The sequence below is a fragment of the Providencia sp. PROV252 genome (assembly GCF_033676005.1).
In the GTDB taxonomy this organism is placed as follows: domain Bacteria; phylum Pseudomonadota; class Gammaproteobacteria; order Enterobacterales; family Enterobacteriaceae; genus Providencia; species Providencia vermicola.
On the sequence record NZ_CP096294.1, the window covers coordinates 3452481 to 3567823 of the forward strand.

Here is a 115343-nt window from a genome sequence, read left to right on the forward strand (position 1 = left end):
CGCTTGAACGAGAACAACAAATACAACCGTTACTCAAGGTAGTGATTTGTGTGGCTCTGTCACCAATAATGGCATTATCAATAGGGACTTCACCAAATTCATTTTCAATGACTGCAATTTTATGCCCATGTTCTGCATGAAGAATATGGCTAAGGAGCGTGGTTTTACCCGCACCGAGAAAACCGGTTAGGATTGTGACATTAATTGGTTTCATTATTATCCTCTTTGCATCATTGTTTCACTGTGAGCATCAACAGCAGCGGAATCCGCCTTTACCACTTCCACCATACCGCGCATCTTGTCTTTCACGAAAAAATTCTTTGTAAGTCATGACAGGCTTATCAGGGTGATTGTCACTCATATGTTGAACATAAGTATCATAATCAGGAATACCAATCAGCATACGAGCTGCCTGCCCTAAATATTTGCCTGTTTTACCAAGGTTTCCAAACATCAGCCTCTCCAAATACAAATGCCCTACATCATGAACACACAATGTAGGGCTACCGTTCAGTTATCGAGCCACATTAGCCGCTCGATGGTGTCGAATGGTCACTAGTGTGTAGATGAAACTTTCACGCCCTCTTTCGGTACAGGGACATATGGTGTTTCTTTGTCTGTACGCTCTGGGTTTTTGTGTGCTTTCATTCCCACGCGGATACCATAGAAAATGATACCGTAAACAACCACTAAGAATAGGATACTCAGGCCAGCATTGGTGTAGTTATTAATAATAATGTGATTCATATTAGTAATTTCTTGTGCTGTCAGCTCTGCACCACCTGCGGCAATCTTATCTTTATAAGATTTCGCTAAGTACAGGAAGCCTTCAAGCTGCGGGTTATCACTGAATAATTTCAGTCCTAACGCCCAAGTGGTACAAATCAATAACCATACCGCAGGTAATACTGTCACCATGATGTATTTACTGCGTTTCATCTTAATCAGGACAACCGTACTTAAGACTAACGCAACTGCGGCTAACATTTGGTTCGAGATACCGAACAGTGGCCACAGGCTCTTAACGCCGCCCAGTGGGTCAACAACGCCTTGATACAGTAAGTAACCCCATAAGCCAACACAACCTGCCGTACCAATGATACCTGCAACCAGTGAGTCAGTTTTCTTCAAGAATGGAACGAAGTTACCCAATAAGTCTTGCAGCATAAAGCGGCCAGAACGGGTTCCTGCATCCAATGCAGTTAAAATAAACAGCGCTTCAAACAGAATACCAAAGTGATACCAGAAGCCCATATTTGCCGCAGGCATGATTTCGTGGAATACGAATGCAATACCAACAGCTAATGTTGGGGCACCACCTGCACGGTTCAGAACAGACGGTTCACCGATATCTTTCGCCGTTTGCATGATTTGCTCAGGTGAAATCACAAAGCCCCATGAACTGACCGTTGCCGCTGCGTGAACAGAAACATCTTTCAGTTGAGCCATAATAGCCGCACCATCTGGGCCACCCAATTCATGCAGGTTAGGCATTGTAATGCCTAATGCTGCTGGTGGGGTGTTCATCGCAAAGTATAAACCTGGTTCGATAATCGATGCAGCAACCAATGCCATAATCGCAACGAAAGATTCCATTAACATTGCACCGTAACCGATGTAACGTGCATCTTTTTCGTTTGCTAACAGTTTCGGTGTTGTACCGGAAGAAATTAAGGCGTGGAAACCAGATACCGCACCACAGGCAATGGTAATGAACAGGAATGGGAACAGCGTACCTTTCCAAACTGGACCTGAACCATCAACAAATTGCGTCACAGCTGGCATTTTTAACTCAGGGTTTAGAATAACGATACCAATCGCTAATCCAACAATAACCCCTATTTTCAAGAAAGTCGCCAGATAGTCACGAGGTGCTAAAATTAGCCATACAGGTAATAGTGCAGAAACAAATGCATAACCAACCAGCGCATAAGTGATCGTAGTGTCTTTAAATGTCAGTGCAGGCCCCCAGTATGGGTCGTGAGCAATAACGCCACCGAACCAAATGGATGCCACCAGCAACACGATACCGATGACGGAAACCTCACCAACACGCCCTGGTCGGAGATATCGCATGTATATCCCCATAAACAAAGCAATTGGTACCGTCGACACCACGGTGAATACACCCCATGGACTTTCTGCCAAGGCTTTTACGACGATCAACGCCAATACGGCAAGGATAATGATCATAATGAGGAAACAGCCAAAGAGTGCTAGCGTTCCTGGAATTGGACCTAACTCTTCTTTAACGATTTCCCCGAGTGAAGCACCATTACGGCGAGACGAAATAAACAACACCATAAAGTCTTGTACCGCACCCGCTAATACAACCCCTGCCAGTAACCATAGCGTACCTGGTAAATACCCTACTTGCGCTGCCAGTACAGGTCCAACTAATGGCCCTGCCCCTGCGATTGCTGCAAAGTGGTGACCGAATAGGACATTTTTATTAGTTGGAACATAGTTTAAACCGTCATTATTAATGACCGCTGGAGTCGCACGGGTTTCATCCAGCTTCATCACTTTTTTCGCGATATACAAGCTGTAATAGCGATAAGCAATAAGGTAAACCGCCACCGATGCGACGACTATCCATAGCGCACTAATGTGCTCGCCGCGCCTTAGCGCAACAACCCCTAAACAAATTGCACCGATGATCCCAAGGATCATCCACGGAACGTGCTTTAAAATACCATTTTTGTTCATAGAACACCCTTCTGAGGTAAAACGAACATGCCTTTGATTTTGTATTTACCATCACGTTAACAACATCATAGTGCTGCTTGTCATTGATGGTTTTTTAATTGGCAGTGGTTGAACTGTATTAAATCGAAAATTTTGAGCTCTGCCATGGTGTCTATGGTAAGAAATTACACTCTGCAAATGACTAAAGTTACACTAAGCGGTGCCATACAGAATTAAGCGGTTTGAATTTTGCCGTGAATGGTTTTAAGGAAGGTTTAACAGGATGAAAACTGTGATCCACATAACAATAACAACTGTTTTTCAATAAGTTAAGTAATATAAATAATATGGTTAAAATCGAATTAATTGTAAATAAACATCATGAAAATCGTAAAAAACGTCTTAGATACCCGGAAAAAGCGTATCTAAGTACTTAGTCCCCTTAGGGTAGTGTGATTGTTGTCCAATCCCCGCCAACCCACCAGCTGTGTTCACCATCTGTTTGCGTTTTACACCCTACCCCAACTTTAGCTTTGCCGTCTTCAAAGGGATAGGCGCAATCATATGTTGCCTCAATAACCACCTTCCCTGTTACGGCATCTGCAAAACCAATTTTATTTCCCTTTCGAATTCGATAAACCCCCTCTTGGGCTTCGTCAGGCCAATTATCAAAATAGTAAATTTGATAAACTTCTTGATTATGTTTATCCGCAACAATTAACTTGCCATCTTCTGATTGTTGTAAACAATATTGAAAAGGCGATTTGGCTTCAAAGCAATGAATTTGGCTTTTTTGGTCATCCACCCATAGGCTGTACTGTTGATCCAGATTTTGTGCAAACAAAGGTGCAGAGCCAAATAAGGCAAGTAACACAGCAATTTTAGATCGGTTCATCCTATTCCTTATTCCTTTATGGCTTATAATTTAGCGAAGCATCGCTGGATTGGTTAAAAGTCACTGGAATTAATAACACTTTATTTTGAGACGCTGAATTAAACCGCCACTGATAGGCAACTGAAATTAAGTCATCATCAAAATAATCCACACCACTACTCTGCTGTAACATGATAGAGCTTGGCACGCCCCCTTTTGGTACATCAATTTTCAAAATTGCTTCACCTTGCTTATTCCCCACAAATTCAGTTGAGATAATAGGAAGTTTCAATGTTTTTTCTTGAATACCAAAAGCCGAAGCATCTACATTTACTATCACTCTGTCAGTCAGGTTTTCATTTCTCGTAGGCGAAATGCGGGGGGATGAAACAAAAGGTACTGCCGCAGGCATCACTTGTTGAGCCAACGCCTTTTGTTCTTCAAGCTCTTGACGTTCCTGCTCTGTAGCTGATGCAGGCAATTCACTTTTACTATACAGCAGTGCCATACGCGCATTAATAATATTCACCCGCGCTTTGGTTTCATCAGGCAAACCAAATAAAAAGAAACGAGATTGCGCCACCATCAAACGCTGATCTAGGCTATTACCCGCATTATAATGCATTAATGCAAATGCACCTGCCGCCAACTCAGGGTCTTCATCTATCATCGTCACCCCCCAAGCAAACCAGGCGTCAATGCGGTTTGGGTTAATGGTGATAATTTGTAGGTAGTGTGCCCGTGCACTCAACAGTAAATTACGCCAATGTTGCTCATCATCAACAAAGCCATCTTTTATGGCAGATGCTTTATTTTCGGTTAATAACGTGCGCGCCGCATTGAAATGCATTAATTCCATTCTTGCCGTTGTACTCAGCACTTCAATGTTATTTGGGTACTTTAGTAATAATGAACGAACTCTTTGCGTGTTACTTTCCCACGCTTCACCGTTGGATTTAGAACGGCTATCCGCTTGTCGCAATGTTGCGCGTATCTCTTTTGAGATCTCCTGCTGCTGCTGGTAATATTCATAAGATGAACCAGCGCTGCGTGTATATTTAGCGGGGACTGTATTATTCACATAACTCACGAGTCTTTTGATCACATATCCGAACGATTTTTCATTATGCCTTGCTAAAGCCTTACTGGCGCTCTCCACTAAAAGCCCAACTTCTTGCGCATAATCATCCAGGCTTTTCACCGTACTTTTAAAGCTAACAGTGACTAGGTGGCGAGCTGGCTGCTTTGTCGGCTCAAATCGTAATTGACTCACTGCATATTCTGCTGCGATATCATAATTTTTTACACCACTGGTGGTATCGATTAACGTGAATGCAGGAACACCTTCTTCATTCACATCTACCGCAACAGTTGCGGTAACATTATCGATGTCATATTTAATCGAAAGGTAACGAACGTCATTAATAGAGCTAGGCACAATCGTAGTTCCCTCTGTATTAATCGTCATTTTCCCAGGGTAACGAGGGTCACTTCGATCATAGTACGTCGCAAGCTCTACAACCCCATATATTCCTTTAATTGATAATGGTTGTTTTGCCAATACTTGTGTTTGTTCATCCACGGTTTCTCTGAACCAATCTAATACCTGTATATTGCTCCTTGCCTGCAAGATAAAAAAGTTTTGGCGTTCCACTGTAGAAAGATGTTGAATTTCTTTTGCAAATATTGCGGCGCTTTGCGTATCAAATAATTCAGAGGGGGATTCTGACCATTTATCACTGAGACTCAGATATTGTGCAAAAATAAGTGCAGCATACGCATTCTTTAAATTCGCATCGCTATTATCGACTTGGCTTTTTATCAAGCTATATGCAAGCCCCAAACCTTTCCAATAAGTGGCGTTATTCGGCTGCGCAGCAATAGCACGAATAAAGAAAATAAGGCTATCTTCTGAGGTCTCAGTTTTGCGTAATGTAAGCAAACCAACGGCGAAAGCAAGCGCCCCATCTTGCGGCAAATATTGGCTCGCATTTTGTAATTGAAAAATTTCGTCGTTTGAAACTGGCGCATTTGTTTGCAATAAGGGTTGCCATATTGCACGCATTGCTGCGCTTTGTGGCTCTAATTCTGCAAGCTTATCCATCTTATCAATACGCGCTTGCAATTCATGGTATCGCGCTTCAACTTCAGTGTTAGCTTCATGGTTATAAATAATTCCTGATAACACACCACTCACAGCCGTGTTTTGTTCATTCTGGAATAATTGCCAATCACGCTGTTCAATGAGTGTTTGTGCCCGCCAACGTTGGTTTGATTCCGAACTTAACGGAATATTTAAAAGTGTAATGACGCTAAATACTGCCAATGTAATAATAGCTGCCCGCCAATATTGCCTCGCTTGAAAGCGAACAGCACCTATCGACAATGCAATAATAAACGTCAATCCAAATAACCACATCACTGTCAGGAATAAGTTATCACTGACATTCAAAGCACTCGGCCAAATTAATTCACCGAGTTCAAATAACGCAATAAACACACCATAGCTAAAGAAAAAAGGCAATGCAGGCACAGCAAACAACAAGACCAAAGGTAATAAAAGAAGTGGGCTCAGTTTTATTTTCAACGTCATCCTTCCTTATGGCTTTTTGGTCAAAATCGATTTGATGGGTAAAAAGAGCCCCAACCAGAAAAATAAGCCCAGTCCCAATATGCTGACTAAAGTAATAAGACTCAGAGCCATATCAGCCCCTAAATTTTCCTGCGCCCAATGTTGATAAAAAGTCGCAGGTGATAATGTTTCGGGTTTCATGTTTTGAGTAATGCGACTAATAATAAACGCCATCAATAAGGGAACAGCGATAGCAAAAAATGTGTAAATATGTACCTTTTTAATCGCCGTAAACCACGCTGGTGGTGTAAAGGTAATTGGCGGTGCAGGTTGAGGACGAACAACTCGACGAGTTTGCGTTTGCCCCCTAACTTGTGTTTTATACACATTTTTTTGCTGCCGTGTTTTTTGTAATGCTTCACTGGCAACTTTTAATTGCTTAACCCGTTCACAGGCAGCACATTTCAATCCAACAAAATATTGATGTTCTTTATTTTTGCTACATACCACCATCTTCTTCTGGCTACGCAGTGCATAAGTGCGTAAACACTGTCCCCACTCGGCTGCACTTGGCCTTTGCGCTGGAGAGCCACTAAACGCTTTATCAAATAATTGGCGAATATCATTAGGTAAGAAAGTATGTCCACTGGTTGGCACAGGGCTTATCCCTTGATGCGCCTTTACCCCATAGGCATAATATTTTCCTGCAATTCGGCTGGATAAATCATTTGGCACTTGATTATGCAAAGGTCGACCAGAAAATGGATGAATGCCAAAATTCAATAATTGAAATAAAATCACGGCCAATGAAAATCGGTCTTGCTGGGATTCTTGAGATTGAGGAACACTTTTGGCGTGTTGAAATTCAGGGGCAAGGTAATCGACCGTAAATTGACCTGCGGCAAAACGTTCTTTTTCCCCTTGAATACTAAAGCCATCACAATCTAACATTGATACATATAAGCTTTCCCGATAAAAACGCAAATTCACGGGTTTCATGTCAATGATAAAGTGGTTTTGTTGATGAATCGCCTCAACCAATATTGCCAAATTGGTTGCGAGTTGAATTTTAGCCCCCAATCCAACGGGTAAATTATTTTCCCTCGCCTGCCTTTCTTGCAAAATATATTCAAGCTCAATGGATGCTCTCACATCCAGCTCAGGCATAACGAAACCAACAAACTGTTTTTTCTGGTTAAATAACTGGCTGATTGGCCATGCCAACTGAACGACGGGAATTGCAGTATCAGTAATCGGCGGTAAACTCGGCTTTAATGCTAACATTGCTGATGTCTTTCGACGATATAACGCTTTATCAATTTTATCGTGGTAAAGCTTAGCGACTTGCCCCTTCGCTGATGCAATATGATAAACACTGCCCGCCCCACCGCTTTTAATTAATTTACCCAGCTGGATAACTTGCCCTTGCCCATCGACAAGTTTTATCTTATTAACCACCGCCATTACATTTCCCTAAATGCTACAAATAATGTTTTATCATCCCCAGTGATTGAATAAGTGCGAGGGTCATCAAGCGTCCCTTTTAGTGCTTCACTTCCCGTTTGCTCATCATTTTGCTGTAAAAAACGAGTGACAGGTTCAATAAAAGGGAGATAAAGCGCGTCACATTGTTTATTCATAGCAAAGGGTTGTACGCCATCAGACATTAAAATGATCCGCTCTATTTTTGTAACGATAGGCGTAATACGTAAGTGTTCCTGCCAATCACTTGAGGTTAAAAACCACGTTTGATTGGCATACTCCCCATTTTCTGGCACGGAAACCTTATCAATAAGACGCCCATTTTGTTGGTAAGAAGCGATGGCTACCCCATCGCCTAAATGAAAAAGAAAGCCTTGGCGTTTGCCAACCCATGCAGCGACAAGCGTGCAAGCAAAATCCTTTAACTCACCCTGCTTATCATTTGCAAGGGAAACCAATTGTTCACGAATAGCACTCAGTGTACGAAGAATAACAGGTTGTATTTCTTCAACACTTAAATAGTCAACATGACCAAATTCAGAAATTCGCTGAACAAATAACCTTGAAACATAACGTGAACCAATCTCACTATAACGAGCAGACCCTGCACCATCACATACACAAGCCGCTAAGCCATTTGTGGTATGCTCCACAGACCATGCATCTTGACAAGGCTGGTTATTTTCCCGATGAGAGTGCCCTTGAACTGATGCGCAATAAATTGACCAACTCATACGTTATACCGACACTGTAGACCAGCTATCCGTTGAAGGGAGTTGAGCTTGCCCACCTGGTGTCGATTGGGAAACCACCTGCATACTCGCACTCAACCACAAAAAGAGTTCTTTAAATTGCAATCCTTTTAGCTTTTTCACGCCATTCAAGCCTGCAATACTGAACTCCCCCATAACTTGCGCACTTGCCCCATCAACCATAATAGGGAACATCGCCACTTTTTGATCTTTTTGCGCTTGGCGACAAACTTGTGCCGATTCTTCCCATAAATCTGTAGGAGCACCATCTGACATTAAAAATAACCAAGGACGGGTATAAGCGACGCCCGCTTGGCGAAAACGTTGTTTTTCAGCTTCTATTTCATCTAACGCCACCATAACAGCTTGCCCTGTTGGTGTTGTCCCATTCGCTTCTAATATAGGTGCAGTAAAATCCATGGCATCACACCAATCACCAATAATCGAACATTGGTCGTTTCCACCATATTGAATAACAAGGATCCTAACCCGCTTTGCCGCAATAACATCATCCTTCAATTCTTTTTCGAGTATCTGTAAACCTGCATTTAATTCATTTATCGGCTCGCCGTACATACTGCCAGAACAATCTAATACTAAAACCAATGGTGTTCGTTGCTCACTGTTATCAACTAGAGCAACATCAGGAATGATAAGTTGACTCATGCACTTTCCTTATTTTATTGGGACGAAAATACCAATATACAGAATCACACCACGAATGAAACTAAGAAAAAAAGAGGAATAGATAAATATAATAAGAATAATCTCAAGAATATGATAACTTTTATCTCTTATATATTTTATCTTAAATGAGAATTATCCTAAGTATTTAAACCTAAAAAATTAACCAATATAATTAAAAAAAAGAAAAACAATGAATATTTATAAAAATACCAGCTTAAAACTAAATGTTTCTAACATCCATTATTCATTAGTAACATCCCTTACCTATACGCACGATAAGCGTAAAAAAGAGAGACAAATTATGAATAATTATTAATATAAGATTTATAGCCTTTATTTACAACCAAAATGGACAATTTCAGAATAAAAACCCAATAAAGACAATGAAATTTAACTTAAGAAAATGAATAAAATTACAATACATTGAAATAAAACAAAAATAACATTTAGAAAACTATTAAAAAGCACTATAAAATTATTTTCACCTAGTTTGACAACAATAATGAGTACAACTAATATTAACCCCGTAGTCAGCGAGCAAGAGTTCGCAAATACTCAGAAAAAAACAAACTTTAAATTAAGCCGAAATAAATACTGTCTATTTAAATGAGATGGAAAATAAATTTAAATATTTATAATTTTCAAATCAAAAAAAATAGCAAGATTTAATGCTATTAAAGCAAATAAAAGCTTAATTGATATCTCTAAAAATTAGATACAAGAAACTTTAAATTTTTAAATTATCTATCTCACATACTTAGGAATGATTATTATGAAATTAAATAAACTTGCTTTCATCGGTGCTTTAACCGTTGCAACTCTTTCTTCACAAGCTTTTGCTGCACAAGATGCAACAGTAAACTTCAATGCTCGTTTAGTTGCTGCAACATGTGATATCAGCGCATCTAAATCTTTAGTTAATTTAGGTACACACTCAATTGAAAAAATTACTGATATCAACAAAGCATTAGCAGAATCAAACTTCAACTTAGTATTAAACAAATGTACTAAAACTTATTCTGATGACACTACTGCAACAGAAGTTTCAATTCTAGCAACAGGTGAAGCTTTAACAGGTCACTCTGATATGTTTGCAGATGCTCAAGCATCACAAGTTGGTGTTAAATTAAAAGCAGGTACAACTGAGTTAACACCTAATGTAGAAACTACTATCAATAACCTGAAAATTTTAGGTGAGAACGACTATATCGTTGAAGTAACTGCTGGTTTATATGCAACAACTAAAGATGCAGTCGCTCAAACGTTAAATGTTCCAGTAACTTTCAGCGTTGCATACGACTAATAACTACTTTTGTTAATTAGCTAGTTGAGCAGGCAGTATTTATTTACTGCCTGCAATAAAGGAAATAAAAATGACAAAATTAAAATCCTTATTTTTTATCTTATTAACTTTTTCATTTGCAACCCAAGCGGGTGTTGGCTTAAGCCAAACACGTATCGTTATTGAGGAAGCAACGAATTCAGCCTCTATTTCAGCACGAAATGAAGATGACAAGTCTTATTTAGTCGCTAATTTTATTACACAACAATTAGATAGCAAAACAGCTACTGAAGGTTTATTTGTTATTACGCCTTCAATTTTCAAATTAACGCCGAAACAACGCAATATCATTAAAATTAAGGCTATTACAAGTAAGTTTCCAAAAGATAGAGAGTCAATGTACTACTTTCACTCTCGTAATGTACCCGAATTAAACGAAAATGATGGTGTGAAAGTCGGCTTAGAAAATGTCATTAAGGTTTTCTATCGCCCAACAAATTTATCGATGCCACAAGAAACAGCTTTTAAAAATATAAAAACAAAAAGTACTGCAAACGGTATTAAGTTAATTAATGATTCACCTTACTACGTCAATTTAGCTGGATTATTTGTTAACAATAAAAGCATCAAACTCAATAAACAAAATAATGTGTTGGCCCCATTCTCTGAAATAAGCTATCCAAGCCAAATAAAGAATGGAGCAGTGAAATGGGCTGTTATCAATGATCTTGGAGGATATAATGAATACCATGGGACGGTTCAGTAAAATAGTACTCGCTCTATGTGTTATCCTATTTTCAAGTCAACTTGTTGCCCAAAACGGACAAATACAGTTCAAAACCCGGATTACAAAAGGAACTTGCGAATTCGACGATAACAGTGATTTAAATAAAACTATCGACTTTAATAAAATTGGAGTCCTTATTGCATCAGAGGTTGATGGGCAACCAATTAAAAAACCGATTTTAACTGAAAATTTCTCTTACACCATTATTTGTAAAAACTTCCCTGCTAATACTGAGAAGAATATAAAAGTAAAATCAAAATCAGCTGCTTCAACACTATTTAGCAATGGAATGTTTTACGGATCAAATGATACAACTAAAACGGGTTTTTTACTTGAATCATGTAACAAAAGCAACCAAACTTGTAAGGAAGTGAATGAAGAAGGTGTTGCTACTTTTCCATCCACAACCAGTGACTCAGTTGAAGTTAATTACCGAGTAAGTCTAGTAAAACGCGAAAATGGTGTAAAACCAGGTGATTCTAACGCTGCCGTGACTTTTGAATTTTATCAGGATTAGGTGTCATGAAAAAAATAGAACAAGTATTAATCACTTTTTTAATATTTTTCATGTATTTCCCTGCAATAGCGGCTGATGATTACATGGTTAGATATGAATTCTCTGTTTTATTTTTAGCTAAAACTTGTGATATTGATGTTCCTTCTGAAATATTACTGGGTAATCAAGCAGGTATCACCACCGTAACAGAAATTAAAAATGATAGCGTAACCAAAAGCTTTACCATTGGTTTGAAAAACTGTAACAACCAATCGCAAAGTACGGCACTGGTTTATCTGTCATCAGGTAATACATTGAACGGAAGTAATAATTTTTTCAATGATGATCCAAACGGTGTTATTGGGGTTCAATTATTAGATGGAAATCGTGTTATCAATATTAACGGAAACCCTTTGGGTAAACCCAGTCCAGCATCAGTTATCTGGGAGAATATTGAAAGCACCAGCGCAACGAAAAACATCAATGCTAAGTTACGTTGTGTAGTAGATAATTGTGAACCTAATGAAGGTGATTTCTCTGCAACATTAACTATTGGTTATTACGCCGATTAATAATAAAGCGGAAATTTACATGAAGAAGATGGTAAAAGCTTTTCTGGGAATTTTTTTTATTACCCAAAGTTCTGTTGCTGCTGTTTCACTAGATCACTCAAGAGTTATATTTACTCAAGATGATAAAAGTCAAAGTGTAAGCGCTTATAACACAGCAAATAAAAAATACCTGATTCAAAGCTTAGTTTTTTCTGACTTAAGTTCAGAAAACGAACCAAGCCATAATTTCACGGTAATACCACCAATCGTAACATTAAATGAAAACTCTAATAATGCATTAAAAATCCTGCCAAAGGGATTGAATGAACTACCACAAGATAGAGAGTCGTTATTTTATTTGATGGTTAATTTTATACCTGAGACAACAAAAAAAAATAATGATCAAAATAATCAAATAAATACAAAATTTAATTTATCTACAAAGATAGTCATAAAAATGTTTTACCGTCCAACTGGCATTAAAGGTAATGTAAAAAACTATATTAATGAACTAACAGCTAAGCAGTCTGGGAATAAAATTATTATCAACAACCCATCTCCTTATCATTTTACGTTAGTTAATATCAAAATGGACAATGAGTCATATAACAGTGATAGAGCACCTATGGTCGCCCCTTTTTCTACAATTGAGATACCAGCAAATAAAAAAGTATCGAAATTAGAATGGGACATGATTAATGACTACGGAGGGGAAACCCCACTACAGCCAGTAATATTAGGTGGAACTAAATAATGATAAAAAACAAATTATTAATATTTTTTCTTTTGTCTGTTTGCTTGCCAGTAGCCGTATTAGCAAAATCGCCTACAGGCTTTGATTTTCTGCTTAAAAGATACGTCTATAACGAAAGTAATAAAAGTGGTATCAGTATCGAGATACTGAATGGAAACGACAAAAGTTATTTAATGGAAGCCTGGATAGCAAACGTTGATAAAGAAACGTTACTACCAAAAGAAAAAAAAGAGACTGAAATAGTTCCTTTTATTATCTTACCACCATTAAAAAATATGGGACCAGGATCCCAAACTTCATGGAATATAAGGCGTACAGGTATTGATATTAATGGCGTTAATATGCCAAAAGATAGAGAAAGTCTCTTTTGGATTGGAATCAGGGGCATTCCTAGTGAAGAAAAATCAAAAGAAGAAAATAGTATTCAGTTAAATGTTATCCCTAATTTCTACTTTAAACTACTGTACCGTCCAAAAGAAATTCAAAATTTAAAAACGAGTGACTTAGCTAAAAAAGTTAAACTAACTCAAAATAGCAGTGTATTAACAATAGAAAACCCAACACCTTTTTATTTAACATTTGATTATTTAAAAGTTGCAGGGCATGAAATTAAAAATGGCGAAAGAGAAATAACATTGACACCTTTTTCAACAAAGGAAGTCACGCTACCAAACAATAAAGTTGGAAGGATCGAGTGGCGATTCACGGATGAATATTTGATGGAATTAGATAAAGAGTCCTTAAATTAAATTTCAGTTGAAATATTATTAACTATAACGATTGACGATGAATGGTGATGCTGTGAAAGGGATGAAATTTAAAATAATAGCATTAGAAGTTTTTGCATGTTGTTATGCAATGACTCCTGCTTTTGCACACGCCGAATCTTATTTCGATCCCGGCCTGTTAATGCATGGTAGTGGTATTGATATCAATCAAATCAATTTAAACGATTTCGTACAAAACAACACCCTAACACCTGGTACTTATGACGTCACCATCAACGTTAATATGATCCCTTCAGGGGAGTTGAGTATCCCATTTACTAAAGCTGATGGTGATAAAGTTTCTCCCGTTTTTACTATTGAGCAATTGCAAAAACTCGGTATTAATACCTCTGCAGTGCCAAGTTTAAGGGGCTTAGCTGAAACCACCGAGATTGCTAACTTATCTGACTATATTACTGATGCTTCGGTCACTTTTGATGTGCAAACCTTGACTGTCAATTTGTCTATCCCACAAATTGCGATGGTACCTAATTTTACAGGTTATGTTCCGCCAGATGCTCGCGATGATGGTGTAACAGCGTTAATTATGAATTATGTACTTAACTACAGTAATAACCGTCAGCTTTCCAAATACCACCAAAAAGCAAGCACCTCAGATTCAATATTTACGAATATTAACGTGGGGATTAACTTTGGTGCATGGCGCTTAAGAACGAGTTATTTGTACAACTACAGTAAAAATAGCGGGGCCTCAAGTTACAGTGATTCTGATTTCTCAAATACTTATGTATACAGAACCATTAATGCGATTAAATCAACCTTAAGAGCCGGTGAAATTTCATCTGGTGGTACAATTTTTGATTCAATCCCAATGAAAGGGGCGAGTTTAAAGTCAAACCCAAACCTTAATCCGAATAGCATGCAAGGGTATGCCCCTGTTGTTGAGGGTTTTGCCAACTCAAATGCGACAGTGACTGTACGTCAAAATGGTAGTGTTGTTTACCAAACGTTCGTTGCACCAGGTAGATTTGTGATCCGAGATATTCCTGCCAGTGGTTTAGCTGGGGATATGGAGGTCACCATTGAAGAAGAAAATGGTAAGCAAACGGTTTATACACAAGCTTATTCATCATTACCAATGATGGAAAGACAGGGTATGTACAACTATGAAATTGTTGCAGGCCGCTATAACGGAGGTATCGCTACGGACTCCAAAAGAAAAACATTTACCTTAGGTACGTTCAGTGTTGGTTTACCATACAACATAACGAGTTACGGTGGTTTATTGGTCTCCAATGGTTATAACTCTATCGTGGGGGGGCTTGGCTTTTCTTTAGGTGTACTCGGCGCTTTATCTACGGACGTGACTCATTCTGATGCGAAATTTTCTAATCAGCGCTTAAAAGGGCAATCTTACCGTATTCGTTATTCGAAAAGTTTACTCTCAACAGGAACATCGTTTGACTTAACAGCATTACGTTATACCACAGAAAATTTTTATTCATTCTCTGACTATAACAATACGGGTTACGATATTAAAGAGGGGTTAGCGCCGTGGACAGGCTCAAGGCAGCGTTATAGTTTCCAAACATCAATTAGCCAGTCCTTTGATTCTTATGGTTCTTTATCATTAAGAGCAGCGAAAAATACCTATTGGGGTGGGCAAAGCTCAAACACCTCTGTTGGTATGTCATACAATAATAACTACAAGGGTGTATCTTACAGCTTAAGTTATATGGTTGACCGCGTGAAAAGCTACAATAACTCATGGCCAGAAAACCGTGTTGTTTCTTTAGATATTTCAGTACCTTTAAGCTTACTGACGAATAGCGAGATGGCTCAAACCATGAGTGCTCGCTATGGTATCAGCGTTGATAACCATGGTGAAACACGAAACCAAGCAGGTTTGACGGGAAGTGCGCTGGAAAATAAATTCAGCTACGGTTTATACCAAAACTATAACAGCCAAGGCAGTAACTACGGCGGTAGCGTAAATGGCACATACTCAGCAGATAACTCCACATTATCAGCAGGTTATAGTTATTCTGACTCGAACCGTACAATGAATGCAAGTATGAGCGGCGGAATGATCGCCCATTCAGATGGTATCTCACTATCCCCAAGTGTGGGTGATACTCTCGCTATCATCACTGCGGATGGTGCTAGAGGTGCAGAACTCACCATGGGTGCCAAGTTTGACCGTTTTGGGAACGCGATTATTCCACAGTTAGCAAGCAACGCGGCGAACCAGATTTCAGTCAACGTTAATACGTTGCCAGATGATACTACCTTTAAAGATACCTCAATGATGGTGTACCCAACGGAAGGGGCAATCATCAAACGTAACTTTAAAACGAAAATTGGTTACCAAGCCATGATTAATATTAACACAACGGGAAAAATGCCACCATTTGGGGCGATTGCAACACTCGTCTCTACTGATAAAAATAATGATATTAATACAGGTATTGTTGGCTCTAATCATCAGCTGTACATGAGCGGTTTACCTGATTCAGGAAAACTGAATATCAAGTGGGGTAATCAAGGTGATCAATGTTCAATCAGCTATGCTTCATTGGAAAGTATTGCTGTCACCGCTGACTCACCAGTTAGAACAATAACAGCTGAGTGTAAATAATAAATATTCACTGTCAAATTGACGAGCAAAAGAATAACTATGAAAAAAATGACATCCTATTTCTCATTTTCACACAAAGTGGCATCCGGCTTTCTACTAGCGCTTTTATTTGGAGCACGCACTTCTGGTATTCGCAGCAGATAAGCTAACCGTTCGTGCGGGGCAGATAGGTTATTTAGTACCCAATTGGCGGGTAATAGAACCAACCAGTTGCTAGAAACGCGTCCTGCGTCAATGTCAATAGACTGTGTTACCACGGGTAAATTGCTGATGGTGTTATCCGCTAACCAACAACTGCATGGACAAAGCAATGCAGGAACTGGATCAAGTACTAACCTTGCAGGTATGGCATTAGACTCGGTGACAGGTAACTCATCTAACTCGACTGAACGCCCTTATATCGTGACGTCGAAAGTTCCACCGTCTTCAGATATCTGTAGAAGAGGAAACTCAGATGCTTTAGTGTATTATGACCGTAAAAAGCTAGGGGATATTGCCACGACCAATTTACGCCAAAACCTATACTTTAACCTTTGCCAAAATGGGAACGTACAAGCGGGTGGCTATAGAGGTAGCATCGACGTCTCTTTCTACCTTGAATAATCGCTTGTTATTATTTTCATTTTTTGGCCCATTAATTTTTATATTAAAGGGCCATTTTTCATATCATATCTAACCTGACACATTTACTGCACTTGCCGCTTTTTTTGCCCTTTCGAGTGCTTTTTCGATTGAATCTGCAATGGCTAACGCAACACCCAACCTGCGAGTTCCTGCAATTTCAGGCTTCCCAAATAAACGTAGTTGGATATCAGAATCGAATGCATTCTTAATATTAGAGAACACCACATTTTGGCTATGAAGTTCAGGTAAAATAACCGCAGAAGCACTTGGGCCATATTGGCGAACGTTACCAATAGGGAAACCTAGAAATGCACGTACATGTAAGGCAAATTCAGAAAGATTTTGCGAAATCAGCGTCACCATTCCAGTATCATGAGGGCGTGGGGATACTTCATTAAAAATGATGTCATCACCACACACAAATAACTCAACGCCAAACAAGCCGTAACCACCTAACGCAGAAACGATTTTTGCAGCAACATCTTGAGCCTTTTTCAGCGCTTTCTCGCTCATCACTTGCGGCTGCCAAGATTCGCGATAGTCACCTTTTTCTTGACGATGTCCTACAGGAGCACAAAAATGGATCCCATCTACAGCGCTAACCGTTAACAGGGTAATTTCAAAATCAAAATTGACCATTTTCTCAACAATGACTCGACCTTGCCCTGCGCGCCCCCCCTCTTGAGAATAATGCCACGCCTTTTCTAAGTCCGCATTTGAACGAATGACACTTTGCCCTTTTCCTGATGAACTCATGACGGGCTTTACAATACATGGGAAACCCATTTTTTCAGCGGCTTCAATAAAATCTGATTTATTTTCTACGAAATAATATTCCGATGTAGGTAAACCTAATGTTTCAGCAGCAAGACGACGGATACCTTCTCTATCCATTGTTAAAAAAACGGCTTTTGCAGAAGGGACGATTTTTTGCCCTTGCTCTTCGAGTTCAACTAACGTTTGGGTCGCAATTGCTTCAATTTCAGGCACAATAAAATCAGGCTTTTCTGCGATCACTAACTGTTTTAGTGCCTCACCATCCAGCATATTGATGACGTGGCTACGGTGAGCAATGTGCATAGCGGGTGCATTTTTATAGCGGTCTACTGCAATCACTTCGATACCTAAGCGTTGGCATTCAATGGCAACTTCCTTACCTAACTCCCCTGCGCCCAGTAACATAACTTTTGTTGCAGATGCACAAAGTGCCGTACCTAACTGTTCCATGATTGATGACCTTATATGCGAAAATAATACCGATGATTATATACGCAAACGTTTGCTTTTGCTATCCACGTAATAAAAAGGCCATGATAAAACATATTCGTGTCTTGAAATTAAATGAAATATTGTCTAATTCTGCGGGGTTTCATCTCGCCCGGTAATAAAAGGTTCTTTTTGGGAAAATTTGGCATAATGCTTATGCAATAAAGCCAAAATACAAAATAGTAAACCAATCCAGATTAATGCAAAGCTAATCCCTTTAACCCAATCAAACAGTTCATTAAACAAGAACACAGCGAGTAAAAATTGGATAGTTGGCTCTATATATTGGGCCAAACCAATAACAGTGAGTGATGTGCGTTTGATAGCCGCAGTAAAAAACAGCAAGGGAATAATCGTCACAGGTGCCGCTAACATATACAAAATACGAAGCTGCCAATCTCCCGCCTCCACTGCGCTTAACCCTTTTGACGATAACCACCAAGTAATACCCATTGCAATAGGCAACAACCATAATGCTTCTAAAAACAATGAAGTAATAACATCAAACCGAATAAATTTACGGATCAATCCATATACCGCAAACGCACTCCCCATCACGAGTGCTAAAATAGGCAATTCACCATATTGCCAGATTTGATAACCAACCCCAGACAAAATAAACGTAACGGCCATTTTTTCCGCAAAAACTAACCTTTCACGTAAAAAAACAACACCGAGCAAAATAGAGAATAATGGATTGATAAAATAGCCCAAACTTGCGGCTAACACTTGCCCATGAGTGAGTGCATAAGTGAATGTGGTCCAAGAGATAGCCATAATGGACGAACTAAAAAGGCAAAGGATAATGGACTTTTTATCAACCCATACTTGTTTCCATATTGTTTTATTTTTAATGACTAAACGGATTAAAAATAGCAATGGAATTGACCAAATAAGACGTTGGGCAAGGAGTTCTAGCGGTTCAGCTTCAGGAAGCAGCCGATAAAATAAGGGCGTTATTCCCCATAAAATATAGGAAAAAATAGCTAGAGCCACACCTGAACGCAGCAACATAATATAGCCTACAATAAAGTCAAATAAGGTAAAATTTGCTCCACATCATACGCCAATATAAAGAAAATAAAATGTTACTAACGCTCATTCTAAAGCTATCTATTTAAGATTATATGCAAATAAAAAATAGCATATAAAGCCAAATTTTATTTGCACGTTAACTCTTCACATTAAAAAATCTGTTTTTGGTGCAATGGCGGCTGCTGCTGCATAAATTCAACAAGCTCTTGAGACGTTGGCGCTGCGGAAATTGCCCCTTTTTTAGTTGTGGCTAAAGCCCCACAAGCTGTTGCCTGAGAAATAATCTTCATCAAATTATCTTTTGTATTAGCCATGCCATATTGATTAATTGCCGCTAACAATCCAGCCATAAAAGCATCTCCAGCGCCCGTGGTATCAATACTATCGACTAAATAAGCACTTACTGAAAAATAATACTCTGTCGTAAATACCCTGCACCCTTGCGAACCTTGCGTCACGACCTTAAGCTCCGCAGGATAATCACGCAATTTTTCAACCGCCTTATCAAATAGGCTCTCACCCGTTAACCAAAGTAATTCATCATCAGAAAGTTTTAAAATGTCAGCCTGTTTTGCAAAGGTGTCCACAACTTGATGCATTTCTTCGTGATCTTCCCACATTTGTGGACGAATATTTACATCAAAACTTAATCGGCCCCCAGCTTGCTTAATTTGAATTAACCCTTCCGTTAATGATGTACGGCATATTGGGTGAACAAGCGCGAGTGAGCAAAAATGCAATATATCCTGACCAAACTGAGGTAAGTTTTTTGAACTTAAAAATTGATCTGCTGAAGGCGAAACTAAAAAAGTAAACTCACGTTCGCCATTTTCATGTAATGAAACTAATACTGTACTTGTTCGATATTCTTCATCAAATTCCATGGCCTGTGTATCAACACCTAGGTCAAATAAGGTTTTTTGCATAAAATGACCAAATGTATCTTCTCCGACTCTACCAATAAATCCGCTTGGATGGCCAAGCTTAGCAACGCCAGCCGCAACATTGACAGGGGCCCCCCCTGCACAAGCTTGATACCGCATATTTTCTAATGGAATTAAATCAATAACAGCATCGCCCAATGACCATATTTTCATATTTTCACCTTTTTAGTTTCCGACCAGGAAAATTTAAGCTAGTAAATCTAAGTTGTTAACGTTAACATAAAGTATAAAGTGATCGATTAGAAAACACACGTATTATCTCACCCCATTTTATCCATTTCAGATTTGTTATAGCAAAAAAGGTTAGGGATCCATTATGGAAAAACAGATTGAACGAGCAAATCAAGCCATTAAAAAAAATGCAAAACAGCTAAATACCCTGTTTTATCCGCACTATCATTTAGCACCACAATCAGGTTGGATGAATGACCCTAATGGATTAATTTATCATCAAAACCTATACCATGCTTTTTACCAACATCATCCCTACAGTTCCGTGTGGGGGCCAATGCACTGGGGTCATGCAACAAGCACTGATATGGTACATTGGCAACACCAACCGATAGCGCTTGCTCCGAGTGAGGACTATGACCGTGATGGCTGTTTTTCTGGCTCAGCCGTCAGTCACGAAGGTAAACTGTATTTATTTTACACGGGCCATATTTGGTTAGCTGAAGAAGGCGATGACAGCCAAATTCAGCAATCTCAATGCTTAGCAGTAAGTAATGATGGCATTCATTTTGTGAAAAAAGGTATTGTTCTTCCCGCCCCAGAGGGATACATGCACTTTCGCGATCCAAAAGTGTGGCAACAAGAGGGCAAATGGTGGATGGTTGTTGGTGCAAGGGATACATTTGACCAAGGGAAAATTCTGTTATTTAGCTCAATGGATTTACTTCACTGGGATCCTAATTTTCAGATACTCGCTAAAACAGATGACAAAAATGTCTACATGTGGGAATGCCCTGACTTCTTTCCACTCGATGACCAATTTATTGCTTTATTTTCTCCTCAAGGAAAAAAAGCAATAAATTTCCAATACAGAAACCTCTATCAAAATGGTTACCTTATTGGGCGTTGGTCTCCCAATTCACCTTATAAGATTACCCAACCCTTTACTGAATTAGATTTTGGACAAGATTTTTATGCACCTCAAACTTTTTTAGCAAAAGATGGGCGCCGTATTGCGATAGCATGGATGGATATGTGGGAAAGTCATATGCCTTCAAATAAACATGGATGGTCAGGTTGTTTCACATTACCAAGGGAGCTTACCTTATCAAAACAAGGTAAAATTATCGCAAAGCCCATTCGTGAATTAAAAAAATTGCGGCGGTCAGCGGTCCATTTTCCAGAAATGTGCTTGCAAAAAAACACCACACTTTTGCTAAGTGAAGATGCGAGTAGCTGTGAAATTGAATTAATTTGGGACTTAACACAAAGTGCTTCAGCAGAAAAATTTGGTTTCTGGATTGGAAATGGGCTGCAATTTTATGTTGATAACCAAAGCCAGCAGTTAACATTAATGCGACACTATCCTGAATATATTATCAGTGATAGTCGTTGCGCACCTTTACCACAAGTCAAACAACTCAAAATTCATGCCTTCGTTGACCAATCTTGCCTCGAGATTTTCATCAATGAGGGTGCAATAAATTTTAGTTGCCGCATCTATCCAGAGCTACAGCAGAGAAAACTACAACTATTTACGATAAACCAGTCAGCGCACTTGAAAGAAGCTACTTATTGGCCGATAAACAACGCGATTGAATAAGTCGTTATGTTCGTTGGAATAGTTTGAATGCCGTTAAAATGAGCTGCGCTCAAGAAGGTCACATGCCACATATTGAATATCTTGTTGCTGACGCCCTTCTATTATGTGAAGCGCAGCTTGTTGCCCCAACTGATAGTGCGGCAATACAACTGTGCTCAATGGGGGATAAAATAAATGCCCCACCCCAATCATGTTATCGTAACCAAGAATGGCAATATCATTTGGGATATGTAAACCCCGACTTAATAAAATTTGATATGCTAAAAAAGCAACACGGTCATTTCCACAAATAATAACATCAAAATCAGGCTTATTATTTTGAAAATGAGAATCAATTAGAGAAATAATATCAATATAATGCTCATCGCCAAGCTCAAGATGATATTGCATCAAGTCTTCGTGCGGTAAATTAGCATTTCCCCATGCTGTTTCCACTGCTTCACGGCGTATTTTCCCTGCTAACGTCTCATATGGAATATATAAACATAATGGCTTTCGGTAACCTTTCTCTATTAATCGCTCCACCGCTCTGTATTGACCATTAAAGTCATCAGGAATATAAGCAGGGAACAATTTATTTTTATCAACGCAGTTCGCTAAAACCAACGGGCTTTGATGCAAAGCTTCAGGAATTGTGACTTCCCTTAACCCCATTGTCGTAAAAATAATACCATCAGGACGTTGAGACAATAGCTGTCGAACCGCCCTGTCGTTATCTTCCTTTGATGTAATATTCACAACAAAACTGTTCCAACCATATTGCCTAGCTGTTTGCTCTATTGACAAAATAATTTCAACAGAAAAAGGCGTCGTTGCTGTATCTAAAGCTAGTACCCCTACCGTTGAAACCTTAGAACTTTTTCCTCTAATTTTTCGCGCTGAAAAATCAGGAATGTAGTTGAGTGCATTAATTGCTAGCTGAACTTGTTTTAATGTATCTGGTTTTAACAATTCAGGGCTATTAATTGCCCTAGAAACTGTCATTAAAGATACATTTGCAAGTCGAGCAACATCTTTTAAAGAAGCCATTAAGTATATTCACTCAGTTAAAAAGGTTTGTAATAAATTCTACCATGTCAGAAGCAAAAAGCACCTTAACTTCCAAAACTACATATCGCCCCCCTTACTTAATAAAATCGCATAAAATATACTCCTTAGGCTTTTTATGACTTACTATTTAAGATATTATTGAGCCAGTCATAAAAATTTCAATCTGATTTTTGAGCCTAAAAAACTCGCCAAACAAGTAAAAGCACCTAAAATGTTACATAAGATTAATCGATTCTTACGCATTGACACAAAATTTAACCATTGTTTCTATTTTATATTAAATTTAACTAGATGATAATTTTAATATAAATTAAGGTCAGTAATACATTAATAAAAAAAACAACGTTCTGTAGAAAACATTATCGCTAAATTTATTTTTAACGATATTTATCTACTTATTTTATCAAATTAATATGAATATCAAATCAGTTCAACAGGAGTATGGTGATGAATAACACCATTCACGTAATCATAGATAGTGATAATGTCTTTAAGAATAAACTGAAATTAATGATGGAATCATTTGGTTTTGTCTTTAATTTTTATAATAACGAAGACACATTTATTAGTAATTATACTTACCCTTTAGAAAGCAATGTAAAGGAATGTATTTTGTTATTTTTAAAAAATAACGAAAATCGTATTAGCCGATTAACCAATATAAATAACTCTTTTGGTATTGTTCCTTTTATTGTCCTTGCTGAAGAACCTTCGGTTAGCCTCTGTAAAGAAAGCTTTAAGTCTGGCGCTTATGACTTCTTCCCTTTTCCATTCAAAGACATTGAGATTCTCAATGCAATCAATAGTGCCACAGAGCAATTTTTAAGTTCATATGAAAAGCACAAGAAATATACCTATCTATCTGACAAATTTGAGCGTTTATCCGTCAGGGAAAGAGAAATAATGGATATGATCTTAGAAGGTAATACCAGTAAAGAAACTGCTGAAAAACTTTCATTATCTCCGAGAACTGTTGAAGTACATCGTTCGAACATCTATACAAAATTAGGTATAAAATCACTCCCTCAACTTATTCAAGAATACGAATATATTAATACCTATTCAAAATATAGGTAATATATACTATATGCTTTTACAATCTAGTAGTCATTATATCTGATGGTTTTATTTCAAGCCGTCAGATATTATTTCTCACAAAATATTAACACATAAGAATTTTGATAAACATAGATTAATATGCTATTAATTTCACAAATTACCCTTACTCTCATGAATAAGGGCAATTTGATTACACGACTATTACACAAAATGCACTTAAGTTAATTAATGATTACAGATGTAATAATTACATAGATTATTTACTATTTTAGATGGAGTAATATTGTTTATATTGCACATTTCCATTAAGCCCTCATTGATAAAAATCTAAATTACACCTCTCATGCATTATTTTGACATCTATTTTCTTAAACTAAAAAAATAAGGCTGCTATTAACATACTGACAAGTAATATTGAAAGATAATGCAGTCTCTTTTTCATTGCTCTTTATCTCAATACAGCCAACTTCAGAGGCTATTTGCAGTAAGTGTTGGTCAGCCTTTTATGCTTCAGCTATTTTAGATGATACATCTCCATCCAAAATACGCCGAAGCATTTTTTTTACATAACCACATGAAAAAACACCGAGCGTGACTACTTATATTCTTTAATATTAATGTCATATTGCTTCAGTTTTCGCCACAGCGTCGTTCTTCCCATGTTCAAAATCTGATGCATTTGCTGAACTTTACCTCGACAGTTTTTTGCCACTTCAATAATGAGAGCTTTTTCAACCGACTGAATATTCAAATCTGCAATGCGTGGAGCCTGAAATGGTTTCGTTGAGGATGGTTGTATATAAGATTGGCATTTCAGCTTTGCAGTAGATTCTCTTGCCAATGATTGCAAAAGAGCAAGAAGAATATTGCTATTCATTTGAGCTGTTGATAAAGCCACAATCAACCACAACTCGCCAAATTGCGAATATATCGGCGCTAAATAATAAAATTTCCCATGTAATTCAATAGGATTAGCAAAAAGACGCTCCTGAGCGTTCTTGCTCATTTCACCTGATAGTAAATCAGCTATTGCAAAATAGTCTTGTGACTTTTGGCTTAACCACAATGTTTCACCTTGAATATTCAGCAAAGAAACATCGGCGTTAAGTTCATGAAGTGAAGACAACCCTGATAAAACAGTATCTCGTATTAACGAGATTAGAAGCTCATTATCATCTAAATAAGCTGTATTTTCTTCTATTGGTGTATTTGTAAATAATGAATGAGCCGACATAGTTATCCTTATTCTTCGATAAGAGTTATTTGATTATGTCAACTTGCCATTTAATTTTTATATTCTAGATCAAGTTATTCTTTAATAGATTTTCGGCGCTTGATCTACGTCAATTTTGAACAAAAGATAAGGAATGATTTCAAAATGAAACCAAAAAAGCCTACTTATTAAACAATAAGTAGGCTCGAAAAGATACAAACAATCCTTGTCTATTATTTAGTAACGATTGCACCCCATAGGTCATACTCATCAGCGTGCTCAACAAGCACTTTAACGATATCCCCGACTTTTACATCAAACTCACCGTTTAAATACACCATCCCATCAATTTCAGGTGCATCTGCCATGCTACGGCCAACAGCCCCCTCATTATCAACCTCATCAATAATCACCCAAATTTCACGACCAATTTTATCTTGCAGCCTCTGCGTTGAAATTTGTTGCTGTAATTGCATAAAGCGATGATAACGTTCTTCTTTGACGTCTTCAGGAACTTGATCGGCAAGTTCGTTAGCTTTCGCGCCCTCCACTGGGCTATATTTAAAGCAACCAACGCGGTCTAATTTAGCTTCAGTTAAGAAATCCAACAACATTTGGAAGTCTTCTTCTGTTTCGCCTGGAAAGCCCACAATAAAGGTTGAACGTAATGTTAATTCAGGGCAAATTTCACGCCAGCGCTTAATACGCTCTAACGTCCTTTCCACCGCACCTGGGCGTTTCATTAATTTTAATATTTTAGGGCTTGCATGCTGCAAAGGAATATCCAAATAAGGTAAAACCTTACCTTCTGCCATAAGTGGAATAACGTCATCCACATGCGGATAAGGGTAAACATAATGTAGACGAACCCAAACCCCCATAGAAGCGAGTTGTTCACATAACCCAATCATGCTTGTTTTAACTGGCTGACCATCCCAAAAACCTGTGCGATGCTTAACATCCACACCATAGGCAGAGGTATCTTGTGAAATAACCAAGAGTTCCCTCACACCAGAAGCGACTAAACGTTTCGCTTCATTTAATACATCACCAATTGGGCGGCTATCTAAATCACCACGCATCGAAGGAATAATACAGAAGGTGCAACGGTGATTACAACCCTCTGATATTTTTAAATAAGCATAATGCTTTGGCGTTAACTTAACGCCTTGTTCAGGCACTAAACTCAAGAAAGGATCATGTTCTGGTTTCGGGACATAATGATGAACATGGTTTAATACTTGCTCATAACTATGCGGCCCCGTTATCTCCAAAACTTTTGGATGGACTTCACGAATTTGGTTTTCTTTTGCACCAAGGCATCCTGTCACAATGACTTTACCGTTTTCATTTAACGCTTCGCCAATCGCTTCTAACGATTCTTGTACCGCGCTATCGATAAAACCACAGGTGTTTACAATGACCAAATCAGCATCATCATAGCTTGGGACAACTTGATAACCATCAGTACGCAATTCAGTTAAAATACGTTCTGAGTCCACCAAGTTTTTTGGGCAGCCGAGTGAAACGAAGCCAATTTTTGGCACCGGATTAGTATTTTGCGACATAACTCACTTCTTTTATTGTTTTAAAAAATGGGCGAAATTTTACCTGAAGAATAGTGGAAATTGTATAATTTTCTGCCAAAAAAATGATTTTCCGAACGAAAAATAGATTGTCATTCGCTCGGAAATAAAAGAGATTTAGCGGTTAATTGACCGCGCAATTCGAGCGTAAGTATGGCGAACACCACGGATAACAATGCCATAATTTAAAATATTTTCAGGTAAGGCAATTCCGTTGTACCCTGAGTCGCCAATGTGGTGCAAATCAGTCCCTGCCATTTTGCACATCAGGGCAATTTGACGGATCGTCTGTATATCCGCACCTTCCTGTGAAGTGCCAATTGCCGTCATTGTCATCACACCTTGGGAATGGCAGTAACTCACCATTTTTTGCACAAATTCTAATGAAATACCTGGAACCGTTCCTGGCGCTGGCAATAAAATAATATCTGCACCACTGGCAATAAATGCCCGAATATCATCCTCAGTGATAAGTTGCTCTGCCGATGCATTTAACACACCTGCGGCATGCATTTTTCCTGTAATCAAAATGACATCATTGCCAACAACCGCCTTCAATTCTTTCAAGCTTTGATTAATTTCTTGGTTGGTGACACCATTGCCAGGATTCCCCGTCAGAACAATAATATCGACCCCCATTTCTTTTAATTTCATCGCATTTTTAACGGTTGCTAAACGCCCTTCAGACATTTTCCACTGAGCATCTTGAGTTGGGTTATTAAACCCAGCAGGGACAGGCTCTAAATTAACACCTATCGCACGCCCTGTTAAATGTTTCAATGTGCGGATAATTTCCTCTGGTGCAATACCTTGGGGTAAACCTTGCATAATAGGTTGATTAACATCGAAAACGTTTAACAACAAAATATCAGCGCCTTGGCTTGCTGCAAGTTCTGCATTCGTTACCGTCATTAAAACAGGCTGAATCGTCCCGATAGTTTCAGAGACGAGTAACCGCCCTTCACTGGCTTTTATTGCTTCTAACAGACTCTTTTTACTTAAATTTGCAATCTCTGAAGCTGAACAATCAAGATAACGTTTTTGCATTTGCAACACCTTTATTTATCAACAGATTTCTCAGTAAAATAATTTCCTTTAATGGAATATATCATGTAATAAATAATAAACCGTTTTACAGTGCACATTCTGTATAAAGTTATTTTTCAAAGAATAATAACTTTATCTAACACCTAGATTTTTATCAAAAAACAACCATTTCGTGCTTTTAAATGGCCACTGATCGAAAATACTCACTTGTAATCTTACAATAGTAATGATTATCATTACGACTCTAACTTAAATAATGGTAAGGACGTAATAATGAAACTCGCCTACAAAGCTGCTGTTTCGGGTCTCGCGTTGTTTTCAATTTCTGCATTTGCTCAAGAGTATCCGCTTGGCCACCCAGTGATTAAAAACGGAATGGAAATTCAAGGTGTCTATTTACAACCCATTACAATGGATACTGAAGAAGGGCATCATAAAATGGCCCACTTAGCGGCAGATAAAGCCGATATCCACTTAGAAGCTGATATCCATGCAGTAGAAGATAATCCGAATGGCTTCGCAGAAGGCGATTGGATCCCTTACCTAACTATCGAATACTCCGTGACGAAACTGGGTGATAAACCGCAAACTCAAACAGGCACTTTTATGCCTATGGTTGCCAGTGATGGCCCTCACTATGGGGAAAACATCAAGTTAGATGGCAATGGGAAATATCGTGTGACCTATAAAATTTACCCACCTTCACATAATAAAGATGTTGCCTTTGGTCGCCACATTGATAAAGAAACGGGTGTTGCTCCTTGGTTCCAACCCTTTGAAGTCTCTTGGGACTTTGACTACGCAGGTGTAGGCCGTAAAGGAAGCTACTAGTTTTATCTAAAGTGAGCAAAGGGTCTTGTAGGAACTCTCATTGTCTGCAAGCCCTTTTTCTGTTTGCGCTAATAAATGGACTCCCTAAGCCAAAATGAAAATATTACTGAGCTTTTTACTGGTTATTGCCTGCTCTTTTTTGCCTCAATCTGTTTTTGCGGCAGAAAAATACACCGTGGAATTAGAAATGAAAAATGGCGATTTAATTCCACGCGTACTGGAAGTTCCTGCAAAAACAATCATCCGTATTAAAATAACCAACACAGGAACTGAACCCGCTGAATTTGAAAACATTCAACTACGTAAAGAAAAAGTGTTAGCGCCAGGAGCCAGCTCCGTCGTTGTTATTGCGCCTCTCAAACCAGGTACATATACCTTCTTTGATGATTTCCATCTTTCTAGCCCTAAAGGCGAAATTGTAGCTAAATAGAGGGGTTAAATATGGGACAAGTTCTGTTTGTTGTTTGGCGAGAAAGCTTTGAAGCCCTACTCGTTATTGGCATTATCTATGCGTGGATAAAACGCCACCCAGATGCCCGTAATGGTATGAAATTCCTGTGGGGTGGTGTCGCTCTTGGTGTCATCATCTCAGTCTTGCTCGCCTTGCTTATTTATGGCGTGTTTAATGTTCTTGATGATACTGGCCAATCCTTATTCATGATCTTCATGGAATTACTTGCCTGTATATTAATCGTCCAAATGGTGTACTGGATGAATAAACACGGCAGCTCGATGAAATCAGAAATAGAATCGGGTATTAACCGTAATGCTGCACACCATAATTGGTGGGGAGCCGCATTGATTATTGCCATTGCTATCGCACGTGAAGGCAGCGAAATTGTGGTGTTTCTCTCTAGCTTTATCATGTCGCTTACATCAGCAAATGCATCTGCATTTTTTGCCGAAGTGGGAGGAGGAATTGCCATTGCAGGCTTAACGTTATATCTATTCCTTCTCACCAACCGCCTTATTTCATGGGCAATTTTCTTCCGAGTAACTGGCGTTATCCTGTTATTTTTAGCCCTATCCTTGCTACTTAAAGGTGTCGAAGAAAGCGCGAATTTATTCATTGAATATGATTATTCAATCCCTGAGTTTTTAATCTATCCTGCATGGGATACCACTGGATTACTCGATGATTCAGGCATTGCAGGGAACTTTATTTCATCTTTCTTCGCATATCGTTCTCAGCCTATTTGGTTAAGCGTAATCACTTTTGTCCTTTATTGGCTCATTGTTATTCCATTATTTGCACGGAGCAAAAAACATGTACAGCTCGCTAAGGCATAAGACGAGATGGATTTTTTTTAGTTTAATACTCACCATAACCATTTCAACAACGGTTCAAGGTAAGGCGCTACGCTCCCCTGTGCAAACAGGGGATGAGATTATTGTTGCCAAAGGGGATATCCCAACCCCCGAAAAATACCAAACGAGTATCCAAACTTATCTTAATTTTGCCAACGCTGAGTTGGCAGAAATGGTTGAAGAATTAAACCTACTACAACAGTCGCTAAAAAAAGGGGATTTAGCCAAAGCCCAATCCGCCTATATTGCGGCCCACCAGCATTATGAAACAGTGCGTCCAATCATTGTGCTATTTGGTAATACAGATAGAACCATTAACCCTCGTGCTGATTATTTTCTCGATAAAGAAAAAGATTATCGCTTCACTGGTTTTCATCTCGTTGAATACCAATTATTTGACCAAAAATCTGCCCAACAAGCGCTTGCTCCTGCCGAAGAACTATTATTAAAAGGGCATGACTTACAAAAGCGAGTCATGACAGAAACGATTGAAATTCCTAAGCTAGTTCAGGCCTCTGCTGACTTTATGGAAATGATTATTGAAACAAAGTTAGACGGTAAAGAAAATATCTACAGTTTGTCAGATTTAACCGATATTGCAGCAAACCTCAAAGGTTCTCAAGAAATCATTGAAATTCTTAGCCCTTTTATTGAGCCTAAAACCTTAGATCAAATAAAAGAAAATGATCAAAAAATGAATAAGATTGTGCAGGCCTATCAAGTTTCAAATGGTCTGTATCAACCTCACAGCCAATTACAACAAAAAGACAAAATGGCACTCTACTCCTTATTAACTCAACAAGCTGAAATCTTAGCGACATTAAGAGCGCAGCTCGATGTTGATGTTTACTATAAATATTAAGGCATAAATTTATGCAAGCTAAACTTAGAAGCCAACCCCCTGCCAATGGGCTATCTCGCCGTTCTGCATTAAAAGCCCTCGCGATTGGTAGTGCCATTTTTGCAGCCCCTGCGTTAAAAGCGAAAGAGCAAATCGCTAACTGCCAGTTAAATTACGATAAAACAATAAATTATCTCGGTCAGCACCAAGCTGGGGTATTAACACCCGAGCAAAAAAATGCCTCTTTTATTGCTTTCAATATCACCACGACCAAGTTTGATGAACTACAAACTGTTTTTTCGCTTTTATCGCAGAGGATAGCCTACCTAACACAACCTCAGCAGGCACCATCAACCACAAATGATAAAATGCCACCTGCTGAATCAGGTATTCTTGGTACCCACCTACAACCTGATTCGCTCACCGTCACCGTAGCACTTGGAAATAACCTGTTTGATTCACGCTTTGGATTAGACAAAATAAAACCAAAACAGCTCGTGGAAATGGCCAGCTTCCCAAATGATCGGTTAGAAGCAAAATGGTGCGGTGGTGATATCATGCTGCAAATTTGTGCGAACAGCCAAGAAAGCGTCATCTATGCCTTAAGAGACATCTTGCGTCATATTTCACCTTACAGTTTTCCACTGTGGAAAATTGATGGTTTCTTGCCTTCCCGTGACATCGATAACCACAGTACACCTATTAACCTATTTGGTTTCAAAGATGGTACAGGAAATGCTTCAGCCGATGATGCCGCGCTGATGAATGAATTAATTTGGATCTCTGGCGGTAAAGAGCCCGCATGGTGTGATGGTGGGACTTATCAGGCTGTGCGCTTGATACGTTTTAACCTTGAATTTTGGGATAGAACGCCTTTAGAAGACCAAGAAAATGACTTTGGTCGCCATAAAGCTACTGGGGCACCAATGGGCATGAAGCAGGAACATGACGATCCTGCTTTTGATAAAGACCCTCATGGCGATCGTGTGTTATTTGATTCCCACATGCGTCGTGCTGAGCCGCGTAATCCTGAACGCCATACCGCCAAGTTAAGACGCCGAAGTTACAGTTATTCATTAGGATTAACAGACGCTGGCGCTCTGGATATGGGGTTAATTTTTATTTCTTACCAAAGCAATTTAAAAGCAGGCTTTATTGATACTCAAAAACGGTTAAATGGTGAACCGCTTGAGCGCTATATTAAACCATTTGGCGGGGGATATTATTTTGTTTTACCAGGCATGCAATCACCACAAGATAGCCTTGCAAAAACAATGTTTGACGCACTAAAACAAGTAAACTAATTGATAAATGCCCTTAGGATATAAACTATTCTTAAGGGCATTTTAGTCTACAACTTCACATTCATTTATGGATCCAATCTTATGTTAGCCTATCTCCTGCGGCTACTCATCCCTGATTCCCCATCCTTGATAAACTCCCTCTAGGCTTGGTTACCTTATTATTTTTTGCGTTCCTTCACATCAGCTTCAACTTCCTGTTTCCAATCCTCTGATATTGGTGCAGCTTGTTGCTTCGCTTCGACGGCTTTATTTACAGCGCGATACGCTTTATCGTACCCTTCACCGTCTTGTACATATCCCGTTGCATTCGAACTTTTAATACCAATATTTTCAGCTTCCGAAATCGCATCAATATTGGCACCTAAGAAAATAAAGTCCCATTTATCTTCTGTTTCTGCCGACTTAATCATGGCTTTAATTTTAGAAGATGAATATTTGCGGCTACTATTCTCTTGTCCGTCTGTAATAATGACAAAAAGAACATTATTGTTTTTGGTGATTTTTCTATTTTCACGCATTTTTTCGATGCCCTCACCAATAGCATCAAGTAATGCGGTATATCCACCAACAGGATAATCATTCAGCGTTAAGTTAGCCACTTTGCCAATTGGTTCACGATTATGCAATAAACTTGTTTTGTCATTAAATAAAATAGTCGTGATATAAGTTTTTGATTTTTTATCTTTGTTTTCAGCAAGTACGCTATTGTACCCACCAATAGTGTCCGACTCGAAACCAGACATCGAACCGCTTTTATCGAGAATAAAAACTAAATCTAATACTTCAGGATCTTGTTTCGTCTCAATCACAGTTTTACTGCTTGAAACCGAAGAAAACAGCAATAAAAATGCTGTTGATATGACGGTGAAAATTGATTGTTTAGATAGGTTCATCGCCGAGTTCCTTGGTGAGATTAATATGATTATTACCACACCAATGTCTCGTTTTATGACATTATTTCACATAAGATTACTCTGCTTGCTGAATAAGCATATTCTGAATTAAAAACAAACAAAATAGATTACCTTAAACACGCAACATTAAGGTAATCAACGAGAAATATCTATAATAAACTTAATTATTGGATTTTACCCATATACCATTTCCTCTAAGCATATTAACTTCTTGAATAAAATCGTTATATTTTATATTTTCCTCAACTGTATTATTGGTGGCACTCACAGCATGCTTATCGACTAACTCAATCGTTGCCTGATGAAATTCTTTATTTAATTTTTTATGAATATCAACATCATCTGTATTTTTCAACTGTTCAGTAAGCGCAACAAGTTGTTGCGCTTTTAATTGTACATTTTTATCATTAAATACAACTTTCGGTATGTCATAATTAAAAACCATATTAATAGAATTAATACCTTCGTCACCGAGCGTAGCTGGCATTAAATTTTGGTCATATTCATTAGCCATATACTTAACCAATTCAAGTTGGTCAAAACATTTAGATTTAATATTACCATCTGAGTTATCATCATAAAGTGTAATTGAATCAGGAAAAGCTTCTCCTATTGGGTAACTACATCTAAATAAATTAGTATCAATGATTACTGCATTAGCACTGCGGATCGGTAAATCTAGCTTATGACCATTAATAGTAATAGGGTAGCTTACAGGTTTAAAGCGGTCTGACTTTCCATCTACGGCATAAACCTCAGATAAGGTATAATAGATAAAATGATTTGGGTTAAGGATACCCCCAGAGTTATTTTCAAAAATCATAAACTCGGTCATTTCGCCTTTATCATTTTCTAAATGATGGACACCACTAGAGAGCATAATAACGCCACTTCCATTAGGTAAAATTTCATAGCGTTTCCCATCAACTTTAAACCAAATATTACTGGTACTTGGGTTGCTATAATAAAACTTACCTTTACTTCCAATGGCATCAAAATCGTCACAAGCTGAAAGTAGTAACAACGAAACCGTTAAGCAGCTGAATCTCAGGAGTGTTTTCATTAAATATTCTCAATAGACTGAGCATTATAGTAATATATTTAAAATCAATTGGTTATATTTTATAATATTAAACATCTACTAAAATGCATTTTTATTCATCTATACGATTTAAATATAAATAGACAAAAATAACTTTACGTTAAATGCTTTAATCTTGAGTGTGTACTGAGTTATGTTTTTATAATAATAAATAGCGTTACACTCAATAAGAAAAAAGTGTAATAATTTCGTTACCCTCTCTTATCCTTTAATGCATTTAAAATCACCTGAAAAATAGACTCTATCATTGGTGTCTCCGCTGCATTATTGCGAATTAACGCTACAGTTCGAGCAAGTTCAGGTTGTTGTAGTTGCAGTACTTTTAGTTCAGGGTCACGTAAATTGACGGTATACAGTTGAGGCAAAATCGCAATGGCTAATTTTGATCGTACCAAACCATACAGCGTTTCAATATAATCCACTTGATAGCGTGGATTTAGTTTCAATCGATGACTTTCAATTGTTGCAGTCACCAACCGCTGGATATTTCCTTTTGAAAAAACAGCGATATCACGACCATTAAGTAATTTCCAAGGTAAATGAAATTCATTACTAGCCAATACATCATCGGAATGAATTACCGCTACAAATGGGTCATCTTGTAGAGGGAAAATACGTAAGTCTTGTGGAACAAAGCTATCAATGACCCCTATCCCAAAATCTATTTCATGATTAACCAATTGGTTTACCAGCGAATCATTGGTTTGGTCATAAAATTCAATTTTTAACCTCGGAAAATGTTGGCTTAATAATTCAGGCACCGCAGGAAACAATAATGAACTCACTGAAGGAACAAGGCCAATCCGTAGTGTGCCATCGCCCCCCTCTTCGATAATTTTTTGAATTTCACTAAATGCGCGATGGGAAACACTCAATATCTGTTGAGCATGAGGCAAAATAGCAATCCCTAATTCTGTTAAAGAGACGGATGAAGCCGTTCGGTTGATCAATTTCCCGCCTAAAACAGACTCGATTTGCCGTATCGCGCTACTCAACGCAGGCTGACTGACAGATAAGCGGCTTGCCGTTTCTGTGAAATGACGTAACTTTGCCAACGTGACAAAATACTGAAGTTGCTTAAGCGTGAGCGCGGGCAAGCGTTGCCAAGGTTCAGTCATAGCGGCCTATTATTAAATTGATTAAATATTCCTGAAGTATTCATCGCATTATAACCTTTTCTTATGAACTGATAAATTTTATCATCTTGGCAAACGTTTGCGTTGCTCATAAAGTAACTGTCATAAATTATAGGGATGGTGTCTTATGTGCAAAAAAGAGCAAAGTCGACGTCACGTCGTTCAGTCTGCAAAAGGGGATATTCCTTTTGACCTTTTACTGACCAATGCCAATATCATTGATATGGTCACGGGGGAAATTCGCCCCGCGGATATCGGGATCACGGGTAATCTTATCGCTAGCGTTCATCCAACAGGTACACGTACAGATGCAAAAGAGACTCATAATTTATCTGGCTATTTTATCTCTCCAGGGTTGATTGACACACACGTGCATTTAGAAAGTTCCCATTTGCCTCCTGTACGCTACGCAGAAATTGTCTTAACACAAGGCACGACAACCGTCTTTTGGGATCCCCATGAGCTTGCTAATGTATTAGGCCTTGACGGTGTACGTTATGCCATTGATGCTAGTCGAAATTTACCACTGGATGTCATGGTCGCCGCACCGTCTTCAGTGCCTTCCACTCCCGGATTAGAAATGTCAGGTGCCGATTTCGAAGGCGAAGAGATGTCGACTATGCTGAGCTGGCCAGAAGTCCACGGCGTCGCTGAAGTCATGGACATGTTTGGTGTGCTTCATGGCAGTGAACGCATGGAAGAAATCTTAGAAGCGGGATTACGCTCAGGGAAATTGATTGAAGGGCATGCCCGCGGGCTAAAAGGGGCGGATTTACAAGCCTATCTTGCAGCAGGTGTCACATCTGATCATGAGCTGACGTCAGCGGAAGATGCCCTCGAAAAATTACGCGCAGGGCTCACTCTCGAAATTCGCGGTTCACACCCTTACCTGTTACCCGACATTGTCACCACGTTGAAATCACTGCCCCATTTATCTTCACAAATTACCGTGTGCACGGATGATGTACCACCCGATATGTTATTGGAAAAAGGCGGTATTATTGCGCTACTTAACTTATTAATTGAACACGGAATGCCCGTGACTGATGCACTACGCTTTGCGACACTGAATGGCGCAATCCGTTTACAACGTAATGACTTAGGTTTAATTGCTGCAGGTCGAAAAGCCAACTTGGTGACTTTTGATTCACTACAAACATTAAAAGCCCATTCAGTGTATGTTGCAGGCCAAAAAATTGCCGAAAAGGGTAAGCTACTCACCACTATCCATTCACCAAGTGATGTTTTACCTCCTCGTGAAACGATGCGACTTTCCCCGATTACTGCCGATGATTGCCAACTTAGAATTGATGGAGTCAATAACGGTACGGCGCGTTTACGCCATATTCAAGGCGCCCGTTTTACCCAATGGGGGGAAGTTGATGTAGAAATTAATGAGGGTGTTGTCCAGCTTCCTGATAATTTTAGCCTTATTAGAGTTCAACACCGCCATGCACGCCATGAATCAAAGCCCCAAATCGCGCTACTAGCAGGTTGGGGAGAGCTCCGCGGAGCCATAGCAACAAGTTACTCCCATGATTCCCATAACCTTGTTGCATTAGGCCGTGATCCACAAGATATGGCCATTGCATGTAACTTACTAATTGAAAGCGGCGGTGGTATGGCATTAGTGCAAAATGGCAAAGTCTTAGCCCATGTTGCGATGCCAATTGCGGGAATGTTATCAGACCTCCCAGCTCCTGAGCTTGCAGCACAATTTCGACAACTCCGTGATTTAAGCAGTGAAATTGCGGATTGGGAGCCACCTTACCGTGTATTTAAAGCGATTGAAGGCACTTGTCTTGCGTGTAATGCAGGGCCGCACTTAACCGATTTAGGGCTCACCGATGGCACAACGCGCCAAATTGTTGATGCAGTTATCCACCGTAATGAACATGCATAACGTAATTAAAATAATAAAAGGAGAGCCAACTCATGGCTGACAATTCAATTAATAAGCCAGTATCAGGGAATTGGCTTGAAAAACGCTTTGCCTTGCGTGAACGCGGCAGTTCAGTCAAAACGGAATGTTTAGCGGGGATCACAGGTTTTTTGGCTGCGGCTTACCTTCTTGTAGTGATCCCTGGGTTACTGGCTGCGGGCGGGATGGATAAAGGCGCTGCAACCACTGGCACTATTATTGTGTTCGTACTCGCGAGCTTATTAATGGCTTTTTATGCGAATTTACCTTTTATTGTCGGCCCTGGAATTGGCGGTTCAGTCTTAGTCGGGATCACCCTTGCTGGCAGTGAAGGCATTGATTGGCAAATCGGTTTAGGTATCGCTTGTTGGTCGGGTATTTTATTTTTCCTGCTCACTAAGTTTGGCTTGCGTGAGGTCGTGACGCGCTCTGTACCGCAATCCATAAAGCTTGGGCTTACCGCATCAATAGGCTTGTTTGTCGCGATATTAGGCTTTCGTAATGCAGGGTTAGTCCTTGCTAACCCAAAAACAAATGCACTGATGTTAGGGGATTTTTTGTCGCCTGGAGCCCTAGTTGCACTTGCAGGATTTTTTGTCGCCATAGCCTTGCAAGCTCGTAAAATTCCAGGCGGTATTTTGTGGGCCATCTTATTTGCCACCCTTTTAGGTATCCCTTTTGGTGTGACAAAACTACCTGAAAGCTTTATTGGCGTGCCACATTCTGTTGCCCCAGTATTAGGCCAAGTGGACTTAATTGGCGCCTTGAATATTGCCTTTTTACCGTTCTTATTTGTCTTTTTTGCCGCCGAATTCTTTTCCACAATGGGCACCACCTTAGCCGTCGGCGGGGAAGCGGGTTTATTAGATAAAGAAGGCAATATGCCTAATATTAACCGCCCGTTTATTGTGGACTCCATTGCGGCAGCATTAGGGCCATGGGTAGGAATTCCTGCAGCAACAGCATTAATTGAATCATCCGCTGCCGCAGAAGCGGGTGGCAAAACAGGGATGACTGCGCTGGCCGCTGCAATTATGTTTTTATTGATGCTACTATTTACCCCAATCGCATTAATGATCCCTGCGCAAGCCACTGCACCAGCCCTGATTTTAATCGGCTTAAATATGTTCAGCGGATTACGGAAAGTCGATTTAGCTAACTTTACCGACGGATTGCCTGTATTAATGATGGTAATGATTACGTTAATCGCCAATAGTTTCGGGACAGGCATTGCTGGTGGGCTGCTATTTTACATTTTAATTAAAGCCGTTGCAGGGCAATGGCGAGAAATTCCAATTAGTTTGTGGATACTTGCAGTTCCGTTAGTTTACTACTTCTCAACGCTCGTTAAACACTAATAAGCTGTGATATGAAAAAGCTGATTTGATTATCGGCTTTTTCAATTTTTTCGGGTTAATTTAAGACCGCATGGGCTTCAATTTCAATTAGCCACTCAGGTAATGAAAGTCCTGTAACAATAATCCAAGAAGAAGCGGGTGGTGCATCACCAAACTTTTCTTTTAATGCCTTAGCGATGTCTAATTGTTCTTCGTGGCTATTCGCCCCATCTTTAATGTAAATACGCAAAACAGTCACATTCGATAAGTTTCCCCCCACCTCACGCAGCACATGTTCGATATTTACCAGTGACTGAACAGTTTGTTCATAAATTCCCCCCGCCACTGTTTCTTGATTAGCGTTTACGCCCACTTGGCCTGATAAAAATAATTGGCGAGTTCCCGTTGTTTCTATTGCTTGGCTAAAGCCATACTGCAAAGAATTAAAGACAGTTGTAGGGTTAATTGATTTTTTTTCCACGTTTTTGTTCCCTCGTTAATCAAACAGCAAAGCAGTATAAATCATGTATTTTTTAGATTCTTTAAACATCCAACAAACAGGGTTTTAATCGCACTTAAAGAGCACCAAAACACACATCGATTGAGCTCATCTAAGAACAAGTACGAATACATTCAGCTAAATAATCAACACACGGCTTAATGCCCTCTGTTTGGTCTGCCCAGTCAGTAGAAGCCCCCGTTAAATAGTCATTTTTGGCCATTATAATTATTGAGGATAACGCCGTAGGCATTAAATCTATTGCCCAATTGGCAGCCCCATCCTTTGAAATAAATAACCCTGTCTTCATGGTGTACCACATTCGCACAAGGGTGAGTAACACATTGCGTTCATCCCCCTTCAAAGATAACAGTAAGTTAGGAAGAGCATCTAATATCGCTTTTCGTATATCAGGCTGGCCTATCATGGGTAAACTGTGCATTTCCTTATGCCATAAAGCGACCGCATCTTGTGCAGCTTGCGCTAACATCAATGTAAATTCAGGGTCTTGGGTTTGCCCTTCAAATACCCCTTGTTCATACTCTGTGCGTAACCACTCCCCGTACATTAATTCACATTTTGCTGGGGAAGAAAGCATGTTTAATTCACTTGATAAAAACACGGCAACTTCAAGTGGTCGGCGCCCTTCTGGATCAATCGGGTATAAGCCAGAAATCGCCATTAGCCCTCGCACAAGCTGTTCACGGCATATCTCTGTCAGCGGCTTGTCAACCACAACAAGTAAATCAATATCACTCGTTGGTCTTAGGCCACCCGAAACAGCCGATCCATGCAGATAAACTGCAATTAATGAATCAGATAAATATTTTTGCAAAATAGCTAAAGCGAGCTTTGCTTGAGGATGGGGCGTCATAAATATCGAGTCCTGTCTAACTTTATTAAATAAACATCATAATTTATCGACTCTATCTATTCCTTGAATAAAACATAGATAAAAAAATAGCCCCTAACGAGGAGCTATCCAATAAAGTCACTAACATTAAATGAGTGGTGGAATTGAAGGCAAAATAGGGACTTCAATTACCGTCGGCCCATTACGCTTAAACGCCTCTTCACACGTTTTTTTCACATCCTCCACCGTTTCAGCTCTCACCGCAGTGCAACCATACCCCTTACCTAAAGCCACAATATCTAAGTTTGGAATATCAAGCCCTGGCACGCCTGGGGTCTCTTCCAATACCGCAAATGATTTTAAAATTGCATATTCATTGTTTTTCACAATGATAAACACAATTGGTAAATTCTGCTGCGCTGCACTCCATAAACCTTGAATAGAGTACTGCATGGAGCCATCTCCAATAATGGCCATCACTGGGCGATGACGCCCACTATCCCTTTCTGCTAATGCAATCCCCACACTTGCAGGTAAATTCCAACCTAATGAACCGCTTGCAAATGTATAAAATGAATCAGGGGATTCAATTGGCCATTCACGATGAAGCTCACCTAGGTTTGAAGGTGATTCTTCTACTAAGACAGTCTCTTTCGGTGAAACTTCCCTTAACGTGCGAAATAACTCTGTTGCACTCAATATTGAGCTCTGGCTCGTTTGTTCAGGTGCTGCTGGGTGCGGCGCCAAACCATGAGGCTGTTTCACCACACTGTTTGATGCAGCACGCGGTGCAACTAAGTTGATTAACCCTTCTAGAGCAAGCACCGCATCACTTAATAAGCTATCGCCAACAGGGGCTCTCCCAGCTTCTATGGGGTCATCCGTGATATGCAATAATCGCAACTTTTCAGGAATATAACTCCCTGCAACATAAGGGTAATATCTAAATACTGGCGCACCAATAACAATGGCTAAGTCATGTCCTTCCAGTTTTTCAGATAATGGTTTAGTCGCAAAAGGTAACCCGCCTGCATATAACGGGTGCGTCTCAGGGAATGGCGGGCGTTCAGAAGCAGGCGCCGCCCACACGGGGACATTTAATTTCTCTGCAAGCTTAATGCCGATATCCCACCCTTGCCCTCGAGCAATGGCGGAACCATAAATTAGCACGGGATTCTTTGCATTAGATAACGCAGTGGCAAACTCTTGTAATCGAACAGGATCATAACCAATACGCTGTGGCACTGAACGAACGACTGCCTCTTGTGCTAATGCAGGTTTGTCCCAATCATCCAGCGGGATTGACAAAAATACGGGCCCTGCAGGCGGTTGCAGCGCCATCGCATAAGCGCGCATAAAAGCCGCGGGGACATCTTCTGCACGTACTGGCTGATAGCTCCATTTTACCCACGGTTTCGGTAAGGTTTCTGGCTCAATATTGGTAAGCCAAGGTTCCATTAATAACATTTCTCGCGTTTGGTTCCCCGCTGTAATGATTAATGGCGTGCGGTTCATATATGCCGTCAAAATATTACTCATGGCGTTGCTTAAACCTGCAGAAGTATGTACGTTGACCATTGCAACCTTACGCATTCCTTGAGCATAACCATCAGCGGCAGCGACAGCGGAGGCTTCTTGCAAGGTTTGGATATAACGAAAATCACTTGGGAAATCTTTCAAGAATGTTTCTTCTGTTGAACCTGGGTTCCCAAAAACGGTTGTAATATCCAACTTACGTAATAAATCAAAGGTGACTTGGCGGATCGTTTTTTGCATTTAAAACACTCCATAAAACAATATTAAAAACACCTAATAAAAAAGAAATTTTGAATTAAAGATATGCTTTTAGATTTGCACACCACTGCATAATTAAACAACCTAAATATAACCTAACCTATTGTAATTAGGCCATCATAGCAAACAATTGACTGACGAGATATCCGAGTAAATTTGACTTTTATATGGGTTTAAAATAATTTAAATAATAATAATCTTATAAAAACAATCTATTAATAAACAAGCCAAATTCGATAGCCTTAATAAGATGGTAAAATAAACCAAATATAAGCCTGAAACAAAATTATCAAATAACGTTTGTTTATTATATTTGTACTTATTCCATTTAAAAGTAACCATCCACAATTTATCATCGATAAAAGATTGATGTGTATTACTTAAAATCAAGAGGTTAATAAAATACCTGACACTTAATTGTCGATGGTTTTTTAGACGACGCTTTCGACAAAATTTGCACAATGCATCAAAAATAGATTATGTGCCCCATATTCCACTCCTACCTGTCTATTTTCTTTTATGTTGTACATCACATTTCTTATAATTACTTATGCTGCATGGCGTTCAGGTACATCCGTTTAAATTTCATTGTTATATCGCCACCTTCAAATAAATAAGTTCTTTGGAAACCTGCTATTCACGCTACTTCTCGCGATTTTCGCTTAATAAATACCATATTTTCATCCTGCCTAATACACAGCCTAGAGTTAACTAAAGGTTATAGATACCCAAACAAAACTCATTATTAAACAAAGGTTGCGCAAAGTAGCTTAATTTATCATTAATGTTAAATAACGATAAAAGAAGCTCTGGTAAGCTTATTTGAGGTAAAATAATGATTTTAGATGCCAGCTACACATTATTAGTCGCTTGTTTAGCGCTATTGATTGGGATGTTTGTTGTTAAATACACGCCCTTTTTACAGAAAAACCATATTCCTGAAGCCGTTGTTGGCGGTTTTATTGTGGCCATTATTTTATTGATTATCGATAAAACTGCAGGGTATTCTTTTACTTTCGATGCATCCTTACAAAGTATTCTGATGATCACCTTCTTCTCATCCATTGGGTTAAGTTCGGATTTTTCACGATTAATAAAAGGCGGCAAGCCACTGGTATTATTAACTATCGCCGTCACCATTTTAATTGCAATTCAAAATACTGTGGGTATGGGCATGGCAGTCATGCTAAATGAGAGCCCATTTATTGGCTTAATAGCGGGTTCAATCACCTTAACGGGTGGCCACGGAAACGCGGGGGCTTGGGGGCCAGTATTAGCCGATAAATATGGTGTTACAGGTGCCGTTGAATTAGCGATGGCATGTGCTACTTTAGGTTTAGTATTGGGTGGTTTAATTGGTGGTCCAGTAGCTCGCCATTTATTGAAAAAAGTGACAATCCCAAAAGCCACTGAATTAGAAAAAGAAACGATTGTTGAAGCATTTGAACAACCTAGCGTTAAACGTAAAATCAATGCCAACAATGTCATTGAAACTATCTCAATGCTGATTATCTGTATTGTTGTTGGTGGGTATATTAGTGCCTTATTCAAAGATACAGTTCTGCAATTACCGACCTTCGTTTGGTGTTTATTTGTCGGTATTATCATCCGAAATGTATTAACGCATGTATTTAAACATGAAGTGTTTGAGCCTACCGTTGATGTTCTTGGTAGCGTTGCCTTGTCATTATTCTTAGCGATGGCATTGATGTCTTTAAAATTCGGTCAATTAGCCAGCATGGCAGGCCCTGTTTTATTAATTATTGCTGTGCAAACTGTAGTTATGGTGCTGTTCGCCTGCTTTGTGACCTTTAAGATGATGGGCAAAGACTATGATGCGGTAGTGATTAGCGCGGGACATTGTGGATTCGGTATGGGGGCAACGCCTACTGCTATTGCAAATATGCAAACCGTCACAAAAGCATTTAGCCCGTCCCATAAAGCTTTCTTAGTCGTGCCAATGGTGGGGGCATTTATCGTGGATATTTCAAACAGTATCTTAATTAAAATATTCATCGAAATAGGTACCTATTTCGCCTAACCTACTTTATAAAGTGCCAGTTTATAACCAAAAGATATAGACTGGCATTTTCCTTTCTCGTTAAAGTATCTCCTTATGCAAAAAATTCTTTTCTCGTATCCCATCACAAAATGACGACCGCATCGGATTAAATAGGATTAATTCGGTAAAATACCTTGATAAACAAAAATGGTAGGTTTCATAGCATGAAATTACGGCATCTTGATATATTTTACGCAGTCATGACTTGTGGTTCTTTAACACGAGCGGCAGAAGTCCTTCATATTTCTCAACCCGCGGCGAGTAAAGCGTTAAAACATGCAGAGCAGCAGCTTGGATTGGTTTTATTTCAACGAATTAGAGGAAAACTAATCCCTACAGATGAAGCGAATTTATTGTTTGAAGAGGCAAAAGAAGTTTATCAAAATTTAGATAAGCTCAGAATTTTAGCACAAAATTTATCCCGTAATCCGCAAGGTAAATTAGCTATCGGCTGTTTGCCAAGCCTAGGGTTAAACCTAGTACCCGAAGTCACCGCCCTGTTTATTAAAAAACACCCCAATATAAAACTCACGATTGGAACCCACCACACAACAGATATTCTGCAATTATTAACACAGCAAGATTTGGACATTGGTATTGGCTTTAATCTTGAAATCGAAGGGGGGATTACTGTGCTGCCAATTGCTGATATTCCCTTAGTCTATGTTGACAGTCAGCCACCATTACACACCCCCGTTTCCTTAGTTGATATTGACCAAGAACGTTGGATCCATCCTGGCTCTGATTCATTGTCTCAGCTTTTACAAAAGCGTCATCAATTCGCTGAATCAAATATCAGCGTACACACTTACCATATGGCTGCCGAGTTTGTTCAAGCAGGGTTAGGTTGCAGCATTACGGATATTTTCTCAGCAGAACACACACTACCAGAATCGATGATCTATCCGTTAAAAGAAGGACTGCGATTAGCGGTTTCTGTTTTTCACCGTGCAGATAAACCATTAACCAAAGCCGCACAAAATTACGTCAATACATTAGCGTTAACTCTCGAAAAAAGGAATAAAGTCGTTAACCAAAAGTTATACTCTGGTAATGAAAACTCAATTGTTTAGTTAGCCTATTCGCCGTTAAATATTCATTCCTACATTATTATAGGTTGTGGAATATTATGGCTAAACATGTGGTGATTATTGGAGCGGGTGTGATTGGGTTAAGCACCGCATACGCGTTAATTAAAGCGGGTCAAACCGTCACCTTGCTTGAATCTGATTCAGATGTCGGAATGCAAACCAGCTTTGCTAACGGTGGGCAGCTGAGTTACCGCTATGTTTCGCCACTTGCCGATTCTGGCGTTCCCTTACAAGGGCTGCGCTGGATGGGGAAAAACGACTCCCCGTTGAATCTGAAAATAACCCCATCAATTCAGCAATGGTCATGGTTAGCGCAATTTACCCTAGCGTGTAACCGTAAAACCAATAAAATCAATGGTGCACATATTCTGCGCTTATCACTATTAAGCCAAAACATAATGAATATGTGGCGGAAAAATGGTGATATCGCTGACTTTGCTTGGGAAAAATCAGGGAAATTAATTATTCATCGCGATAAAAAAAGCTTTCAAAAAGCGTGTGAAACGGCTGATAGTCAATTTCAAAAAATCTTAACGCCCGCTGAAATTACTGAGTTAGAACCCTCTCTAAAACATATCCAATCACAGCTCGTTGGCGCAATTTATGCCCCTGATGATGAAAGTGCCGATTGTTATTTATTTTGCAAAAACGTGCTGCAATATTTAAACACGCAGCCACAGTTTACTCTCTGCTTGCAACGTAGTGTCAAATCCTTTACCCAACACAATAATTGCATTACTGGAATAGTCACTCACCAGGGAAATATTCAGGCTGATGAGGTTATTGTTTGTGCTGGCAACGGCAGCCGAGAATTACTTAAACCGCTGGGAATTGATGTCCCTATGTTAGGTTTAAAGGGATATAGCCTTAGTGTTGAATATCCTCAAGCTGAGCATTGTGTGCCCAAAATTAATGTGACGGATTATGGTAATAAAATTGTTTATGCCAAATTAAACGACCAACTGCGCATCGCTGCCATGGTCGATATTGGTTATGATGATTCAGGGCTGCGCGATAACCGCGTGAATGCCTTAAAGGACATTGTGAAAAAAACGTTTCCACATTTACCTAAAGTGGATGATGCCCCTGCATGGTATGGGTTACGGCCATCAACACCAAAGGGCCCACCACTATTAGGAAAAACTACCTATAAAAACCTTTGGTTAAATATTGGCCATGGTAGTTTAGGGTTTACTCTAGCTGCGGGCAGTGCAGAAATATTAAGTCAATTGATTACGACAAAAACATCCCCCATTTCTCTTGCAGGATTAACGAGGTAAATATGAGTATTAAACGAAATAATCCAAAGCCACGCCTAGCAGACAGTGTTGAGTTTGGTGGCCTTGTGTACTTATCTGGCCAAGTTCCTAGCGATTTAACGGGTGACATTACACAACAGACTCAAGACGTTCTTGATAAAATTGATGCATTATTAGCAGCAAGTCAAAGCGATAAAACGTGCATTTTATCCGCTCAAGTTTGGATTAAAAATATGCATCGGGACTTTGCTGCATTTAATGCGGTTTGGGAAAGCTGGATGCCTGTTGAGCACAGCCCAGCACGTGCAGCTGTTGAAGCGAATATGGCGCGGGAACAAGTACTTGTAGAAATCATGGTGACTGCTGTACAACGATAACATCAGATATCATTAAAGACAGGGCGATAAACTGGCCGCCCTATCTTAAACTTTAACTTATTGATTTACCGCCGATAAATGATTTTTTATTTGTTTATCGTTCTGGCCTTTCACACCATTTTTGTATGCGACAATGTCTGCCATTATCGCTAACGCAATTTCAGGCGGCGTTTTGCTACCAATTGGAATACCAATAGGCGCGTGAATACGGTCGATTTCCGCCAATGACATTCCGCCAGCGCCCAATAACCGTTCACGTCGACGTGCACTTGTGCGGCTTGACCCCATTGCACCAATATAAAACGCAGGGGTATTCACAGCCTCCATCAATGTTAGGTCATCAATACGAGGATCATGTGTTAAAGAAACAATGGCCGTATTTGGCGTACAACTTTGGGACTCTAAATAACGGGCAGGAAATAATTTAATCACCTCAAACTGGCTAGAAAGCTGCCCAGAAAAACGCCCTAATTCATCCTCACGGTGCTCGCAAATGATCACTTCGAACCCCAATGTTGCCGCAAAACTTGCACAATAAATCCCAACATTCGAGATCCCTGCAATAATTAACCGTGGTGGTGCGGCAATATAAAATTGAATGTCATCACCAACACGCTCTATTTGGGTTGGAATCTGTTGATTATTGGCTGTACTGATTTCACCGCGTTGGGGCAAGATGATTTTTTTATTAATTGCGGTATATCCTAATAGTGCTTGATGTATTTCAGTGAGATAACTAACACTTTCGTCACTCTTAGGTAAATATTCAATTAAAACATCTAAACTACCATCACAAGGCAAATTCACTTTCGCCTCTAATCCACCGCGACCATAGCGAACAATTTGACTACCATTTAGGTATTTCGCATCTTGAATACGCTGAATAAAATCTTCCTCAATACAACCACCTGACAAAGAACCAACATACTGGCCATCCGCTTTTGCGACAAGGAGCGACCCTGGGCTGCGAGGAGAAGAACCATACGTACTCAGCACAGTACACAACCAAATGGGCTCTTCTTTTATCCAAGAAAGGGCTTGAGAGATAACAAAAACATCTTCACGCAGCATACTTGCTCCTATTCATTATCAACTATTGGATAATCAATATCTTTAATAACACTTTCATCATTTATCTCTAATTCATAAACAAAATTGTGACGTAATATTGATTTTGCCCCATCATCCCCTGCTAATTTAATTAATTCTGAATAATACTTTGCAGATATTCCCACTGGATGACCAGGCAATCCACCATATACAGGTCTAACGAGCGAATGGTGATTGAGGTTATTGGCAACACAGAGGAGTAGACTGCTACTTATATAAGGCATATCCGCTAATTGAATTAACCAACCATCTAAATAAGATGTATTTTTAATGCCCAACGCTATAGATTCGCCTAATCCATCACTATCTAACAATGAGAATGGAATATTATATTGTAAGCAACTGTGAATAACCCCCTCATTATCAGGCCTGGTTACAACATGAACAGCAAGCTTGCTATCCATTGAATTTAAAAGTGTTTTTTCAAAAACAGTTTGTTCACCTAATAGAAGATTCAATTTACTGCCTTTTCCACCTGCATTTTTAAAACGCTGGCTGCGACCAGCTGCTAATATTAATATGCCAATATTCATAATTGTAATTATTCAGACGTATATTTATTTATGCTCTAATAAATAAGGGATATTCAATAAGATAACAAGTTATTGTTAATAGTAGCTTGCCAACCATTCACAATTAGACAATATTTGAATCAGTATGTAATAATTTTCAGAGTAATGATAAATAAAACAATATAGATGTAATATAATAAGTGTAAGGGTTTATTATGAGCAAAAGCAATGTCGAACTCTCCCGCAGACACTTTCTAAAATGTGCCGTTGTTGCTGGAATTTCAGTGTATCTCGCCCCTTTATATAGCCGCGCTTTTGATGTGCTATTTGAGGAAAAAATTCTTCAGTCCCCAGACTGGAACCCCGTTGATAAGCGAATAAAATTTCGTATTGATGCCTTTTCTAAAGTGCAAGGTGAAAAAGTTTTCGCCAGAGACATCCGAGCACGGGATATTCCCCACTGGCCAAAACAACAAGGCCACGCATTTTTACTCAGAGTGACCCAAGCGGACAAAATTTACCAAGGTTTTAACCTCGATAGGCTCAGCGATGGCTTGATGCCAGACCGCATTGTGACGGCAAGTGACTTAGAAAAAGACGGTGTTGCTTTCCCTGAGTTTTACGGAGAAGACTTGCTTCTTCCCGAAGGGAAAACCCCTGCCTATTTAGGCCAAGCTGTGGCACTGCTCATTTACCATGACTTTGCAAAATTCCGCTTTGCCAAAGAAACGCTTAAATTCCACGATGATATTATTCAATATGGTGCATTTACAGGGCCATTAGAACGTGACCCTTGGGGCACCTATCGTGGAGTACGTATTGGAAGTGAAAACCCTTACGACCCAGATATTTATTCCAGTATGAAAGACATGCCGATATCACCCATTGGGATGAAAAAACATCTTCCCGTATGGCCTGAAGGCCGTGAAGGTGGAAAACTGGATGAAGAAGGTATGTTTTTTGCCGATGCGCTAGCCAAACAATTGGAAAATCCCCCTGAAGACTGGTTAGTCATTAAACGCAAATATTCAACTCAATCCATTGATACCGCTGCATTAGAGCCTGATAATGCCAATGGTTGGTATGATGCAAAAACGCAATCATTCCACCTTGTGATCCCAACTCAGTCACCACAAGAAGTGGCGGCATCGTTGCCTGAAATGCTGGCTAAATCAACGTTCCCAATTAAGCAAATATTCCTACATCCTTGTTTTACAGTGGGTTATGGTTCAAAAGACCACGCCCCATTCCCTTATTATGGCGCCATGGCAACACTATATGGCGATGGCGTACCTATTCGTCTAGCTAATGACCGCTATGAGCAATTCCAATCCAGTATCAAGCGCCACGCTTTCGACATGGATTACACATTAGCCGTCAACAAGAAAACACATAAAATTGAAGCTCTCAGCGCCTCATTTATTGGTGATGGCGGTGGACGCTGTAACTTTACACCATCCGTTGTGATGGTTGGTGCCACGGGAGCACAGGCGATTTATTATATTCCTCGTAGTGACCTTTCTGCAGTTGGCATTGCATCACGAGCGGTCGATGCTGGCTCTGCTCGAGGTTACGGCACACTGCAAGCCATGGCTGCTACCGATATGTTAATGGAGGAAGCTGCGAAGCTGCTCAAGGCTGACCCCATTGAATTTCGCCTAAACAATCTAATCAAATCAGGGATGAAAAATACCCAAGGGGCAATCCCGGGCGGCGCGATCCGTGCCGATGAAGTATTAACGCGCTGCGCAGCTCACCCGATGTGGACCGAAAGGGCCAAACGCAAAGCCGATTACGAAGCCAAAAATAGTGGGAAATTTTTTGGTACAGGGATTTCCTGTGTGCAAAAAGACTTTGGGACAGGCGCGGAATCGTCATTTGCTCGTGTAGAGCTAACGCGAGAAGGCAAAATTGCCATCTACCATAGTGGGGCTGAAATGGGAACGGGCATGTCTACCTCTCAAGCCGTTGTATGCGCAAAATGGCTTGGAAAACCCGCTGAACTTGCTCACTTTTCTGTAGCTGACTGGTCGATTTTGCCTATGATATCAACGGGTAACCCGTTTGCCATGGCACAGGAAGAACAAGACCGCTTAGCGCAAAACCCACTCTGGACGCCAAATTATTGCTCACCGTCAAGTGCCAGTAATTCCGCATACTACTTTACCCACAGTACAGAAGAAGCGGCTCGACTCGTGTTCGAACATGGACTGTGGCCAGCTGCAATGTCAATTTGGCAAGAGGGCATTGGCGGAGGGCAAGCCGCACCATTAGTTGTACGCCGCGAAGATGCACGCTGGGTTGCTGAAGGGCTAACTGCCGATGGATTAGAGGTGTTAAGTTTACAGCGATTAATCGATCGCACCTTTGAAATGGGGGGTGTGACAGGTGCAGTTAGCCACGTATTTAACCGCTGGCAATGGGCTGAAGCCGATTTTAGCATTCAAGGCGAAATGCGCCGCTTACCCGTCGATGGGCTCGCGTTGCGTTTTGCTGAAAAGGATTACCAAGTCTGTCATCGTGAAAAAGCCTATTACCCTGATACGCAAAGAAATAACGCAGGTGTAACCTACTACAGTGCAGTAGCGACTGTCACAGAATTGTCCATTGATAAAGCCACGGGGCAAGTTGAATTACTTGACCATCACACCGTTGTGGAATGCGGTAATTTAATCGTTCCACAACTGGTTTCAGGGCAAATCCAAGGTGGTCTCGCAATGGGTATCGGTCATGCCCTCCATGAATATTTACCTCTGTATGAAGACGGCCCTGGTAATGGAACATGGAACTTCAACCGTTACCATCTTCCACTCGCCAGTGACGTTGCAGTTTGGCAGCAGACCAGTGAAATCCTACCAGGACTCTCAGAAACCGATCCCCCAAAAGGGGTTGCTGAGGTAGTGATGATCCCTGTGGTTTCATCTATCGTCAATGCTATCGCCGATGCAACTGGCCACCATTTCTTGCACCTCCCTGTGCGAGCTAAAGACATTCAAGAGGTATTATCATGAGCTTAAATTTCCTTCCGCTGACATTAACCATTAATGGTCAATCTTATGGGCCAATGGATGTACCTGAAGGCCTCATGATGATTGATTTCCTTCATGAATATGTTGATTTAACGGGTTCACGTCTAGGTTGTGGTCAAGGTATTTGCCACGCCTGCGTGGTGATCTTAGACCACCCTTCAGGTACCAGTGAAGAGATCCGCACCTGCATCACAGGCGCTCACTTTTTTAACAACAAAAGCATTCGTACCATTGAGGGGGCTGCAACTAAAGCGGAAAATGGGGATGTGAAATTATCCCCTGTGCAACAAGCTTTTATTGAGCATTTTAGCTTCCAGTGTGGCTATTGCACTCCTGGTTTTGTCAATGCAGCAACCGTTTTTATTGAGGAACTTCAACGTAACCCAATTAAAGAGGAAGAATTAGAGGAAGCCATTAAGCAGGCTCTGAACAACCATATTTGCCGTTGTACAGGCTACGTTCGTTATTATGATGCGGTGCGAGAAGTTGTTCTTGCTACTCCTGGGCTTATCAAGGAGGCAATCAAATGATCAAAAAAATCATTTTATGGCTGATTGCGATAATTATCGTCGTTTGGGCTGTACTTTACTGGTATGAAAGCCGTACATTGGATGGCCCCGCTCAAAAAGTGACCTCAACTCCCCAAGAAATTGAACGAGGTCGCTACCTGACCCTCGCTAGCGACTGCGCAGCTTGCCATACCAGCACTAACGGCGCACCACTTGCGGGCGGATTTCCCCTTGATACGCCTTTTGGTACCATCTATAGCAGCAACTTGACCCCTTCTGCAGATTTTGGGATTGGCCGCTGGACAAAAGATCAGTTTTATAAGGCGCTTACTCAAGGGATCTCACCGCCGAGTAAACACCTTTACCCTGCGATGCCATATACCTCCTACAAAGGTATAACCCGAGAAGACTCCGATGCAATTTACAGCTACTTGATGAGCCGCCCAGCAGTGGATGTTGCACCACCCGAAAACTCATTGCCTTTCCCGCTAAATCAGCGCATGGCAATGATTGGTTGGAACCTGCTATTTTTTAACGATAAACCGCTTCCAGACAGCTCTCAAGGCAGCTCTCCTGAATGGCAACGTGGAAAATATTTAGTTAACGTATTGGAACACTGCTCTGAATGCCACACGCCAAGGGGAGCTTTAGGTGAAATGGATTTGGACAACTATATGAAAGGTGGTGCATTAGGGCGCTTTATCGCACCTGACATTACGCCAGAGGCGCTCGCTGCACGTGGCTGGACAAAACAGGATTTACAGCAATTTTTCATGACGGGTATCGCCCCACAAGGTTCAGCCTATAGTGATATGCACCCTGTGATTTACCTGAGTTCACAGCATTTAACTCCTGAAGATAATAGCGCAATCGCCACTTATCTGATGGGCGACAACCCACCGACCACATTGCCACTAAAAATGGGCGAAGGTAACCCACAAGGCCGACAAGTGTATTTAGAAACTTGTTCTGGCTGCCACGCTTACGATGGTGGCGGTAAACCGAATGTGGCCGTTGCGATGAAAGGCAATTCAACATTACGTGATGTAGACAGTACCAATCTGATTAATGCTATTTTGGATGGTTTACCAGAACAACAATTTCCGAATAATCAAAGCCTACAAAGCATGCCAGGTTTTGCGAATAAGCTGAGCGACCAACAAATCAGCGAATTAGTCAATTTTCTACGTGTTGAATGGGGTGGTCAACCTGCTGATGTAACGCCAGAACACGTTAAAGCCTTACGTCAATAACCTAAAAAAGCCAGACTAACAAAATGAACCGGTCAGTCTGGCTTCTCATTAAAATTAATAACAATCAAAAAATAGAATCGTTATATATTTAATTATATATTGAATTTATTTAAAAATAATCAAAATGATTTTAACCCATTAACTCAACATGAATTTTAGGCAGTGATTTTTGTTAAAATTGTCCAATTAAGATTACTCCACCAAGATTATTCACTTTCTTGTATAAAACCCTTTACTCATTTCCCATAACCCTTTATAGATACCCATACTATTTATGTAACTTATTGAGTAATCACATATTAACCATCTAAATGTGATTTGATTTATTTGTCATAAAATAATCTTATATTTAATTATACAAACACATTATTTATTACTACCTCTAATGCAAATCCCCCTAATAATAAAATTTGGGAGTACATAATGACGGGACATATTTCTAGGCGTAATTTTATTAAATTAGGTACCATCGCAGGGATTACCGTCATGGTAGGTAAACTCCCTTTTGCCCTTGCGGTTGAATTGGATTCAGATTCACCGAAAACCGACTGGATTGGGCAAAATGGTAAAGCGCGTTTTCGTTGGGATGGCGTTGAAAAAGTCACGGGGAGAAAAAACTTCGCCCGTGATTACCGCGCCAAAGATATTCCAGGCTGGCCAAAAAAACAAAGTTATGCCTTTATGTTAAAAGCCACCAATGCGGATAAAATATTTGAAGGTATTGATATTTCAATGCTAGGGCCAAACTTACAACCTGATAAAGTCATCTTACAAGAAGACCTCATCCGTGATGGCCTGAATATCCCCCAAGATACAGGGATGGGCAAAGGTTTTTACGGTACCAATGTGCTAGTTCCGTTAGGGGAAACAGCACCAATTATTGGCCACCCAGTTGCCATTTTGATTTACCAAGACTTTGATAAATACAGTGCAGCGCAGCGTATGTTGCGCTTTGCAACGAATACAGTGAAATATGGCGCCGTTACAGGCCCTAAACCACCTGCAAATTATGGGGCGGCCCGCTATGTACGAATTGGTGGGGAAACGCCGCTTTCCCCATCAATTTTCTCCCCTTACCAGGATTCTGGGATTAAAGGCGGTTTTGATGGCAATACACCTGTTTGGCCTCCTTATGACCCTAAACATGCCATCACCGTTCCCCCTGTTATTCGCAAAGATCGTGGTGGAGGCTTTATTCAAGCCCTTCATCAAGCAGAACAACGGCCTGATAAGCAAGAAAGAGCCATGGATTACGCACGGGAAATTGAGCAAGAAATTGCCGCAGCACGCCAAAACCCAGACAAATTTGTGCTTGAACGCCACGGTTTTTCGCAATCCATCGACCCTTGCGCCATGGAGCCTGATAACTGCAACACATGGTATGATGCCAAAACCAAAACTCTGCATATTTTGACGGCGACACAATCTCCCGCAGGTGTCGTCAATGCAGCGGCAGAATTATCGAAAAATAACAAACACTTTCCTGTTGAAAACATTGTTTTATTAACAGGCTCAACGGTGGGCTATGGTTCGAAAGATTATTCGGTTTTTCCATTCTATGCCTTAGTTGCCAGTTTTTACGCAGATGGCCTGCCTGTGCGCATGGCTAATGACCGTTATGAACAGTTCCAAATGGGGATGAAGCGCCATTCGATTGAAATGGACGTGACCATTATCGGCGATAAAAAAACGGGGAAATTTGATGTTTTAAAAGGCACATATAACTGCAATGGCGGAGGGCGTGAAAACTTATCCGTTGCGGTTTCTCATGTTGCGGTACGGGGTGCACAATCTATTTATTATTTCCCAAAATCTGATTTAACCGCGCTCGCCATGGCAACGCCTGCGGTTGAAGCTGGTTCAATGCGAGGTTTTGGGTCGCTGCAATCCATGGCAGTAACTGAATTGATGGTAGATGAAATAGCGCATAACCTGAATATCGACCCAATAGAGTTACGCCGTCGTAACGCCATTTTAGAAGGTTATCCGAATACCCAAGGTGGCGTAATCGCAGGAGACCCACGCAATGTGGAAATGCTGAACTTGGCAGAAAAGCATCCGATTTGGCAAGATCGTGAGAAAAACAAAACCGAATATGATGCCAAAAACCCTGGTAAGCTGTACGGTGTTGGCTTTGCTCAAGTTCAACAAGTGTATGGTTCTAGCGGCGTACCTACCATCCTTTCCCTTGAATTTGATGCCGACGGTAAACTGACCATGCGCCACTGCATGCAAGAAATCGGCACAGGGGGAACGACTGCTCAACAAGTGATGGTATGGCAAGCTCTCAGTAAAGCTCCTGATGTAGTGGAGTTTGGCGTCACCGAATTTGCTGAATTACCGTTAAAAACCAGCTGGGCAGATCAGAAAAAACAAGACGAACTTGCCAAAAGCGACCCGTATTGGACACCTGCGTTAATCCCTGATATGAGCTCATCCAGTGGAGTCTACTATATCGGTTTTGGCACACGCCAAGCGGGTCACTTCTTACTGGAAAATACCTTATGGCCTGCGGCAAAAAGCATTTGGAGCGAAGGCCCTGGAGGCGGTGCATTTAACGGTCTAAATGTTGAGTTTTCAGATATTCGAGTGGGGCCCGATGGCATTGGAGGTGGTGGTATGAAGCCCATCCCTTTCAATATTTTAGCCAAGCGTGCCCATGAAATGGGACTAATCACGGGGATTGCAGTACATGGTTATTCCAGCTGGCAATGGGCTCGCGCTGATTTTGATATTCCAACCGTGGGGCTAAAAAACCTGCCTCTTGATGCCATATCCATTCGTTATGGTGATGGTGCGCCAAATGAATTGAAAAAACAAATGACAACAGGCGGTTACCACTTTATCAAACGTAAAATGGCGTACTACCCACCGACTCAACGTGCGAAAGCAGACCCAACAACGGTCACTCCCGCGTGTTGCTTAGTCGAGCTCAACGTCAACACCATGACGGGGGAAGTGGATGTAATGCGCCATCATATGATTATGGACCCCGGTACCATGATAGTCCCTGAGCTGGTTTCTGGGCAAATTCAAGGTGGTACGGCAATGGGCATCGGGCATGCATTGATGGAAGAACTGCCACTGTATGAAGATGGCCCGGGTAACGGTACGTGGAACTTTAACCGCTATGTTTTACCCCGTGCAAAAGACGTGGCCGTTTGGCAGCAAACCATCGATTATTTGCCTCCGTTGTCTGAAACCTCGCCGCCGAAAGGTATGGCAGAACTAGGGATGATCCCTATCCTTCCCGCCACTAGCAACGCACTCACCCACGCGACAGGGAAACGTTTTTATGAATTTCCTATTACGGTAGATAAAATTAAAAAGGCCCTCTCATGAATATCAAAAATGCCGTTCCGATTATTGAGCGCAAGCCATTAACCTTAACCATCAATGGTCAAAAAATTGGCCCTATTGACGTCCCTGTTGGGATGCCAATGATTGAGTTCCTTCATGAATATCTAGACCTAACAGGAACTCACTTTGGTTGCGGACAGGGGATTTGCCACGCCTGCACCATCATGGAAATTCAACCTGATGGCACTACTGTTGAAAGCCGTACCTGTATTTTTGGCGCACACTACTTTAATAACAAAAATATTGTCACTATCGAAGGGCAAGCAAAACTGGATGAACAAGGAAACGTTGTCGAATTGACCTCGATCCAACAAGCGTTTATCGAAAACTTCTCTTTTCAATGTGGCTATTGCGCACCAGGTTTTGTCACAGGAGCCACAGTGTTCCTCGATAAACTCAAAAAGAATCCAGTCAAACGGGTTGACCTTGAACAAGCCATTGAAGAGGCGCTAAATGAGCATATTTGCCGCTGCACTGGGTATGTGCGTTACTACGAAGCTGTGAGGAAAGTCGCCCTCGACACTCCTGGCTGCGTAATTGATTAGGGAGAACGACGATGACTAACTCTCGTTCCATACGTAAAACGCTCTATATCATCATTGTACTATTTGCTGCACTGATGCTTTCAATCCTGTTTGGTGCATTTCGTACCTCCAGCATTGGCCCTGACTTAGACAAACCACTCACCTCGGAAGAAGTCGCAAGGTTAATACCTCGCGGGCAAGAACTGGCTATTGCAGGGGATTGTTTTGGTTGCCACTCTTTACCTGAGGGGCCTCTAGCCGCTGGTGGACGGGCTATCGGAACACCGTTTGGTACCATTTATTCCACTAATATCACCCCTGATAAACAATTCGGTATCGGTAACTATACGCGTGCCGATTTCCATCGCGCGCTTAAAGATGGCATTGGCAAAGAAAGGGGCAACCTCTACCCTGCAATGCCGTTTGTTTTCACACATATGACAACCTCAGAAGATATTGATGCACTGTATGCGTATGTGATGACCTTGCCGCCAATGGCCGTGGCCAACAAAGAGAATACAGGCGTATTTGTTTTACCTGTTCGCCCGTTTATGAACTTTTGGACGCTACTTAATTTTCCGAAACAAAATGCCCCACACGATCCACAACGCTCTGAGCAATGGAACCGAGGTGCATATATTGTGGAAGGTCTCGCCCACTGCGGAGCCTGCCATTCACCACGTAACCTGATGATGGGCGTAGAATTTTCTCGCTCATTACAAGGGGGGGAAGAAGCGGGTCTTGCAATTCCAGATATCACCGCACAAGCGTTATCTAAACATGGCTATGACACTGCGTCTTTGAGCCAGTTTTTACTGACAGGTAATGCCCCTCAAGGCTCAGCCTTTGCCGATATGAGTACCGTGACGCATTTTTCCACCAGCCAAATGAAGAAAAGCGATGTGGATGACATGGCGATTTACTTAATGACGGACAAGCAAGGAAAGGTGTTAGGCGCTAAAGCACCACCTGCTCCATTACCAGAAGCCAGTCCCCAACCTACCGCGGATATTAGCGCAACAATGGAAACGGGTCGCTTGATGTATATGTCCACTTGTGCGGGTTGCCACGGCATTACAGGTGAAGGCGTACCGAATGGTATTCCGGCTTTAAAAGGCAATGCTATTTTAGCCATGGATAGCCCTGAAACCTTTATCAGCGTAGTATTAACAGGTATCCCGACGACCACATTCCCCAATGGGCAACGCATGTACGCCATGCCAAGTTTTGCCGACGATTTGGACCCTCAAGAAATCGCCGATTTGCTTTCATGGGCACGTGCTGAATGGGGTGGTCAAGGCAAGCCCGTTACCGCCGAACAAGTTGAAAAGCTGAAAAAATCGATGCAATAACTCAAAAACGCCTCTTAAATTAAGGGGCGTTTTTTCACCTGCTCAACGTCGTTAAACTTATTTTCGCACACAAACAAGTAATGCCCACACATTTCAGACTCTTTATCACCAAACTCAAGTTGCCCTCTATCACTTTGGCGTAATACCATAGATAAATCCATGCGTAGCACGCCAATCAAAGCTAATCATTTGCTTTATAATTAATTCTAGTTCCATTTAACCTAACAATCTGAAGAATGGAAAATATAAGATGAACAAATACGAGGTATCTAATAATGAAGGGAAATTTACCATAGATTCTGATTATGAGGTATTGGCGAATAAGCTAAGACTTTCAAGCATTGATGATATCAATGATGCAGAGATAGTCCTGTTAGAAAAACTGTATCAAGTCATTTTCGAAGAACAATTTCCAACAGAACAAATCACCGTATCACTTATCCAGCGCTGGCACCACCAATGGCTAGGGAATGTTTACGAGTGGGCAGGTCAGTTACGCACGGTGAATATTAACAAGGGTGGCTTTATGTTTGCCCCTGCGGGTCGTGTTGCAAAGTTACTCGAACAATTCGAGAAAGAGTACCTAAAGAAATATACGCCATGTACAAATATGAGCCGTGAGCAAACCATAGAAGCTATTGCAACAGTGCATGTGGAATTGATTCTGATTCATCCGTTTAGGGAAGGAAATGGGCGCTTATCGCGCTTACTCGCTGATGTGATGGCCGTACAAAATGGCTTACAAACACTAAATTATGAAAGTTGGTTCTGTCATCCTGAGCAATATATTGCTGCAATCCATGCAGGGATAAACCTTAATTATGAACCAATGAAATATTGGATTAACGAAGCCTTAAAAACAAATTAAATTGCTAATTTCAAATGTCCAAACTTTTCACGTTTCGTTTTCAATTCTTCCTCAAGACGACGAGGCTCCTGCCCTATTTCAATCGCTGTAGACGTTGTCACTGCACGAATAATTTGAATACGTGTCGGTTTTGTTGCTTGAATTAATTCATTCTTTTTCATTGTAGCCTCACTTCAAACGGGCAATAGTGCATTTTATCATCGTGGTTTAATATTAATGACGCTAATTTGATCAGTATGTAAATTTAGAACAGTAAACTCTAGCAAGAATAGCACGCGAGTCATAAATGTCTAAATAGACAACGACACATTTCAGACTCTTTATCACCAAACTCAAGTTGCCCTCTATCACTTTGGCGTAATACCATAGATAAATCCATGCGTAACACGTTTGCCTACTCTCATTTGATGGGATCTGTGGTATTTTATACCCTTTAGTGAACGTTAAACTCGCTCACAGAACTTCGTTAACTCAATACGCTAGAACAGACAACACTATGACTGATAAGCAAAGCTTCGAATCCCACACACCAATGATGCAGCAGTATTTAAAACTAAAAGCACAACATTCAGACATACTGCTGTTTTATCGTATGGGGGACTTTTACGAACTGTTCTTTGATGATGCTAAAAAAGCCTCACAATTACTGGATATCTCCCTAACAAAACGCGGGCAATCTGCGGGTCAACCCATTCCGATGGCGGGTGTACCACACCATGCTGCCGAAGGTTACCTCGCCAAACTGGTGCAAATGGGCGAATCTGTCGCGATTTGCGAACAAATTGGCGACCCAGCGACCAGTAAAGGCCCCGTTGAGCGCCAAGTGGTACGCATTGTCACACCAGGCACCATCACCGATGAAGCATTATTAAATGAACGCCAAGACAATCTACTCGCCGCAGTATGGCAAGATGCTCAAGGCTACGGCTTTGCCACACTAGACATCACGTCAGGCCGCTTTATTATCAGCGAAATTTCTGATGAAGAAACCCTGCAAGCCGAGTTACAGCGTACGCGCCCTGCAGAGCTTTTGTACCCAGAAGATTTCGCCAGTATGTCCTTGATTGAACATAATAAAGGCTTACGTCGCCGTCCATTATGGGAATATGAACTGGATACGGCAAAACAACAGCTTGGATTGCAATTTGGCACCAAAGATTTAATCGGTTTTGGCGTAGAGAATGCCCATAAAGCCCTACGTGCTGCAGGTTGTTTGCTGCAGTATGTCAAAGATACCCAACGCACTTCGCTACCACATATTCGCAGCATTGTGATGGAAAAACAAAATGATAATGTCATTTTGGATGCGGCAACACGCCGTAATCTAGAAATCACCCAAAACCTTGCGGGTGGCACTGAAAATACACTCGCCTCTATTTTAGACATGTGCGTAACACCAATGGGTAGCCGCATGCTAAAACGCTGGTTACATACCCCACTGCGTAATATCCAAGTATTGAATAACCGCCAGCAAGCAATTAGCGCTTTGCAGGAACACGGTTTTGAATTACAACCGTTTTTACGCCAAATTGGTGACTTAGAACGCGTTCTTGCTCGCCTTGCACTGCGTTCTGCGCGACCACGTGATTTAACTCGTATGCGTTATGCATTCCAGCAATATAGCGATATACATCAAATTCTTAGCCAATCCAGTAGCCCGTATTTAAAAGAACTACAAAGCCGAATTGGGCAATTTGATGAACTGCAAAGTTTATTGGAAACCGCAATTATCGATGCTCCCCCTGTATTAGTACGTGACGGTGGTGTGATTGCCCCTGGTTACAATAGCGAACTCGATGAATGGCGTGCTTTGGCCGATGGCGCGACAGATTACCTCGACCGATTAGAAATTCGCGAGCGCGAAAAATTAGGTATCGACACCTTAAAAGTTGGTTATAACGCGGTTCATGGTTATTATATCCAAGTCAGCCGCGGCCAAAGTCATCTCACGCCAATTCACTATGTACGTCGCCAAACCTTAAAAAATGCTGAACGCTACATTATTCCTGAGCTCAAAGAGTATGAAGATAAGGTTCTAACCTCTAAAGGGAAAGCATTAGCCATCGAAAAAGCGCTATATGACGAACTGTTTGATATGCTACTTCCACACCTTGCTGCGTTACAAACCAGTGCAGAGGCATTATCAGAACTCGATGTCTTAGCCAACCTTGCTGAACGCGCAGAAACATTAGGTTATGCCTGCCCACAACTCACTGAAAAAGCAGGTATTCAGATTACAGAAGGCCGCCATCCAGTCGTTGAACAAGTATTAAGTGAGCCGTTTATTTCCAACCCGCTTTCATTATCTCCACAGCGCCGTTTGTTGATCATTACAGGGCCAAACATGGGCGGTAAAAGTACCTATATGCGTCAAACTGCGCTGATTACCTTGCTTGCCTATATCGGTAGCTTTGTGCCCGCTAGCAAAGCGGTTATTGGCCCAATTGATCGTATTTTTACTCGTGTAGGTGCCTCGGATGATCTTGCTTCTGGTCGTTCAACATTCATGGTGGAAATGACTGAAACAGCCAATATTTTGCATAATGCAACCGAACACAGCTTGGTCTTGATGGATGAGATCGGTCGTGGTACCTCAACGTATGACGGGCTTTCTCTTGCATGGGCTTGTGCTGAAAACTTAGTCAATAAAATCAAAGCAATGACATTGTTCGCAACCCATTATTTTGAACTGACAACCTTACCTGAAAAACTGGAAGGCGCCGTAAATATCCATCTTGATGCCATTGAGCACGGTGATACCATCGCCTTTATGCACAATGTTCAAGAAGGTGCAGCCAGTAAAAGCTATGGCCTTGCCGTTGCGTCGTTAGCAGGTGTGCCTAAAGAGGTGATTAAACGCGCCAAGCAAAAACTAAAAGAGCTAGAGATTATCTCGAATAATGCCAATGCGAGTCATGTCGATAGCGCACAACTGAGTTTCTTAACAACAGAAGAGGCGGAACCCTCTCCAGTGTTAACCACACTGGATGGCATTGACCCAGATAAGCTGACACCTCGCCAAGCCCTTGATTGGATTTATCGTTTAAAGGATATGAATAACTAACATGGATGAGTATGCGGTGTTACTCGCACCAATTCGGCAATTTTTACAGTGTGAAACCCCAGATGAATGGGTGCAAAAAGCGAGTCAGCCTGAAAACTTACCGATTATCCTTAAAGACCACTTATTGTGTGAGTTAAAAGCCGCGCAAAGTGCTCTATTTTTAATCCGTAAATATGCCGTGGATAAAGACAGTGCGGCTACGTTACTCGAATGGTTTAAACCCTATGAGGCTTTTGCTTACGATAGAATTGGTGATGTTCACACTTTAAGAAATAAAAACCAGATTTCCAAACAGATACTGGCGCGTAAACAATCACCTTATAGCCAAAATTTAATCGATAAAATGGTGCTGCTCATCAAGGAAGAGTTACATCATTTTTACCAAGTGTTGGAAATCATGCACGAGCGTAATATTCCTTATGATGGCATCACTGCAGGCCGTTATGCCAAAGGATTATTTAGCCATATCGATCCGCACGATCCAAAAACCTTAGTCGATAAGCTGATTATTGGTGCTTATATTGAAGCACGTTCTTGTGAACGGTTTGCAAAATTAGCGCCTTATTTAGATGAACAACTGGCTAATTTTTATATTTCATTATTACGCTCAGAAGCTCGACATTACCAAGACTATTTGCAGTTAGCTCAGTTAATTAGTAAACAAGATATTACTGAGCGTGTTAATTATTTTGGAATCATTGAAGCTGAATTAATTTCAACGCCTGATAATGATTTTAAATTTCATAGCGGTGTTCCCATTAATTAACGCTATGTCTAGTCATAAAAAAATCCCTATAAACTTTCACTTATAGGGATTCTTATTTATCTTTTATCTCATTAACACTCTACATATTGAATAGCGACTCTAATGTCAGTTCTTCGCCATGTAAAATATCTTTTAACCGTCTTAAACCTTCCACCTGAATCTGACGAACTCGTTCACGAGTGAGCCCAATTTCGCGCCCAACCTCTTCAAGAGTTTCTGCTTCATAACCTAAAAGCCCAAAACGACGTGCTAAAACCTCCCTTTGTTTTGGGTTCAATTCATATAACCACTTAACAATATTATCTTTTAAGTCGTTGTCTTGAATTGTATTTTCTGGGCCTGAATCATTATCATCAGACAATACCTCAAGCAAAGATTTCTCTGAGTCCCCTGCAATTGGAGTGTCAACAGATGTAATTCGTTCATTTAAACGCAACATACGGCTGACGTCTTCAACAGGTTTATCTAGCTGTTCAGCGATCTCTTCAGGGCTTGGCTCATGGTCCAATTTTTGGGCTAATTCACGTGCAGTACGAAGATAGATATTGAGTTCTTTTACGATATGAATAGGAAGGCGGATGGTGCGAGTTTGATTCATAATGGCGCGTTCAATCGTTTGACGGATCCACCACGTCGCATACGTCGAAAAACGGAATCCTTTTTCTGGATCAAATTTTTCAACAGCACGAATCAACCCAAGGTTACCCTCTTCAATCAGATCGAGTAAAGCAAGGCCTCGGTTATTATAACGGCGAGATATTTTCACAACTAAGCGAAGGTTACTTTCTATCATGCGCTGGCGTGAAGCTACATCGCCACGCAGTGCACGTCTAGCATAGAAAACTTCTTCTTCTGCTGTGAGGAGTGGTGAAAATCCAATTTCACTTAGATAGATTTGGGTAGCATCCAGAACACGTTGACTCGTGTTCTGGAGTAAATCCATTTCTTCATCCTGTTCAGAAACCAGATCTTCTTCTTTAAACTGACTCTCATCAAAAGCGTCGTCTAAATTGCTTTCGTCAAGGTCATTATATAACTCGTTAACTTTCAGCGAACTTTGGCTCATCAGTGACTCCTACCCTAGATAATGCGGACAGAATGTCAAAGCATTCTGCCCAGTTTATCGTTGCGGTAAATAACGCAACGGGTTTACTGATTTTCCCTTGTAACGAATTTCAAAGTGTAGTCTAACTGAACTTGTACCAGTACTACCCATAGTAGCTATTTTCTGACCTTCAGTTACATCCTGTTGATCGCGCACAAGCAACGTATCGTTGTGTGCGTAAGCACTCAAGTAGTCATCGTTATGTTTTATAATTATTAGATTTCCATATCCACGCAAAGCATTACCTGCGTAAACGACTTTTCCTGGCGCAGAAGCGAGCACAGATTGACCTCGAGAACCAGCAATATCCACCCCTTTGTTCCCGCCTTGGGCATCAGAGAAACCTTCAATCATTTTCCCTTCTGCTGGCCAACGCCATTTTATTGACGAATTATTTGTGCCACTTGCTGCTGTAGAAGCAGTTGATGCAGTAGTCGTATTCGTTGTTGTAGAAACTTGCGTTGCAGGTTTTCTATTATTCGGCAACATCTTACCCGAAGTTTGACCACCACTGTTTGCAGGATACTCATTAGTTGTTCGGAGATCAACTGGTTGCTGATGACTATTTGATGAATTTGACGCCAATTGCGTGCTCGAGTTCACATTTGTATTACCAATATTAATTACCTGACCGACATTTAAGCTGTATGGTTCAGGTATATTGTTTTTCGATGCTAACTCGCGGAAATCATTACCCGTTATATACGCGATATAAAATAACGTATCGCCACGCTGAACAGTATAACTATTCCCACTATAACTGCCTTTTGGAATACTGCCATAATCACGGTTATAAACAATACGACCATCGCTGCTTGTATTTACAGGCGTTGACGTACGGTTTATCGGCTGATTATTCGTATTACTCGATAAGTTTGGACGTGATGATGGCATTGCCGTACTCATCCCTGTGCTGTTTGACGCAGTAGATGTTGTCCTTTGAGCCACTGGCTGACGCGATTGGCTATCATTCACACTCGAAATAGGTGCTGCTGGATGATATGGCGTAGAACACCCTGCCAATAGCGCTCCGCTAAATGAAAAGATGACTGCCCATCGAATTCTGCTTATAGGGCTAACAATTTTCATGCTTCTTCTCCCGTGAAGAAAAATCTGACGCGACAATTCAGTTTTATGTCAGTAATAGAGTTACCATAAAATATTTCACTTATTAAAGCAGAAATACAAAATAGTGAACAAGTTAAATATATCAAAAAGATAACAATTTGAGATTATGACTTAATAGTTTAAGCCACTGATTCAATTTTAGATGGGTAAAATATCATATTTGGAATGGTTTTACTTCTATTTGAGTTAGTAAAACTTTTGCAATGGCATTTTATTTAACATCATTATAAAAAATCAATCCGTTTTATAATGCAGAAATACCATTGCAAATAAATTAAAGCAGTTCACCCGCAATAAGAGGCACAAAACGTACTTTTTCAATGACGTTTGCATGATAATCATTTCCCCGTCGAGTAATTAACTTCAGGGATTGCTCTTTATCCCCAACAGGTAATACCATTCGACCACCATCTTTTAATTGTCCTAACAACAGAGTCGGAATTTCTGTTGGTGCTGCTGTAACAATAATGGCATCAAATGGGCCTTTGGATTGCCACCCTTCCCAGCCGTCACCATGGCGAGTAGACACATTATGCAGATCCAGCTGTTTAAGCCGACGTTTAGCTGTCCATTGCAGACTTTTAACACGCTCAACCGAGAACACATGGTGTGCAAGATGCGCCAATACCGCAGTTTGGTACCCCGAACCTGTACCGATTTCCAGCACATTATCATTCGGTGCTAACGACAATAACGCCGTCATTTTTGCCACAATATACGGCTGTGAAATAGTTTGCCCATGACCAATTGGTAACGGGATATTATCGTAGGCTTTATGTGAGAGCGCTTCGTCCACAAACCGTTCACGAGGAACCTGTGAAATAGCATCCAATAGGCGCTCATCGTGAATTCCCTGTTGGCGTAACTGTGCCAAAAGTTCTTTCATGAGCCCTGTTTTCATTTTACTGTCACTCCTGATTTTTCCAACCACTCTTCGACCAATGTGTGCGCTTTATACGCCGTTAAGTCGACCTGTAATGGCGTAATGGAAACATAACCATTTTGAACGGCTTCAAAGTCTGTCCCTGGCCCTGCATCGCGAATTTCCCCGACAGGCCCTAACCAGTACAGCATATTTCCTTTAGGGTCTTCAAGATTATACACTTCCGATGCCGCGTGGCGGCTACCACAACGCGTGACTTTGATACCCTTAATTTTTTCATAAGGGATATCAGGTACATTGATATTCAAGATATTTCCTGCTCGTAATGGGTTCTTTTGTAACATCGAGAGAATATCACAAGTCACTTTTGCCGCCGTTTCATAATGGATTTCACCATCTAGCGAAACGGCAATCGACGGCAACCCTAAATGACGGCCTTCCGTTGCTGCTGCCACCGTACCTGAATAAATCACGTCATCACCCAAATTAGGGCCACAGTTAATCCCCGATACCACAATATCAGGGCGCGGACGAACGACTTTATTCACGCCAATATAGACACAGTCAGTCGGCGTTCCTTCTTGGACAGAAAGATCGCCGTTACTTAACGTTTGAATTTTTAGCGGTCTATCTAATGTAAGTGCATTAGACGCACCACTGCGATTACGATCAGGCGCAATTACTTGAACATGATAATATTGGCGTAGCGCTGCCGCAAGCGTTTGAATTCCTGGAGCATTTACACCATCGTCATTACTCAATAAAATCTTTAGCATCGACATTATCCTGCCCATTCTGATTAATAATTTCTCGTACCACGCTAGTAGCAAAACAACCTGAGTTCAAGAAAAACGCCAATTTTACTGTCGAATCATCTAACCATTGCCATGAAAAATTTTGCGGTTTAGCAATAATCGCACGCCTAACTGGAGAAACGCGTTCGCGTTGCATCAGTGGGATAACGGCTTGATATTCTGTTAAACATGCCGTTTCGAATGCCAGTGCGTCATCTTGTGTACCTAACTCACCATCTCCAGGTAAAGGTGCGGTGACACTCAACTCTGATGATAGCAAACGGCTTTGCAATGATGGAAGTTCTTCTTGTGTTGCCACAAACCAACTACCACGCCCCGTTAATTGCAAGGCATCACCTAACAGCACTTGCTGCTGGATTCCTTGGGCAATTCGCTCGCTCGCCACATGATTAAACATCGCACTGCGTGCCGCAGACAAATAAAAACTGCGTTTATTGCGTTCGCGAACTTGAATTTCTTGGTTAGCCCAGCGCAAAGCTTGTGTTAAATTTTGTCCATCACGCCCAAAACGCTGCTCACCAAAGTAGTTTGGCACACCCGAAGTGGCGATTTTTTGCATACGCTGCTCAACATCATTGGCATTAGAAATATCACGCAGCGTGATTTCAAATTGATTTCCTTTCAGGGAACCAATACGTAATTTACGCTTTTGTCGCGTCACAGCAAGCACGCGGCAACCCTCTAATTGCCACGCTGAGAAATCAGGTGTGTCTTTGCCTGGCATTTGCAAACAAAACCACTGTTCGGTCACCGCATGTCTATCTTTTAAACCTGCATAGCTAACAACACGGGCTGAAATTTTGGCAAATTTGGCAAGTTGCTCTGCCACAAACAGCGTATTGCAGCCTGTTTTTTCCACGCGCACCATCACGTGCTCGCCTTCGCCATCTAACTCGAAGCCTAGATCTTCTTTAACAATAAAATCTTCAGGAATACTTTTTAATGTCCCTGAAGAAAGAGGTTTACCATGCAGGTACTGAACATTCATTGCTTTCATTACTATTATCTTTCACTAAAAGGACAACGGCGGCACACGCGATGCCTTCTTTACGACCCACAAAACCTAATTGCTCTGTTGTTGTCGCTTTTGCATTCACGTCATCCATATGACATTCTAAGTCTTCAGCAATATTCACACGCATTTGTGGAATATGAGGCAGCATTTTCGGGGCTTGCGCCATAATGGTGATATCGATATTACCAATACGATAGCCTTTAGCACGCACGTGGCAAAAGGCTTCCCTTAATAAAACACGGCTATCCGCCCCTTTAAATGCAGGGTCAGTATCGGGGAATAATTTTCCGATATCCCCCAATGCCGCAGCGCCTAAAATAGCGTCCGTTAACGCATGTAACACCACATCACCATCTGAATGAGCCAGCAAACCTTGCTCGTAGGGAATACGCACGCCGCCAATTACGATAGGGCCTTCGCCACCAAATTTGTGTACGTCAAAACCGTGTCCGATTCTCATTGTTTTTCCTTAGTTATTCATTCTTGAAAGATAAAACTCCGCCAGCGCGAGGTCTTCAGGCTGCGTCACTTTTAAGTTATCCGCTCGGCCTGCCACGAGAACAGGTTGATAGCCACAATACTCAAGTGCTGAGGCTTCATCGGTGATCACGGCGTTCTCTTTCAAGGCTTTACTTAGACAGTTCCGTAAGAGTTCCAACGGAAAAAATTGAGGGGTCAATGCGTGCCATAGCGCCTCACGTTCAACCGTGTGGTCAATGAATACTGAGGTTTTTACACTACGTTTCATTGTGTCACGCACAGGGGCGGCAAGAATACCACCACAGCAACCTTGTTCCGTTGCTAATTGAATAATGTTGTTGAGATCTTGTTGGTGGAGGCAAGGCCTTGCCGCATCATGCACCAGTACCCAACAATCATGATAATCGGGTTGTGATGTAAGGTAATTAAGCCCTGCCAAAACAGAATCGGCACGCTCTTTTCCACCCGTGACTACCGTCACCCTAGGGTCTTTCGCAATATCAAGCTGCTGGAAATAATCATCATCTGCGCTAAGTGCGATCACCACCGTATTGACGGTATTATTCGCTAACAATGCATCAATAGTATGTTCGATAATCGTTTTGCCCGCGACGGGTAAATACTGCTTAGGGCAATCAGCATTCATACGACTGCCAATACCTGCTGCAGGGATCAGTGCAACAATTTGTGGGGCAACACTTGGATTTGTCATTATTTGGTTCTTACATCAGAAATTATCAGGCAAATGGGCTCATTGTTTTAGGTTTCATATTATTGAGCAGATTTCTGGTTGCTGCTTTCTTTTACCATGCGATAGAAAGACTCACCTGGTTTAATCATACCAAGCTCGCTACGCGCACGTTCTTCAATTGCATCTTGACCATCATTGAGGTCATTAATTTCAGCAAATAATTGTTCATTACGCATTTTCAAGCGCGAGTTAACAATTTCCTGTGCGGCAACATCGTCTTTAACTTGGACATAATCATGTATGCCATTCTTGCCTAACCATAAGGAATACTGCAACCATGCTAATATCGCGATTAATAGTAGCGTTAATTTACCCATCTTGCCCCCTGAAATGATGTGCTAATCATCCCATAACTCAGCGAATCGCGCTACTGTGACAAAAAATTATATTAAAAAGTCAGAATAAATCGGATTTGTACCCCTTAACTATCACCTTATTTTATCACTAAAGATCAAGATCTGTGATTTAAGATAATAGCTAAGTGGCATTAATAATCCATTTGAATGATATTATTGCGCAGTAATAGCGCAATAATATGAGAAAGAGAATCGGAGATAGGTTGCTGCCCGTCAAGCCGTAATTCAGGGCTTAAGGGTGTTTCATAAGGGGAGTCAATCCCTGTAAACTGTTTAATTTTCCCTTCTCGTGCTTGTTGATATAACCCTTTCGGGTCACGTTGTTCACACACATACACTGGCGTATCAACGTATAACTCAAAAAATTGGTTTGGTTCGAATAATTCACGAACACTTTGCCGATCCGATTGAAAAGGCGAAATAAACGCCGTTGCTACAACTAACCCCGCATCCACCATTAGTTTAGCAACTTCACCCACTCGCCGAATATTTTCTTGCCTGTCAGCCTCACTAAAACCAAGGTCACGACATAACCCATGGCGAATATTATCGCCATCCAATAAATAGGTTTTCACGCCAATCGAGGCCAGCTGGTGTTCAATGGCGCCCGCGAGTGTCGATTTACCCGACCCAGAGAGCCCAGTAAACCACAAGACGGCCCCTTTATGACCATTATTACTTTCCCGTAAAGGGCGCGTGACCACATGTTGATGCCATACAATATTGTTATCTTGAGTCATTGGTTTATTTTCCACCCAGTACGTCCCGAGCCCCCCAATGAGGAAAATGCCGGCGAATCAGCTGGTTAAGCTCAATTTCAAATTCACTAAATTCCCCCGTTGACTCAAAAATTGGCTCCTGTGCTTCTCGCACGAGTCCAGCCCCCACAGTCACATTCGTCAGCCTGTCGATAAAAATCATGCCCCCCGTGTCCGCATTGCGTTGGTAGTTTTCCAATAATAATGGCTCATCAAATGAAAACTCCACTAAACCAATGCCATTTAACGGTAATTCCGTTGCCACTTTTTGTGTGAGGTTATTCACATCCACTTGATATTGAATATTTTCAACTTTCCCTCGGCTGCGTTTTCCTGCAATTTTAATATCTAATTGCTGGCCTTGAACAAGGGGTTGTTCCGCCATCCACACCACATCAATCGACGCATGTTGCGTGGTTTGCAAGTTTTCGTTTTCTGCGACAATCAAATCGCCGCGGCTAATATCGATTTCATCATCCAACACCAACGTGATGGCTTCACCAGGTACGGCGAAATCCTGTAAGCCCGAAAATGTCACTATTTCCTTAATTTTGGCCGTTGCCCCCGATGGCAGCACTTTAATTGCTTGTCCAACTTGAACAATGCCTGACGACAGTGTGCCGCTGTAACCACGAAAATCTAAATTGGGTCTATTCACATATTGCACAGGAAAACGCAACGCTTGCTCTGAGGCTTTTTGCTCAACCTGCACATTTTCTAAAATAGACAATAACGTTTCCCCTTGATACCAAGGTAGTTGCTCACTCGGGTTAACAATATTGTCACCATCAAGGGCTGAAATCGGTACAAACCAAACATTCAGCTCGACGGGTAATTCAGTAGCAAACTGTTGGTAATCCTGTTTAATTTTGTCGAATACAGCTTCACTGTACTCCACCAGATCCATCTTATTCACCGCAACAATTAAATGACGGATCCCCAGCAATGTACTAATAAAACTGTGGCGGCGAGTTTGCTCTTGCACGCCTTTTCGAGCATCGATCAACAAAATAGAAAGTGAGCAAGTTGATGCACCTGTCGCCATATTGCGGGTATATTGCTCATGTCCTGGGGTATCTGCGATGATAAATTTGCGCTTTTCTGTCGAAAAATAGCGATATGCCACATCGATGGTGATCCCTTGCTCACGTTCCGCAGCAAGGCCATCCACCAACAGGGCGAGATCAAGCTTTTCCCCTTGGGTGCCCATTCGCTTACTATCGCTTTGCAGTGTTGTGAGCTGATCTTGGTAAATTTGGCGAGTATCGTGCAATAAACGACCAATTAATGTACTTTTCCCATCATCCACATTGCCACAGGTTAAAAAACGCAAAAGTCCTTTTTGCTGTTGCGCAAGTAAGTAAGGTTCCACGCCACCTTGCTGCTCAATTTGCAGCGCGATTGATTCGTTATAAACGGCTTGTGCCATAATTTGCTCCTTATCTTGCGAATTAAAAGTAACCTTGGCGCTTTTTAAGCTCCATAGATGCAGACTGGTCACTATCGATTAACCGCCCTTGTCGCTCACTCGTGGTCGAAATCAACATTTCTTCAATGATTTCAGGCAATGTTTGGGCTTGAGACTCAACCGCGCCAGTTAGCGGCCAGCAGCCTAACGTTCGAAAACGTACTTGCTGTTGACTGATCACCTCTCCGACTTTTAAATCAATTCGGTCATCATCCACCATTAGCAAAGTACCATTTCGCTGGATCACCGGGCGCTCTTTCGCAAAATACAGCGGAACAATATCGATATTCTCCAAGTAGATATACTGCCAAATATCCAACTCTGTCCAATTCGAAAGTGGGAATACGCGAATACTTTCCCCCTTGTTGATCTGACTGTTATAATTGTGCCAAAGTTCAGGGCGCTGGTTTTTTGGATCCCAACGATGAGATCGGTCTCTAAATGAGTAGATCCGCTCTTTTGCTCGGGATTTTTCTTCGTCACGCCGCGCGCCACCAAAAGCCGCATCAAAACCGTATTTATCAAGTGCTTGTTTCAATCCTTCCGTTTTCATGATATCCGTGTGCTTTGCACTGCCATGTACAAAGGGGTTAATTCCCAACTTTTCCCCTTCAGGGTTACGGTGAATCAATAATTCAAAACCGTATTTTTGTGCGGTAGCATCACGAAACTCATACATTTCGCGGAATTTCCACCCTGTATCCACATGTAACAATGGAAAAGGTAATTTCCCAGGATAGAAAGCTTTGCGCGCTAAATGCAACATCACAGAAGAGTCTTTACCGATGGAATACAGCATCACAGGGTTTGCGAACTCAGCGGCAACTTCACGAATAATATGAATACTTTCAGCCTCTAACTGCTGCAAGTGGGTCAATTTTTTCTCGTTCACGACAATCTCCATCATTAAGCCAGTTCCAGCACAGCGCTACGCCAGCGGATATCTTCTGTTTGCGAACCAAACCATGCGAGCTCATTGTGTAATGCTGTAACCTCGCCAATCACAATCAATGCAGGTGCGGGTGCTTGTTGGGCAAGTGCCTCGAGGTCATGCAATTGACCTGTTACCACTTTTTGGTCTCGTCGTGTCCCACTCCCCACAACGGCGACAGGGGTGTCACTCGCGCGACCAAATTTAATCAATTGCTCACTGATATTGGCCGCCTTTACGGTGCCCATATAAATCGCTAATGTTTGCTGACCGCGAGCCAATGCCTGCCAATCCAGATCCGCGCCATTTTCACGGCAATGTCCAGTAATAAACGTGATGCTTTGCGAGTGTTCTCGGTGAGTGAGAGGAATTCCTGCATAAGCCGTCGCGCCGATTGCAGCGGTTACACCTGGCACCACTTGGAAAGGGATCCCTGCTTTTGCGGCAACTTGTAATTCCTCACCGCCACGACCGAAAACAAACGGATCGCCGCCTTTTAATCTCACCACTTTTTTACCTTGCTGAGCAAATTTCACGATCATTTCATTGGTTTCTTCTTGAGAAACACTGTGATTGCCCGCTCGTTTACCCACACAAATTTTGTCAGCATCACGGCGTACTAATTCGAGGATCTCCTCGCTCACCAAATGGTCGTATAAAACCACTTCCGCGCTTTGTAATACTCTCAGCCCTTTTAATGTAAGCAGTCCTGCATCACCGGGGCCTGCACCGACTAAAACCAATTCTCCACGGTTATCTTGCTCATAAAGCTGGCGTTCAAGCTGTTGTTCCGCTTCGCTTAACTGGCCTTTTTCCACCAAAGAGGCAAAGCGCCCACTAAAACTTTTTTCCCAGAAACGCTTTCTTTCTCGCATATTACTCAACGTCTCTTTGACTTTACCGCGCCAACGCCCTGCGATTTCGGCCATCTTGCCTAACGATAATGGCAGCATGGTTTCCAATTTTTCTCTAAGTAAACGCGCCAACACAGGGGCGGTTCCACCAGAAGATATCGCCACAATCACAGGCGAGCGGTCGATAATCGAAGGCACGATAAACGAACACAGCGGCTGGTCATCAACCACGTTGACAAAAATTTTGCGCTCATTGGCATCGTAAAACACGGTTTCATTGAGGAGCGCGTCATCCGTTGCTGCAATCACTAAAAAAGCATCATCCAACAGCGAAGAAAGGTACTCTTGTGCCAACCACTCAAAGTGGCCTTGCTGATGCTGTGTTTGTAATTGAGGACATAACGACGGGGAGATCACCACAAGCTTAGCCTGTGCTTTGATGAGCAATTCGGCCTTGCGCGCGGCCACTACACCGCCGCCAATTAACACCACTTTGCGCGTACGTACATCGACAAATAACGGTAAATAATCCATCTTGCTCACCCATCGTTATACAAACAAATTATATGAAACATAAAATTGACTATATGGCGTAAAAGTTAAGGTTTGAAATGCTAAAAAAATATGACTTGTAACAGAAAGGAATAAGCCAAATACTCATTAATTAGCAACAAATAGAGACCAAAAACACCAAATAGACAAAACTTAACTTAAACTTTATTTTGAAAGTAAATTTATAAAAATTAAGGAATATCTATTTTTTAGATATAAACATCCCTTTGTAATTAAACAAATATTTTATTAAATCCATCACTATTTAGACTCTAAACTAAAACTATAGCTTGGGTTACAAATAACTAATACTCTAAATAATTCATGTTGTCCCTAGGCGATAAGTAAATGAGTCGCTAGGAACATACACAAGTATGTGACTAAGGTAGCTGAGCGCAGACAACAACGCTGCAGTTTGAAATATGACGGGGATGACGAGTATTTAGTTTTCATGAAGCCCACACTCCCTCTTTAGGCCAAAGAAACGCGTATCTTCCTCATTCATGCCCGCTTCCCATTTGCGGGTTGTATGAGTATCCCCAACAGATAAATATCCCTTCTCCCACAACGGATGGTAAGGCAAGTTATGCTTTGTTAGGTATTCATAGACTTGCTTATTATTCCAATCAATCACGGGTAGAATTTTAAAAATCCCTTTGCCTATGCCAAGCACAGATAAATTTGCACGGCTTGCAGATTGCTCTCGCCTTAACCCTGAAAACCAGCTCTGCGCCTGTAGTTCATGTAAAGCTCTTTCCATGGGCTCCACTTTGTTCAATTGGTTATAATGTTCTATCCCTTCAATACCTTGCGTCCAAAGCTGCCCATGAATTGCTTCTTGCCAAGCGGGTGTTTGTTTCGCGCGATAAACCTGTAAATTCAGGTGTAATCTTTCCGTTAATTGCTCAATAAATTGATAGGTTTCAGGAAAAAGATAACCTGTATCCGTCAATATTACAGGGATTTCAGGTAATACTTGCGTCACCATATGTAAGGTAAGTGCCGCTTGAATACCAAAACTGGATGACAATACAAATTGTATGGGTAAATTTTCAACTGCCCATTCAATGCGCAGCTGCGCAGTCTTATTTTCCAATTGAGTATTAAACTCAGACAAATACTCCGTTTGCTGCTCTTTATCTAACCCAATAACGTCTGCAAGCTGAAGTCGGCTCATACCGCCTCCTTAACCTCATAGAAATCCACAGCAGAATTTAGCACAGGCTTCACAACCTCAGTACGGATCAGAAAATCACCAAACCCCTCTTGTGCTAAGCGGTTTTTCGCCCAATCGCCAATAAGATCATCAAGGATGGATAAAATTTCTGCGCTGCTAATATTTTCACGATACATACGAGGAATACGAGTCCCAATGCGGTTGCCACCAAGGTGTAAGTTATACCTATCTAACGCTTTCCCCACTAACCCGACTTCCGCCAGCATCGCTCTTCCACATCCATTTGGGCAACCTGTGATACGCAAAACGATGTGCTCATCTGCCACATGGTGTGCTGCCATAATATTCTCAACATGGGTCGTAAACTCGGGTAAAAAGCGTTCGGCTTCCGCCATTGCCAGAGGGCATGTCGGAAAGGAAACACAGGCCATGGAATTTTCACGCTGTGGTGTAATGACATCGCTCATTAACCCATGGGCTCTCGCAATGGCTTCAATAGTCGCTTTTTCACTTTCGGGCACACCCGCTACGATGAGATTTTGGTTAGCCGTTAAGCGAAAATCCCCTTGGTGGATACGTGCTATTTCTGCAACACCCGTTTTCAACGGCCTATCTGCTAAATCAATTAATCGACCATTTTCAATAAATAATGTTAAGTGCCAACGATCATCTATCCCTTTAAGCCAGCCAATCTTGTCACCGCGTTCGGTAAATTCATAATGGCGGATCGGCTCAAAATTCACGCCTGCACGCTTTTCAACCTCAGCTTTAAAAGTGTCAACACCCACGCGTTCTAAGGTGTATTTCGTTTTGGCATTTTTACGCTCAGTACGGTTCCCCCAATCACGCTGTGTGGTGACAATCGCTTCCGCAACTGCCAATGTTTTGTCTAATGGAATAAAACCAAATTCACTGGCTAAACGTGGAAATGTTGCGGTATCCCCGTGAGTCATTGCTAACCCGCCGCCCACTAACACATTAAAACCAATCAACTCACCATCTTCAGCAATCGCCACAAAGTTCATGTCATTAGCGTGTAAATCCACATCGTTCAATGGCGGAATGACGACTGAGGTTTTAAATTTTCGTGGTAGGTAAGTTTGGCCTAAAATCGGCTCTTCATCCGTGGTCACTACTTTTTCTTTATCTAGCCAGATTTCGGCGTAAGCACTGGTGCGAGGCAGCAGATGCTCAGAAATTTTCTTTGCCCATTCATACGCTTGCTGATGTAATTCTGATTGCACAGGGTTAGATGTACATAACACATTACGGTTAACATCGTTTGCCGTAGCGAGTGCATCCAAGCCAACATGGCTTAACATTTGGTGGGCAGGTTTTACATCCCCTTTAAGGATGCCATGAAACTGAAACGTCTGACGATTTGTAATGCGCACACTGCCATATAATGTGTGTTCTGAGGCAAATTTATCAATATCAAGCCATTGTTTTGGCGTGATAATTCCCCCAGGTAAGCGACAGCGCAACATCATTGCGTGGCGAGGCTCTAATTTTTGCTCAGCTCGCTCAGCGCGAATATCACGATCATCCTGCTGGTACATGCCATGAAAGCGGATTAATAAAAAATTGTCCCCATCAAAGCCACCTGTTAAGCCATTTTTTAAGTCCTCCTTAATGGTACCGCGCAAATAGTTACTGTCTTGCTTCATACGTTCGCTATCGGCTAACTTGCCTTCGACGATTAAGGGTTTTTGTTGCTGTTCATTGCTCATTAATAAACATCCCTCTGATAACGGCGCATTACGCGCAGCTCACTTAAAAATTCATCGGCAGCCTCAATGTCCATGTTGCCGTATTGACCGATGATATCCAATAAAGCCTGTTCAACATCTTTCGCCATACGGTTTGCATCACCACAGACGTAAATATGTGCGCCTTCTTGCAGCCATTGCCACACCGCTTCCCCTTGTTCACGCAACTTGTCCTGTACATAGATTTTTTGTTGTTGATCGCGCGACCAAGCCAAAGAAATTTGCGTTAATAAGCCCTCTTTCACATAGCGCTGCCATTCCACTTGATACAAAAAATCATCGACAAAATGGGGGTTACCAAAAAACAACCAGTTTTTCCCCGTTGCGCCGTCGTTATCTCGTTGTTGTAAGAAAGCACGGAATGGAGCAATCCCCGTTCCTGGGCCAATCATAATGACAGGCGTTTCTGGGTTCGCAGGTAAACGGAAATTATCATTGTGTTCAATGAAAATACGTAGCTCATCACCTTCATTGAGTCTGTCAGCTAAAAAACCCGATGCGCCCCCAGTACGCAAGCGACCATCAATGTCATAGCGCACCACCCCTACCGTGACATGAACTTCGTCTTCAGCCTCTGACTGAGACGATGAAATGGAGTATAAACGAGGCGTTAATGGGCGCAGCAAATCAATAAACTCTTGTGCACTTGGCTGAGATGCCGCTTGGCGCACCATGTCCACAATTGGCGTATTTTGTGCGTAATGCAAAATGGCTTGCTTATCACTGATCAGCGATAACAATGCATCGTCTTTAGAAAGTTGAGCGTATTTTTCCACAATCACTGGGGTATTTTGCGTTAACTCTAATTGGTAAATTAATGCATCACGTAAAGAGTGGCGTTGAGTCCCAATAAAGACGTCTTCGTCGCCCTTTAGCCACAGTAATGCCACCAGCTCATCAACTAAAGCAGGGTCATTATCGAACCACACACCTAACGCATCCCCTGGTTGATAACGCAGGCCTGAATCTCCTAAATCAATTTCAATGTGCCGCACGTCTTTTTGTGAATCTCGGCTGGTGAGTTTCTGGTTACTGAGCAGCGATGCCGTTAATGGCGCGGTTTTACTGTACGGGGAAGTGTGAATTTCATTCATACTTCCCGCTTGTGCAGACAACAACTGACTGTCGCTTTGTGCGGGTACACGCGCTTTTAAAATACGGGTTAAATTTTCGACCCATTCATCGGCAATGGATTGGTATTCCACATCCGCATCAATACGCTCAAATAATGATTTCGCACCCAACAAGGCTAGTTGTGAATCAAAATCTTTGCCTGCTTGGCAAAATTTTTCATAAGAAGAATCGCCCAGTGCAAATACCGCGTATTGCGTTTGGGATAAATCAGGAGCTTTTTTCGAGAACAGGTACTTGTAAAGCGCAACCGCCTCTTCTGCTGGCTCCCCTTCTCCTTGAGTCGATGCCACAATAACCAACACTTTTTCTTGGTTAATTTGCTTAAACTTATAGTCGCCCGCGTTTACTAAATGGACATTAATTTTTTCACCAACTAAACGCTCCCTAAGCTGTTCCGATAAACGGCGGGCATTCCCCGTTTGCGATGCAGAAATAATTGTCACGGTTTCTTGAGCCGCAGCAGGGGCATTCACAGACACATCCGTGGCTGCCGTTTGGTTTACCATTCCCCATAAATACCCCGACAGCCATGCAAGCTGATGAGATGAAAAATCGTCGACCGCAGTTTGTAAACGCGCTAATTGCTCAGTTGATATTGGCAGCAATGTTAATGGCGGCTGTTTTTTTGTCATTATCCTGTAACCCCAGTGTCGCTCATCGTTGAGTTTGTCTTACAATCGAGTGAAATGGGCAAATTTGTTCAGCCACTCGCTCGGAAAAGTTCTAAAACCTATCGCTCAATCGTTTCCCTAAATAATTCAGGTAGCAAAGCAAAAAATGCCGAGTTACCTCCAATATGCAGGGTATACGATTAGGTTATAACAACCGTCAATAACGGGATAAGAAACGATAGCCATAAATCATAACTAAAAAGCCTAAATCAATTACCAGATGGATCATATGGATAAAACAGGTTAGCGATAATTTGGCAAATAACGACAATCTGCTCTAAAAATACAGTACAATACGCTGTTTATTAACACTAAGGAGCCACTAATGAGCACAACTATCTATAAAGATTTCACCTTCGAAGCTGCACACAAATTACCCCACGTTCCTGAGGGGCATAAGTGTGGACGCCTTCATGGGCATTCTTTCATGGTGCGTTTGGAAATCACGGGTGAAGTCGATGCACACAGTGGCTGGATCATTGATTTTTCTGAGGTCAAAGGGATATTCAAACCGATTTGGGAACAACTAGACCACCATTACTTGAATGATATTGCAGGCTTAGAGAACCCAACAAGTGAAGTTTTAGCACAGTGGATTTGGCAACAAACGAAACCCCATTTGCCATTACTCAGCGCGGTCACCGTGAAAGAAACCTGTACTGCGGGCTGTGTTTATCGCGGGGAAGCTTAAATAATACCATTATGTAGAGTGGTTTTGCCCCAGCCATATCACTTTTTATGGCTGGGGTTTCAATTATTGAATATTTAAATACTTATGTGTTTGAATGGATAAACGCCAATTTCGTTGAATACACATATCAATACACAATTTTGTGGCTGCTGTTTTTTGGCTGATCGGTTGCAATGCAACAATTGGCGGGTTAACTGATGTACGCAGCGCTAAAATAGCTTCTAGAGCCTCAATATCTTTTTCCCGTGCAACAGGATGTTTAACCTCATTTGCTCGGTTAACTGCCTGAGCCAAAACTTTAAGCCCACCTTTCATACCCACTTTTGGTGAAACCGTTACCCATGTTTTTTCTGTGCATTGAATAGGGTAAGTTCCGCTGGTTTCAATCTGGCATTGATACCCGCTTTGTTCTAATGACTCCGTTAGTGGCGTTAAATCATAAATACAAGGTTCTCCCCCTGTAATCACAATATGCTTTGCTGTAAACCCCTTCGTTTTCATCAATTGAATCAATTCGTCGCTATCAGCCATAGCCCATGTATCTGAATCAAGCGTCTTTAATACGATATCACCAAGGGTGGTTTGTTTGTCTTGTTCTTTTTCCCACGTTTGCTTGGTATCACACCAGCTACACCCTACTGGGCAGCCTTGTAAACGAATAAAAACTGCTGGAACACCTGTAAAAACCCCCTCTCCCTGCAATGTTTGGAAGATTTCATTAATTGGGTATTTCATATCACTCCTAAATTAGTTAACTAAGTGGACATTATATTGCAGATATCTATCTCACGAACAAGGGAGTTTGTGATAATGTAGCCATCTTGGGTTCAATAATGTACGTCCAACTTAATAAACAATACCGAAATTACATTCGGAACGATATCTCCTAAGAAAAGACAGGAAAAGACATGCAAAGTAGTCAAACAAACCAACTCAGAAAGGGACTGAGTGTCAGGCACATTCGCTTTATGGCTTTAGGGTCTGCGATTGGGACTGGTTTATTCTATGGTTCCGCATCCGCAATTCAAGCTGCGGGTCCTGCAGTTCTGCTGGCCTATATGGTTGGCGGTGCTGCCGTATTTATGGTCATGCGCGCTTTAGGCGAAATGGCCGTTCATCATCCTGTCCCTGGTTCTTTCTCGCACTACGCTAGCCATTATATGGGCCCCCTCGCAGGCTTTTTAACGGGTTGGAATTATGTCTTTGAAATGCTGGTTGTTTGCTTAGCAGATATCACCGCTTTTGGGATGTATATGGGCTTTTGGTTCCCAGATGTTGATCAATGGATATGGGTATTAAGCATTGTATTATTTATCGGTGCGCTAAATTTATGCCACGTCAAAATCTTCGGTGAAATGGAGTTCTGGCTATCCATAGTGAAAGTTTCTGCAATCATTGCGATGATTATCGGTGGAACCTTCTTGATGTTTTACGGCTTTGGCCAAGAAACTGACCATGCTGTAGGCATCCAAAACTTGTGGGAACATGGCGGTTTTATGCCAAATGGTATTTCGGGGGTGATTGCTTCTCTTGCCATTGTTATGTTTGCTTTTGGTGGAATTGAGGTGATTGGGATCACAGCCAGCGAAGCGCAAAACCCAGAAAAAACCATCCCGAAAGCCATTAATGCGGTGCCTCTTCGCATCTTATTATTCTATGGGTTAACGTTATTTATCCTGATGTGTATCTATCCATGGAACCAAATTGGTCAAAATGGTAGCCCATTTGTCCAAATTTTCTCCAGTTTAAATATCGCATCCGCCGCAAATATTTTGAACGTTGTGGTTATCACAGCAGCAATTTCTGCAATTAATAGTGATATTTTTGGCGCAGGCCGCATGATGTATGGCATGGCACAAGACAAACAGGCGCCACAAGTTTTTACTAAGCTGACGAAAAACGGTGTGCCTTGGGTCACTGTTTTAGTGATGTCTGTCGTGATGTTATTAGGTGTGTACCTGAACTACCTGCTACCAGAGAAAATCTTTGTCATTATTGCTTCGATTGCGACATTCGCAACCGTCTGGGTTTGGTTGATGATACTACTATCCCAAGTCGCTATGCGCCGTCAAATGAGCAAAGAAGAGGTTAAAAAACTGAAGTTCCCTGTGCCATTCTGGCCTGTAGGGCCTGCGATTACTATCGCCTTTATGGTATTCGTTATTGCATTGCTCGGCTTTTTTAAAGATACACAAGTGGCGCTGCTAGTTGGGTTTGCGTGGGTCGCGATACTCAGCGTGACCTTCTTCATTATGCGTAAATTTCAAACCAAATAACCGTTCGTATTCGTAATACAGAGCCCAATATCACAATGATATTGGGCTTTTTTTCATTATGCTAACGCTTGTTTAAGATCTTCAATCAAATCTCTCGTACTCTCGAGCCCAATTGATAAGCGAATTAACCCATCACTAATCCCGTACTGTTGCCGTTCTTCAGCGGTATAAGTTGAATGAGTCATACTTGCAGGGTGCTGAGCAAGGGATTCACAATCTCCCAAACTAACCGCTCGAGCAAATAAATTTAAACGGTTCAGAAATTGCTTACCAGCCTCAAGTCCACCTTTAAGTTCAAACGCAATCATTCCCCCAAATAATCTCATTTGCCTTTGAGCCAGCTCATATTGGGCAAAACTAGGTAACCCAGGATACATCACTTGAGCAACATGAGGATGTGATTCTAAATACTCGGCCACTATTTGCGTGCTTTCTACAATACGCTCCATACGAACAGGGAGGGTTTTCATTCCTCGTAACACAAGATTTGCATCATGAGGAGATAAACAAGCCCCTGTCATATCCTTGAGCCCTACCAATCTAATTTGTTTCGCTAAGGCTTCTGTCGTCACAACAGCCCCCGCCATTACATCACCGTGACCATTCATATATTTTGTCAATGAATGAATAACGATATCAGCCCCTAATTCTAATGGCTTTTGAATATAAGGCGTACAATAGGTATTATCTACTACCGTGAATATTTCCTGTTGGTGAGCTTGTCGGTATTGATGAACTATATCGCTTACCGTTTTAATATCTACCAAACGCATATTTGGATTCGCTGGTGATTCAAAAAATATAATGCGTGTTTTATCGGTTAATTCGCGAGCAATATTCTCTGGTGCACTCATATCAATATGGCGAACCTTCACACCAAAGCGTGCTAAACCATGATGAAAAAATGCATAAGTACAACCATATACGGTCATATCCACCAACAATTCATCACCTGGGCTCAATAACGTCCAAAGTGTTGATGTTATCGCTCCCATGCCAGAAGAAAATACAATTCCAGCTTCCCCTTCCTCTAAATCTGCAATTCGTTTTTCTAAAAGACTCAAGGTTGGGTTGTTGATACGAGTATAAATATAACCATTCGATTCACCACTAAAGCAGGCAGCGCCTTCTTCTACACTGTCAAAAACATAAGTTGATGTCTGGTAAATAGGTGCAGTTAGTGAACCTAAATTTTTGATAGGATCGTAATAATTATGTATCACACGAGTATCAAAAGAATACAATTTATCTAAAATCATACCACCTCCGAAATATTACCCCTCCTGGGTCTTATTCAATCGAGAACCAACAATTTGTAAAGTTCGTAAAACGGTACTTATTCCACGTAATGTATCGGGATCTTTTAATAAACTATAAACAGAACGAAAATTATGTGTTTTATCTGAATATTTGGCTTCCATCTTTGCCATGTTATAAGCGGTACCTAATTCCCACACTGGCGTTAAAGTATCCTCAAAACTATTTGCTAATTTTTCTACCGTCCCCGTATCCATAATATCTACGAGGTCAGATAATAAAGATAATAAATCAACTATATTGTCAAAACGCTGTAAATATAATAATGGGGCTATTTTTTCCGCTAAATGATTTGCAGGTTCGCTATTTAGTAATTCCAGAAGTTTTGCTTGTTGATCATTACTTGACATGATTATTCTCCTATTACACTAAACCACGAATAGCAGCCCAATATATTCCTCGATTAAAACCATTTCTTAATAACCCTCCCACTTTTGTTGCTGGGGTAGGAATTACATCATGCTTATAATCGTATTGTAATGGCATCCCCGCATTAAGCCCCATTTGGGCAACAGCTTGGACACGCCCATCATAAATAGCGGAAGGGTATCCATAAGTAAGCTCTCCGCAAATATTATCTGCAATTATGGCGGCCTGATTATGACAGCTTCCTCCTGCTTTACTTATTGGCAAATCAACAGTGTCACCAATAACATAAACACCATCTGTACCATATACTTGCATAGTTTCATGGTCCGTTGGTAACCAACCTTCACCATTTTTATGTTCGCTTAAATTTGTATTCACTACGGCTTCAACCGCTGTAATTGGAGGTGTGCTAATTAAAATATCAAATGGTTGCTCATCCCCCTCTTTCGAATAAGCAATTTTTTTATCTGGATCGACCTTGTTTAAGGTAAAGCCGCGCTGGGCTTTGATGTTTTTAATATTAAAAATTTCAGGTATCGCTTCACATACAGGTTGCTGTAAAAACAAACAATTCCTCAGTAATTGTGAAACCGTCGGGTAAGTATAAACAATTTCAATATTATCCCGAACTCGCCGTTTACGTAAGAACTCATCAAGCATCAATGTTGTTTCCATTGGTGCTATTCCACATTGGTGAGGTACATTTGGTGTTTCAGGAAATGATACTGTAATAAAAATACGTCCCTTTTCAATCTTAGCAATTTGATCCGCTAATTTTCTTGCAGCATCATAAGCATAAAAATGATTTCCTATCTCTTTCAATCCTTCAATTCTATCTGGCCTCGGTACGCATCCTGTAGCGACAACTAAAAAATCATAATTATATTTTTTTCCACTTCTAGAGTGTAGTTCTTTATTTTTAAAATCGAATGATTCAATTTTATCAATCTCTAATTGAATTTCAGGTCTTAATAGTGAACTCTGATCTCTCATCAATTCTTCTTTAAAAAATAAATTGAATGCAACATACATAAAGGCTGGTTTGTAATAATGAATAGGATTATCAGTGATGAGTGTTACTTTTATTTTTTTTGAGAAAATTTCTTTGTTCAGTTTTCGGGACAATATGTTTGCCAACATTGTTCCACCTGTACCACCACCAACGATCACTATATTTATCATAACATCTCCAAACTAAATATTTAAAATGGATGGCAAGACATCAATTAAATTAAAAAACTGATACCTTTTAAATATAGTTCAATTCTAATAATTACCAATACAATTAATTGAATATAATTCAACTAACAACAAGAAAAATTAATCACACTAAAATATAAATACCCATGAATAAATTAATGATAAAAACTATCATCACTGTAACCATTTTAGTTTAAAAAAAATTCAATAAGAATAATGACCTATCAATTTCCATTTAAATAAAACATCTTCCGTGACTTGACCATAACCAATATTATGCATAATCAAATAATTTTTATTATTAACAGATTTTATAGAGGTCACAATGCCAATATGTGGTCTTCCATTATCTAATCGCCATGTAACAATATCACCTGGCACATAATCTTTTGTATCTTTAGTGACAGGTTTTTCCTGTCCTTTACGTGAGAAAAAAACTTCTAAATTAGGCACTCTGCGGTGATCAATATTGGTATCCGTTTTACGCAGCCCCCAAATACGCTGACTCGGATATTTGCTAAAATTCGATTTCATATCCTCATGTACTAATTTTTGTAGATCAATCCCCATTTTTCGATAACTGCGAATAACAACATCAGAACAAACGCCGTAATGTTCTGGAATATCACCATTAGGATAAGAGATCTGTCGATATGCTGGATCATAAATAACAAAACGAGGGAGCGCTTCTGCATGTTTAGCTAACGTTAAATTAGCACTACTTGCAGTGTGAGAAAGGGCTAATAATAAAATAGCTGACATTATAGTTTTCAAAGAGATACTCTCCATATCAATATATGAATAAAATCTACAATAAAAACAGAGAAAAATAAGGTGTGAAAATCTTAATTATCTAGACACATCAAACCGAGTGATAATCGGGTTATGATCAGAAGCATCTGTGATTAATACTTTACTATCAATAGCTTTGAGCCCGCGATAAAAAACATAATCTAGCGGTCGACCAAAAGCTTTGGTCCGTAAATCCTCATCAATCGTAATTTCTTTTAACCCCACACTGCGAATGAAGCGTTTTAGCGCATTCACCCTTTGTCGACTCCATGCGTTAAAATCCCCCGCAAGAATCACAGGGCCAACATGTTTACTAATATGAATACCAAGCTTATTCAATTGCCTTGTATAAACATCAACCCCAAAGCTAAAGTTAATAGCATGGACATTTGCCACCATTAATTGCTGCCCATTAGGTAAGGGATAAACCGTAATCAACGCTGATTTAGCGAGCCGAAGCAGTGGTTCTTTTTCTCGTAATGGGCAGCAATAAATAGGATGAGCAGTGGCAAGGGTCATCACTCCCGACGGATGGGGAGAAAAAGGAAGAGCAGGGACTTGATCTGCAATAAGCTGCTCAGAAGCAGCAAAAGAAATCAACTCAGGGGACATTTGAGCTTCTTGTAATAAGATCAACTTACGACCTTTAACCAGCTCGCTTAAAGCTATTTTCCAATTTGGCCGTTGCTGTTTATAAATGTTCCATATAACAACATCGAGAGTTTCGCTGGCAGCAAACAAAGGTAACCCGATTGGGAGAGATTCCCCTAGCATATGCACAGGTGTCGGCTGAATACGTTTAGCGGGTTGACCTGCAATATATCGAACTGAATAGGTTCTTTTCGCCAAATTCAACTTCCTACTTATCTCAATGAAATGATAAATTCTACGCTTTATAACTTATCTCTGTAGCCAGTATACCAAACACACCCTGTTATGGCCTATCAAATTTAGTGAATAACATCTTTCGCTCGGCAATATCGTTCAATAAACAGTTACCCTATCCATATCCCGAATGACTCATTGACGCTCTTCCAACTCTAGCCTTACAAAGAAATGAAAAAGCCATCATGAGGAATACAAGTAGTAATCAAGCAGAAATTAATAGCGACAATACAGGCAAAATATTCTAAAAAAAAGACTGTAGGAAAAATCCTTAGAATTGAGTATTCCGAGTCTAAGGACCAATCAAGTGCTAAGAGAGAAAAACAGTGAACAAAAAATACGACCTAAGAGACAACGAAAGTGATGAAAACTGTGATAACACAAGTTAATTACTGAGCGGATTATTGATTAATTTAGTTTTTTCTTCCTTAGCCCATTAGAGAAACAACCAGAGGAGTTAATCAAGAAAATATCCTCTACTCATCTAAGCGACAAAATACAAGTCACTTACTGAGCTGACGACTAATTAGCTTATTAGTCTTTCATACTCTTTTCCTGTATAAACGTCGCTTTATCAGAGTCAGCGATGGGGGCTTATGCATGATCACAAATAATAAGAAGATAAGAATCGCACAGGATAAGAAAAATAATAATCCTCAGTTAGTTAATGACGACATGAACAACCGATTAGCCTAGAAGGTCTCATCATCATAAGCCAGAGCGATGAAAAAACAGTTAATGACTAAGCAAACCCATGACAATAAGTGCCATAAACACAGAGGGCGGCGATTTAGGACAGTAAAATAAGGGGGATGTTCGGATGAAAAATGAAGTAACAACAGTGAGTTACTAAGAGGATTTTTGATAAGCTTAGAAGAATTTCTCCGCTTTAATCACAAGTCATAATGACGTGAGCACACAACGATGAGTTGCTAAGTGGACTATTGATAAGCTTGCAAAGATTTCTCCGCTTTAATCACAAGTCATAATGACGTGAGCACAGAACACGGGTAACACAACGACTGGTTGCTGAGGGGATTATTGATAAGCTTACAAAGATCACCCCGTTTTAACCACAAGCCATAATGACGTGAACACAGAAATACAGAACTCTAATAACACAATGATTAGTTGCCAAGTGGACTATTGATAAGCTTGCAAAGATCCCCCCGTATTAATCATAAGCCATAATGACGTGAACACAGAACACGGATCACACAACGATGAGTTGCTAAGTAGATTATTGATAAGCTTACAAAGATCACCCCGTTTTAACCACAAGCCATAATGACGTGAACACAGAACACGGATCACACAACGATGAGTTGCTGAGGGGATTATTAATAAGCTTACAAGGATTTCTCCGCTTTAATCACAAGTCATAACGACGTGAACACAGAAACACAGAACTCTAATAACACAATGATGAGTTGCCAAGTGGACTATTGATAAGCTTGCAAAGATCCCCCCGTTTTAATCACAAGCCATAACGACGTGAACACAGAACACGGATCACACAACGATGAGTTGCTAAGTAGATTATTGATAAGCTTAGAAGAATTTCTACGTTTTAATCACAAGTCATAATGACGTGAACACAGAACACGGGTAACACAACGATTGGTTGCTGAGGGGATTATTGATTCGCTTAGCTTGCGTTATTTATCTCGTCATCTCGGCCTTTTCTTGGCCCCATTCCCCAAACGCAAAAAAGCCACCCATTGGGTGGCTTTCTCACTAATTTAATGTCTGGCAGTTCCCTACTCTCACATGGGGAGACCCCACACTACCATCGGCGCTACGGCGTTTCACTGCTGAGTTCGGCATGGGGTCAGGTGGGACCACCGCGCTATTGCCGCCAGACAAATTCGGTTTGTTCCCGTTTAGCGCATTTCTTCACTAAACCAGAACATCAATCTTGAACAAGCTGTGTGTCCGTCACCTTTCGGCTTCTCACCCACATTCGAAAACTATCTCGTCTCTCTAAAACACCTTCGGTGTTGTCAGGTTAAGCCTCACGGTTCATTAGTATTGGTTAGCTCAACGTATCGCTACGCTTACACACCCAACCTATCAACGTCTTAGTCTTAAACGTTCCTTTAGGACCCTTAAAGAGTCAGGGAAGACTCATCTCAAGGCAAGTTTCCCGCTTAGATGCTTTCAGCGGTTATCTTTTCCGCACTTAGCTACCGGGCAATGCCATTGGCATGACAACCCGAACACCAGTGGTGCGTCCACTCCGGTCCTCTCGTACTAGGAGCAGCCCCTTTCAATCTTCCAACGCCCACGGCAGATAGGGACCGAACTGTCTCACGACGTTCTAAACCCAGCTCGCGTACCACTTTAAACGGCGAACAGCCGTACCCTTGGGACCTACTTCAGCCCCAGGATGTGATGAGCCGACATCGAGGTGCCAAACACCGCCGTCGATATGAACTCTTGGGCGGTATCAGCCTGTTATCCCCGGAGTACCTTTTATCCGTTGAGCGATGGCCCTTCCATTCAGAACCACCGGATCACTAAGACCTACTTTCGTACCTGCTCGAGCCGTCACTCTCGCAGTCAAGCTGGCTTATGCCTTTGCACTAACCGCATGATGTCCGACCATGCTTAGCCAACCTTCGTGCTCCTCCGTTACTCTTTGGGAGGAGACCGCCCCAGTCAAACTACCCACCAGACACTGTCCGCACCCCAGATAATGGGGCAACGTTAGAACATCAAACATTAAAGGGTGGTATTTCAAGGTTGGCTCCACGCAGACTGGCGTCCACGCTTCAAAGCCTCCCACCTATCCTACACATCAAGGCTCAATGTTCAGTGTCAAGCTATAGTAAAGGTTCACGGGGTCTTTCCGTCTTGCCGCGGGTACACTGCATCTTCACAGCGAGTTCAATTTCACTGAGTCTCGGGTGGAGACAGCCTGGCCATCATTACGCCATTCGTGCAGGTCGGAACTTACCCGACAAGGAATTTCGCTACCTTAGGACCGTTATAGTTACGGCCGCCGTTTACTGGGGCTTCGATCAAGAGCTTCTCCTTACGGATAACCCCATCAATTAACCTTCCAGCACCGGGCAGGCGTCACACCGTATACGTCCACTTTCGTGTTTGCACAGTGCTGTGTTTTTAATAAACAGTTGCAGCCAGCTGGTATCTGCGACTGGCTTCAGCTCCATGGGTAAACCACTTCACCTAATGCCAGCGTGCCTTCTCCCGAAGTTACGGCACCATTTTGCCTAGTTCCTTCACCCGAGTTCTCTCAAGCGCCTGAGTATTCTCTACCTGACCACCTGTGTCGGTTTGGGGTACGATTAATGATAATCTAGAGCTTAGAGGCTTTTCCTGGAAGCGGGGTATGAGCTACTTCGCCACCGTAGTGACTCGTCATCAGACCTCAGCATATAGTGAACCGGATTTGCCTAATTCACCTGCCTACATCCTTAAACCGGGACAACCGTCGCCCGGCCAGCCTAACCTTCTCCGTCCCCCCATCGCAATTATCACCAGTACGGGAATATTAACCCGTTTCCCATCGACTACGCATTTCTGCCTCGCCTTAGGGGTCGACTCACCCTGCCCCGATTAACGTTGGACAGGAACCCTTGGTCTTCCGGCGTGCGGGTTTTTCACCCGCATTATCGTTACTTATGTCAGCATTCGCACTTCTGATACCTCCAGCATACCTCACAGTACACCTTCACAGGCTTACAGAACGCTCCCCTACCCAACAATATCTAAATATCGCTGCCGCAGCTTCGGTGCATAGTTTAGCCCCGTTACATCTTCCGCGCAGGCCGACTCGACCAGTGAGCTATTACGCTTTCTTTAAATGATGGCTGCTTCTAAGCCAACATCCTGGCTGTCTGAGCCTTCCCACTTCGTTTCCCACTTAACTATGACTTTGGGACCTTAGCTGGCGGTCTGGGTTGTTTCCCTCTTCACGACGAACGTTAGCACCCGCCGTGTGTCTCCCGTGATAACATTCTTCGGTATTCGTAGTTTGCATCGAGTTGGTAAGTCGGGATGACCCCCTAGTCGAAACAGTGCTCTACCCCCGAAGATGAGTTCACGAGGCGCTACCTAAATAGCTTTCGGGGAGAACCAGCTATCTCCCGGTTTGATTGGCCTTTCACCCCCAGCCACAAGTCATCCGCTAATTTTTCAACATTAGTCGGTTCGGTCCTCCAGTTAGTGTTACCCAACCTTCAACCTGCCCATGGCTAGATCACCGGGTTTCGGGTCTATACCCTGCAACTCATTCGCCCAGTTAAGACTCGGTTTCCCTACGGCTCCCCTATACGGTTAACCTTGCTACAGAATATAAGTCGCTGACCCATTATACAAAAGGTACGCAGTCACACCCCAAAGGGTGCTCCCACTGCTTGTACGTACACGGTTTCAGGTTCTATTTCACTCCCCTCGCCGGGGTTCTTTTCGCCTTTCCCTCACGGTACTGGTTCACTATCGGTCAATCAGGAGTATTTAGCCTTGGAGGATGGTCCCCCCATATTCAGACAGGATAACACGTGTCCCGCCCTACTCGTCGAGTTCACAACACCAACACCTTCGGATACGGGGCTATCACCCTTTACTGCCAGCCTTTCCAGACTGTTCTCCTGATGCTAATGCTGATTAAGACTCTGGGCTGCTCCCCGTTCGCTCGCCGCTACTAGGGGAATCTCGGTTGATTTCTTTTCCTCGAGGTACTGAGATGTTTCAGTTCCCTCGGTTCGCCTCGTTTGACTATGTATTCATCAAACGATAGTGCAACGAATTGCACTGGGTTTCCCCATTCGGATATCGTCGGTTATAACGGTTCATATCACCTTACCGACGCTTTTCGCAGATTAGCACGTCCTTCATCGCCTCTGATTGCCTAGGCATCCACCGTGTACGCTTAGTCGCTTAACCTCACAACCCGAAATTGTTTCAACGTTCACTTTACTGTCATGGCTGTGCGTGGTGAACTTCTTCGTTGGGCAGTGCTCGCCATGCTCACGTACCTATGTACGCTGCGCTGGCTGTGCGCTGTCCGCCTTGAATTTCACACTGCTCGCGCATGCCGCTCGAGTTAGTGACCGAAAATTTCAGGTCTGAAATTTTGAGAGACTCTCACATTGTTTAAGCGATAAACAATGTGCGTTGTTTTCAATTTTCAGCTTGTTCCAGATTGTTAAAGAGCATAATTATTCGCAATAGACTATTTGACTAATCTATTCTGAATAATCAGAAAAAATTTATGGTGGAGCTAAGCGGGATCGAACCGCTGACCTCCTGCGTGCAAGGCAGGCGCTCTCCCAGCTGAGCTATAGCCCCATAAAGGTTTTTTTAGTATCGATTAATCTCCTGATAAGATTCTTTCTTACTCGGAGGTCTTTTTTCTTAGGCAAGGCGTGGATTAGCGACGTTTACTTTTGGGTAAACAAGCTGAACCATAACGCAGCATAAGAGAAAAGTGGTAGGCCTGAGTGGACTTGAACCACCGACCTCACCCTTATCAGGGGTGCGCTCTAACCACCTGAGCTACAAGCCTATCGATACCGCACTTTAATTTCATCAGACAATCTGTGTGAGCACTTCACAAAAACACTTCAATGGTAAGGAGGTGATCCAACCGCAGGTTCCCCTACGGTTACCTTGTTACGACTTCACCCCAGTCATGAATCACAAAGTGGTAAGCGCCCTCCCGAAGGTTAAGCTACCTACTTCTTTTGCAACCCACTCCCATGGTGTGACGGGCGGTGTGTACAAGGCCCGGGAACGTATTCACCGTAGCATTCTGATCTACGATTACTAGCGATTCCGACTTCATGGAGTCGAGTTGCAGACTCCAATCCGGACTACGACGTACTTTATGAGTTCCGCTTGCTCTCGCGAGGTCGCTTCTCTTTGTATACGCCATTGTAGCACGTGTGTAGCCCTACTCGTAAGGGCCATGATGACTTGACGTCATCCCCACCTTCCTCCGGTTTATCACCGGCAGTCTCCTTTGAGTTCCCGACCGAATCGCTGGCAACAAAGGATAAGGGTTGCGCTCGTTGCGGGACTTAACCCAACATTTCACAACACGAGCTGACGACAGCCATGCAGCACCTGTCTCAGAGTTCCCGAAGGCACTAAAGCATCTCTGCTAAATTCTCTGGATGTCAAGAGTAGGTAAGGTTCTTCGCGTTGCATCGAATTAAACCACATGCTCCACCGCTTGTGCGGGCCCCCGTCAATTCATTTGAGTTTTAACCTTGCGGCCGTACTCCCCAGGCGGTCGATTTAACGCGTTAGCTCCGAAAGCCACTCCTCAAGGGAACAACCTTCAAATCGACATCGTTTACAGCGTGGACTACCAGGGTATCTAATCCTGTTTGCTCCCCACGCTTTCGCACCTGAGCGTCAGTCTTTGTCCAGGGGGCCGCCTTCGCCACCGGTATTCCTCCACATCTCTACGCATTTCACCGCTACACATGGAATTCTACCCCCCTCTACAAGACTCTAGCTGACCAGTCTTAGATGCCATTCCCAGGTTAAGCCCGGGGATTTCACATCTAACTTAATCAACCGCCTGCGTGCGCTTTACGCCCAGTAATTCCGATTAACGCTTGCACCCTCCGTATTACCGCGGCTGCTGGCACGGAGTTAGCCGGTGCTTCTTCTGTCGGTAACGTCAATCGTTGATGATATTAGCATCAACGCCTTCCTCCCGACTGAAAGTACTTTACAACCCTAGGGCCTTCTTCATACACGCGGCATGGCTGCATCAGGCTTGCGCCCATTGTGCAATATTCCCCACTGCTGCCTCCCGTAGGAGTCTGGGCCGTGTCTCAGTCCCAGTGTGGCTGATCATCCTCTCAGACCAGCTAGGGATCGTCGCCTAGGTGAGCCATTACCTCACCTACTAGCTAATCCCATATGGGTTCATCCGATAGCGCAAGGACCGAAGTTCCCCTGCTTTGCTCCTTAGAGATTATGCGGTATTAGCTACCGTTTCCAGTAGTTATCCCCCTCTATCGGGCAGATCCCCATACATTACTCACCCGTCCGCCGCTCGTCAGCGGGAAGCAAGCTTCCCCTGTTACCGCTCGACTTGCATGTGTTAGGCCTGCCGCCAGCGTTCAATCTGAGCCATGATCAAACTCTTCAATTAAAAAGCTTGATGCTCAAAGAATGTTTACTGTCGTATGTCTTCTTACGAAAACATATTACCTATTAGTTCATATATATGAATTAACGTGTTAGTCACTCTTCAAGACTTAAAATCAAATATTTTTTTGATAGTGTCCTGTGAGTGCCCACACAGATTGTCTGATAAATTGTTAAAGAGCGTTGCAGCATTTCGTCGTGAAATTTGACCTTCTGGGTCGTTGCTGCGAGGAGGCGTATAATACGTTTTCCTCCGTGAGAGTCAAGCAATTTTTTGCTTTTTCTTTTCAGAATCTCTCGCTGCCGTTTCAGTGTTCACCGCGCTTTGCGTTGTCTTGTTCCCGGTCAGTGGATGCGCATTATAGGGAGTCAGAAAAATCTGGCAAGTGTTTTTTTAAAACTTTTTTCTGACTGCTCGCTTATCACCCAAAATGACTATTTTTTGATTCTTTTTAACGTTGCTGGCAGGTCTGCAATGCTATTAATCACGAAATCGGCACTATTCATTGCTTCTTCTGTCACAGGTTCGCCACTTTTAACTAACACTGTCGCCCCAACGTTTGCTGCTTTACCTGCTAAAATATCTGCGAGTTTATCACCGACCATTATAGAAGCTGCCATATCTATATTTAAGAAAGACTGAGCATCTAATAGCATGCCAGGTTTTGGTTTACGGCAATTGCAGTCTTGCTGATACTCTTCAACATCTGACTCGGCGTGATGTGGGCAGAAATAAATGCCGTCTAGGTCAACACCACGATCAGCAAGTGACCAGTCCATCCATTCGGTTAATTGCATAAATTGGTCTTCGGTATAAATGCCACGACCAATACCCGATTGATTTGTGACAACCACTAATGCATAACCCATTTTTTTTAATTCCAACATGGCTTCAATAGCGCCTTCAATAAATTCGAAGTCATCTATTTTATGTACATAGCCATGATCGATATTAATTGTTCCGTCTCTGTCTAAAAAGACTGCTGGTATCCCGTTACTCACCTGTTTACTCCTCAAACCAAATATCTTTTTAGTATCTCACGAAAAGAAATGAAATGAGAATAGAATAAATCGCACAATCTTTGTTGACTTAGACGTCTAGACGCCTTAACATCCAACCATATTAGATACACTATCTAAAGAACAATTCAGATAAAAGTTAGAAAACATAAATGATAAAGCTCTCAAATATAAATAAAGTTTTCCAGCAAGGAAGCCGTAGCATTCAAGCGCTGACTGATATTAGCTTGCATGTACCTGCTGGTCAGATATATGGCGTTATTGGTGCTTCAGGCGCAGGTAAAAGTACGTTAATTCGTTGCGTAAACATGCTAGAGCGCCCAACGTCAGGCCAAGTTGTTGTTGATGGGCAAGATTTAACATTAATGACAGAAAAAGCGTTGACGAGAGCACGCCGCGGTATTGGCATGATTTTCCAACATTTTAACTTATTATCTTCGCGCACTGTTTTTGATAACGTGGCACTGCCACTGGAACTCGACAATACGCCCAAAGAAAAAATTAAAGAACGTGTTGATGAGCTATTAGAGTTAGTCGGTTTAAGTGAAAAGAAAGATGCTTACCCTGCTAATTTATCGGGTGGGCAAAAACAACGTGTTGCAATCGCGCGTGCTTTAGCTAATTCACCCAAAGTTTTATTGTGTGACGAAGCGACTAGCGCATTAGACCCTGCAACAACGCGTTCCATTTTAGAACTATTAAAAGACATTAACCGTCGTTTAGGGTTAACCATCTTATTAATCACTCACGAAATGGATGTCGTAAAACGTATTTGTGACCAAGTCGCAGTGATTAGTGGTGGTCAATTAATCGAACAAGATAAAGTGAGCGAAGTGTTCTCTCACCCGAAAACACCTGTTGCACAGGCTTTTATTCAGTCAACATTAATTATTGATATTCCAGATGACTATAAAGAGCGTATGAGTACAGAGGCAGGTAAAGATTTATCGCCATTAGTGAAATTAGAATTTACAGGTCAATCCGTTGATGCGCCGCTAATTTCGATGGCAGTACGTAAGTTTGATATTGATATTAATATTTTAAGCTCTCAGATTGATTACGCAGGCGGCGTAAAATTTGGTGTGATGCTAGCTGAGCTGCATGGCATTAATGGTGGTGTTGAGTCCACAATTGAATTTTTGAAAGAGCACCACGTGAAAGTAGAGGTTTTGGGTTATGTCTGAGAGAATGATTTATTTGCTGATTAACGGCACCATCGACACTATCACAATGACCTTTGTTTCTGGCTTTTTAGGCTTTGTTTTAGGCTTACCATTAGGTGTTTTACTTTATATTACGCGTAAAGACCAAGTGATGGAAAATGTCGGTTTATATCGTGCACTTGCCGTTATAATTAATATTTTCCGTTCAGTACCATTTATTATTTTACTCGTTTGGATTATTCCATTAACGTCATTTTTAGTGGGTACAACCATTGGTTTAAAAGCCGCGATCGTCCCTTTAACCATTGGTGCTGCGCCATTTATTGCACGTATGGTAGAGAATGCGCTATTAGAAATTCCAAGTGGTTTGATTGAATCAGCACGTGCCATGGGGGCAACGCCTCTTCAGATCATTCGTAAAATATTGATCCCTGAAGCAATGCCAAGCCTGATCAATGCTGCAACCATTACCTTAATTATGTTAGTCGGTTATTCAGCGATGGGCGGCGCAGTGGGAGCGGGTGGTTTGGGTCAAATCGCGCTGCAGTATGGTTATCAAACCTATAACCCTGTTGTGATGAATACCGTGATTGTTCTTCTTGTCATTTTAGTAAACGCAATCCAGTTTGGTGGCGAGTACTTAATGAAAAAAGTTTCACATCGATAGTCAGTAAAATAGCGGCGCCATTAGGGTGCTTATAAAGTCAGTATGAAAGGGGTACTACCAATGTCTATTAAGTTAAAATCTATCGCAGTTGTCGGCGCGCTATTAGGCACACTCGTTTTAGCGGGTTGTGGCGAAAAAGAAAAAGATGCTAACAGCATTAAAGTTGGTGTGATCATGGGCAAAGAGTTAGAAGTTGCTGAAGTCGCACAGAAAGTTGCTAAAGAAAAATACGGTTTAGATGTTGAGCTAGTTTCATTTAATGATTTCGTATTGCCAAACGAAGCATTAAGCAAAGGCGATATCGATTTAAACGCCTTTCAACACAAGCCATACCTTGATCAACAAATTAAAGATCGTAATTATAAGTTAGTGCCAGTTGGCAATACTTTTATTTACCCAATTGCTGCTTATTCTAAAAAAATCAAATCTGTTGATGAATTAGCTGATGGCTCACAAATCGCATTACCGAATGACCCAACAAACTTAGGTCGTTCTTTACTGCTACTGCAACAACAAGGTTTAATTAAACTAAAAGATGGCACAGGCTTAATGCCTACTGTTCTGGATGTTGTTGAGAATCCAAAAAATCTGAAATTTGTTGAACTAGAAGCGCCACAGTTACCACGCGCACTTGACGACCAAAAAATTGCTTTAGCTATCATCAACACCACTTGGGCAAGCAGCGCTACACCTAAACTGACGCCAGCAAAAGATGGTTTATTTGTTGAAGATAAAGATTCTCCGTATGTGAATATTATTGTTGCCCGTGAAGACAATAAAGATAACGAAAATGTAAAGAAATTTATCCAAGCTTATCAATCAGATGAAGTTGCTAACAAAGCTAACGAAGTCTTTGATGGTGGTGCAGTTAAAGGCTGGTAATCTTTTTTATTATTAAAAAAACGATTAAAATACCAGATGGCTCCGTGCCATCTGGTATTTTTTGCAATTTATAGACTATAAAAATAACGATATTTTATTGAATCATATAAGAAAGGTAATAACTTATGAGACTGTTATTGCTCACCTTAGTAGCGTTTACGTTAGCTGGGTGTGGGATTAACCAATACACGAGTCCAGGGGCAAACAAAGGTTTCACGAGTATGAAATTGTCTAAGCCTGTGCCGAGTGTGACTGAAGAACCAGAAACAGCAAATGTTAAATTAATGAATAGCCCTGAAGAACTCCTAGGGATGCCTTTCAAAGATTTAGGTATTGTTTCTGGCGAGTCTTGCAGAGAAAGCGTTCAAAGCCCCCCTGCAAATCTAAATACAGCGAAAAACAGTATGTTATCACAAGCTGCTTTTATCGCTGCTGATGCCGTCCTTTTGCACCAATGCCAGACAATGACCGCTCCTGGTTGTTATCAAGCAACGATTTGTGAAGGTAGCGCATTAAAAATTGTTGAATAACCGTCATATGCAATCTTTTCAATTTGATACTATTGGTCATATCGAATCACCATATAAAGAAAAGTTTGCCATCCCGCGCCAACCTGGGCTTGTTCCAGGTGGTGTAGGACGTCTACACCTCCATCCCCCTTTCAATGATGCGAATACCGTTCGTGGCTTAATGCAGTTTAGTCATATCTGGGTAATTTTTGTTTTTCATCAAACAATGAAAGGCGGCTGGAAACCATTAGTTCGTCCACCTCGTCTCGGTGGTAATGATAAAATGGGTGTGTTTGCAACTCGTTCAACATTTAGACCAAATCCAATTGGTATGTCCCTTGTTGAATTAAAAGGGGTTTCTATAAAAAACAACCAAGCTATACTCGAGCTTGGTAGCCTGGATTTGGTTGATGGCACTCCGGTGATTGATATAAAGCCTTATTTACCTTTTGCTGAGGCAATACCAGAGGCTACCGCGGGATATGCACAGGCTGCACCTTCAGATAATATGCAGGTTATATTCACGCCAGCCGTTGAAAATCAATTAGTGTCTTATCAACACCAATACCCTGCGCTAAAACAATTTATTGAACAAATTTTGATGCAAGACCCTCGCCCTGCGTATAAAAAACAATCTACTGAAATTCGTGACTATGCGGTTCATTTATTAGATTTTAATATTCGTTGGCGAGTATTTAATGGTGTGACTGAAGTATTCGCTATCGAACCCTATGAAAAAACGTGTTAACCCCTTTTGGCGAGTCTCAGTCACTGGTAGACTAGCTCTCTATATACTTTGGTAAGCAAGCGGCTTGCCATAATTTGTTGTTCTAATGGAACCTATACAATGCGTACTAGCAAATATCTGCTCTCAACTCTAAAAGAGACCCCTGCGGATGCAGAAGTTATCAGCCACCAGCTGATGCTGCGTGCAGGAATGATCCGTAAACTTGCTTCTGGTCTGTATGACTGGTTACCCACAGGCGTGCGTGTTCTGCGTAAAGTCGAAAACATCGTCCGTGAAGAAATGGAAAATGCAGGCGCTATCGAGGTATCTTTACCCGTCGTTCAGCCCGCAGATTTATGGCAAGAAAGTGGACGTTGGGAACAGTATGGCCCTGAGTTGCTGCGTTTTGTTGACCGTGGTGAGCGCCCATTTGTCCTTGGTCCAACCCATGAAGAAGTGATCACTGATTTAGTGCGTAACGAAATCACATCTTATAAACAACTGCCATTGAATTTATTCCAAATTCAAACCAAATTCCGTGATGAAGTTCGCCCACGTTTTGGCGTCATGCGTTCACGCGAATTTATTATGAAAGATGCATACTCTTTCCACATTAGCCAAGAATCATTGCAAGAAACCTATGATGCAATGTACGAAGCATATAGCAAAATTTTCACGCGTATTGGCTTTGATTTCCGAGCGGTTCAAGCGGACACTGGCTCAATCGGCGGTAGTGCATCTCACGAATTCCAAGTGTTAGCGAAAAACGGTGAAGATGACGTTATTTTCTCCACTGAGTCTGACTATGCTGCAAATATCGAATTTGCCGAAGCATTAGCACCAACCTCGCCACGCGGGGCACCAACCGAAGAGCTTCGTTTAGTCGATACACCAAATGCAAAAACAATTGCTGAGTTGGTTGAGCAATTTAACTTACCTGTTGAGAAAACAGTTAAGACTCTCATTGTTCATGCCGAAAAAGATTCAGGTCATACGTTAGTGGCACTATTAATCCGCGGTGATCATGAACTGAATGAAGTTAAAGCTGAAAAACATCCTTTAGTCGCTAGCCCACTTGAGTTTGCAACAGAAGCTGAGATCAGAAATGCAGTGAATGCAGGCCCAGGATCACTAGGCCCGATCAATATGCCACTACCGATTGTTATCGATCGCAGTGTTGCAGTAATGAGTGACTTTGGTGCAGGTGCAAATGTTGATGGTAAACACTACTTTGGCATCAACTGGGAACGTGATTTAGCATTGCCTGAAGCTTATGATTTACGCAATGTCGTCGAAGGCGATCCAAGCCCAGACGGTAAAGGTGTACTACAAATTAAACGTGGTATCGAAGTTGGTCATATTTTCCAATTAGGTACCAAATACTCAGAAGCGATGAAAGCATCTGTACAGAACGAAGAAGGCCACAACCAAATCGTCACCATGGGTTGTTATGGTATTGGTGTAACACGTATCGTCGCCGCAGCTATTGAGCAAAGCCATGATGAACGTGGGATTATTTGGCCAGATGCAATTGCACCTTTCCAAGTTGCAATTTTGCCAATGAACATGCACAAATCTTACCGCGTTAAAGAAGTCGCTGAAAAACTGTATGCAGACTTAAAAGCAAACGGCATTGATGTGATTTTTGATGACCGTAAAGAACGCCCAGGTGTGATGTTTGCGGATATGGAGTTGATTGGCGTTCCATACACTATCGTGATTGGTGACCGTAACTTAGATAACAACCAGATTGAATATAAATCACGCCGCAGTGATGATAAAGAATTGGTTGGCTTAGAAAATGTCGTTAGTTTCCTTAAAGGTAAGCTCGGCAAATAAGTTAGGTTAAAAGCCAAAAAATAGAGCCCAAATTCCAGTCATATTGAATTTGGGCCTTTTTCTTTAAATATCTCGGTAGGAACCAACTTTAAAACCACGTGCTATTATTTGTGATTTTAAATTTTCCGATGTTAATACTTCTAGCTCATTTAAACGTGGATAAGCGTAGTTGCTTTTTAATAACGCATTATCAATAAAAGCGGGATGACTCATGACCTCAATAGAATGATGGCCCTGTGCTTTGGCTTCATCAATAATCTTCAAAAACAATGCTTCTGAAATTTCATCACCATAAAACTCACTACTGAAACAGTCAGTGCTTGCCACTTGATATGACAATGGCAGCCAATTTTTTTCTAATTGGCGGTCTACACGCAATGCAACTCCCTGTTCTTGTGCAAAACCCACGACTATTGGGAAAATTCCTTCAATCATATGCACGTGATGATGGCTATCAATATGGCTGGGCTTTTGGCCAAAAATTTCAATAAATTTGTGATATTGCAGATTCAGTTCTTGTTCAATCTCAGACAAAGGCAAATCATTAATATCGATATCCCACAGCCATTTACCCAACATTCCATCACGGCTGAGAGTCGGCATTGATGAAAAAGGCTTACCTGCCGTTAAAACAAAATGCATTCCCACCGCTAAATTCGGATTTTCATGACTTAATTTAGCCGCATGGGATATGGCAGGCATATTCATCATTGCACTCGTTGAATTAACAACCCCATTACGATGAGATTCAATAATCCCGTAATTAACGGCTTCACATAATCCAAAATCATCAGCATTCACAATAAGTAATGAAGCCATTTGTTCTCCCTTAATGCTATAAGCTATTTAACTCATTAACCTTCCTGCTCAATTTGTTGTATTGCTTTCGCAAAGTTCGGCAGGTGTTTTTTATGGGCGATAAGTAATTCTTTCGAAATTAAACGCGCATCATTATCGGAGTGAATTAATGGGTTCAAATTCATCGCCAGTAATACATCATTAAACTGACCATTGACTGCGGCTTGGCTAGTAGCAACTTCAAAGTTTTTTAAGGTATAAATTAAGCCAAGTACTTTATCATCAAAATGCGTTACTCGTGGGTGCGGTTTCGCACCATCACGCCCAAGTAGGCAAGTCATTTCCACCGTCCAATCTTCAGGAATATTATCAATTTGCCCCTGATGTGGGATATTAACGTAATGCTCCGTATTTTTATCGTTATAGATCGCGTTAATGACTTCACAAGCTGCATCCGAATAATAAGCTCCGCCACGTAACTCAAGCTCTTTAGGTTTCACATCAAGTGATGGATCCTTATAAAGTTCAAATAGCCGATGCTCTACTTTTTGCACGATTTGAGCTCGAGCCCCACCTTTATAATATTCACCAAGCTCGATAGCTAACATTTCTTTTGGTTTAAAGTAATACAGTAAATAAGAACAAGGGATCAGATTTAAGCTGCGAATTAGCCCTTCGTCAAACGCAAGGTCAGTGATGTTTTTTACTGAGTTGGCACTTAACGTACCTGACGCAATACCATCTAATAGCTCATCAAAACGAGAAACTCCATTAACAATCACATCTTTGATAAAAACCATATGGTTTAAACCGAATAAGTCGATGGATAACTCATCGTTATCTGACAGATTAAGAACATCTGTAATAAACATTTTCATGCCAATCGGTATATTACACACACCAATAAAACGCTTAAAGTTAGTGTGCCGGTAAACCGCTTCTGTCACCATCCCTGCTGGGTTAGTAAAATTAATCACCCATGCATTAGGGCAGATTTCTTCCACATCTTTAATAATGTCAAAAATAACTGGAATTGTACGCAGCCCTTTAAATAATCCACCAGCACCATTGGTTTCTTGGCCTAAATAACCATGTTTTAATGGAATAGACTCATCTAATTCACGAGCTTTTAATTGGCCGACCCTTAATTGCGTAGTCACAAAATCAGCATCTTTAAGTGCTTCTTTGCGATCCAATGTCTTCACTATTTTTAATGGAATGTTTGCATGTTTAACCATGCGTTCGCATAAATCAAAAATAATCTCTAATTTTTCTTTGCCTTCCTCAACATCCACCAACCATAACTCAGTGATCGGAAGTTCATGGTAACGTTTAATAAAACCTTCGAGTAATTCAGGTGTATAGCTACTACCGCCACCAATCGTGACAACTTTTAACTTCTGAGTCATATTAACCTCATAGAACCTTATACAATAGACATAGAAAGACACACCATCTTTATTAGAAAAGATGGTTATGCTTGAATTTTTTAATTAAGAACGTTTTGAAGCTTAGTTTAATTAATGCTAATTAACCCACCATTTTCTGCTCAACACTGTATAAATTTTTACGATAATCACTCGGCGTCAGTGAGGTTGATTCTTTAAATTTTTTCACAAATAAACTTGGGCTACTGTAACCAGACTCAAATGCAATATCGGTAATCGAATAGTTGGTAATTTCTAATTGTTTTTTAGCAAAATTAATTCTGATATCGTTAATAATTTGCATTGGTGTTTTACCATAAAAACGTTTTGTCGCCCGCGTTAGATACTCTTGTGATTTCCCCGTCATAGTGATCATATTTTGTAGCGCACTTTCACTGAACATCGCAATATCATGCATGTCTTCAAGTGTGTTTTTAAGCCATTGAGGAGCATCGTCTTGCAGGCTTTTTTCACGAAAATGACGTAATCGATTGACGACATTAAACGTGACTAATTCAATAAACTCATTAAATTCGCTATCTCTGAAATTTAAAGAGGCGATGACGGACTCAATATAAGCCATAAATTCATTTTTTAGTGGGTAGCTTTGTGATGCAACAAAACAGCTTGGCAATAATGGCAAATAATGTTTATCAAAAAATGATTTGCTAATTCCAACATTTAATATTCTAGTTGGACCAAAGTCATAAGCACTTTCGTGATATGAACCAATAGGTAAAAAAACAAAATCCCCGCGCTCTAATAATATCTTCTTTCCATTAATAAATTGGTAACAACGACCCGTTAATACAATCGTATATTCATAATAGTCGTGTTGATGCAGTCCACTTGCACTCTCAACTTTATTATAAATAAAGACATGAAAGGTTTTATTGTTAAACAGTTCACTTTCTTGAACTAATTTAATTTCAGCATTAGTGTCGGTTCTATTCATCAGTGTCTGCATCATTATCCCCTTTTAACGGTTTAATTTTTCATGTAGCTCAATTAATTCTGTAATCAGTTCGCGAGCTAACATAGCATTCATTAAATGATCTTGAGCATGGACGAGGACTAAACTGACTTTGATTCTGCCCTCCCCCATATCGCTTTCAATGAGCTGAGTTTGTACTTTATGTGCGTCATTCAAAGAAGAGTGAGATTGCTCCATTAAACTTTTTGCCGTTGTGAAGTCCCCCTCTTTGGCCTTTCTTAATGCCGTATAGGCTAAACTTCTTGCTTGCCCTGCATTAATAATTAAGCCCATGACAACTTCTTCTAATTCGTTAGCTGCATCTTCTTGAATATCATCGAGTTCAAACATTTTTTTATCTCTACTTAAATGGGAGGAGCAAGCTCCTCCGTTTTTTAAAACTTCAGTGCATTAGCAATATCTTCTTCGCTTTCTTCTTCATCTATCGTGTTTTGGGCTTTATTCGAAATCACCACAAATGGTAGATAAACCAGAACAGCAACACCAAGGTTAAATAAAGCAAGTAGTAAAGCGGCAATACTTCCATTGGTGTTAAAGAAGGCAGCTAAACCTGTTGGCATTGTCCACGGTGCAATATTGGTCACTGGTGGGATAATCCCTAAAGAATACGCTGCTACCATTATTCCCGCCAATAAAGGCTGAATAAGAATAAATGGAATAAACATAACTGGGTTCATGATGATAGGTAATCCAAAAATAATCGGCTCATTTATTTGGAAAATACCCGCTGGTAACGCTAATTTTGCAACTTGCCGGTGATCTGCACGACGTGAAGCAATAAAGATGGCAATGATCAGCCCTAATGTTGCCCCTGTTCCACCTAAAAAGACATAGGAATCAAGCATTGGTTTTGCCCACATATGGAAAGATTTACCCGCAGCAATTGCCGCATCGACCGAACCATACTCCGCATATAATGAGACGTTTTCCAGTGCCCATGGCGTCATAATCCCACTATCTAAGGCTGTCAAGGCGAGTGAACCGTGAATACCAAAGAACCACAGCAATGACGTAAATACCACATAGGCCCAACCAACGACATTCCCCATTGATGCAAGAGGAGTCGACACCGTATCCATAATAATTTGGTGGAAATTTGTACTAATACCGCTAGAAAGCGCCCATGACACAATCCCCATTATTGATAAGATAATAAAACCAGGAATAAGTGCAGAGAATGAACGAGAAACAGATGGAGGCACGCTATCAGGTAATTTAATCACCCAGTTACGGCGTACAATAAATGCAAACATTTCGGCAACCACTAACCCTAATATAATACCCGAAATGATATTTGCCCCACCTAACCAATTCGCGCCAACGGCATAAGCACCATTTACTTCGTAAGGTGTCACCGTCATAAAAGCAGCAACAGCCAGTAGTCCTGCGGCTAATGGGTCAACTTTTCGCTCTTCAGCTAATGCCATCGAGATAAAAAAGGGCGCCATGAGGGACATGATGCCTAGTGTCCCGTTATACACATTCCCCCCAATCACTTTAAATCCATTTAAAGTTTCAATTGTCGATGGTTCTAATCTCAGGCCCAATGAGTAGAAGAACGACCCTGCATCAAAGCTTAAAAACACATTATTAATTAATACAAACATTGCCCCGACTAATGTCAGTGGCATAATACGAATAAAACCATTCTTTATTGCATTAACGTGAGGTTGCTTCCCCAATCTAACTGCGAAGGGCAGAAGTACCTTTTCAAGCGAAGTGATAACAAGACTCATAAAAATACCCTCGATTTTTTGAGTGTGCTCCATTCTGAATAGGCTAATCTGCAATGAATAGCACTAAGGTTGATGGAGTTATTATTGAGTAGAGGTAGCTCTCTAATGTTAATTTGCTGTTTGTTTTTTTATGCTTGCAACGGCTGCTTTTAATACCCCAAGTCCATCCACTTTGCCGTATAACAATGAATCAATCACTTCGACAGGTTTATTTGGCAGTATTTTTTGAATATCCGTTAACATCCAAGCAATTTGTGGACCGAGTAAAACCAAATCTGCATCAACACCTTTTTCACTTGCTAAGCTTTCAGGAAAAGCCTCTATGTTGACGGGGACATCGTATTTTTCTGCCTGTTGCCTCATTTTGTTGACTAACAATGAAGTCGACATGCCAGCAGAACAAAATAAATAGATATTTTTCTTCTTCATTCCTTATCCTTTGATTCGTTCTATTTTTTAGTTACCGCTTAGATTTATAAATTTTTTTTACAGACTTACGGCTTTTCTTAAATCAACAAACTAAAAATTAAAATTATTTCTAGTTGAATGGAGTATACGGAATTCCCTTAGTTTACGATATTTCATTGTTATCACTAATTGCTCCTGATTGACCAATCGCCATGACAACCTTCACAAAATACACAAATATTTTGCGACAATAAAAAAGTTATACTGATATCAAAAAAGGAGTATGTGAAGGAGTGAAAAATAGATGCGGTGATTTTTTATTGGAATTTTAAGACGTTAAATAAAAAAGCCCAATATTTCTACTGAGCTTTTTAGGAAGAAAATGCAATCTAAATTATTTGCAAGACGCCGTTTTATCGAATTTAATTTGCCCTGTTTGGACGAATGCAGAGTCAAATTGGCCATCCTCCATTGATGGACGAACGGTATAATAACCTTCAGCCTCAACATATACAGGGGTTCCACCGTCAACCCCCGTTTCCCTATAGGCTTTTTCTAATTCAATACCAGATGCTGAGTATTGACGCCCTGTATCACATTCTGTAAATACTGCGGCATCCGCCATATAGCGATATTTCCCTATTTTTTTACTTGGCTGAACACGGTTTAGCGTATAGTTCAGTTCCGTTTCAATTGGGTTTCCTTCTAAATCCAGCAAAGTGACGGACTCACCATTGTCGGCTTTAGCAAAAAAGGTATTCTCACCTTTCGGATTAGTAGTACGGAGCTTATTACCTTCAAGGTTCCATTTGCCTGCTTCATGGAAGCCGCTATTGCCGTCTTTTGTTCCCAAGTAAATCAATTGTTCTACATAACTGCCATCTTGGTTAACTAACAATGTTGCTTCAATGCCTGAGCAATCTGCACAAGGTAATACCCCAGTATAGACCTGATCAACTGGCGTTGTATTGGTATTTTGCGCACTACTTTGGCAGCCTGCTAATGCCACTGTACCAACCGCCATTAAGACTAATAATAGTGTTTTTTTCATGATAATTCCCTTGAAATCATTCGTTTTTAACTCGTTTACCAATATTAAACATCATAGCATCTCAAGCCATAAAAGAGTGGAAACAGTAACATAATTCAGACATAACTGATAAAAAATACCACGCATTAATTTGATGAATAAGAATTATCTTTTTCATCCAGTAGCGATTATAGTTATTAAAATTACTATGCTATTATCGTACTAAGCATTTTTTTTTGCTTGATACAATATGTTCAAGGCGGCAATAACCGCCACTAACACAGTGGTGAGGGAATATGTCTACAGATACTGAATATCAACCTATCAATTGTGATGATTACGAATATCTAGAAATTGCATGCCAACGTCAGTTGAAGTTGCAAATAAAACTTAATGACGGCGAGAATATTGAAGGGCAAGCTAGTGATTTGCTCCTACGAAAAAAAGTCGAGTACCTGATTGTTGAAACACATGAAGGAACCAAGGAGCTACGACTGGATTGCATTAATTCCTTCAGTCATCCTGAAATCGGCACAATTGTTGTCGACCACTCTCACTAATACTCACAATTTGAGTTCTTCTTGCCCCTTATGATGGTCACAGTCATAAGGGGTTTCTTATTATAAGGCTAACTGGAATCTCGATTCCTGCTGCCAATCTATTGCAATCCCCAATAATTCATCATTCATTAACCCTTCAGGTGTGATAAAACAACCCACTGCCGTAATCAGTTGATCATTGTAATAAATCAGTGGAATACGCTCCCGCATCCATGGCGCAATGCCCAGTTCCTGCCATATTTTTTTACTGCTTCTTGAACGGTGCCGCCCCACAATATTAAGAGTGCCTTGCAAACCAAAACGCACAGTCACTTTTTCATCTGGCTCTGGAGGACGGATTTGCCCCTGCCCTTCCATAACCTGTAGTCGCCCAAGTGATCCAGGTAATTCAAACGAAGCGGGATATGACCACGCATATTGCTGTCCCACCAAGTTTTCAACACGTGGAACTACCCACAATACACCTTGGTAACGGCGGACTTCAACCTGCCCTAGACGGCAAACAGGTTCAGCATCTTGTCTGGCTAGCGCCACTTCTTGCCAAATACGCTCTAACTGGTTAAATGGTGGCATCGGGAGTTGATGCAGCCCAATCCAGCGGCGGATCAACGCGTTACGTTTCGCCGAAGAACAGTGCTGTAATTCATCAATAAATAAACCACCTCGGTAATCAATCATACCTTCAAGCGTTTCTTGCAATAACTCATCCAGCAAGGATTCTTGCTCCGCACATAGCAATGCACTTCGAGCAATGGCATTGGACATATGCGGCCAACGGGCAGTTAAACGGGGTAAAATATGCAACCGAAGAAAATTACGGTCATAACGATCATCTTGGTTGCTATCATCCTCCACCCAAGGTAATTGCTGCTCTTGCATGTAAGCTTCTAAATCGATACGGCCGACGGTTAATAATGGGCGCAACAATTGTGTTTGCCCTTGTTGCGTAACAAAGGGCAGAGATTCAGGCATTGATGATAACCCCGCAGGGCCACTTCCACGTTTTAAAGCTAATAAAAATGTTTCTGCTTGGTCATCCAGATGCTGAGCTGTCACCAACACTTCATCAACATCAAGTTCTTCACGGTAAGCCTGATAACGAGCATCCCGCGCAGCGGCCTCGATACCTTTTTCACTAGGATCAATGAAAACAGGGCGGCAGACAAAAGGAATCTCCCATTGTTGGCATAGCTGTGCACAATGCTGCGCCCACGCATTTGCCTTAGTATTTAGGCCATGGTGGACATGGATAGCACGAATAATTAGTGATGAGTCATTATTTTTCTTGAGCTGGCAAAGGGCATGTAACAATACCGTTGAGTCAATTCCACCACTAAACCCAACCAGTATTTTTTTATAATCACCAATTTTTTCACGTACCCGCTCAATGACCATGGATGATATCTGTTCCATTCATTCGCCCTTTTTAGCTATTGCTGATTGCGGCGTTTTGCACCAACACATAAAACGCCTGAAATAATCACTAACATAACCCCAATAATATATGCGATTTCAAATGGGTCACTTAAAAGTAAAACTAACCACAACACAGATAATACAGGTGATAAAAATACCACTGAGGCAATTTTTGTTGAGTTCCCCGTATTCATTGCTTTAAACCACAAGATATAAGACACACCATTAATAAGTACCCCATTAATCAGCGTCGGCCAAAATGTACCTTGCGATGGCAACTGCATTTCACTAAATGACAATAGGAGAACCAACGAAGTCAATGTCGAGAAGATAAATAACCAGACTGTGCTAATATACGGATCAATAGAATATTGGCGTGAAAATACTGACATTAAAGCAAAGCAAAATGCACCACTAAACACTAACAATAATGCTATTGGGTTATCCACATGCAATTGGGTAATTTGCCCTTTAGTAAACGTGATAATAACGGCAATAAAACCAACCACAACCCCCACAATTTGCCGCCCCGACAATCTGTCTTTTAATAATATTACCGATAAAAGAATAATTATTAGTGGCCAGCTATATTGGATCACCAAAACAGCGATACCATTTTCTATGGAATAACCGTAGTACAATAACAAATAGAAAAGACAATCAAGAAATCCAAGAACAAAGACTTTGCCTAAAATATCTCTAGGTAAAATCAACAATTTGGCAGGTGTATAGCCTGATGCCAGTGCCACCGAGATAACGGCAATGACCGAAATAAGGTTTGACCAAAATAGAAATTGGAAACTATCCATCCCATTTTGCCCAAAGCGTGAAACTATTGGGATAAAGCTCCAAATCAATACGCAAGAAAAAGCATAAATTAAATAATTATATTGTCGCACTGCCATACCTATTTTTTATTATTTGTAGTGAATATTGATAATGTTCAATAAAAAACGGGAGTTAGCAAAAGCGAACTCCCGTTTTATCTAATATAGGGTTTGCTAGAAATTAGCAATAACCGTATTCCATCAAGCGCTGATAACGACGGTCTTTTAATGCATCCGCATCTAAAATTTCCAGCTCGTTAAGGTCTTCAGTGATACGTGCTTTTAGATGTGCGGCTATTTCATCGTAGTTACGATGTGCTCCACCTAAAGGCTCAGAAATAACGTTATCAATCAGTTTTAGTTCTTTCAGGCGCGGTGCTGTAATCCCCATCGCTTCAGCCGCTAATGGGGCTTTGTCTGCACTTTTCCACAGAATGGATGCACAACCTTCAGGTGAAATAACGGAATAAGTGCTGTATTGCAGCATGTTCACTTTATCACCCACACCAATGGCTAACGCACCACCAGAGCCGCCTTCGCCAATGACAGTACAAATTACTGGTACAGATAAACGTGACATTTCACGCAGGTTACGTGCTATCGCTTCGGATTGACCACGTTCTTCTGCACCAACACCTGGATAGGCCCCTGGAGTATCAATGAAAGTGATAATAGGCAGATTAAAACGCTCAGCCAGTTCCATCAGGCGCAGCGCCTTACGGTAACCTTCAGGGGCTGGCATACCAAAATTACGACGGATTTTTTCTTTCGTTTCACGCCCTTTTTGGTGCCCGATAATCATCACTGGACGCCCCTCTAAACGCGCCAAACCACCGACAATGGCTTTGTCGTCAGCATAAGCACGGTCACCCGCTAATTCTTGGAAGTCCGTGAAAATGCGAGAAATGTAGTCCAGTGTATAAGGACGACGAGGATGACGAGCGAGTTTAGCAATTTGCCAAGCCCCCAGATCAGAGAAAATTTTACGTGTCAGTTCAACACTTTTTTCACGTAAACGAGCAACCTCTTCATCAAGGTTGACCTCTAAGTTGTTATCTTGACGGCTTACGGCTTTTAGAGAATCAATTTTTGCCTCTAATTCCGCAATTGGCTGTTCAAAATCAAGAAAATCCAGACTCATAATATTCCTATTTTAGTCAAATTCTAATTCTACCTGCTCACTACCCAGCAGAGTTCGAAGATCGTTCAGAAGGGGATCCACGGGTGTCACACGCCAAACAACGCCAAATTTAAGCTTGGCTCTGGCATCGTCCTTCTGGTAATACAGATGAACCGGGATAGTACCCGAACGGTGAGGTTCAAGCGCACTGCGCAACCGGTTCAGTAATTGATCGTTAATTTGTTTATCTGACAGTGAAATCGCAAGTCCGCGTGCATATTTTTCCCTTGCCTCACTAATGTCCATTAACTCACGCACTGTCATTTTATTACCACCATTGAAATCATCAAAGCTGACCTGACCAGTGGCTATCAGGATATTGTCTTTTTCCAACATATGTTGGTATTTATCAAGTGCATCTGAAAATAGCATAATATCCAGACGACCAGAACGATCATCAAGCGTGCAGATACCTATTCTATTCCCACGCTTGGTCGTAATCACTTTAGCTGAAAGTACTAAACCTACCACAGTTGTCACTTGACCACGAGGGGTTGGGTTCACATCTTTTAATCTAAGGCCATTAGTATAGCGTTCTATTTCACTCAAGTATCGCGTTATTGGGTGGCCTGTTAAATATAAGCCTAGGGTTTCCCTTTCCCCATCCAACACCACTTGTTCTGGCCATTTTGGCACGCTTGCGTACGAGCTTTCCACTTGCTCTGGCGCTTCAGCTAATACCCCAAACATATCTGCTTGGCCAATCGCTTCAGCTTTCGCATGTTGATCAGCAGCTTTAAGTGCATCCTCAAGGGAAGACATCAAAGCCGCACGGTGAGGGCCTAATCGATCAAACGCCCCTGCCATGATCAACTTTTCCATCACGCGGCGGTTAATTTTTTTAATATCAACACGGGCGCAAAGGTCAAAAATTTCTTTGAAAATCCCACCTTGTTGGCGAGCTTCGACGATGGCTTCAATTGGGCCTTCCCCTACCCCTTTGATGGCACCAATTCCGTAAACTATCTCACCTTCATCATTCACATGGAAGTGATAAAGGCCACTATTGATATCTGGCGGTAATACCTTCAAGCCCATTCGCCAGCATTCATCAACTAAACCAACGACTTTTTCTGTATTATCCATATCTGCGGTCATTACCGCGGCCATAAATTCAGCAGGATAGTGTGCTTTTAACCACAGTGTTTGGTAAGAAACCAATGCATACGCTGCGGAATGCGATTTGTTAAACCCATAACCAGCAAATTTCTCTACCAAGTCAAAGATTTTCATCGACAGTTCGCCATCAATACCGTTTTTGATTGAGCCTTCTTCAAAAACAGAGCGCTGCTTCGCCATCTCTTCTGGTTTCTTTTTACCCATGGCTCGGCGCAGCATATCCGCGCCACCAAGAGTATAACCCGCCAGAACCTGCGCAATCTGCATAACTTGCTCTTGGTATAAAATAATACCATAAGTTGGCTCAAGAACAGGTTTTAACGATTCATGTTGCCACTGTACATCAGGGTATGAAATCTCTTCACGGCCATGTTTACGGTCGATAAAGTTATCTACCATGCCTGATTGCAAAGGACCAGGGCGAAATAACGCGACCAGAGCGATCATGTCCTCAAAGCAGTCAGGACGTAACCGCTTAATTAAGTCCTTCATTCCACGGGATTCTAACTGGAACACCGCCGTGGTTTCAGAACGTTGCAGCATATCAAAACTTTTTTGGTCGTGTAATGGAATCGCTGCAATATCAATTGGTTCTAAGTTTTTCTTAGCCCGACGAGCGTTAATCATCTCTAACGCCCAGTTAATGATCGTTAACGTCCGTAAACCAAGGAAGTCGAATTTCACTAACCCAGCATATTCAACGTCGTTTTTGTCGAATTGTGTAACGGGGTTATTCCCTTCTGCATCACAATACAGTGGGGCAAAATCAGTAATTTTTGTTGGTGCGATAACCACACCACCAGCGTGTTTACCTGCGTTTCGAGTCACCCCTTCAAGTTTTCGCGCCATATCAATCAACGCTTTAACTTCTTCATCTGCTTCGTAAATTTCAGGAAGCTGAGGCTCTGCTTCAAAAGCTTTTTCTAATGTCATTCCTGGATCAGGAGGAACTAATTTAGAAATTCTATCTACAAAGCCATAAGGATGCCCAAGGACACGCCCTACGTCACGAATAACCGCTTTTGCCGCCATCGTACCGAAGGTAATAATTTGTGATACCGCATCACGACCATACATTTGCGCCACGTGATCAATAACTTGGTCACGTTTTTCCATGCAGAAGTCGACGTCAAAGTCAGGCATTGAAACCCGCTCAGGATTCAAGAAACGCTCAAACAGTAAGTCAAATTCTAATGGATCAAGATCCGTTATTTTAAGGGCATAAGCCACTAATGACCCCGCACCAGACCCCCTTCCAGGCCCAACAGGAACACCGTTATCTTTTGACCATTGGATAAATTCCATCACGATCAAGAAGTAACCAGGGAAGCCCATTTGGTTAATAACATTAAGTTCAATGTCCAGACGCTCATCATATTCAGGACGTTTCTCTGCACGCACTTTTTCGTCAGGGAATAAAAATTCAAGGCGTTCTTCAAGCCCTTCTTTTGACCGCATAACCAAGAAATCTTCAGTTTTCATATCCCCTGTAGGGAATTGCGGTAAGAAGTATTCACCAAGACGAATAGTCACGTTACAACGCTTAGCAATCTCTACACTGTTCTCTAATGCTTCAGGAATGTCGGCAAAAAGCTCGCACATTTCTTCTTCTGTACGTAAGTATTGCTGAGGGCTATAGTTTTTTGGTCTTTTTGGGTCGGCAAGCGTGAATCCATCATGGATGGCGACACGAATTTCGTGGGCATCAAAATCGCTGCTTTCAATAAAGCAGACGTCATTAGTCGCAACGACGGGTAAACCTTTTTTTGTCGCCAATTCGACGGCAGCATGAAGATAGCTTTCTTCATCGGGGCGGCCTGTTCTCACTAACTCAAGGTAATAACAACCTGGAAAATGCGTTTCATAAAATTCAAGACATTCGTCTACAAGAGCTTGGTTGCCGCGCAAGAGAAATTGCCCGACATCCCCTTTACGCCCACCAGAGAGCAAAATAAGCCCATCTTTGTGCTTTGCTAGCCACTCACGCTTAATCGTTGGCCCAATTGCACCATAACCTTTTTGGTAAGCTTCTGAAATCAGCAGAGTCAGGTTTTGATACCCTTCATTATTGCGAGCGAGAACGGTTAGGTGAGAGATTTCATCGCCTAATAACTCACTTTCAACATAAAAATCAGCGCCGATGATCGGCTTGATCCCTGCACCATGAGCAGCACCGTAGAATCTGACTAACCCACAAAGGTTAGTAAAATCCGTAATTGCAAAGGCAGGCATGCCCATCGCCGCGACTTTTTTGACTAATGGGCCTGTTTTAGCGAGCCCATCAATCATTGAGTAGTCACTGTGCACACGCAAATGAATAAAACGAGGTGATGCCATCGATTAAATACCTATTTTTGACTGTCTAAAGCTCGTCTCACAGGAGCAAAGCTTTTACGATGGAATTCGGTTGCACCATACTGCGCCAATTTTTCTAAGTGATATGCGGTTGGGTAGCCTTTATGCTTTGCAAAGCCATATTCTGGAAATGCTTTGTCCAGCTCAACCATCTCCCTATCCCGTACCACTTTCGCTAAAATGGATGCTGCGCTTATTTCTTGCACAAGGCTATCGCCTTTGACCACCGCCTGTGAAGGCATTGGCAGTTCAGGGCAGCGATTGCCATCAATTAAAACAAATTCAGGAACGATAGATAACCCTGCAACGGCACGCTGCATGGCTAACATCGTCGCATGTAATATATTTATTTTATCAATTTCTTCAGGTTCTGCACGACCAATACACCAGCACAACGCTTTTTCTTTAATTTCGTCGAACAATTTCTCACGTTTCTTTTCGCTGATTTTTTTAGAGTCGGCGAGCCCTGCAATCGGGTTATTCGGGTCAAGGATCACCGCAGCGGTGACTACTGCTCCCACTAATGGCCCGCGTCCGACTTCATCAACGCCAGCAATTAAGTTGGCTTTAGGATATATAAATTCCATTAATTTCTAACCAAATCGAGTACTGCTTGTGCAGCTTGTTTATCTGCATCACAACGAATGAGTTGATGCAGATGTAAAAAAGTTTCTTTTAATTCATCAACTCGCTCCCCCCCTTCCAGTAATGGAAGCAGTTCCTGCGCCAGTTTTTCTGGCTGACACTCTTCTTGCAGCAGTTCTTTGACAATTTCTTTTTCAGCAAGCAGATTTGGCAAGGAAACATACGGGGTTTTGACTAAGCGCTTAGCAAGCCAAAAAGTGAATGGTTTCATTCGGTAACCAACCACCATAGGACATTTAGTTAGCATGCACTCTAGGGCTGCGGTTCCCGATGCTAACAGCGTAGCATCCGCCGCTATCATCGCATCACGGGCTTGCCCATCTAAAATATGCACAGATAATTCAGGCGCAGCAGTGGCTTTTATGGTATCAAATTGCTGACGGCGTTTTGCATTAACTAACGGTACCACAATGTGCAAATCAGGGAAGCGTTGTTGGAGTATTTGCGCCGTTTGTAAAAAATCGGCACTCAACATTTCGACTTCTGAATGGCGACTTCCAGGCAATAATGCGAGGCATTTTGCATTTTCGGGAATGCCGAGGCGTTCTCGCGCAGCAAGTTTATCTGGGTTCAACGGGATCGCATCCGCCATCGTGTGGCCAATAAAGCGACAAGGTACATCGAAACGATCGTAAAACGCTTTTTCGAAGGGTAAAAATGCTAAG

99 protein-coding genes, 2 tRNA genes and 3 rRNA genes (2 of these 104 cut by a window edge) are annotated in these 115343 nt (G+C 41.4%); 39 read left to right on the plus strand and 65 right to left on the minus strand.

What is annotated here, in order from left to right; translation table 11 throughout:
* The 8 genes from yjiA to M1F05_RS15965 all read right to left on the minus strand — a co-directional run.
* Positions 1-214, minus strand: the 5' end (the start) of a protein-coding gene (gene yjiA, locus M1F05_RS15930; RefSeq protein WP_206082976.1) for a GTPase. 755 nt of this gene lie to the left of the window's left edge; only the first 214 of its 969 coding nucleotides appear in the window; its start codon is at positions 212-214; its stop codon lies off the left edge, out of view.
* Positions 215-250: 36 nt separating this feature from the next.
* A complete protein-coding gene (locus M1F05_RS15935) occupies positions 251-454 on the minus strand; it encodes a YbdD/YjiX family protein (RefSeq protein ID WP_004260586.1) in 204 nt (67 codons plus the stop codon).
* 101 nt (positions 455-555) lie between these two features.
* Positions 556-2709: a carbon starvation CstA family protein gene (locus tag M1F05_RS15940; protein ID WP_206082977.1), complete on the minus strand. Its 2154-nt coding sequence runs from the start codon at positions 2707-2709 to the stop codon at positions 556-558.
* A gap of 421 nt (positions 2710-3130) precedes the next feature.
* The gene (locus M1F05_RS15945; protein WP_206082978.1) at positions 3131-3583 is read right to left on the minus strand and encodes a WG repeat-containing protein; all 453 of its coding nucleotides are present in this window, start codon (positions 3581-3583) and stop codon (positions 3131-3133) included.
* 16 nt (positions 3584-3599) lie between these two features.
* On the minus strand, positions 3600-6149 hold the full coding sequence (locus M1F05_RS15950) for an energy transducer TonB (protein WP_206082979.1): 2550 nt from the start codon (positions 6147-6149) through the stop codon (positions 3600-3602).
* Positions 6150-6161: 12 nt separating this feature from the next.
* The gene (locus tag M1F05_RS15955) at positions 6162-7598 is read right to left on the minus strand and encodes a protein kinase domain-containing protein (protein ID WP_206082980.1); all 1437 of its coding nucleotides are present in this window, start codon (positions 7596-7598) and stop codon (positions 6162-6164) included.
* Positions 7598-8350 carry a PP2C family serine/threonine-protein phosphatase gene (locus M1F05_RS15960; protein WP_206082981.1) on the minus strand — a complete coding sequence of 251 codons (753 nt, stop codon included), beginning with the start codon at positions 8348-8350 and terminating at the stop codon, positions 7598-7600. Before M1F05_RS15960 ends, M1F05_RS15955 begins: the two co-directional genes overlap by 1 nt.
* A 3-nt stretch (positions 8351-8353) precedes the next feature.
* Complete coding sequence (locus M1F05_RS15965) at positions 8354-9034, minus strand: vWA domain-containing protein (RefSeq protein WP_206082982.1); 681 nt, start codon at positions 9032-9034, stop codon at positions 8354-8356.
* Between the two features lie 793 nt (positions 9035-9827).
* Between M1F05_RS15965 and M1F05_RS15970 the strand changes: the two genes are divergently transcribed.
* The 8 genes from M1F05_RS15970 to M1F05_RS16005 all read left to right on the plus strand — a co-directional run bounded on the left by M1F05_RS15970 (position 9828) and on the right by M1F05_RS16005 (position 16894).
* Complete coding sequence (locus tag M1F05_RS15970) at positions 9828-10358, plus strand: fimbrial protein (RefSeq protein WP_206082983.1); 531 nt, start codon at positions 9828-9830, stop codon at positions 10356-10358.
* A gap of 70 nt (positions 10359-10428) precedes the next feature.
* A complete protein-coding gene (locus M1F05_RS15975; RefSeq protein ID WP_206082984.1) occupies positions 10429-11103 on the plus strand; it encodes a molecular chaperone in 675 nt (224 codons plus the stop codon).
* A complete protein-coding gene (locus M1F05_RS15980; RefSeq protein ID WP_206082985.1) occupies positions 11078-11641 on the plus strand; it encodes a fimbrial protein in 564 nt (187 codons plus the stop codon). The genes M1F05_RS15975 and M1F05_RS15980 overlap by 26 nt, the downstream gene beginning before the upstream one ends.
* A 5-nt stretch (positions 11642-11646) precedes the next feature.
* Positions 11647-12192: a fimbrial protein gene (locus M1F05_RS15985; protein ID WP_206082986.1), complete on the plus strand. Its 546-nt coding sequence runs from the start codon at positions 11647-11649 to the stop codon at positions 12190-12192.
* A 19-nt stretch (positions 12193-12211) separates the two neighbouring features.
* On the plus strand, positions 12212-12925 hold the full coding sequence (locus M1F05_RS15990) for a molecular chaperone (protein WP_206082987.1): 714 nt from the start codon (positions 12212-12214) through the stop codon (positions 12923-12925).
* The gene (locus M1F05_RS15995) at positions 12925-13674 is read left to right on the plus strand and encodes a molecular chaperone (RefSeq protein WP_206082988.1); all 750 of its coding nucleotides are present in this window, start codon (positions 12925-12927) and stop codon (positions 13672-13674) included. Before M1F05_RS15990 ends, M1F05_RS15995 begins: the two co-directional genes overlap by 1 nt.
* Before the next feature lie 37 nt (positions 13675-13711).
* A complete protein-coding gene (locus M1F05_RS16000; RefSeq protein ID WP_241016790.1) occupies positions 13712-16291 on the plus strand; it encodes a fimbria/pilus outer membrane usher protein in 2580 nt (859 codons plus the stop codon).
* A 186-nt stretch (positions 16292-16477) separates the two neighbouring features.
* A complete protein-coding gene (locus tag M1F05_RS16005) occupies positions 16478-16894 on the plus strand; it encodes a hypothetical protein (RefSeq protein WP_206082989.1) in 417 nt (138 codons plus the stop codon).
* A 69-nt stretch (positions 16895-16963) separates the two neighbouring features.
* On the opposite strand, the gene purT is transcribed toward M1F05_RS16005, so the two are convergent.
* The 3 genes from purT to M1F05_RS16020 all read right to left on the minus strand — a co-directional run bounded on the left by purT (position 16964) and on the right by M1F05_RS16020 (position 20313).
* Positions 16964-18142, minus strand: coding sequence for a formate-dependent phosphoribosylglycinamide formyltransferase (gene purT, locus M1F05_RS16010; protein ID WP_206082990.1), 1179 nt, complete (start codon positions 18140-18142; stop codon positions 16964-16966).
* Positions 18143-18268: 126 nt separating this feature from the next.
* The gene (gene rarD, locus M1F05_RS16015; RefSeq protein WP_206082991.1) at positions 18269-19195 is read right to left on the minus strand and encodes an EamA family transporter RarD; all 927 of its coding nucleotides are present in this window, start codon (positions 19193-19195) and stop codon (positions 18269-18271) included.
* Between the two features lie 170 nt (positions 19196-19365).
* Positions 19366-20313 (minus strand): aminoimidazole riboside kinase, encoded by a 948-nt coding sequence (locus tag M1F05_RS16020; protein ID WP_206082992.1) that lies wholly within the window; start codon positions 20311-20313, stop codon positions 19366-19368.
* Between the two features lie 163 nt (positions 20314-20476).
* Here M1F05_RS16020 and M1F05_RS16025 point away from each other — a divergent pair, with 163 nt between their 5' ends.
* Positions 20477-21934 carry a glycoside hydrolase family 32 protein gene (locus M1F05_RS16025; protein ID WP_206082993.1) on the plus strand — a complete coding sequence of 486 codons (1458 nt, stop codon included), beginning with the start codon at positions 20477-20479 and terminating at the stop codon, positions 21932-21934.
* Positions 21935-21967: 33 nt separating this feature from the next.
* Here M1F05_RS16025 and M1F05_RS16030 read toward each other — a convergent pair whose 3' ends face one another.
* Positions 21968-22963 (minus strand): LacI family DNA-binding transcriptional regulator, encoded by a 996-nt coding sequence (locus M1F05_RS16030; protein ID WP_206082994.1) that lies wholly within the window; start codon positions 22961-22963, stop codon positions 21968-21970.
* 468 nt (positions 22964-23431) lie between these two features.
* Between M1F05_RS16030 and M1F05_RS16035 the strand changes: the two genes are divergently transcribed.
* A complete protein-coding gene (locus M1F05_RS16035) occupies positions 23432-24061 on the plus strand; it encodes a response regulator transcription factor (RefSeq protein WP_206082995.1) in 630 nt (209 codons plus the stop codon).
* Positions 24062-24638: 577 nt separating this feature from the next.
* On the opposite strand, the gene M1F05_RS16040 is transcribed toward M1F05_RS16035, so the two are convergent.
* The 3 genes from M1F05_RS16040 to M1F05_RS16050 all read right to left on the minus strand — a co-directional run bounded on the left by M1F05_RS16040 (position 24639) and on the right by M1F05_RS16050 (position 27889).
* Positions 24639-25277 carry a helix-turn-helix domain-containing protein gene (locus tag M1F05_RS16040; protein ID WP_206082996.1) on the minus strand — a complete coding sequence of 213 codons (639 nt, stop codon included), beginning with the start codon at positions 25275-25277 and terminating at the stop codon, positions 24639-24641.
* A 212-nt stretch (positions 25278-25489) separates the two neighbouring features.
* The gene (gene rimO, locus M1F05_RS16045) at positions 25490-26824 is read right to left on the minus strand and encodes a 30S ribosomal protein S12 methylthiotransferase RimO (protein WP_206082997.1); all 1335 of its coding nucleotides are present in this window, start codon (positions 26822-26824) and stop codon (positions 25490-25492) included.
* Between the two features lie 135 nt (positions 26825-26959).
* Positions 26960-27889 carry a haloacid dehalogenase-like hydrolase gene (locus M1F05_RS16050; protein WP_206082998.1) on the minus strand — a complete coding sequence of 310 codons (930 nt, stop codon included), beginning with the start codon at positions 27887-27889 and terminating at the stop codon, positions 26960-26962.
* A gap of 273 nt (positions 27890-28162) precedes the next feature.
* On the opposite strand from M1F05_RS16050, the gene M1F05_RS16055 reads away from it, so the two are divergent.
* The 5 genes from M1F05_RS16055 (at position 28163) to efeB (ending at position 32173) form a co-directional block, all read left to right on the plus strand.
* Positions 28163-28720, plus strand: coding sequence for an iron transporter (locus M1F05_RS16055; protein ID WP_206082999.1), 558 nt, complete (start codon positions 28163-28165; stop codon positions 28718-28720).
* Positions 28721-28814: 94 nt separating this feature from the next.
* On the plus strand, positions 28815-29150 hold the full coding sequence (locus tag M1F05_RS16060; protein ID WP_318825892.1) for a cupredoxin domain-containing protein: 336 nt from the start codon (positions 28815-28817) through the stop codon (positions 29148-29150).
* A gap of 11 nt (positions 29151-29161) precedes the next feature.
* Positions 29162-30010 carry an FTR1 family iron permease gene (locus M1F05_RS16065; protein WP_206083001.1) on the plus strand — a complete coding sequence of 283 codons (849 nt, stop codon included), beginning with the start codon at positions 29162-29164 and terminating at the stop codon, positions 30008-30010.
* The gene (locus tag M1F05_RS16070) at positions 29988-30890 is read left to right on the plus strand and encodes an EfeM/EfeO family lipoprotein (RefSeq protein WP_206083002.1); all 903 of its coding nucleotides are present in this window, start codon (positions 29988-29990) and stop codon (positions 30888-30890) included. Before M1F05_RS16065 ends, M1F05_RS16070 begins: the two co-directional genes overlap by 23 nt.
* Before the next feature lie 11 nt (positions 30891-30901).
* Entirely contained in the window at positions 30902-32173 is a 1272-nt protein-coding gene (gene efeB / locus M1F05_RS16075) for an iron uptake transporter deferrochelatase/peroxidase subunit (protein ID WP_206083003.1), read from the plus strand.
* 158 nt (positions 32174-32331) lie between these two features.
* Here efeB and M1F05_RS16080 read toward each other — a convergent pair whose 3' ends face one another.
* From M1F05_RS16080 to M1F05_RS16090, 3 genes are all read right to left on the minus strand, one after another.
* Positions 32332-33066 carry a vWA domain-containing protein gene (locus M1F05_RS16080; protein ID WP_225819555.1) on the minus strand — a complete coding sequence of 245 codons (735 nt, stop codon included), beginning with the start codon at positions 33064-33066 and terminating at the stop codon, positions 32332-32334.
* A 181-nt stretch (positions 33067-33247) separates the two neighbouring features.
* Positions 33248-34150, minus strand: a complete 903-nt coding sequence (locus M1F05_RS16085) for a hypothetical protein (protein ID WP_206086833.1) — start codon at positions 34148-34150, stop codon at positions 33248-33250.
* A gap of 230 nt (positions 34151-34380) precedes the next feature.
* Positions 34381-35307: a LysR family transcriptional regulator gene (locus M1F05_RS16090; protein ID WP_206086834.1), complete on the minus strand. Its 927-nt coding sequence runs from the start codon at positions 35305-35307 to the stop codon at positions 34381-34383.
* A gap of 145 nt (positions 35308-35452) precedes the next feature.
* On the opposite strand from M1F05_RS16090, the gene M1F05_RS16095 reads away from it, so the two are divergent.
* On the plus strand, positions 35453-37228 hold the full coding sequence (locus M1F05_RS16095; RefSeq protein ID WP_206086835.1) for an adenine deaminase: 1776 nt from the start codon (positions 35453-35455) through the stop codon (positions 37226-37228).
* Positions 37229-37260: 32 nt separating this feature from the next.
* Positions 37261-38604, plus strand: coding sequence for an NCS2 family permease (locus M1F05_RS16100; RefSeq protein ID WP_206086836.1), 1344 nt, complete (start codon positions 37261-37263; stop codon positions 38602-38604).
* Positions 38605-38659: 55 nt separating this feature from the next.
* Here M1F05_RS16100 and M1F05_RS16105 read toward each other — a convergent pair whose 3' ends face one another.
* The 3 genes from M1F05_RS16105 to mdlC form a co-directional block, all read right to left on the minus strand.
* On the minus strand, positions 38660-39064 hold the full coding sequence (locus M1F05_RS16105; protein WP_206086837.1) for a RidA family protein: 405 nt from the start codon (positions 39062-39064) through the stop codon (positions 38660-38662).
* Positions 39065-39194: 130 nt separating this feature from the next.
* Positions 39195-39956, minus strand: coding sequence for an aminoglycoside adenylyltransferase family protein (locus M1F05_RS16110; RefSeq protein ID WP_206086838.1), 762 nt, complete (start codon positions 39954-39956; stop codon positions 39195-39197).
* Between the two features lie 126 nt (positions 39957-40082).
* Positions 40083-41711, minus strand: a complete 1629-nt coding sequence (mdlC, locus tag M1F05_RS16115; RefSeq protein WP_206086839.1) for a benzoylformate decarboxylase — start codon at positions 41709-41711, stop codon at positions 40083-40085.
* An 853-nt stretch (positions 41712-42564) separates the two neighbouring features.
* Here mdlC and gltS point away from each other — a divergent pair.
* The 4 genes from gltS to M1F05_RS16135 all read left to right on the plus strand — a co-directional run bounded on the left by gltS (position 42565) and on the right by M1F05_RS16135 (position 46518).
* The gene (gltS, locus tag M1F05_RS16120; RefSeq protein ID WP_206086840.1) at positions 42565-43770 is read left to right on the plus strand and encodes a sodium/glutamate symporter; all 1206 of its coding nucleotides are present in this window, start codon (positions 42565-42567) and stop codon (positions 43768-43770) included.
* A gap of 185 nt (positions 43771-43955) precedes the next feature.
* Positions 43956-44864 carry a LysR family transcriptional regulator gene (locus M1F05_RS16125; RefSeq protein WP_206086841.1) on the plus strand — a complete coding sequence of 303 codons (909 nt, stop codon included), beginning with the start codon at positions 43956-43958 and terminating at the stop codon, positions 44862-44864.
* Between the two features lie 56 nt (positions 44865-44920).
* Complete coding sequence (locus M1F05_RS16130) at positions 44921-46162, plus strand: D-amino acid dehydrogenase (RefSeq protein ID WP_206086843.1); 1242 nt, start codon at positions 44921-44923, stop codon at positions 46160-46162.
* Between the two features lie 2 nt (positions 46163-46164).
* Positions 46165-46518, plus strand: a complete 354-nt coding sequence (locus M1F05_RS16135; protein WP_206086844.1) for a RidA family protein — start codon at positions 46165-46167, stop codon at positions 46516-46518.
* Positions 46519-46575: 57 nt separating this feature from the next.
* Here the strand turns inward: M1F05_RS16135 and M1F05_RS16140 are convergent, their stop codons facing one another.
* Complete coding sequence (locus M1F05_RS16140) at positions 46576-47589, minus strand: XdhC family protein (RefSeq protein ID WP_206086845.1); 1014 nt, start codon at positions 47587-47589, stop codon at positions 46576-46578.
* Positions 47590-47597: 8 nt separating this feature from the next.
* Positions 47598-48161, minus strand: coding sequence for an NTP transferase domain-containing protein (locus M1F05_RS16145; RefSeq protein ID WP_206086846.1), 564 nt, complete (start codon positions 48159-48161; stop codon positions 47598-47600).
* Between the two features lie 194 nt (positions 48162-48355).
* On the opposite strand from M1F05_RS16145, the gene M1F05_RS16150 reads away from it, so the two are divergent.
* The 6 genes from M1F05_RS16150 to M1F05_RS16175 all read left to right on the plus strand — a co-directional run bounded on the left by M1F05_RS16150 (position 48356) and on the right by M1F05_RS16175 (position 58167).
* Entirely contained in the window at positions 48356-51151 is a 2796-nt protein-coding gene (locus M1F05_RS16150; RefSeq protein ID WP_206086847.1) for a xanthine dehydrogenase family protein molybdopterin-binding subunit, read from the plus strand.
* Positions 51148-51699, plus strand: a complete 552-nt coding sequence (locus tag M1F05_RS16155) for a (2Fe-2S)-binding protein (RefSeq protein WP_206086848.1) — start codon at positions 51148-51150, stop codon at positions 51697-51699. Before M1F05_RS16150 ends, M1F05_RS16155 begins: the two co-directional genes overlap by 4 nt.
* A complete protein-coding gene (locus tag M1F05_RS16160; protein ID WP_206086849.1) occupies positions 51696-52931 on the plus strand; it encodes a cytochrome c in 1236 nt (411 codons plus the stop codon). The genes M1F05_RS16155 and M1F05_RS16160 overlap by 4 nt, the downstream gene beginning before the upstream one ends.
* A 423-nt stretch (positions 52932-53354) precedes the next feature.
* Positions 53355-56273, plus strand: a complete 2919-nt coding sequence (locus M1F05_RS16165; protein ID WP_272516296.1) for a xanthine dehydrogenase family protein molybdopterin-binding subunit — start codon at positions 53355-53357, stop codon at positions 56271-56273.
* Positions 56270-56836 (plus strand): (2Fe-2S)-binding protein, encoded by a 567-nt coding sequence (locus M1F05_RS16170; protein WP_206086851.1) that lies wholly within the window; start codon positions 56270-56272, stop codon positions 56834-56836. The genes M1F05_RS16165 and M1F05_RS16170 overlap by 4 nt, the downstream gene beginning before the upstream one ends.
* Positions 56837-56847: 11 nt before the next feature.
* On the plus strand, positions 56848-58167 hold the full coding sequence (locus M1F05_RS16175) for a cytochrome c (RefSeq protein ID WP_272516297.1): 1320 nt from the start codon (positions 56848-56850) through the stop codon (positions 58165-58167).
* 14 nt (positions 58168-58181) lie between these two features.
* Here M1F05_RS16175 and M1F05_RS16180 read toward each other — a convergent pair whose 3' ends face one another.
* Entirely contained in the window at positions 58182-58328 is a 147-nt protein-coding gene (locus tag M1F05_RS16180; RefSeq protein ID WP_206086852.1) for a hypothetical protein, read from the minus strand.
* Positions 58329-58417: 89 nt separating this feature from the next.
* On the opposite strand from M1F05_RS16180, the gene M1F05_RS16185 reads away from it, so the two are divergent.
* Positions 58418-59035: a Fic/DOC family protein gene (locus tag M1F05_RS16185; protein ID WP_318825893.1), complete on the plus strand. Its 618-nt coding sequence runs from the start codon at positions 58418-58420 to the stop codon at positions 59033-59035.
* Here M1F05_RS16185 and M1F05_RS16190 read toward each other — a convergent pair.
* Complete coding sequence (locus M1F05_RS16190; RefSeq protein ID WP_206086854.1) at positions 59032-59196, minus strand: hypothetical protein; 165 nt, start codon at positions 59194-59196, stop codon at positions 59032-59034. The genes M1F05_RS16185 and M1F05_RS16190 overlap by 4 nt on opposite strands.
* A gap of 335 nt (positions 59197-59531) precedes the next feature.
* On the opposite strand from M1F05_RS16190, the gene mutS reads away from it, so the two are divergent.
* Positions 59532-62099 (plus strand): DNA mismatch repair protein MutS, encoded by a 2568-nt coding sequence (gene mutS / locus M1F05_RS16195; RefSeq protein WP_206086855.1) that lies wholly within the window; start codon positions 59532-59534, stop codon positions 62097-62099.
* Between the two features lies 1 nt (position 62100).
* Complete coding sequence (miaE, locus tag M1F05_RS16200) at positions 62101-62865, plus strand: tRNA isopentenyl-2-thiomethyl-A-37 hydroxylase MiaE (RefSeq protein WP_206086856.1); 765 nt, start codon at positions 62101-62103, stop codon at positions 62863-62865.
* Between the two features lie 79 nt (positions 62866-62944).
* Here the strand turns inward: miaE and rpoS are convergent, their stop codons facing one another.
* From rpoS to cysJ, 15 genes are all read right to left on the minus strand, one after another.
* On the minus strand, positions 62945-63931 hold the full coding sequence (rpoS, locus tag M1F05_RS16205) for an RNA polymerase sigma factor RpoS (protein WP_206086857.1): 987 nt from the start codon (positions 63929-63931) through the stop codon (positions 62945-62947).
* A gap of 54 nt (positions 63932-63985) precedes the next feature.
* The gene (gene nlpD / locus M1F05_RS16210; protein WP_206086858.1) at positions 63986-65059 is read right to left on the minus strand and encodes a murein hydrolase activator NlpD; all 1074 of its coding nucleotides are present in this window, start codon (positions 65057-65059) and stop codon (positions 63986-63988) included.
* A 313-nt stretch (positions 65060-65372) separates the two neighbouring features.
* Entirely contained in the window at positions 65373-65999 is a 627-nt protein-coding gene (locus M1F05_RS16215; protein WP_206086859.1) for a protein-L-isoaspartate(D-aspartate) O-methyltransferase, read from the minus strand.
* Positions 65996-66757, minus strand: a complete 762-nt coding sequence (gene surE, locus M1F05_RS16220; protein ID WP_206086860.1) for a 5'/3'-nucleotidase SurE — start codon at positions 66755-66757, stop codon at positions 65996-65998. Before surE ends, M1F05_RS16215 begins: the two co-directional genes overlap by 4 nt.
* Positions 66735-67793: a tRNA pseudouridine(13) synthase TruD gene (gene truD / locus M1F05_RS16225; RefSeq protein WP_206086861.1), complete on the minus strand. Its 1059-nt coding sequence runs from the start codon at positions 67791-67793 to the stop codon at positions 66735-66737. Before truD ends, surE begins: the two co-directional genes overlap by 23 nt.
* Positions 67759-68271: a 2-C-methyl-D-erythritol 2,4-cyclodiphosphate synthase gene (gene ispF / locus M1F05_RS16230; RefSeq protein WP_206086862.1), complete on the minus strand. Its 513-nt coding sequence runs from the start codon at positions 68269-68271 to the stop codon at positions 67759-67761. Before ispF ends, truD begins: the two co-directional genes overlap by 35 nt.
* A gap of 9 nt (positions 68272-68280) precedes the next feature.
* The gene (gene ispD, locus M1F05_RS16235; protein WP_206086863.1) at positions 68281-69003 is read right to left on the minus strand and encodes a 2-C-methyl-D-erythritol 4-phosphate cytidylyltransferase; all 723 of its coding nucleotides are present in this window, start codon (positions 69001-69003) and stop codon (positions 68281-68283) included.
* Positions 69004-69062: 59 nt separating this feature from the next.
* Positions 69063-69359: a cell division protein FtsB gene (gene ftsB, locus M1F05_RS16240; RefSeq protein ID WP_047757167.1), complete on the minus strand. Its 297-nt coding sequence runs from the start codon at positions 69357-69359 to the stop codon at positions 69063-69065.
* Positions 69360-69529: 170 nt separating this feature from the next.
* A complete protein-coding gene (cysC, locus tag M1F05_RS16245; RefSeq protein WP_206086879.1) occupies positions 69530-70138 on the minus strand; it encodes an adenylyl-sulfate kinase in 609 nt (202 codons plus the stop codon).
* Positions 70139-70142: 4 nt separating this feature from the next.
* On the minus strand, positions 70143-71585 hold the full coding sequence (cysN, locus tag M1F05_RS16250; protein ID WP_206086864.1) for a sulfate adenylyltransferase subunit CysN: 1443 nt from the start codon (positions 71583-71585) through the stop codon (positions 70143-70145).
* A gap of 22 nt (positions 71586-71607) precedes the next feature.
* Positions 71608-72516: a sulfate adenylyltransferase subunit CysD gene (gene cysD, locus M1F05_RS16255; RefSeq protein WP_206086865.1), complete on the minus strand. Its 909-nt coding sequence runs from the start codon at positions 72514-72516 to the stop codon at positions 71608-71610.
* A 14-nt stretch (positions 72517-72530) separates the two neighbouring features.
* A complete protein-coding gene (cysG, locus tag M1F05_RS16260; protein WP_206086866.1) occupies positions 72531-73943 on the minus strand; it encodes a siroheme synthase CysG in 1413 nt (470 codons plus the stop codon).
* Between the two features lie 460 nt (positions 73944-74403).
* Positions 74404-75138, minus strand: a complete 735-nt coding sequence (locus M1F05_RS16265) for a phosphoadenylyl-sulfate reductase (protein WP_206086867.1) — start codon at positions 75136-75138, stop codon at positions 74404-74406.
* Entirely contained in the window at positions 75135-76868 is a 1734-nt protein-coding gene (gene cysI / locus M1F05_RS16270) for an assimilatory sulfite reductase (NADPH) hemoprotein subunit (protein WP_206086868.1), read from the minus strand. The genes M1F05_RS16265 and cysI overlap by 4 nt, the downstream gene beginning before the upstream one ends.
* On the minus strand, positions 76868-78673 hold the full coding sequence (cysJ, locus tag M1F05_RS16275) for an NADPH-dependent assimilatory sulfite reductase flavoprotein subunit (protein WP_206086869.1): 1806 nt from the start codon (positions 78671-78673) through the stop codon (positions 76868-76870). The genes cysI and cysJ overlap by 1 nt, the downstream gene beginning before the upstream one ends.
* A gap of 364 nt (positions 78674-79037) precedes the next feature.
* On the opposite strand from cysJ, the gene queD reads away from it, so the two are divergent.
* Entirely contained in the window at positions 79038-79403 is a 366-nt protein-coding gene (gene queD, locus M1F05_RS16280; RefSeq protein ID WP_206086870.1) for a 6-carboxytetrahydropterin synthase QueD, read from the plus strand.
* A gap of 63 nt (positions 79404-79466) precedes the next feature.
* Here queD and queE read toward each other — a convergent pair whose 3' ends face one another.
* Positions 79467-80138 carry a 7-carboxy-7-deazaguanine synthase QueE gene (gene queE / locus M1F05_RS16285; RefSeq protein ID WP_206086871.1) on the minus strand — a complete coding sequence of 224 codons (672 nt, stop codon included), beginning with the start codon at positions 80136-80138 and terminating at the stop codon, positions 79467-79469.
* A gap of 173 nt (positions 80139-80311) precedes the next feature.
* Here queE and M1F05_RS16290 point away from each other — a divergent pair, with 173 nt between their 5' ends.
* On the plus strand, positions 80312-81679 hold the full coding sequence (locus tag M1F05_RS16290) for an amino acid permease (RefSeq protein WP_206086872.1): 1368 nt from the start codon (positions 80312-80314) through the stop codon (positions 81677-81679).
* A gap of 56 nt (positions 81680-81735) precedes the next feature.
* Here the strand turns inward: M1F05_RS16290 and megL are convergent, their stop codons facing one another.
* The 11 genes from megL to gmhB all read right to left on the minus strand — a co-directional run bounded on the left by megL (position 81736) and on the right by gmhB (position 94378).
* The gene (gene megL, locus M1F05_RS16295; RefSeq protein ID WP_206086873.1) at positions 81736-82938 is read right to left on the minus strand and encodes a methionine gamma-lyase; all 1203 of its coding nucleotides are present in this window, start codon (positions 82936-82938) and stop codon (positions 81736-81738) included.
* Between the two features lie 15 nt (positions 82939-82953).
* Positions 82954-83346 (minus strand): hypothetical protein, encoded by a 393-nt coding sequence (locus tag M1F05_RS16300; RefSeq protein ID WP_206086874.1) that lies wholly within the window; start codon positions 83344-83346, stop codon positions 82954-82956.
* Between the two features lie 13 nt (positions 83347-83359).
* On the minus strand, positions 83360-84547 hold the full coding sequence (locus tag M1F05_RS16305) for an FAD/NAD(P)-binding oxidoreductase (RefSeq protein ID WP_206086875.1): 1188 nt from the start codon (positions 84545-84547) through the stop codon (positions 83360-83362).
* A gap of 222 nt (positions 84548-84769) precedes the next feature.
* Positions 84770-85327 (minus strand): DUF1287 domain-containing protein, encoded by a 558-nt coding sequence (locus M1F05_RS16310; RefSeq protein WP_241016922.1) that lies wholly within the window; start codon positions 85325-85327, stop codon positions 84770-84772.
* A gap of 87 nt (positions 85328-85414) precedes the next feature.
* Entirely contained in the window at positions 85415-86206 is a 792-nt protein-coding gene (locus tag M1F05_RS16315) for an endonuclease/exonuclease/phosphatase family protein (RefSeq protein WP_206086877.1), read from the minus strand.
* A gap of 1783 nt (positions 86207-87989) precedes the next feature.
* Positions 87990-88105: ribosomal RNA gene (gene rrf / locus M1F05_RS16320) — 5S ribosomal RNA — on the minus strand.
* 141 nt (positions 88106-88246) lie between these two features.
* Positions 88247-91153 (minus strand): 23S ribosomal RNA (locus tag M1F05_RS16325).
* Between the two features lie 329 nt (positions 91154-91482).
* Positions 91483-91558, minus strand: a tRNA-Ala gene (locus M1F05_RS16330).
* 140 nt (positions 91559-91698) lie between these two features.
* Positions 91699-91775 (minus strand) — tRNA-Ile (locus M1F05_RS16335).
* A gap of 65 nt (positions 91776-91840) precedes the next feature.
* Positions 91841-93380: ribosomal RNA gene (locus M1F05_RS16340) — 16S ribosomal RNA — on the minus strand.
* Together the 16S, 23S and 5S rRNA genes with 2 tRNA genes alongside form the textbook arrangement of a ribosomal RNA operon.
* A gap of 431 nt (positions 93381-93811) precedes the next feature.
* Positions 93812-94378 carry a D-glycero-beta-D-manno-heptose 1,7-bisphosphate 7-phosphatase gene (gmhB, locus tag M1F05_RS16345; RefSeq protein ID WP_206083776.1) on the minus strand — a complete coding sequence of 189 codons (567 nt, stop codon included), beginning with the start codon at positions 94376-94378 and terminating at the stop codon, positions 93812-93814.
* Between the two features lie 170 nt (positions 94379-94548).
* Between gmhB and metN the strand changes: the two genes are divergently transcribed.
* The 6 genes from metN to proS all read left to right on the plus strand — a co-directional run bounded on the left by metN (position 94549) and on the right by proS (position 100183).
* Positions 94549-95580 carry a methionine ABC transporter ATP-binding protein MetN gene (gene metN, locus M1F05_RS16350; protein ID WP_206083775.1) on the plus strand — a complete coding sequence of 344 codons (1032 nt, stop codon included), beginning with the start codon at positions 94549-94551 and terminating at the stop codon, positions 95578-95580.
* Positions 95573-96226, plus strand: coding sequence for a methionine ABC transporter permease MetI (gene metI / locus M1F05_RS16355; RefSeq protein ID WP_206083774.1), 654 nt, complete (start codon positions 95573-95575; stop codon positions 96224-96226). The genes metN and metI overlap by 8 nt, the downstream gene beginning before the upstream one ends.
* Positions 96227-96286: 60 nt before the next feature.
* Complete coding sequence (locus M1F05_RS16360) at positions 96287-97108, plus strand: MetQ/NlpA family lipoprotein (RefSeq protein WP_206083773.1); 822 nt, start codon at positions 96287-96289, stop codon at positions 97106-97108.
* A 125-nt stretch (positions 97109-97233) separates the two neighbouring features.
* Positions 97234-97638 carry an Rcs stress response system protein RcsF gene (rcsF, locus tag M1F05_RS16365; protein ID WP_206083772.1) on the plus strand — a complete coding sequence of 135 codons (405 nt, stop codon included), beginning with the start codon at positions 97234-97236 and terminating at the stop codon, positions 97636-97638.
* A 7-nt stretch (positions 97639-97645) separates the two neighbouring features.
* Complete coding sequence (gene tsaA, locus M1F05_RS16370; protein ID WP_206083771.1) at positions 97646-98365, plus strand: tRNA (N6-threonylcarbamoyladenosine(37)-N6)-methyltransferase TrmO; 720 nt, start codon at positions 97646-97648, stop codon at positions 98363-98365.
* A gap of 99 nt (positions 98366-98464) precedes the next feature.
* Positions 98465-100183, plus strand: coding sequence for a proline--tRNA ligase (gene proS, locus M1F05_RS16375; protein WP_206083770.1), 1719 nt, complete (start codon positions 98465-98467; stop codon positions 100181-100183).
* Between the two features lie 63 nt (positions 100184-100246).
* Here proS and chbG read toward each other — a convergent pair whose 3' ends face one another.
* From chbG to nlpE, 7 genes are all read right to left on the minus strand, one after another.
* A complete protein-coding gene (gene chbG / locus M1F05_RS16380; RefSeq protein WP_206083769.1) occupies positions 100247-101002 on the minus strand; it encodes a chitin disaccharide deacetylase in 756 nt (251 codons plus the stop codon).
* Between the two features lie 35 nt (positions 101003-101037).
* Entirely contained in the window at positions 101038-102390 is a 1353-nt protein-coding gene (locus tag M1F05_RS16385; RefSeq protein ID WP_206083768.1) for a 6-phospho-beta-glucosidase, read from the minus strand.
* A gap of 121 nt (positions 102391-102511) precedes the next feature.
* Positions 102512-103378 carry a transcriptional regulator ChbR gene (gene chbR, locus M1F05_RS16390; RefSeq protein WP_206083767.1) on the minus strand — a complete coding sequence of 289 codons (867 nt, stop codon included), beginning with the start codon at positions 103376-103378 and terminating at the stop codon, positions 102512-102514.
* A gap of 9 nt (positions 103379-103387) precedes the next feature.
* Positions 103388-103732 (minus strand): PTS N,N'-diacetylchitobiose transporter subunit IIA, encoded by a 345-nt coding sequence (gene chbA, locus M1F05_RS16395; protein ID WP_206083766.1) that lies wholly within the window; start codon positions 103730-103732, stop codon positions 103388-103390.
* Between the two features lie 44 nt (positions 103733-103776).
* On the minus strand, positions 103777-105138 hold the full coding sequence (chbC, locus tag M1F05_RS16400) for a PTS N,N'-diacetylchitobiose transporter subunit IIC (RefSeq protein WP_206083765.1): 1362 nt from the start codon (positions 105136-105138) through the stop codon (positions 103777-103779).
* A 108-nt stretch (positions 105139-105246) separates the two neighbouring features.
* Complete coding sequence (locus tag M1F05_RS16405; protein ID WP_206083764.1) at positions 105247-105567, minus strand: PTS sugar transporter subunit IIB; 321 nt, start codon at positions 105565-105567, stop codon at positions 105247-105249.
* 373 nt (positions 105568-105940) lie between these two features.
* Complete coding sequence (gene nlpE, locus M1F05_RS16410; RefSeq protein ID WP_206083763.1) at positions 105941-106597, minus strand: envelope stress response activation lipoprotein NlpE; 657 nt, start codon at positions 106595-106597, stop codon at positions 105941-105943.
* 275 nt (positions 106598-106872) lie between these two features.
* Here nlpE and rof point away from each other — a divergent pair, with 275 nt between their 5' ends.
* Positions 106873-107136, plus strand: coding sequence for a Rho-binding antiterminator (rof, locus tag M1F05_RS16415; protein ID WP_042848970.1), 264 nt, complete (start codon positions 106873-106875; stop codon positions 107134-107136).
* Positions 107137-107196: 60 nt separating this feature from the next.
* Here rof and tilS read toward each other — a convergent pair whose 3' ends face one another.
* From tilS to lpxB, 6 genes are all read right to left on the minus strand, one after another.
* Complete coding sequence (tilS, locus tag M1F05_RS16420; protein WP_206083762.1) at positions 107197-108549, minus strand: tRNA lysidine(34) synthetase TilS; 1353 nt, start codon at positions 108547-108549, stop codon at positions 107197-107199.
* A 17-nt stretch (positions 108550-108566) separates the two neighbouring features.
* On the minus strand, positions 108567-109451 hold the full coding sequence (locus tag M1F05_RS16425) for a DMT family transporter (protein WP_206083761.1): 885 nt from the start codon (positions 109449-109451) through the stop codon (positions 108567-108569).
* A gap of 109 nt (positions 109452-109560) precedes the next feature.
* The gene (accA, locus tag M1F05_RS16430) at positions 109561-110520 is read right to left on the minus strand and encodes an acetyl-CoA carboxylase carboxyl transferase subunit alpha (protein ID WP_206083760.1); all 960 of its coding nucleotides are present in this window, start codon (positions 110518-110520) and stop codon (positions 109561-109563) included.
* A gap of 12 nt (positions 110521-110532) precedes the next feature.
* Entirely contained in the window at positions 110533-114015 is a 3483-nt protein-coding gene (gene dnaE / locus M1F05_RS16435) for a DNA polymerase III subunit alpha (protein WP_272516357.1), read from the minus strand.
* A gap of 11 nt (positions 114016-114026) precedes the next feature.
* On the minus strand, positions 114027-114620 hold the full coding sequence (gene rnhB / locus M1F05_RS16440) for a ribonuclease HII (RefSeq protein ID WP_206083758.1): 594 nt from the start codon (positions 114618-114620) through the stop codon (positions 114027-114029).
* Positions 114620-115343: the 3' portion of a lipid-A-disaccharide synthase gene (lpxB, locus tag M1F05_RS16445; protein WP_272516358.1), read on the minus strand. It continues 425 nt past the right edge of the window; the window shows 724 of its 1149 coding nt (coding positions 426-1149); the start codon falls outside the window, past its right edge; it ends in the stop codon at positions 114620-114622. The genes rnhB and lpxB overlap by 1 nt, the downstream gene beginning before the upstream one ends.

Bases quoted from the DNA above. Each gene is read 5' to 3' on its own strand.
- M1F05_RS16170 (WP_206086851.1), top strand. From the start codon at position 56,270: ATGAATATCAAAAATGCCGTTCCGATTATTGAGCGCAAGCCATTAACC.
- M1F05_RS16140 (WP_206086845.1), bottom strand. From the start codon at position 47,589: ATGCTGCGTGAAGATGTTTTTGTTATCTCTCAAGCCCTTTCTTGGATA.
- accA (WP_206083760.1), bottom strand. From the start codon at position 110,520: ATGAGTCTGGATTTTCTTGATTTTGAACAGCCAATTGCGGAATTAGAG.
- M1F05_RS15990 (WP_206082987.1), top strand. From the start codon at position 12,212: ATGAAGAAGATGGTAAAAGCTTTTCTGGGAATTTTTTTTATTACCCAA.
- chbC (WP_206083765.1), bottom strand. From the start codon at position 105,138: ATGAGTCTTGTTATCACTTCGCTTGAAAAGGTACTTCTGCCCTTCGCA.
- M1F05_RS16080 (WP_225819555.1), bottom strand. From the start codon at position 33,066: ATGAACCTATCTAAACAATCAATTTTCACCGTCATATCAACAGCATTT.
- M1F05_RS15975 (WP_206082984.1), top strand. From the start codon at position 10,429: ATGACAAAATTAAAATCCTTATTTTTTATCTTATTAACTTTTTCATTT.
- M1F05_RS16155 (WP_206086848.1), top strand. From the start codon at position 51,148: ATGAGCTTAAATTTCCTTCCGCTGACATTAACCATTAATGGTCAATCT.
- M1F05_RS16040 (WP_206082996.1), bottom strand. From the start codon at position 25,277: ATGTCGGCTCATTCATTATTTACAAATACACCAATAGAAGAAAATACA.
- nlpE (WP_206083763.1), bottom strand. From the start codon at position 106,597: ATGAAAAAAACACTATTATTAGTCTTAATGGCGGTTGGTACAGTGGCA.
- dnaE (WP_272516357.1), bottom strand. From the start codon at position 114,015: ATGGCATCACCTCGTTTTATTCATTTGCGTGTGCACAGTGACTACTCA.
- tilS (WP_206083762.1), bottom strand. From the start codon at position 108,549: ATGGAACAGATATCATCCATGGTCATTGAGCGGGTACGTGAAAAAATT.
- rpoS (WP_206086857.1), bottom strand. From the start codon at position 63,931: ATGAGCCAAAGTTCGCTGAAAGTTAACGAGTTATATAATGACCTTGAC.
- M1F05_RS16150 (WP_206086847.1), top strand. From the start codon at position 48,356: ATGAGCAAAAGCAATGTCGAACTCTCCCGCAGACACTTTCTAAAATGT.
- nlpD (WP_206086858.1), bottom strand. From the start codon at position 65,059: ATGAAAATTGTTAGCCCTATAAGCAGAATTCGATGGGCAGTCATCTTT.
- M1F05_RS16100 (WP_206086836.1), top strand. From the start codon at position 37,261: ATGGCTGACAATTCAATTAATAAGCCAGTATCAGGGAATTGGCTTGAA.
- M1F05_RS15935 (WP_004260586.1), bottom strand. From the start codon at position 454: ATGTTTGGAAACCTTGGTAAAACAGGCAAATATTTAGGGCAGGCAGCT.
- M1F05_RS15980 (WP_206082985.1), top strand. From the start codon at position 11,078: ATGAATACCATGGGACGGTTCAGTAAAATAGTACTCGCTCTATGTGTT.
- queE (WP_206086871.1), bottom strand. From the start codon at position 80,138: ATGAAATACCCAATTAATGAAATCTTCCAAACATTGCAGGGAGAGGGG.
- M1F05_RS16360 (WP_206083773.1), top strand. From the start codon at position 96,287: ATGTCTATTAAGTTAAAATCTATCGCAGTTGTCGGCGCGCTATTAGGC.
- chbA (WP_206083766.1), bottom strand. From the start codon at position 103,732: ATGTTTGAACTCGATGATATTCAAGAAGATGCAGCTAACGAATTAGAA.
- efeB (WP_206083003.1), top strand. From the start codon at position 30,902: ATGCAAGCTAAACTTAGAAGCCAACCCCCTGCCAATGGGCTATCTCGC.
- mutS (WP_206086855.1), top strand. From the start codon at position 59,532: ATGACTGATAAGCAAAGCTTCGAATCCCACACACCAATGATGCAGCAG.
- megL (WP_206086873.1), bottom strand. From the start codon at position 82,938: ATGATTTTAGATAAATTGTATTCTTTTGATACTCGTGTGATACATAAT.
- M1F05_RS16290 (WP_206086872.1), top strand. From the start codon at position 80,312: ATGCAAAGTAGTCAAACAAACCAACTCAGAAAGGGACTGAGTGTCAGG.
- M1F05_RS16070 (WP_206083002.1), top strand. From the start codon at position 29,988: ATGTACAGCTCGCTAAGGCATAAGACGAGATGGATTTTTTTTAGTTTA.
- M1F05_RS16085 (WP_206086833.1), bottom strand. From the start codon at position 34,150: ATGAAAACACTCCTGAGATTCAGCTGCTTAACGGTTTCGTTGTTACTA.
- cysJ (WP_206086869.1), bottom strand. From the start codon at position 78,673: ATGACAAAAAAACAGCCGCCATTAACATTGCTGCCAATATCAACTGAG.
- M1F05_RS16385 (WP_206083768.1), bottom strand. From the start codon at position 102,390: ATGACTCAGAAGTTAAAAGTTGTCACGATTGGTGGCGGTAGTAGCTAT.
- M1F05_RS16215 (WP_206086859.1), bottom strand. From the start codon at position 65,999: ATGAAAACAGGGCTCATGAAAGAACTTTTGGCACAGTTACGCCAACAG.
- surE (WP_206086860.1), bottom strand. From the start codon at position 66,757: ATGCTAAAGATTTTATTGAGTAATGACGATGGTGTAAATGCTCCAGGA.
- tsaA (WP_206083771.1), top strand. From the start codon at position 97,646: ATGCAATCTTTTCAATTTGATACTATTGGTCATATCGAATCACCATAT.
- M1F05_RS16190 (WP_206086854.1), bottom strand. From the start codon at position 59,196: ATGAAAAAGAATGAATTAATTCAAGCAACAAAACCGACACGTATTCAA.
- M1F05_RS16145 (WP_206086846.1), bottom strand. From the start codon at position 48,161: ATGAATATTGGCATATTAATATTAGCAGCTGGTCGCAGCCAGCGTTTT.
- M1F05_RS16030 (WP_206082994.1), bottom strand. From the start codon at position 22,963: ATGGCTTCTTTAAAAGATGTTGCTCGACTTGCAAATGTATCTTTAATG.
- cysI (WP_206086868.1), bottom strand. From the start codon at position 76,868: ATGAGCAATGAACAGCAACAAAAACCCTTAATCGTCGAAGGCAAGTTA.
- truD (WP_206086861.1), bottom strand. From the start codon at position 67,793: ATGAAAGCAATGAATGTTCAGTACCTGCATGGTAAACCTCTTTCTTCA.
- M1F05_RS16165 (WP_272516296.1), top strand. From the start codon at position 53,355: ATGACGGGACATATTTCTAGGCGTAATTTTATTAAATTAGGTACCATC.
- ispD (WP_206086863.1), bottom strand. From the start codon at position 69,003: ATGACAAATCCAAGTGTTGCCCCACAAATTGTTGCACTGATCCCTGCA.
- M1F05_RS16130 (WP_206086843.1), top strand. From the start codon at position 44,921: ATGGCTAAACATGTGGTGATTATTGGAGCGGGTGTGATTGGGTTAAGC.
- M1F05_RS16110 (WP_206086838.1), bottom strand. From the start codon at position 39,956: ATGACGCCCCATCCTCAAGCAAAGCTCGCTTTAGCTATTTTGCAAAAA.
- mdlC (WP_206086839.1), bottom strand. From the start codon at position 41,711: ATGCAAAAAACGATCCGCCAAGTCACCTTTGATTTATTACGTAAGTTG.
- rcsF (WP_206083772.1), top strand. From the start codon at position 97,234: ATGAGACTGTTATTGCTCACCTTAGTAGCGTTTACGTTAGCTGGGTGT.
- M1F05_RS15985 (WP_206082986.1), top strand. From the start codon at position 11,647: ATGAAAAAAATAGAACAAGTATTAATCACTTTTTTAATATTTTTCATG.
- cysG (WP_206086866.1), bottom strand. From the start codon at position 73,943: ATGGATTATTTACCGTTATTTGTCGATGTACGTACGCGCAAAGTGGTG.
- rimO (WP_206082997.1), bottom strand. From the start codon at position 26,824: ATGTCGCAAAATACTAATCCGGTGCCAAAAATTGGCTTCGTTTCACTC.
- M1F05_RS16265 (WP_206086867.1), bottom strand. From the start codon at position 75,138: ATGAGCCGACTTCAGCTTGCAGACGTTATTGGGTTAGATAAAGAGCAG.
- M1F05_RS16300 (WP_206086874.1), bottom strand. From the start codon at position 83,346: ATGTCAAGTAATGATCAACAAGCAAAACTTCTGGAATTACTAAATAGC.
- M1F05_RS16310 (WP_241016922.1), bottom strand. From the start codon at position 85,327: ATGTCAGCTATTTTATTATTAGCCCTTTCTCACACTGCAAGTAGTGCT.
- M1F05_RS16160 (WP_206086849.1), top strand. From the start codon at position 51,696: ATGATCAAAAAAATCATTTTATGGCTGATTGCGATAATTATCGTCGTT.
- M1F05_RS16055 (WP_206082999.1), top strand. From the start codon at position 28,163: ATGAAACTCGCCTACAAAGCTGCTGTTTCGGGTCTCGCGTTGTTTTCA.
- M1F05_RS16175 (WP_272516297.1), top strand. From the start codon at position 56,848: ATGACTAACTCTCGTTCCATACGTAAAACGCTCTATATCATCATTGTA.
- rnhB (WP_206083758.1), bottom strand. From the start codon at position 114,620: ATGGAATTTATATATCCTAAAGCCAACTTAATTGCTGGCGTTGATGAA.
- rof (WP_042848970.1), top strand. From the start codon at position 106,873: ATGTCTACAGATACTGAATATCAACCTATCAATTGTGATGATTACGAA.
- rarD (WP_206082991.1), bottom strand. From the start codon at position 19,195: ATGTTGCTGCGTTCAGGTGTGGCTCTAGCTATTTTTTCCTATATTTTA.
- M1F05_RS16050 (WP_206082998.1), bottom strand. From the start codon at position 27,889: ATGCAAAAACGTTATCTTGATTGTTCAGCTTCAGAGATTGCAAATTTA.
- M1F05_RS16405 (WP_206083764.1), bottom strand. From the start codon at position 105,567: ATGAAGAAGAAAAATATCTATTTATTTTGTTCTGCTGGCATGTCGACT.
- M1F05_RS15965 (WP_206082982.1), bottom strand. From the start codon at position 9,034: ATGAGTCAACTTATCATTCCTGATGTTGCTCTAGTTGATAACAGTGAG.
- metN (WP_206083775.1), top strand. From the start codon at position 94,549: ATGATAAAGCTCTCAAATATAAATAAAGTTTTCCAGCAAGGAAGCCGT.
- M1F05_RS16305 (WP_206086875.1), bottom strand. From the start codon at position 84,547: ATGATAAATATAGTGATCGTTGGTGGTGGTACAGGTGGAACAATGTTG.
- M1F05_RS16180 (WP_206086852.1), bottom strand. From the start codon at position 58,328: ATGGATTTATCTATGGTATTACGCCAAAGTGATAGAGGGCAACTTGAG.
- miaE (WP_206086856.1), top strand. From the start codon at position 62,101: ATGGATGAGTATGCGGTGTTACTCGCACCAATTCGGCAATTTTTACAG.
- M1F05_RS15960 (WP_206082981.1), bottom strand. From the start codon at position 8,350: ATGAGTTGGTCAATTTATTGCGCATCAGTTCAAGGGCACTCTCATCGG.
- proS (WP_206083770.1), top strand. From the start codon at position 98,465: ATGCGTACTAGCAAATATCTGCTCTCAACTCTAAAAGAGACCCCTGCG.
- cysN (WP_206086864.1), bottom strand. From the start codon at position 71,585: ATGGCACAAGCCGTTTATAACGAATCAATCGCGCTGCAAATTGAGCAG.
- M1F05_RS15940 (WP_206082977.1), bottom strand. From the start codon at position 2,709: ATGAACAAAAATGGTATTTTAAAGCACGTTCCGTGGATGATCCTTGGG.
- M1F05_RS16095 (WP_206086835.1), top strand. From the start codon at position 35,453: ATGTGCAAAAAAGAGCAAAGTCGACGTCACGTCGTTCAGTCTGCAAAA.
- chbR (WP_206083767.1), bottom strand. From the start codon at position 103,378: ATGATGCAGACACTGATGAATAGAACCGACACTAATGCTGAAATTAAA.
- M1F05_RS16090 (WP_206086834.1), bottom strand. From the start codon at position 35,307: ATGACTGAACCTTGGCAACGCTTGCCCGCGCTCACGCTTAAGCAACTT.
- M1F05_RS16125 (WP_206086841.1), top strand. From the start codon at position 43,956: ATGAAATTACGGCATCTTGATATATTTTACGCAGTCATGACTTGTGGT.
- cysC (WP_206086879.1), bottom strand. From the start codon at position 70,138: ATGACTCAAGATAACAATATTGTATGGCATCAACATGTGGTCACGCGC.
- ispF (WP_206086862.1), bottom strand. From the start codon at position 68,271: ATGAGAATCGGACACGGTTTTGACGTACACAAATTTGGTGGCGAAGGC.
- M1F05_RS16135 (WP_206086844.1), top strand. From the start codon at position 46,165: ATGAGTATTAAACGAAATAATCCAAAGCCACGCCTAGCAGACAGTGTT.
- M1F05_RS16000 (WP_241016790.1), top strand. From the start codon at position 13,712: ATGAATGGTGATGCTGTGAAAGGGATGAAATTTAAAATAATAGCATTA.
- purT (WP_206082990.1), bottom strand. From the start codon at position 18,142: ATGGAACAGTTAGGTACGGCACTTTGTGCATCTGCAACAAAAGTTATG.
- chbG (WP_206083769.1), bottom strand. From the start codon at position 101,002: ATGGCTTCATTACTTATTGTGAATGCTGATGATTTTGGATTATGTGAA.
- M1F05_RS15955 (WP_206082980.1), bottom strand. From the start codon at position 7,598: ATGGCGGTGGTTAATAAGATAAAACTTGTCGATGGGCAAGGGCAAGTT.
- M1F05_RS16035 (WP_206082995.1), top strand. From the start codon at position 23,432: ATGAATAACACCATTCACGTAATCATAGATAGTGATAATGTCTTTAAG.
- M1F05_RS15970 (WP_206082983.1), top strand. From the start codon at position 9,828: ATGAAATTAAATAAACTTGCTTTCATCGGTGCTTTAACCGTTGCAACT.
- M1F05_RS16020 (WP_206082992.1), bottom strand. From the start codon at position 20,313: ATGAAAATATGGTCATTGGGCGATGCTGTTATTGATTTAATTCCATTA.
- metI (WP_206083774.1), top strand. From the start codon at position 95,573: ATGTCTGAGAGAATGATTTATTTGCTGATTAACGGCACCATCGACACT.
- M1F05_RS16185 (WP_318825893.1), top strand. From the start codon at position 58,418: ATGAACAAATACGAGGTATCTAATAATGAAGGGAAATTTACCATAGAT.
- M1F05_RS15945 (WP_206082978.1), bottom strand. From the start codon at position 3,583: ATGAACCGATCTAAAATTGCTGTGTTACTTGCCTTATTTGGCTCTGCA.
- M1F05_RS16065 (WP_206083001.1), top strand. From the start codon at position 29,162: ATGGGACAAGTTCTGTTTGTTGTTTGGCGAGAAAGCTTTGAAGCCCTA.
- queD (WP_206086870.1), top strand. From the start codon at position 79,038: ATGAGCACAACTATCTATAAAGATTTCACCTTCGAAGCTGCACACAAA.
- ftsB (WP_047757167.1), bottom strand. From the start codon at position 69,359: ATGGGTAAATTAACGCTACTATTAATCGCGATATTAGCATGGTTGCAG.
- M1F05_RS16025 (WP_206082993.1), top strand. From the start codon at position 20,477: ATGGAAAAACAGATTGAACGAGCAAATCAAGCCATTAAAAAAAATGCA.
- gltS (WP_206086840.1), top strand. From the start codon at position 42,565: ATGATTTTAGATGCCAGCTACACATTATTAGTCGCTTGTTTAGCGCTA.
- M1F05_RS16060 (WP_318825892.1), top strand. From the start codon at position 28,815: ATGAAAATATTACTGAGCTTTTTACTGGTTATTGCCTGCTCTTTTTTG.
- M1F05_RS15995 (WP_206082988.1), top strand. From the start codon at position 12,925: ATGATAAAAAACAAATTATTAATATTTTTTCTTTTGTCTGTTTGCTTG.